Raw genomic sequence first — 114,306 nt, 5'->3', positions numbered from 1 at the left:
CCTGGGCCCGGGCTGGGTGAGCCGGCTGCTGCAGCGCACGGTGGTCCGGATGTGGGCCGACGGGGTGGTGGACGGCCCGGCGGTGGCGGCGGAGTACCGGGCCCGCCGCGACCTCCTCGTCGACGCGCTCGCGGACCACGGCATCGAGGCGCACGGACGCAGCGGCATGAACGTCTGGGTCCCGGTCCCGGACGAGACGGGCGCGGTGTCGGGGCTGCTGCACGCGGGCTGGGCGGTGGCGCCGGGCGCCCGCTACCGGCTGGCGACCCCGCCGGGCATCCGCATCACCGTCTCGACGCTGACCCCCGAGGAGGCCGGTCCGCTGGCGGCGGCGGTGGCGAGAGCGGTGACGCCGGCAAGGGGGCGCGTCCAGGCGTGAACATCCTGCTGGGGGCGCCGAGATCTGCCATGTGCCGTGTGCGGTCTGCGGTCTGCGGTCTGCGGTCTGCGGTCTGCGGTCTGCCGTCTGCGGCGCCGTCGTGGCTGGTTGCGCAGTTCATCCCGCAGCCTTCGGCCGGGGGCACCCCCAGCGCCCCTTCGGGGCACTCGGTTGTCAGTGCCCCTTCGGGGCGGTCAGTCGGTTGTGTTCTTTCGAGGGCGTTGTTTCGCCTGGGTGAGGGCCGCTCCTGCGAGGACGATCACCGCGCCCACCGGCGTGCTCCACCGCAGCGACTCGCCCAGCAGCGCGACGCCCGCCGCGGCGGCGATGACCGGGATGAAGTAGGTGACCATCTGGGCGGTGGTCGGTCCCACCTCCGCCACCAGCCCGTACTGGACCAGCACCGCGAGCCCCGTCCCCAGCGCGCCGAGCGCGGCGATCGCCAGCAGCGGCACGAGGGCGAAGTGCGCCGGGAAGGACGTGAACAACGGCGTCACCACGGCCAGTTGCACCGTCGCCAGCAACAGCTGCGCGCCGGTCGTCGCCAGGTGCGAGTCGCCCGTCCCGGCCAGGGTCCGCCGGACGTAGATCCATCCGATCGGATAACTCAGCGACGCCAGCAGCGCCATGAGCGTCCCGGTGACGTCCAGGCCGTGGAAGCCCTCCCAGGCCCCCAGCACCGTCAGCACACCGATGAAACCCAGGCCGAGTCCGGCGAACCGGACCCTCGTCGGCCGGTCCTCCGACAGGGCCACCAGGGACAGCACCATCCCCCACAGCGGCGAGGTCGCGTTGCAGATCCCGGCCAGGGTGGACGGAATGGTCAGCTCCGCGTAGGCGAAGAGGGAGAACGGCAGCGCGTTGAGCAGGAACGCGGCGACCGTCAGGTGCCCCCAGGTGCGGGCGCCGCGCGGCAGTCGCTGCCGCTTCACGGCCATCGCCACCGCAAGGACCGCCGTACCGAACACCAGCCTGCCGAGCGTGACCTGGAACGGCGCGTAGCCTTCCGTCCCGACCTTGATGAAGAGGAAGCTGAATCCCCAGATCAGGGAGAGGACGCCGAAACGCAGCCGCCAGTCGAGGCGGGGGCGGGCGGGAGCGGTGGCAAGGGCGGGCTCGCCGCTCGCGGTGGTGGTCACGGTGCTCATGCCCTCAACCATGCTGGAGGCGATCTCGTAGCACAATCGAGATTTCTCACCGGTTACCTCTTAGAATCGCTTACATGTTGAACCTGGAGCGCCTGCGCACCCTCGACGCCCTCGCCCGGCACGGCTCGGTCAGCGGCGCCGCCGAGGCCCTGCACGTGACCACGTCGGCGGTGTCGCAGCAGATGGGCAAGCTGGAGCGCGAGGTGGACCAGCAGCTCCTCGCGAAGAACGGCCGGGGCATCCGGCTCACCGATGCCGGGCGGCTGCTCGCCGAGCACGCGGCCCGGATCCTCTCCCAGGTCGAGCTGGCCCAGTCCGACCTGGAGGCGCACCGGGGCCAGGTCGTCGGCGAGCTGCGGCTGTCCGCGTTTCCGACGGCCGCCCGCGGCCTGTTCCCGACCGCACTGGCCGCGCTGCGCGCCCGGCACCCGGCGCTGCGGGTCCGCTCCAGCGAACTGGAACCGGAGAACGGCATCGCCGGGGTCGTGCGCGGCGACCTCGACCTCGCCGTCGTCCTGGACTGGTACAACAAGCCGATGCCGGTGCCCGACGGACTGGTCAAGGCGCCCCTGCTGGACGACCCGGCCGAGGTGGCGCTGCCGACCGGGCACCGGCTCGCCGACCGCGGGGAGGTGGACCTGGGGGAGTTCGCCGAGGACGAGTGGATCACCTGGGGCGAGGGCGAGTTCTGCCACGAGTGGCTGATGTTCACGCTGCGCTCACGCGGCATCGAGCCCATCGTCGGGCACCGCGCGGCCGAGACCCACACGCAACTCAACCTGGTGGCCGCCGGGCTGGGTGTCTGCATCGCCCCGCTGCTGGGCCGGCACCCGATGCCGGAGGGCGTGGTCATGGTGCCGCTGACGCAGCGGGTGCGCCGCCATGTGTACGTCGTCTGGCGGGCCGACGCCGACCGCCGCCCGTCGATCCGGGCGGCGGTGCAGGAGTTGCGCGGCGCGGCCGAGGCGATCGCCTGAACCCGTCTGCCCGAACCGCCTTACGCCTAGCCGAGCTTGCGGAAGTCCCAGGAGGCGGTCTTCGTCGGCGTGAGCCGCGCCCAGGCGTGCCGGCCGTCGTGCGGCATCTCGTCCAGGCCGAAGTTCTTGCGGGCGAACACCGTCTCGATGTAGTCCAGTTCGGCGACCAGCTCGCCGGTGCGCGGGACCTCGCCCACGAACTCGACGGTCCCTCTCAGCTCGACGCCGCGCAACTGGTCGTACTCCTCACCGGAGTCGACGACGACCGCCACCCGGGGGTCACGGCTGAGGTCCTTCCAGCGCTGGCTGCGCACCACCGAGTAGAGCCACAGGGACGTGCCGTCCCAGGCGAACCACAGGGCGCTCACGTGCGGGGCACCGGACGCCGAGACGGTCGCGACCCGGCAGGTGCGCTGTGTGGTGAGGAACTCGTCCAGCTCACCGGGCGTCATCATGATCTTCCGGCCCCGGCGCTGAGTGACGGTCATGCGGCCCCCTCTGCTTCTGTCTCTTCTTCCGTTCCCGCGTGATGGCGGTTAGTGTCACCCGCCCCGCACCAACGTGGAAGGGGGCGTCATGCCGTCCTCGTACGAACGGCTCGCGGAACTCCTCGACCCCGTGAGCACCGTGCTGCTCACCGTCGAATGCCAGCAGGGCGTGGTGGGCCCGGACAGCGCACTGCCCGAACTCGCCCGTGAGGCGCGGACGTCGGGGGCACTCAACAACATCGCCCGCCTGGTCGCCGCCGCGCACGACACCGGTGTCCAGGTGATCCACGCGATCGCCGAACGGCGCCCGGACGGCCGCGGCGCCAACCGCAACGCGCGCCTGTTCCGCGCCGCCGAACGGCTGCCCGTCCAGCAGCTCTCCGGCACCGCGGCGGTCCGCGTCGCGCCCCCCATCGAGGTCTCGGAGGAGGACCTCGTGGTACGGCGGCTGCACGGGCTGTCGCCGATCCACGGCACCGATGTCGACCCGCTGCTGCGCAACCTCGGCTGCCGCACGCTGATCGTCACCGGTGTCTCGGCCAACGTGGCCGTCCCCAATGCCGTGTTCGACGCGGTCAACCGGGGCTACACGGCGGTGGTCCCGGCCGACGCCGTCGCGGGAGTGCCCCCCGAGTACACCCCCGCGATGGTCCGCAACACCCTCGCGTTGGTCGCCACGGTCGCGACCACGGACGAGGTGCTCGGCTGCCTCGCAAAACCGCGCCGGCGGCCTTGAGGATCAGGCCAGCGAGATCTGGTCGCCGGAGACCGTGATGTCGGCCGCCGTCAGACCCGTGGTCGCCGGGCCCTGCTTCACGCTGCCGTCCGCTATGGCGAACTTGCTGCCGTGGCAGGGGCAGACGATCTCGCCGTTGGCGATGCTGGTCACCGCGCAGCCGGCGTGCGGGCACTTCGTCGAGAACGCCTTGTACGTGCCCGACGTCGGCTGGGTGACGACCACGGCCTGGTCCTTGTAGATGGTGCCGCCGCCCTCGGGGATGTCCGTGGTCTTGGCGAGCGCGGTGCCACCGGCCGCGGCCGTGGAGCCGCCGGCCGAGCCGTTGCTGTCCTGGGTGGTGGAGCCACCGCCCGCGTTGCCGTTCGTGGTGGTCGTGCTCGACGAGTCGTCGTCCGACGACCCGCAGGCGGTCAGCGCGGCGGCGAGCCCTGCCGCTCCGGCCGCCACCATGACGGTGCGGCGAGCCGGGTTGGCCGAGGGGTTGAGCGGTGCGCTGGTCATGTGAGGGGTTCCCTTCCGCGGAGCTTCTCGTTGATCCGTCCAGGGGTACGGTCTTCGGGCACCACCTGTTCAGACGGCATCCAGATACTGACCACCTGGACATGAGGCTTCGGTAAAACGTCGCTGTCGATTCGCTGTCGGTCCTGACCTGCACCGCAGCCGGACCGGTCTCCGTGACGGGAATGTCCTCGGACTCTGCCGGGAGGACTTCGCCGGAATCGGCCGGATTATTCGACGCGGTTTTCCTCGGCGGTGAGAAACACGACCAGTGAGAGCTTTTCGTCATGGGCGTCGGCCAGTTCCAGACGGTCCAGGTCGACACGTCCGAGCCGGGGGTGCCGCAGTTCCTTCCGGGCCGAGGCGTATCCGCTGACGTTCCGCTCGTCCCACAGCGCGCGGAACGTCCCGGAGGCGGCCAGCAGCGACTCCAGCAGTGCGGGGCCGCGCGGATCGTCGGGGTACCGGGCGAGGGCCACCCGCAACTGGCCGGCCAGGGAGCGTGCCTCGCCGGGCCAGTCGACGAACAGCTCCCGTCCCCGTTCCTCGGTGAAGGTGATCCACAGGATGTTGCGCTCGTCCGCCGGACGCCGGTCGAGGCCGCCGAGCAGGTCGGCGTACGCGTCGTTGTACGCCAGCAGGTCCCACCAGGGGTTCGTCACGTAAGCGGGCTTGGGGGAGAGTTCCCGTACCAGCCGTGCCAGCAGGGGGTCGACCTTCGCGGGCCCCGGACGGGCGGGTGGCGGCACCAGCGCGGCCAGGCTGAACAGGTGCGCACGCTGGGGTCCGGAGAGTCGCAGCGCGCGGGCCAGGCTTTCGATGACCTGTCTGTTCACGCTGATGTCGCGGCCCTGTTCGAGCCAGGTGTACCAGGTGACGCTCAGTCCGGCGAGCTGCGCCAGCTCCTCGCGGCGCAGCCCCGGGGTACGGCGTCGCGGCCCGGACCGGAAGCCTGCGGCCGCCGGGTCGGTCGCCTCCCGCCGGGCGCGGAGGAAGGCGCCGAGTTCGTCGCGCTGGACCAGGTCTGCCATGGGCCGGACTCCTCTGCGGCGGTGGTTCCACCCCTCACCGTAGGAGTCTCCGTGACCATGACGCCAACGAGATTTGGGAACATCTGATATGCGCTGAAGTCATGGAAGTCGTGGAAGCCGTGGAAGCCGTGGAAGCCGTGGAAGCCGTGGGAGACGCGGACGTCCCGGGCGCCCGGGCACGCTCGCCGCCCAGGCCTGGCGGTCGTTCCCGGCCCCGGAACTCAGCCGCTGTCACGCTCGGTTACTATGCTCACTTCGTGCCGGAGGCCCCCCGGTCGCCGACTGCCTGGTTGAGAAGCTGGATGGCCTGGGAAAATGCTGCGAGAAGTCACCGCGACCCGCTACATCACGCCCCTGCGGGAGGGCGGCTCGCTGCCGGGGCTCGTCGAGGCCGACGATCTCGGCACGTACGTCCTGAAGTTCACCGGTGCGGGGCAGGGCCGCAAGACGCTGGTCGCCGAGGTCGTCTGCGGTGAACTCGCGCGCCGGCTCGGGTTCCGGATGCCCCGGCTGGTCACCGTCGAGCTGGATCCGGTGCTGGGGCTCGGCGAACCCGAACAGCAGGTCCAGGACCTGCTGCGGGGCAGCGGCGGCACCAACCTCGGCATGGACTTCCTCTCCGGTGCCCTCGGCTTCGACCCGCTCGCCTTCGCGGTGAGCCCCGAGGAAGCCGGGCGGATCGTGTGGTTCGACGCGCTCGTCAACAACGTCGACCGCTCCTGGCGCAACCCCAACCTGCTGGTCCACCAGGGCGACCTGTGGCTCATCGACCACGGCGCCACCATGATCTGGCAGCACAACTGGCCGGCGGCGGAGGCGTCCGCCGCCCGCCCGTACGACGCCGCCGACCACGCGCTGAGCGGGTTCGGCCCCGACGTCCGGGCGGCCGCCGCCGAGCTGGCGCCCCTGGTCACCGCGGACCTGCTCGCCGAGGTCACCGCCGAGATCCCGGACGCCTGGCTCGCCGCCGAGCCCGGCTTCGACACCCCGGACGACCTGCGGCGCACCTATGCCCGGCCGCTGCTCGCCCGGGCCGCCGCCATCCACGAGCGCATCACCGGCATCGAGGGGGCCAAGTGAGCGACACCCACATCAACGTGGCCGGACACATGACCGAGCGCCACATCACCCGGTCCGGCCAGGGCGGTGACCGGGACGTCTTCGAGTACGCCCTGCTGCGGGTCGTACCTCGCGTGGAGCGCGGCGAGTGCATCAACGCGGGCGTGCTCGTGTACTGCCGGGCCAAGGGCTACGTCGGTGCCCGCACCCACCTCGACGAGGCCCGGCTGCTGGCCCTGGACCCGCGGGCGGACGTCGCCGGGGTGCGGGCCGCGCTCGGCGCGGTGGAGGGAATCTGCGCGGGCGGTGCGGCGGCGGGGCACGCGGCCGGCGACGACCCGGGCCGGCGTTTCCGCTGGCTGGTGGCGCCCCGCTCCACCGTCGTGCAGCCGGGACCCGTGCACACCGGGCTCACCCGCGACCCGGCCGCCGAGACGGAGCGGTTGCTGGACCTCCTGGTGAGGTAATGGATCACACTGCGCGGAGTGACGTTGACACCGCGTGCCAGGGCTTCTAGCGTCACGTCTGTCGAAGGTACTAAGCGGTCGCTCACCGATCGGCCGGGTTCTCGATCAGGTGTTCTCAAGGGCGAGGAGAAACAGCATGTCCAGCACTGAGCAGCGGGTGGCCGTCGTCACCGGTGCCGCACGCGGCATCGGCGCCGCCACCGCCGTACGACTGGCCGCCGAGGGCCGCGCGGTCGCCGTGATCGACCTCGACGAAGCCGCCTGCAAGGACACCGTCGAGAAGATCACCGCGGCCGGCGGCAAGGCGATCGCGGTCGGCGCCGACGTCTCCGACGAGGCCCAGGTCGCCGCCGCGATCGCGCGGGTCGTCGAGGAGCTGGGCGCCCCGACCATCCTGGTCAACAACGCCGGCGTGCTCCGTGACAACCTGCTGTTCAAGATGTCCGCGTCCGACTGGGACACGGTCCTCAACGTGCATCTGCGCGGCTCCTTCCTGATGACCAAGGCCGTCCAGCAGCACATGGTCGAGGCCGGCTGGGGCCGGGTCGTCAACCTGTCCTCCTCCTCGGCGCTCGGCAACCGCGGCCAGGCCAACTACTCCGCCGCCAAGGCCGGTCTGCAGGGCTTCACCAAGACCCTCGCCATCGAGCTCGGCAAGTTCGGCATCACCGCCAACGCCGTCGCCCCCGGTTTCATCGCCACCGAGATGACCAAGGCCACCGCGGAGCGCGTGAAGATGGGCTTCGAGGAGTTCAAGGCCGCCGCCGCCACCCAGATCCCCGTGCAGCGCGTCGGCGAGCCCGAGGACATCGCCAACGCCATCGCCTTCTTCACGAACGAGGCCGCGGGCTTCGTCTCCGGCCAGGTGCTGTACGTGGCCGGCGGACCGCTCGACTAGCAGCACACCGGGGAACCTGAGGAACACTGACATGACTGAACTGCCCGAGCTGTCCGGCAAGGTCGCCGTCGTCACCGGCGCGAGCCGCGGCATCGGCTACGGCATAGCCGAGGCGATGATCGCCCGCGGCGACCGCGTCGTCATCACCGGCCGCAACGAGGAAACCCTCAAGGAGGCCGTCGAGAGCCTCGGCGCCGAGCGCGTCGTCGGAGTGGCCGGCAAGGCGCACGACCTGGCCCACCAGAGCGAGGTCGTCGAGCGCGCCATGGCCGCCTTCGGCCGTGTCGACTACCTGGTCAACAACGCCGGGACCAACCCGGTGTTCGGCCCGATCGCCGACGTCGACCTGGACGTGGCCCGCAAGGTGTTCGAGACCAACGTGGTCTCCGCCCTCGGCTTCGCCCAGAAGACCTGGCACGCCTGGCAGAAGGAGAACGGCGGCGCCATCGTCAACATCGCCTCCGTGGCCGGCCTGTCGGCCTCGCCGTTCATCGGTGCGTACGGCATCAGCAAGGCCGCGATGATCAACCTGACCCAGCAGCTGGCGCACGAGTTCGCCCCCGGCGTCCGGGTCAACGCGATCGCCCCCGCGGTCGTCAAGACCAAGTTCGCGGAGGCCCTGTACGAGGGCCGCGAGGCGGAGGCCGCCGCGGGCTACCCGCTGAAGCGGCTCGGCGTGCCCTCCGACATCGGCGGCGCCGCCGCGTTCCTCACCTCGGAGCAGTCCGACTGGATCACCGGCCAGACGCTCGTCGTCGACGGCGGCATATTCCTCAACGCCGGCATGGCCTGACGGGTCGTCGGGCGTCGTTTTCGTCACAGATATTTGCCTCATCTGTGAGGAAAACGGCGCCCACGTGATCGCACAAGATCCACACAGGAGGATGACAACGTCGTCATAGCACATTCGGTCAACGCCCGTGTTTCCGGGGTACTTCAACGCGCGCAACGCTGCGGTATGGTCTGCCGCCGACCCCTGGTACGGCGGATCGAGGAGCGTGCGCGTGTTCAACCGGAACCGAGGCCTGCGAAGAGTCGCCGCGGTCGCGTCCATCTCCCTGGCGGCCGGGTGCGGGGTGCTCTCCGACAGCAGCGCGGACAACAGCGGACCGATCGTCGTCGGCACCACCAGCGCCCCCAGCACCCTTGACCCGGCGGGATCGTGGGACGGCTCCTGGGAGCTGTTCCGCAACGTCTACCAGACACTGCTCGCCTACCCCGACGGCGCGACCACCCCGCAGCCCGACGCCGCGCAGAACTGCGCCTTCACGGACTCCGGCTCCCGCACCTACCGCTGCGAACTGCGCTCCGGCCTGAAGTTCGCCGACGGCGACAAGCTGGACGCCGCGGCCGTCAAGTACTCCATCGACCGCATCCGCAGCATCAACGCGCCCAGCGGCCCGGCCGGACTGCTCGGCAGCCTCGCCCAGGTCCAGACGACCGGCGAACGCGAGGTGGTCTTCCACCTCAACAAGCCCGACGCCACCTTCCCGTTCGTGCTCGCCACCCCGGCCATGTCCGTCGTCGACCCCGACGACTACCCCGCCCACTCGCTGCGCAAGGACGCCTCCGTGCACGGCTCCGGGCCGTACGTCCTGAAGTCCTACGAGGACGGCAAACGGGCCGAGCTGGTCCGCAACGACAAGTACCAGGGCTTCGCCGACCGGCAGAACGACGCGGTGACCATCCGCTACTTCCAGGACTCGGCCACCATGGTCAAGGCGCTGCGCTCCGGGGACATCGACGTCACCTACCGCGGCCTCGCCGCCTCCGACATCGTCGCCCTGCAGGCGCACCGCAGCACCGACCTGCAGCTGATCGACGGCACCGGCACCGACATCAGCTACCTGGTCTTCAACCCCAAGGACCCGTGGGCCAAGCTGCCCTCCGTGCGCAAGGCCGTCGCCCAGCTCGTCGACCGCGCCGCGATCGCCCACACCGTCTACAAGGACACCGTCGACCCGCTGTACTCCATGGTCCCGGCCGGCCTGACCGGCCACACCACCGGCTTCTTCGACGACTACGGCGACCCCAGCACCTCCAAGGCCCGCAAGATCCTCACCGACGCCGGCATCACCCGGCGCGTCCCGCTCACCTTCTGGTACACCACCGACCGCTACGGCTCCGAGACCGGCCGGATGTTCCAGCAGCTCAAGCAGCAGCTGGACGACTCCGGGCTGTTCACCATCACCCTCAGGAGCCGGCCCTGGAAGACCTATGTCGTCGGCTACCAGAAGGGCGAGTACCCGGTGTTCGGCCGCGGCTGGTTCCCGGACTTCCCCGACGCCGACAACTTCATCGCGCCCTTCGTCGGCGAGCAGAACGCCCTCGGCACGCCCTACCCGTCCCCGGTGATCACCGGCAGGCTGCTGCCGCGGTCCCGCAGCGAGAGCGACCGTGCCGAGGTCGTCAAGGACTTCGAGGAGGCCCAGCAGATCCTCGTCGACGACGCCCGGCTGATCCCGCTGTGGCAGGGGCGCCAGTACGTCGCGGCCAGCGACGACATCTCCGGCGGCGAGAAGGCGCTCGACCCGTCGACGATCATGATGATGTGGGAGCTGCACCGCAAGACCAGCTGGTGAAACCGCCGTCCGGCACCGGTTGTCAGTGGCCGCCTGTAGGTTTTCCGATACCAGCAGGATCTGCAAGTGACCGCAATTCGTGAGGACGTTGACGTGACCGACATCGCCATGCTGCCCGAGTCCTGGCGCGGGGTTCTGGGTGACGAACTGCAGCAGCCCTACTTCAAGGAGCTGACCGAGTTCGTCGAGGAGGAGCGGGCGAAGGGTCCCGTCTACCCGCCGCGCGAGGAGGTCTTCGCCGCCCTGGAGGCGACGCCGTTCGACCAGGTCAAGGTCTTCGTCCTCGGCCAGGACCCCTACCACGGCGAGGGCCAGGGCCACGGGCTGTGCTTCTCCGTCCGCCCCGGGGTGCGGATCCCGCCGTCCCTGCGGAACATCTACAAGGAGATGCGCGAGGAGCTGGGCTGGGAGTCCGTGCCCGACAACGGCTACCTGATGCCGTGGGCCCAGCAGGGCGTGCTGCTGCTCAACGCGGTCCTCACGGTCCGCGCCGGTGAGGCCAACTCCCACAAGAACAAGGGCTGGGAGAAGTTCACGGACGCGGTGATCCGCGCGATCGCCGAGCGGCCCGACCCGGCCGTGTTCGTCCTCTGGGGCGGCTACGCCCAGAAGAAGCTCCGGCTGATCGACGAGACCCGGCACGTGGTGATCCAGGGCGCGCACCCCTCCCCGCTCTCCGCGAAGAAGTTCTTCGGCTCCCGCCCCTTCACCCGGATCAACGAGGCGGTGGCGGCCCAGGGCCACGAGGCGATCGACTGGCGGATCCCGGACCTGGGCTGAGCCCGCACAGAGGGCGCCTCGAAGCCGACCGGGGCAACGCGCCCCGTCAGGGGCGCGGGTAACCGCGCGACAAGCCAGTACGGCGCGCAGCCGACCACCGGCCCGCGGTCCAACGGCGCCGCCTGCCGATCAAACCCGGCGGCGCCGTCTAGCGTCGGCAGCACACAACGGCTTACAGCCCGGAGGGCCCCGTGGCGGAGCGACAGGAGCGCACGGCACCCGATGCCGTGCTCACGCGGATCGGGCAGGTCGTGATGCTGCACCACGCCGGGGACCGCGAGGAGGCCCGACGGCGCCTGCTCGACCTGTGGGCGGAGTTCGGCGAGCACGGCGAGCCGCTGCACCGCTGCACCCTGGCCCACTACCTGGCCGACACCCAGGACGACCCGGGCGACGAACTCGCCTGGGACCTGCGGGCGTTGTCCGCGGCGGACGAGGCGGAGGGAGACGCGCGGCTGCGCGGCTTCTACCCCTCCCTGCATCTGAACCTCGCCGCCGACTACATGAAGCTCGACCGTACCGAGGCCGCCCGCAGCCACCTGCACCGGGCCCGCGGCGCGGCCACGGCCCTCGGCGACGACGGGTACGGCGACGGGGTCCGGACCGCGATCAGCCGCCTGGAACTGCGGCTCGGCGACGCGGGCGACCCCGGCGGAGAGTCCTGGGGCCCACCGCGACAGCGGCCCGAGTAGCGCCGCGCCGGGCTCTCAACGCCCGTACGCCTGTGCACAGACGCGCGCCTGCGTGCTGTCCGCCGCCCAGCCGCCGTACTGCTCGCCGAGGGCGCACACGTCCGGGGCCTTCGGGGCGGAGCGGGAGAGGTCGGGGAGGCCGGCCCGTGGGCTGTGCGACCGGTGGGCGGTGGGGGAATGGGGCGCGGCGGCCCGCGGCGCCGCCGGGGGGCGACGGCCGGCCGGGGGAGCGGGCGCCGGGGCGTGCGAGGCGGCCGGGGCGGCCTGGTGGGGCGGCCGGGACGGGCCGACCATCTCCAGGGCCTCCTTGACCGGCGCCTGCACCACCCGCGGCTGGGAGCTGCCGTCCGGGCGGGGCACCGACGGCAGCGAGGGCGCCGTGCCCGGAGGCGGGCCGGGCGCCGCCGGGTGCTGGACCGTCACACAGCCGGAGAGGGCCGAGACGGTCACGGTGACCAGGAGCGCTGCGGTGGACGTCGTTCGATGCACCCGCGCAACTCTGCTGGTTCGGCGCGGGGGTTGACACCGTCGACAACACTTTGGTGCCCCGCACGGGTGATCTCGTGCCCCGTACGGGGGACGGGTGGCTCTCAGGCTGACGTCAGTCGCCGGTCGCGCCGTCGATCCGCTCCCGGATCAGGTCGGCGTGGCCGTTGTGCCGGGCGTACTCCTCGATCATGTGGGTGTGGATCCAGCGCAGGTTGAACCGTTCGCCGGTACGGCGGTGGCGGCCCTTGGACAGGTCGTCCAGACCGAAGCCGGCGGCGGCACCGCGGGCTGCCTCGATCTCGGCCTGCCAGACCGCATTGGTCTCCTGCCAGGTGTCCGCGTCGGTGAGGTGGAAATCGCCGTCCGGATCCTCGTCGCTCCAGTACAGCGGCGGCGCCTCCGCGCCGGCCAGGACCCTGCGGTACCAGGACCGCTCCACGTCGGCCATGTGCCGCACCAGCCCCATCAGGGACAGCGGGGACGGCTCCACGGAGGCGGTCCGGAGCTGGGCGTCGGTCAGGCCCTCGCACTTCGCGGCGAGGGTCTGCCGGTGGAACTCCAGCCAGCCCTCCAGCATGGTGCGTTCGTCGGCGTCGACGTCGGGTGCACGGCGTTCGGTCGTCATGCCCGGCATCCTGGCGCACCCCCGGCCGGTCCCACCACGGATTATCGGCCCGTATGCTTTCGCGCAGGCATGTGTGGGCAACCGCTAGGGGAGCGTCAGTGAAGGTCGGCTGCATCGGACTCGGCGACATCGCGCAGAAGGCGTACCTGCCGGTGCTGGCCGTGCAGCCGGGACTCGAACTCCACCTCCAGACCCGCACCCCCGCCACCCTGGCCCGGGTCGGAGACGGCCTCCACCTGCCCGCGGGCCGCCGGCACGCCACCCTCGACGACCTCCTCGCGCAGGACCTCGACGCCGCCTTCGTGCACGCGGCCACCGTCGCCCACCCCGAGATCGTCACCAGGCTGCTGGAGGCGGGCGTACCGACGTACGTCGACAAGCCCCTCGCCTACCGGCTCGAGGACTCCACCCGCCTTGTCACGCTCGCCGAGGCGCGGAACGTGTCGCTGGCGGTCGGCTTCAACCGGCGCCACGCCCCCGGCTACGTGCAGTGCGCCGACCACCCGCGCGAGCTGATCCTGATGCAGAAGAACCGCATCGGGCTGCCCGAGGAACCCCGCACGATGATCCTCGACGACTTCATCCACGTCGTCGACACCCTGCGCTTCCTCGCCCCCGGCGCGGTGGAGGACGTCACCGTCCGCGCCCGGGTCGCCGACGGCCTGCTGCACCACGTCGTCCTCCAGCTCGCCGGGGACGGCTTCACGGCGCTCGGCGTGATGAACAGGCTCAGCGGCTCGGCGGAGGAGATCCTGGAGGTCTCCGGGCAGGACACCAAGCGCCAGGTACTCAACCTCGCCGAGGTGATCGACCACAAGGGCCAGCCGACGGTCCGCAGGCGCGGCGACTGGGTGCCGGTCGCCCGGCAGCGCGGCATCGAGCAGGCCGTGCTCGCCTTCCTGGACGCCGTCCGTGCCGGGAAGGTGCTCAGCGCCCGGGACGCACTGGCGACTCATGAGCTGTGCGAGCAGGTGGTACGAGAGGTTCGGCGGCGCTCCGGCGCAGCCTGACCGTCCGCACTCCCTCGGCCAGGCAGTACGCGGCCAGCACCAGCAGCGCGCCGTCCACCGGCCAGTCGCCGTGGCGCACGAACGGGGTGACCCCGCGGGCGATCGGCACCTCGTAGATCCGGGCGGTGCTCGCGTCGGTGCCGAGCCACGGCCCGATGCGCTCGCCGCCCGGTCCGTACACGGCGGACACCCCGGTCAGGGTGGCGTGCACCATCGTCCGGCCGGTCTCGGCGGCCCGGAGCGCGGCCAGCGAGGCGTGCTGCTCGGGGGCCCAGCTGTCCTGGAAGGAAGAGGTCGACGACTGGCCGACCAGCACCTGGGCGCCGTTTTGGGCGAGGTGCCGGCTCATGTCGGGGAACGCCGTCTCGAAGCAGATCAGCGGTCCGATCCGCAGCCCGTGGCCGACGTCCGTCACCACCTGCCCGGTGCCGCGCCGCCGGTCCTCGCCCGCCGCCTTGCCGACCGAGGTGGCCCAGCCGAGCAGGGAACGGGCCGGTATGTACTCCCCGAACGGGACCAGACGCATCTTGTCGTACCGGTCGCCGGTCGGGCCGTCGGCGCCGACCAGGATGGAGCTCTTGTAGATGCCGGGGCGGTCGGAGCGCCGCGCGTCGACGTTGACCAGGATGTCCGCGCCGGTCTCCCGGGACAGGGCGGCGATCCGCCGCGCCAGGTCGGGCCGGTCCCCGAGGTCGTGGCCGACGCTGCTCTCGCCCCAGACGATCAGGTCGGGATGCTGCCCGGCCAGCCGCCGGGTCAGCTGCTCCTCCCGGTCGAACCGCCGGTCGCCGCTGTCGGTGCCGTCGACGACGCCCGGCTGGACGACGGCTATCCGGGCGTGACCGTCGACGTCCGGGCGCGGTGACCACACCCAGGCGGCCGAGGTCGCGGCGGCCGTGGCGACCAGCGAGGCCACGGCGGGGACCCGGGCCTCCCGTACGGACACCAGCACGGTGACCGCGACGTTGACCGCCACCACCAGGAAGCTGAGCAGCCACACCCCGCCGACCGAGGCCAGCCGCAGCGCCGGTGCCACCTGCCACTGGGTCGCGCCCAGCATGCCCCACGGCCCGCCGAGCCCCTGCCAGGACCGCACCAGCTCCACCATCAGCCAGCCCGAGGGCAGCACCAGCACGGCGGCCGCGGCCCGCCCCGGCGACGGCACCCCGCCAAGGAGCCGGCGGGTCACCCAGCCCCAGGGCGCCCAGAACGCGCTCAGCAGACCGGCGATCAGGAAGATGAAGACGTGCAGGCTCGGCAGCAGCCAGTGGTGCACGGCGACCATGAACCCGAACCCGCCGCACCAGCCGTCGTACGCGGCCCGCCGCCCGGTCGGCGCCGAACGGGCCAGCAGCAGCCACGGCACCAGCGCGACGTACGCGAACCACCACAGCGACGGCGCCGGGAAGGCCAGCACCGGCAGCGCGCCCGCGAGCGCCCCGGCGCAGTTGCGCCGCCACGGGGAGGTGAGCCAGCGCTCGACGGTCCTCATCCATCGCCTCCTGCCTGCGGGTCCTTCCAGTGTGCGGGACGGGGCGCGGGCTCCGACAGGGGGCAGGGGAGCGGGGTCAGTCGGACATGGCCACCGCGCGCGGGTCGGGCAGCCTGCGCCACCGCTCCTCGACGACGACCTGACGCAGCCGCCAGCCGTCCCGGGTGCGCAGGAACGCGAAGGAGTACCGGCCCCCGCACACGAAGTCCGGCGCGGTGGAGCCGGCGTCGCCGCCGGCGAACCGCATCGGGTTGACGTAGTCGGCCTGCAGACGGGCGGTGTCGCCGATGTCGTGGTCCAGGTTCCCGAACCGCACCCGGCGGTTGACGATCAGATGCTGCCGCATCGAGAACAGGGTCAGGTTCTCCGCGAGCCACCCGGCCACCTGTCCGGCATCGCCCTCTATCCCGCCGGCGGAGCGGTAGTCGGCCCGCCCGTCCGTCGTGAACAGCCTCCGGTACGCCGCCCAGTCACCGTCGTCGACGGCCACCGCGTACTCGGTGACCATCTCGTCCACGGCCAGCCGGTCCATCACGGTCGCGAGCTCCACACGCTGCGTCATCGGCTCAGTGTTGGGCACCGGGCGGGCGGAGCCAAGGGGCACGGACGATATTCGGGGATGTTCGAACCCGAACGCACGGTCGCCGAGTTGTTGGCCGCCGTGTGCCGATGAGTCCTGCGGGGCCCGACGGTCGTACTGTCGAACCCGTCACCGAGGAGGACTTCCGATGCGCAGCGTGACCTACTCGTTGAGCGTCTCGCTCGACGGCTACATCGTCGGGCCGGACGGCGGCATCGACTGGACGGCGCCCGACGAGGAGGTCTTCCGCCTCGCCACCGACGAGGTCCGGGAGGCCGGCGTCCATCTGCTGGGGCGGCGGCTGTACGAGACGATGCTGTTCTGGGAGAGCGCCGGCCAGGACCCGTCGCTCGGCTTCTCGACGCTCGAGTTCGCCGAGGTCTGGAAGCGGCTTCCCAAGGTGGTGTTCTCCACCACGCTGTCCGAGGTGGCGGGCAACGCCCGCCTGGCCACCGGCGGTCTGGCGGAGGAGATCCGGCGGTTGCGGGCCGAGCCGGGGGAGGGCGACATCGCGATCGGCGGTGCGGCTCTCGCCGCGGCGGCGGCCGCGCTCGACCTGATCGACGAGTACCGGGTCAGTGTCTACCCGGTGCTGCTCGGCGGCGGCATCCCGTACTTTCCCCGGCACGAGCGCCGCGTGGACCTCGAACTGGTCGAATCCCGCACCTTCGGCTCGAAGGTCGTCCACCTTCGCTACCGCGTGGCCCGCCGGTCGGCCTGACCGGCCGCGCCACCGGTGCTCGCCACCGAGATCGGGCCGCTCTTCGGCTGCCTTGCGACGTGCCGACGTAAGATCGTTCTCCGGTCGGTTCGAGGAGGTCTGAGATGGCACGTCCCGTCACGGTGGTCACCGGTGGCAGCCGGGGTATCGGCGCGGCGACCTGTCTGCGGCTCGCGGCGGACGGGCACGATGTGGTGATCGGCTACGTGCGGGACGGGGACGCCGCCGAGGCGGTCGCGCAGGGGGTGCGGAAGAGCGGGGCGCGCTGTGCCGTCGTCCGGGTGGACACGTCCGTGGAGGCCGAGGTGGAGGGCCTGTTCGACGTGGCGGAACGGGAGTTGGGGGCTGTCACCGGACTGGTGAACAACGCCGCCGTGACCGGGCCGTTCGGACCTCTGGCCGACGCCGGGACCGCGGACCTGCGCCGGGTGGTGGAGGTCAACCTGCTGGGCACGCTGCTGTGTTCGCGCCGTGCCGCCCAGGTGATGGCGGCCCGGGGGACCGGGGCGATCGTGAACGTGTCCTCGGCGGCGGCCACCCTCGGCAGCCCCGGCGAGTACGTCCACTACGCGGCGACCAAGGCGGCCGTCGACGCCCTCACCGTGGGCCTCGCCAAGGAACTCGGCCCCGACGGCGTACGGGTCAACGCGGTGGCACCCGGCGTGATCGACACCGAGATCCACGCGGCGATGGGCGACCCCGGCCGGGCCGAACGGGTCGGTCACACCACGCCGTTGGGCCGGGCCGGCCGGCCCGAGGAGATCGCCGCCGCGATCGCCTGGCTGCTGTCGCCCGAGGCCTCCTACACGACGGGCACGGTGCTGCGCGTCTCCGGCGGCCGCTGAACCCCCGGCCCGTCAGGCCGCCTCGATGATCTGCTCGCGGATCGCCGCGGCCCACTCGACCACCAGCAGCTCGTACTCCGTCCGCTCCTGCGCCGACAGGGTTCCGCCCGCACGCAGCCACAGCGCCCGGATGTGCTCGTTGACCTCGGCAGCAGACCGCACGGAACCAGGGGTTCGGGAATCGGGGGACATGAGAAACAGCGTAGGGGGAAGAACTGACCGTGCGCTACCGGGCCATTACGCAGACCGTATGGGGTTGGTCACGGGCGGCACGGCGGACGGACGGCCGCGCCTTGGCATTTGCCGGACGTGTCGCCGGGGCTCCGGCCGGCCCTGGTGCCCCCATACAGGACTTCGCCCTTGCCGGAGCGGGTGCGGTGGCCCCAAATCCCAGGAAAACGACGGAAGTCGGGGGATGGCCGAGATGAGGTGCCCAGCCGTCGCCACCCCGTCGCCACCCCCATCGTCGACCGGTCGTCACCCCGTCGGCAGCGCCGAGGCGAGCAGGGCGAGCTTCTCGGCGCTGCTGCTTCCCGGGTCCGGGTGGTAGACGACGAGGGTCTGCCCCGCCGCGCCGCTGACGCCGAGCCGCTCCCGGTTCAGCCGCAGCCGGCCGACCTCGGGGTGGTCGACGACCTTGGCCGCGCCGTCGCAGGACGCCACGTCGTGGCGGGCCCACAGGCGGCTGAAGTGCGGGCTGGCGACGGAGAGTTCGCCGACGAGCTCGATGACACGCGGATCGTCCGTGTCGGTCCCGACGGAGCTCCGGAACCCGGCGACCATGCCGGCACCGGCCTCCTCCCAGCCGGGGTGCAGGGCCTGCTCGGCGGGGTCGAGGAAGATGTCCCGCAGCCGGTTGGCGCCGACCGAGAAACGCGGTGACAGGGCGGTCGCGAGGGCGTTGACGGCGAGGACGTCGAAGTACCGGCCCTCGACCAGCGCGGGCAGCGGGAGGGCGGCGACGAGCTGGGCGACGCCCGGCGGGACGGTCTCCTTGCGGACCCGGCGCCGGCGCCTGCGGGGCCGTTCGGCGCCCAGACGGAGCAGATACGCGGTCGCGGCCTCGTCGAGCCGCAGCACGCGCGCGAGGGACTCCAGGACCTGTACCGAGGGATTGCGGTCGCGGCCCTGCTCCAGGCGCAGGTAGTAGTCGGCGCTGATGCCCGCCAGCATCGCGACCTCCTCCCGGCGCAGGCCCGGCACCCGCCGTACCCCCAGCACGGGGATGCCGACCTGCTCGGGCGTGACCAGCTCGCGGCGGGCGCGCACGTACGAGCCCAGCAGGTTCGGTTCGTCGGTCATCCCGCCACCGTAACGCCGCCGCCGCGCTCGAGCCTGGCCCTGTCACCCCCAGGATCAGCAGGGCTCTGCCCCCTCCGCGGCGGGGCCGCGAGCGTGGCCGGTGACAGCGACGAACCTACCGAGGAGCGCGATCATGCCGACGTATCTGCTGGTGCACGGAGCCTGGCACAGCGGGGAGTGCTGGGAGCGGGTGGTCCCCCTGCTGGCGGCGGCCGGGCACCGGGTGTACGCACCGTCCCTGACCGGTCACGGTGAGAATGCCCATCTGCTCGGCCCGGACGTGGGCCTCGACACCCACGTGGCCGACGTGGTCGGGCTGATCAAGGACGAGGACCTCACCGACGTCGTCCTCGTCGGGCACAGCTACGCGGGGCTGGTCGTCTCGGGCGCCGCCAACGAGGTGCCCGACCGCATAGGGCACCTGGTCTACCTCGACGCGATGGTCCCGGAGCACGGCGAGACCGCGGCCGACGTCCAGCCCGTGACCCGGGACCTGATCGACAGGGCCCTTGCGTCCGACAGCGGCTGGCGGGTCCCGCCGCTGCCCGAACTGCCGCCGCCCTACGGACTGTTCGGGGTGACCGAGGCGGCGGACGTGGCGTGGCTGCGCGGCCTGCTGTCCGACCAGTCGGTGCGCAGCCTGCAACAGCCGGTGCGCCTGGACGATCCCGCCGTGGGCGCGATCCCGCGCACCCACATCCACTGCGTGGCGAACGTCCCGGAGGGCATCGTCCGGCGCTCCGTCCCGGCGAGCCAGCGGGTGTGGGAACTGCCCACCGGTCACGACTGCATGATCACCATGCCGGCCGAGCTGACCCGTCTGCTGCTCGGGCTGGGCTGAACTCCGGCGGGATATTCGCTGGGTCCGGCCGCCGGGTGTCCGTAGGGTCGGCCTATGACGGACGAGAACCAGCGGGCGGTACAGGCGGCCATCGACGCGGAGCTCCGGCTCCTCGACCCCGCGGTGCGCGCCCGCCCGGACCTCGTCCTGGAGCTTCTCGACCCGGAGTTCACCGAGGTCGGGGTCTCCGGCCGGCACTGGGACGCGACGTCGATCCTGACGGTGACCGGCGGCGCATCGGTGTCCCCCGAGTCACCGGTCGCGGTGAGCGAGATGTCCGGGACCGTCCTGGCCCCGGGCATCGTGCACCTGACCTACCTCGCGGACAACCAGGGCCGCCGCGCCTGGCGCAGCTCCCTGTGGCGACACACGGAGACGGGCTGGCGCATGTACCACCACCAGGGCACCCCGGCCACCGACCGCGACTGAGAGCGCCCCTGTGCGGCGCGAGGCCGTATCGCCCCCCCCGGCCTGCGGTCGCCACGGTGGTGCAGCGCCCCGAAGGGGGCGCTGGGGGTGCCCCCGGCCGAAGGCTGCGGGAGGAACTGCGCGACCAGCCACGACGGTGCCGCAGCCGACGGACGGCACACCGCGGCGCCCCGAGCGAACCCATGCGGTCAGAGCACTAGGACGGATCAAGGACGGTTCTAGGACGGTTCTAGGACGGTAGTGCTTAGCGTCGATCCTGATGTTCACCGACGTGATCGGTGGAACAAAATCTGTGCCCCCCGGACGTCAGGGGGCCCGCATGCCCCCGGAAAGTGGCAACTGGACCGGCCTCGCGGGGGCAAGAGGAATCAGGGGGAAACACACTATGACCCGTGCGTTCAAGGCGCTGGCCGCGCTCGCCATGACTGGGGCATCCGTCCTGGGGGTGACCTCTCAGGCGTCCGCCGACCCGAACCCGAACAACCATGGCTCCGAGGCGATGGTGATCCAGCTGGACACCCAGTACCACGTGGGCGTCTACAAGTGCGCCGACCCGGGATGCGACAAGATCGACAACGGCCTCGTCCTCTCGCCGGGCCAGTTCATCGAGGCCGACTGCTGGGTGTCCGGCGGGAGCGTCGGCAATATGGGCGACGTCTGGTACCGCACCGAGGAGGTGGGCGCCACGGCCGATGATCTGTTCCCACTGGATCAGGTGGCCTGGACCTTCGCGCCGTTCGTGGACGGCGCATACAGGTTCCACTGGACGGACATGCCCCACTGCTGAACCAGCCGTCGATACACAGCGGCCCCCGCACCGTCAGGGTGCGCCGCGCCTGAAATGGGCGCGGCACAGGGCCGCGCGTATCGGACGGGGAGACTCGCGTGAAGAAGGTCAGAAGGACGCTGGGCATCATGACCGCGACCGCCGGGCCGGCACTCACAGGCACTGTGGGTGCCGTCCCCGCCCACGCCGATTTCTACATCAACCTGTACACGAACCTCAGCCCGGGCGCGTGCCTGCGGCCGGACAGCAGCAACCTGGGCTCGTCAGTGCATCCGCACTCCTGCGACGGCAGCAGCCACTGGTGGGAGGTGCTGTCCAAGGGCGTCCACAACCGTCCGGTGTGGATGGGCCCTGGCGCCGACCACGGGGTCTGCCTCATCCCCGACTGGGACACCCAAGGGGCGCCGGCGGTGGTCACCAACGGGAACAACGGGGCGGTGTGCGACCAGTCCGACGCGTACTGGAGGGGCGCTCACCCGTACTACTGGGACGATCACGCCGCCAACCTCGACAACAACGACGGGCGGTAGCTGGACTACGACGTCTCCGGGGCCAGTCGCGGGCTCCAGGTGTGGAAGTCGATGGAGTCCCATCGCGACCAGCAGTTCTACGGGACGGACTTGGCCGGGTAGTCCCTGTCTCTACACGGTCCGTGGGAGGTGCCGAAGGGCCCCGTCCACCGCTCGCCCGACCCGAGCACGCCGCCGCGGCCGCGATGCCGCGCAGGCCGCTGTCGAGCAGCCGGCATCCTCTCCCGCCGGCCGAGGCCGGCAGCATCATCGCGCGCCGGTAGCGCACCGACTTGGTGCTGCCCGACGCGCGATCTGCTGCCGTTTCTGCCCCTCATGGTCGGTCAGTCCGCGCACACGGACAGGCTCGACCACTCGCGCCCCCAGCAGTCGTGTCCGACGTCCCGCGCATCCGACCGCCACGACCACCGACGCGGCGAACCGATGCGGTCAGAGCTCTAGCCGGCCGACTCCGCCGCGTGCGGGCTCAGGACGTCCGCCGAGACCAGGGCGATGATGACGATGCCGAGGGCGACGCGGTACCAGACGAACGGCATGAAGCTCTTGTTGGAGATCCACTTCATGAACCAGGCGATCACCGCGTAGCCGGACGCGAACGCGATCACCGTCGCGAACAGGGTCGGGCCCCAGTCCACATGACCCTCGCCCACCGAGTCCTTGACCTCGAAGGCGCCGGAGGCCAGCACCGCCGGGATGGCGAGCAGGAACGAGTAGCGGGCCGCCGCCTCGCGCTTGTAGCCCATGAACAGACCGCCGCTGATGGTGGCGCCGGAGCGGGAGACGCCGGGGATCAGGGCGCAGGCCTGGCAGAGGCCGTAGATCAGGCCGTCCTTGACACCGAGGTTCTCCAGCGTCTTGCGCTGCTTGGGGGCCCGGTGCCTGCCGCCGGTCTCGTCGCGGGCGGCGAGACGGTCGGCGATGCCGATGACGACGCCCACGACGATGAGCATGGTCGCGGTGATGCGAAGGTCGCGGAACGGCCCCTCGATCTGGTCCTTCAGCGTCACGCCCAGCAGGCCGATCGGGATCGAGCCCACGATCACCAGCCAGCCCATCTGGGCATCGTGGCTGCGTCGCATCGTCCTGTCGAACAGCGAGCGGAACCAGGCCGAGACGATCCGACCGATGTCCTTGCGGAAGTAGATCAGCACCGCGGTCTCCGTGCCGATCTGGGTGATCGCCGTGAAGGCGGCCCCCGGGTCCTTCCAGCCGGAGAAGGCCGCGGTCAGCCGCAGATGCGCGCTGGAGGAGACGGGCAGGAACTCGGTCAGCCCCTGGACGAGTCCGAGGACCAGCGATTCGAACCAAGACATGAAGGTACGGCGTCCCAGGGGTGAGGAGGGGGCTGGTGGTCGCGCGGGCACACGCGCTCACGCAGGCGCGGTTGCTCACACGGCTGCGCGTGAAACACTCGGGCGCACGTGATCATGCGCGTGCAACGGCAGCGTAGCGGGCCGGGGTGACAGGGGGGACACAGGGGTTCGGCAGCCGCGCCGGCGGCCACGGGGTGTTGACCGGTCAAGGTGCCGCCGCTTACGTTTCTGCAGGAGAAAGCGCTTGCTCCGCACATCGGGGTGCGTGTGCGGCGCGCTTCGGGCGGGAGTTCGCCCATCGCCGGTACACGCCCGAGGAGTGCTGATCACGTCCATGCCCCGCTCCCCCCGCTCCACGGCCCCCTTCGCCGGCCGCCGCGTCCGGGCCGCCGTCGTCGGCGCCGGCGCCATCGGGCGCGGCTCCCATCTGCCGGCCGTCGCCCAGCTGGCCGCGGAGGGCGAGACCGAGCTGGTCGCGGCCGTCGACATCGATGCCATCGCCGTCGAGGCGATGTGCGCCGAGGCGGGCATCCCGCACGCCTACACCGACCTGGACCGGATGCTCGCCGAGCAGCGGCCCGACCTGGTCACCATCGGCACCCCGCCGACCCTGCACCGGGACCAGACGGTGGCCGCGCTGCGGGCCGGCGCCTGGGTGTGGTGCGAGAAGCCACCCGTGCCGAGCCTCGCCGACTTCGACGCGGTCGAGGCGGCGGAGGGGACGGAGGGGACGGACGGCGGGCCGTACGCCTCGATCGTCTTCCAGCACCGCTTCGGCTCCGCGTCCACGCGGGTGCGGCGGCTGCTCGCCGAGGGGGCGCTGGGCCGCCCGCTGGTCGCCCACTGCCAGACCACCTGGTACCGGGACGCCGCCTATTACGCGGTGCCCTGGCGGGGCCGCTGGGCGACCGAGGGCGGCGGCCCGGCGATGGGCCACGGCATCCACCAGATGGATCTGCTCCTCGACCTGCTCGGGCCCTGGAGCGAGGTGCGGGCGATGGCCGCCCGGCTGGTGCACGACGTGGAGACCGAGGACGTCTCCACCGCCCTGGTCCGGTTCCCGAACGGCGCCCTGGCCACCGTCGTGAACAGCGTGCTGAGCCCCGACGAGGTGAGCCGCATCCGCATCGACTGCGAGCGGGCGACGGTCGAACTGACCCACCTGTACGGCCACCGCAACGACGACTGGCGCATCACCCCGGCCCCGGGCGTCCCCGCCGACGAGGTGGCGGTCTGGCGGGACTTCGGCCCGGACGTGCCCAGCTCGCACCTGGCCCAGCTGCGTGAGCTGATCGCCGCGATGCGGGCCGGGCAGCGGCCGCGCGGCAGCGGCGCCGACGGGCGCACCAGCCTGGAGCTGGTCACCGCGCTCTACAAGGCGGCCTTCACCGACACGACCGTCCGCGCGGGCGAGATCGGTCCGGGTGATCCCTATTACACGGTCCTGCACGGGGACGCCCCGGGCTGGGCGCCGGCGCGTGCGGAGGTGTCCGAGTGAGCGGCGAGCTGCGGATCACCCACACCCACGGCGACCGGGTCACCGTGACCGAGCCGGTCACCGGGGTGCAGCTCTTCTCGTACGTCTACCGGCCCGAGCGGGCCTGGGAGGCACCGCGGCCCTACCTGCACCCGGTGCGCACCCTCGCCGGGGACGTCGTCACCGACTACCGGCCCAACGACCACCGCTGGCACAAGGGCATCTCCCTGACCGCCTCGCACCTGTCCGGCGCGAACCTGTGGGGCGGCAACTCGTACATCCACGGCCAGGGGTACGTGGCCGTCCCGGAGCGCGTCGGCTCGATGCGGCACGCCGGGTTCGACGAGCTGTCCTCGGCCGACGGCCGCCTGGTCGTCGCCGAACGGCTGACCTGGCATCCGTACGACGGGACGCTGTGGGCGGAGGAGCGCCGCCGCATCGAGGTCCACGACGTGGATCCCGGCGCGCGGTCCTGGGCGCTGACGTGGACCAGCGCGATCACCAACCGCCGTGCCGAACCGCTGCTGTTCGGCAGCCCGACCACGGCCGGGCGTGAACATGCGGGCTACACCGGCCTGTTCTGGCGCGGCCCGCGCGCCTTCCGGGACGGCAGGATCGTCGGCCCGGCGGGGGAGGGAGCGGCGTGCATGGGCTCCCAGTCCTCCTGGCTGGCCCTGTCCGGCGAGCACGACGGCGCCGACGGCCATGGCACCGTCGTCTTCGAACACGCCCCGGAGAACGACCACCTGGGCACCGGCGGCGGCCATCCCGCCCACTGGTTCGTGCGCAACGAGCCGTTCGCCGGCATCGCACCCTCCTGGGCCTTCCACGACGAGCTGGAACTGGCCCCCGGTGACACCCTCAGGCGCCGCTACCGGATCGTCGTCGCCGACGGCGCCTGGGAGCGCGCGGAGATCGCCGACTACCTGGCGGCGCATCCGTGGTGAGGACGGGGAAGCGGCCCCTCAGGCGGCTTCCGGCCCGGTGACGGTCCAGCCGGGTGCCTGCGGGTGGGCCGTCGACTCCCCGTGCCGCACCTGGTCGCCGCAGGCCGCGCAGGTGACGACCGGGGTGAGGGCCTCCCCGCAGCCGTGCTCGATCACCATCGGGCGGTCGCCGTCCGGGTGGAGGTGGCGGTCGCCCCAGGCCATCAGGGTCAACAGGACCGGCTCCAGTTCGACGCCCGCCTGCGTGGCCAGGTACTCGAAGCGCTGCGGCCGCTCGCTGTAGACGCGTTTGGTGAGGATCCCCGCGTCGACGAGCCGGCGCAGCCGGGTGGCGAGGATGTCGCGCGGGGCACCGATGTTGCGCACCAGCTGGTCGAAGCGGCCGTTGCCCAGGCTCACCTCCCGCAGGACCAGCAGGGAGTACTTCTCGCCGACGAGCGCCAGGGTGTCGGCGATCGAACACGGGCGGGGGTCCTTGGGGGCGGCCATGAGGTCAGTCTAGTGGAGGGTTGGATTTTCCAACCCTCGGAGTTATGGTGGGTTCGGATTTCCTACTCACCGGTAATCGAGACTGGCAATCGAGGTCCCCGAGATGCGTGACGCAGTCATCGTCGAAGCCGTGCGCACCCCCGTCGGCAAGGGCAAGCCGAACGGGTCGCTGGCCCACGTCCACCCCGTCGAACTCCTCGCCCACACCCTGCGCACCCTCGTCGAGCGCTCCGGCATCGACCCCGCCCTCGTCGACGACGTGATCGGCGGCACCGTCGACCAGGTCGGCGAGCAGGCCATGAACACCACCCGGTACGCCCTCCTGTCCGCCGGCTTCCCCGAGACGGTCCCGGCGACCACCGTGGACCGCCAGTGCGGCTCCTCCCAGCAGGCCGTGCACTTCGCCGCGCAGGGCGTCATGTCCGGCGCCTACGACATCGTGATCGCCTGCGGCGTCGAGTCGATGAGCCGGGTGCCGATGTGGTCCAACGTGCCGGCCGGCAAGGACCCCTTCGGGCCAGGAGTCGCCGCGCGCTACCCGGAGGGCCTGGTCCCGCAGGGCATCAGCGCCGAACTCATCGCCGCGAAGTGGTCGATCAGCCGGGCGGAGATGGACGCCTTCGCGGTCTCCTCGCACCGGAAGGCTGCCGCCGCGTGGGAAGCGGGGCTCTTCGACGCCCAGGTCGCGCCGCTGGACGGGGTCGCCCGTGACGAGTCGGTACGGCCCGGCACCACCGCCGAGATCCTCGCCGGGCTCAAGCCCGCCTACTACGACCCCGGGTTCGCCGAGCGGTTCCCGCAGATCGAGTGGAACGTCACCGCGGGCAACGCGAGCCCGATCAACGACGGCGCCTCCGCCGTACTCATCACCTCCGGTGAGACCGCGGCGAGGCTTGGGCTGCGGCCGCTGGCCCGCCTGCACGAGTTCGCCGTCACCGGCTCCGACCCGTTGCTCATGCTGACCGGCGTGATCCCGGCGACGGAGAAGGTGCTGCGGCGGGCCGGGCTCGGCATCGGGGACATCGACCTGTTCGAGGTGAACGAGGCGTTCTCCAGCGTGGTGCTGGCCTGGCGGCAGGAGACGGGGGCGGATCTCGCCAAGGTGAACGTGCACGGCGGGGCGATCGCCCTCGGGCATCCGCTGGGGGCGAGCGGGACGCGGCTGACGACGACGCTGGTGCATGCGATGCGGGAACGCGGTGCTCGCTTCGGCCTGCAGACCATGTGTGAGGCGGGTGGGCTGGCCAACGCGATGATTCTGGAGGCGGTGCGGTAGGGGGCGCCGGGCGCCCGGGGGGCCGCGTGGTGTTGTCGGGCGGCCGCGGCGTCGTGGGGGCTGGTCGCGCAGTTCCTCCCCCAGCCTTCGGCCGGGGGCACCCCCGGCGCCCCTTACGGGGCGCTGTGGTGACGGGGCGTCGCGTCGTGACGGGGTGTCACTGTCTGGGGCGTAGGTGGTGGCGTTTTCGCCAGGCCACCACTGCTCCGGCCACCGCCGGGACGACGATCGCCGCCACCGAGATCAGGAAGACCGGGGAGGTCGGGGTCGAGGCGCGGGCGCCTGCCACGACGTAGGCGGCGACGTTCGGGATCGAGCCGAGGGCGGTGGCGACCAGGAACGGTGTGCAGCGCATACGGGAGACGGCCGCCGCGTAGTTCGCGGCCCAGAACGGGACGCCGGGAAACAGGCGGACCGCCAGCATCGAGCGGAAGCCGTGCCTGCTGAACTGGTTGTCGGCCGCCTTGAGGAGCCGGCCGCGCAGCAGCGGGCGCAGTGCCTCCTGGCCGAGCATCCGGCCCAGCACGAAGGAGATCCACGCCCCGAGCACGGTGCCGGCCATGGCCGCGCCCATGCCCAGGGCCGAGCCGAACAGCGCACCGGACGCGAGGTTCAGGATCGGCCGGGGTACGAACGCCACCGTGATCAGGCCGTACGCCACGGCGAAGACCACCACCGCGGTGGTGCCTGCCACGTGCGGCGGCCAGCCCTGTGTCATCAGCTTCTGGGGCTCGAAGAGCAGCACCGACGCCCCGGCCGCCGCCAGCAGGGCGACGAGCAGGGACAGCCGGGACCACGGCGACAGCAGCACGCGGGTGCAGCGGACGCCGAAGCTCGGCGGAGCGGGCACGGCGACGGTCAGCTCCTTGGCGGCGGCCGGGGGAGAGGCCGTGGCGGTGCCAGAGCGGTTGGCATCGAGCATTCGGTGACACTAACCGAAGCGGATGTGTGATCGCCGTATGGATCCTGTCCCTCAGGTGAACCGGAGCCGCGGAAAACCGTTCGACGTGGGGCGACGCGTCGGACATGATCTGTCTCATGTTCCGGTTCGCCTTCCTCGTCGCAGCATCCGCAGTCGCGGATGCGCCGAAGGCTGCCGTTCCCGTTCTCGCGGCCGCTGTCGACGGCGCCCGAAGCTGACCCTCCCCGGAAAGTCCGGCGGACCCCGCAGGGGGAGGGTCGGCCGGTTCCACGGGGTCCCCGCTCTTCCTACGGCCACGCTTCGAGGTACAGCCATGCCCAAGACGGCATACGTCCGCACCAAACCGCATCTCAACATCGGCACGATGGGCCACGTCGACCACGGCAAGACCACCCTGACCGCCGCCATCACCAAGGTCCTCGCCGAGCGCGGCACCGGCACGTTCGTGCCGTTCGACCGCATCGACCGGGCCCCCGAGGAGGCCGCCCGCGGCATCACCATCAACATCGCGCACGTCGAGTACGAGACGGACACCCGGCACTACGCCCATGTGGACATGCCGGGCCACGCCGACTACGTCAAGAACATGGTCACCGGGGCCGCGCAGCTGGACGGCGCGATCCTCGTGGTCTCGGCGCTCGACGGGATCATGCCGCAGACCGCCGAACACGTGCTGCTCGCCCGGCAGGTGGGCGTCGACCACGTGGTGGTCGCGCTGAACAAGGCGGACTCGGCCGACGAGGAGCTGGTCGAGCTCGTCGAGCTGGAGGTCCGCGAGCTCCTCAGCGCGCACGGCTACGGCGGCGACTCCGTGCCCGTCGTACGGGTCTCCGGGCTCAAGGCGCTGGAGGGCGACCCGCGGTGGACGGCGTCCGTCGAGGCGCTGCTCGACGCGGTGGACACGTACGTGCCGATGCCCGAGCGGTATCTGGACGCGCCGTTCCTGCTGCCGGTGGAGAACGTGCTCACCATCACCGGACGCGGGACCGTCGTGACCGGCGCGGTCGAGCGGGGGACCGTACGGGTCGGGGACCGGGTCGAGGTGCTCGGCGCGGACGTCGAGACGGTCGTCACCGGCCTGGAGACCTTCGGGAAGCCGATGGACGAGGCGCAGGCCGGGGACAACGTGGCGCTGCTGCTGCGGGGCGTGCCCCGGGACGCGGTGCGGCGGGGGCACGTGGTCGCGGCGCCGGGGAGCGTGGTGCCGGCCCGGCGGTTCTCGGCGCGGGTCTACGTCCTGTCAGGGCGCGAAGGGGGGCGTACGACTCCCGTCTCGACGGGGTACCGGCCGCAGTTCTACATCCGTACGGCGGATGTGGTCGGGGACGTCGACCTCGGCGAGACGGCGGTCGCCCGGCCCGGGGAAACGGTGGAGATGACCGTGGAGCTGGGGCGGGACGTCCCGCTGGAGGCGGGGCTGGGGTTCGCCATCCGTGAGGGCGGCCGGACCGTGGGGGCGGGGACCGTGACCTCCGTGGTGTGAGGGGCCGTGTACCTCCGTGGAGTGAGGTTGCGGTGTGTGGGGGACTGCGGGCCGGTGGCGGCCGGTCGCGCAGTTCCTCCCCCAGCCTTCGGCCGGGGGTACCCCCAGCGCCCCTTTCGGCGCGTTCGGGTGACCGTTCGCCGGAGAGCGGGCGTGCGTGCCGCCGGTCGCGCCCGCGCGGCGGAGCCGCACGTGGATACGGCGCCGCGGCCCCTGGCCGGCATCGGCGTCGCACAATGGTGAAGTGAACGAATCGATACCCGTCGTCCGGGTCACCGGGCACGGGACCGTCAAACTGATGCCCGACGTCGACCGGGAGCGGGCCTGGTTGCTGACCGTCGACGGGGCGCCGCAGTCGTACGTGGATCTCGACGAGCCGACGCATCTCGAGTTCGAGTACGCCCGGCGGCTCGGGTATGTGCTGGACGCCGTGGCGGAGGCCGGTGTGCCGCTGGACGTGCTGCATCTCGGTGGCGGTGCCTGCACGCTTCCCCGGTACCTGGCGGCCACCCGGCCCGGGTCCCGGCAGGATGTCGTGGACGCCGACCGGGAACTGCTGGAACTGGTCACCGAGCACCTGCCGCTGGCGGACGGCACCGGGATCGCCCTGCACGCCGCCGACGCGCGGGGCTGGCTGGAGGCGGCGCCCGGGGACTCCGCGGACGTGATCGTCGCCGACGTCTTCGGCGGGTCCCGGATTCCCGCGCATCTGACCTCGCTGGGGTACGCGAGGGAGGCCGAGCGGGTGCTGCGCGGCGACGGGGTCTACCTCGCGAACCTCGCGGACTCCGCGCCCTTCGGCTTCCTGCGCTCCCAGCTCGCCACGTTCGCCACCGTCTTCGAGGAGCTGGCGCTCATCGCCGAGCCGGGGGTGCTGCGCGGGCGGCGGTTCGGGAACGCGGTGCTCATCGCCTCGCACCGGCCGGTCGACGCCGGCGCGCTGGCCCGTCGCACGGCCGCCGACGCCTTTCCCGCGCGGGTCGAACACGGGTCCGCGCTGCGGGAGTTCGTCGGTGCGGCCCGGCCGGTCGGGGACGCGGACGCCGTACCGTCACCCGAGCCCCCCGGCGGCACGTTCGGGATCGGCTGAGGCGGCCGACGGCCGGGCGGTGACCGGGACCGTGCGGCGGGTGAGGTCGCGTACGTCCGGGACGAGGAGCACCGCGGCGGTGACGGCCACGACCAGGCCCGCGCAGCCCCACAGCGCCGGGCCCCGGCCGAAGGCCTGCTCGGCGGGGCCCGCCAGCGCCGTCGCCAGGGGCAGCAGGGAGACGGAGCCGAACCAGTCGTAGGCCGAGACCCGGGAGAGCTTCTCCTCGGGGATCTCCTGGTGCAGCGCGGTCATCCAGGAGACGCCGAAGACCTCGACCGTCGTACCCGCCACGAACATCACCACGCTCAGGACTCCCACGGAGGTGGGTACCGCGAGCGCCGCGGAGGGGAGCGCCAGCGGGAAGACGCACAGGGTGCCGACGAACAGGAGCCGTCGGGGTTTCCAGCGGGTCATCAGCAGGGCCCCGGCCACCGTACCCGCGCCGAACGCCGCCAGTGCCAGCCCCCAGGGACCCGGTCCGCCCAGGCTGTCGCGGGCGACCAGCGGGCCGTAGACCGCGTCGGCGGCGCCCACCACCGCGTTCGCGATCGAGAACTGGACGACGATCCCCCACAGCCAGGGGCGGCCCGCGAACTCCCGCCAGCCCTCCCGGAGATCGGCCAGCATCCCCTCGCCAGGGGCGCGCGGCGGGATGTGACCGACGTCGAGGAACGACCGCAGCGCACCGGCGACCGCGAACGCCGCCGCGTCCACCGCCAGTACCCAGCCGGGGCCCACCGCCGCCACCAGCGCACCGCCCAGGGCCGCGCCCCCGAGGGCGGCGCTCTGCATCGCCATCCGGAACACGGCGAACGCGCGGCCCGCCTGTTCGCCGCTCACCGAGGAGAGCAGCATGCCCTCCGCCGCCGGGCTGAAGAACGCCTGGCCGGTGCCGCCCAGCGCGGTGAGCAGCATCATCTGCCACAGGCGGGGGTCGCCGGTGAGTACGAGGACGGCGAAGGCGCCCTGGGAGAGGAAGTTGAGGGCGTTCGCCGCGACCATCACGCGGTGGCGGGGGAAACGGTCCGCCACGGCGCCGCCGACGAGCAGGAAAAGCACCAGTGGGAGGGTTCGGGCGGCGGCCACCAGGCCGACGTCCCCGGCGTCGCCGCCCGCGTCCAGCACCGCGAACGCGGCGGCGATCAGGGAGCCGTTGGCGCCCAGGCTCGTCACGATCGTCGCCGCGGTCAGCAGGCTGTAGTTGCGGCCCGCCCAGGCGGGTCTGCGCAGGCGGGAGGCGGTGCCGGGGGCACCCGGGGGGCCGGGGGAGTCGGAGGCTGAGGTCACCGACCGACTATCCCTGCCGGGAGCCCACCTTGCCAATCCGATTCCCGGGCACCGGCCCCGCCCGCCGGGGTGTCCGGTCCCCGGCCGCGGTCAGCCGCCCGTCGGGGTGCCGTGCAGCCGGACCGTGCTGAGGATCTTCATGATCGTCGACGTCGGGACCTCGCCGGCGACTCCCTGGGCGCCGTAGAAGTCCCACGACACCAGGTCGCCCGCCGAGTTCTCGAAGCCGAAGGTGATCGCCTTGCCGTCGCCCGCGCACTTGCCCTTCTGCGGGCTGTTCGTCGAACGCGCCCAGGCGTAGGCGCCCTTGAGACCCGACGCGGTGGTGTAGGCGGTGGCCTTCTTGTCGTAGGTGATGCTCTTCTTGTCCGGGTACGTGTAGCCGCCGTACACCCACCAGGGGACCTCCGTGACGGCGGCGTCGCCCGGGGACTTCGCGCCGCTCTCGCCCTTGGTGCCCACCCCCGCCAGGGACGTGTCCTCGGTCCTGCCGTCCTTGTCGTCGTCGCTCGTGCACCACTTCGACTTGTACTGGGCGGGCGCCGACATCGTGATGATCGGCTTGCCGTCCTTGTCCTCGAAGCCGATGGAGGTCCCCGGGGTGAGGACCTCCCAGTCGGCCGGTACGTCGAAGGCCGTGCCCCATTTGGGGTTCACGACGGTCTTCCAGCCCGCGACCGTCGGCTTCTCGGTCTTGTCGCCGCCGCGCGGATCGTCGTCCGCCGGCGCGGAGGCCGAGGCGGGAGCGCTGGGCGAATGGCTCACCTGCCGGTTCCCGCCGGTGTCCGCCTTGTTGTCCTTCTTGTTGCCGAGGACCAGGAACCCGGTCACCCCGGCCGCCACCACGACGGCCACCGCCGCGATGATCGCGACCAGCTTCGTGCGGTCGCCGCCCCCGCCCCCGCCCTGCGGTGGCTGCGGAGCGCCGGCGGGGCCGGGCGGGCCCCACTGCGGCTGCTGCCCGTATCCGCCCTGCGGCGGATACTGCTGGTAGCCGGGCTGCTGATACGGATTCGGCTGCTGGTAACCCGGTTGCTGATACGGGTTGCTCTGCGGGTACTGCTCGCCCCCTGGCGGCTGCTGTTCTGGCCACATGGCTCGTAACCCTAGTGCCGCCCGGTCCGATCCAGGACGGGGGCCGTGGTCCCACCATGGCGACGATCACCGGAACCGCTCTGGTCAGACCGTGCTACTCGCTAGTAACATGTTCGTCATGAGCACTGACCAGATGTCGATCGGCGAGATGCTCGCCGCCACGGTCCCGATGGTGCGGACCCTCAACCTGGAGTACCTGGAGACCACTCCGGAGCGGGCCGTGCTGTCCCTGCCGGACCAGGGCGACTTCCACAACCACATCGGCGGTCCGCACGCGGGCGCGATGTTCACCCTCGCCGAGTCCGCGAGCGGCGCGATCGTGCTCGCCGCCTTCGGCGACCAGCTCTCCCGGGCCGTGCCGCTCGCCGTCAGCGCCGAGATCGCCTACAGGAAGGTCGCCCTCGGCCCGGTCAGGGCCACCGCGACCCTGGGCCGCCCGATCGCGGACGTCGTCGCCGAACTCGACGAGGGCAAGCGCCCCGAGTTCCCGGTCGCGGTCGCCATCACCCGTGAGGACGGGGCGGTCACCGGTGAGATGACCGTCGTCTGGACGCTGCGTCCCAACGGCTGACCGGCGGGACGGTGACATCGGCCCGCGGGTGCCTGGCTGCTGTCGGTGTCGCATGCGGTCGCCGGTCGCCGGTCGCCGGTCGCCGGTCGCCGGTCGTCGGTCGTCGGTCGCCGGTCGCCGGACGCCGGGCGTCGGTCGCCGGACGGGGTGAGGGGCACGAGGCCCTCACCCCGTCGGGTGTCGGGGGTCGTTCAGGCGGCGCGGCTCTCCTCGTGCCCGGCCCCCGGCTCCGCCAGGCCCGCCACGAACTCCTTGAGCCATGCCGTGAACTCCGGCCCCAGGTCGGGGCGTTCGCAGGCGATCCGGACCACCGTGCGCAGGTAGTCGGCCTTGTCCCCGGTGTCGTAGCGCAGTCCGTCGAAGACCACCCCGTGGACCGTGCCCGCCGCGGCCAGGTCCTGCAGCGCGTCCGTCAGCTGGATCTCACCGCCGCGGCCGGGGGCGGTCCGTTCCAGGACGTCGAACACCTCGGGGTCGAGGACGTAGCGGCCGATGACCGCGTAGGCGCTGGGCGCGTTCTCCGGGGACGGCTTCTCCACCAGGCCGGTCACCCGGACCACGCCGTCCTCGCCGGTCGGCTCGACGGCGGCGCAGCCGTACAGGTGGACCTGTGACGGGTCGACCTCCATCAGCGCGACGACACTGCCCAGGTGGCGGTCGCGGACGTCCAGCATCCGGCTGAGCAGGGTCTCGCGGGCGTCGATCAGGTCGTCGCCCAGGAGCACCGCGAAGGGCTGGTCGCCCACGTGGTGCCTGGCGCACAGCACCGCGTGGCCGAGGCCGAGCGGGTCGCCCTGACGGATGTGGTGGATGTCGGCGAGCCGGGCGGGATCGCGTACCGCGTCCAGGCGCACGGTGTCGCCCTTGGCGGCAAGCGCCTGCTCCAGCTCGAAGGCGTTGTCGAAGTGGTCCTCGATGGCCCGCTTGTGCCGGCCGGTGACCATGAGGATGTCGTCGAGCCCGGCCTTGGCGGCCTCCTCGACGACGTACTGGATGGCCGGCTTGTCGACGACCGGCAGCATCTCCTTCGGTGTCGCCTTGGTGGCGGGCAGGAACCGGGTGCCGAGCCCGGCGGCCGGGACGACGGCCTTGCGGACCGGCCGGCGGGACGAGGGTGCGGGGGAGTGGGGGGCGATCATGCGGCACATGCTGGCCCACCGGGATGAGAGAGGGCCGGGAGAAACGTGGGAGACGGCTGTGGAACCCGGCGTTCCGTCGTGGGTGACCCCGGCTGTGCGGGAGTTGAAGATTTCGTGTGCCATCGGGCCCTCGGCGCACACAAGTTGAACCTGCGCGGCCGCTGATTCCGGACCTGATGCGGATACCGCCGGTAACTTATCTGAATTCCCAGTTCTTTGAACTTCGGTCACCTCAACTTCTTGTTTCCCGTGAGGCCTGTGTGCAAAGGTGAGCCACCCCGCGGGAGGGTCCACGGAACGGTACGGCCGACAGGCCGGCCGTTATGGATCCCAAAAGGTACGCACCAATCGGCACTGCATTCCGTCAGGGCGCCATTTCGCATGCGGTCCTGCGGCTCGGAAGGAAATGGTTCAGTGCAATCGCCCTACCCCCCACGCCCGCCTTACTCCCCGCGCCCCGGTTCGACCCCGGTGGAGTCCGACCGCAATCTCATCGCCCAGCTCACCGGCGCCCCCGCGGCCAGGCACCATGCCGTCGCCCTGCTGCTGGCCCGGCACTGGCGTGCCACCTGCGACTACGCCGTGGTCTGCCTCGCCGCCGCCACCCCCACCGCCCAACTCGTCGCGAGCGCGGCCTTCGAGCGGGTCCTCGGCCGGGCGGCCGGTGGCGCGGTGGGCGGCGCCCTGCGTCCGCAGCTCCTGGTGGCGGTACGTGAGACCGTCCGTGCGTGGGCCGCCGACGAGGCCGTCTCGGTGGTCGCACCGGAACTGCGCAAGACCACCGGTGGCCGCGGACTCAGTGCCGCCAGGCCCGGCACCCCGGAAAGACGGCAACTCGCCGAACGTGCTTTCCAGGCCCTTCCGGGGGCCTCGCAATGCCTCCTCTGGCATACCGAGGTCGAAGCCGAACCCATAAACATACCCGCTGGTCTGCTGGGTGTCGACACCGCTACCGCGACGACCGCCCTCGGTGAGGCCCGCGAACAATTCAGGACCGGATTGGTGCGCGCCCACCGGGAACTCGCGCCGTCGAAGGAATGCCGCTTCTACAACCGGCTCCTCGATGTCCCCATTCGCCGGGGCGGCGGTCTGCTCCCCGATGTGCAACGGCATCTCGCCGACTGCCGGTACTGCCGGCACGCCGCCGAACAACTCAGCCACTTCGACGGCGGCCTCGAGGTGCTGCTCGCCGAGACCGTGCTCGGCTGGGGGGCCCGCCGTTATCTCGACTCGCGGCCCGGACCCGGCGGGGTCGTCGAGGCATGGCCGGCCGTGAACGAAGCCGCGAACGAAGCCGCGGGCGCGGCCGCGGTGCCCGGCGGACGGCACCGCACCGCGGCCGGGAGCGGACGGCGCAGGGCGCTGCTGGCCGGTGCTGGCCTGGTCTCCCTCGCCCTCCTCGGCACCGTGCTGGTGGCCAAGGGGTGGTCCGACGACGGTGTCCCCCGCCCCGGCACCACCACCTGGGGAGCCCCCAGCGCCGGCACGACCACGTCCGGCCCCGCCGTGGACGCCCCGTCCACGGGCTCCCCGTCCCCGGCCTCGGTGGGCGAGCCCGTCGAGATCGCCCACGGCAGGCTGCGCAGCCTCGACGCCGGGCGCTGTGTCGACGTGCGCGGGGGCCGGGTGCGCACCGGTGCGCAACTGCTGCTCGGCCCGTGTTCGGACGCCGGGTCCCAGCAGTGGTCGTACCAGGACGACGGCATGCTGCGCAGCGCGGTCGACCCCACCCTCTGCCTGGCCGCCGATCCCGGCGCGCGCAGCGTGGTGGTCTCCGGCTGCCTGGTGCACCCGGGGGAGGTGTCGTACGACCTGACGGTGCGCGGCGAGCTCCTGCTCCGCTGGGACAAGGACCTCGTGCTGGCCGCGGACGGCACACGGGTGCTCGTGGCCGGGCGGAACGGATCGGTGCGCCAGCGCTGGGAGCTGGAGTCCGGAACCGGCGCTGCGGCGGGGACGCCCGGGGCACCGGGCGCCACGCCCCCCGCGCCGCCCGGGTCCCGGCAGGCCGGGCCGACGGAGATACCCGCACCGCCACTCGTTCCGCAGGAACACTCCGCGGAACCGGGTGCGCCGTACCGCACGCGCGTCGCCCAGGTCGCGGCCCGGCACCCGCCCGTCCCCGTCACACCGACCGCGCCCCACGAACCCGTCACCTCGGAGGCGTCCTCGATCGGCGACGCGGTGGGCGACGCGGTCGGCGGCACCCTGCACTCCGTCCCGACGACCACGACGGACGTCCTGAACTCCGTTCCGGCGGTCGTGAACGCGGTGGGCGGGGTGCTCGGCTGAGACGCCGGGCCGGAGGGGTGAACGCGGCTGCACGGCGGCCGAGCGGGGTGCCGGCCGCTACGACGCCGCGCCCCCGGGCGGGAGCGCCGGGTGCGGCGAGGGAGGACGGCGCCGGGCTCTGCCTGCCGGTGTGGAGGGTCGGCAGGACCGCCGACGCCGCGGCCCACAGGACGAGTGTCGCCAGTGGGGCGAGGACGTGGGAGCCCTGGAAGTAGCTGAGGTCGGCGATGGCGCGGACCGCGGCGCCGGGAGGCAGCAGCTCCGACAGGGCCCGGGCGCCGCTGGGCAACAGGTCGGTGCCGATGGTGGCGCCGCTGGTGGAGTTGCCGACGGTCAGCAGCAACAGGGTGGCCGGCGGGATGCCGAGGGGGCCGACGTAGGTAGCCGGCGTCTTCGTGGTGAAGGCCGCGCAGGCGGCCAGCAGGGCCAGGACGAAGGCGAGGGGGAGGGACGGGGCCGGGACCGCTCCGAGGACGGGGCCGGCGAGGGCGCCCGCGACCAGGCCGCACGCCGCCGCGAACGCCGCCATCAGGGCGAACCGGTGCCGCAGCCGGAGCGGGCGGTACGGGTACCGGGTGGCGGCCACCGCTGAATTCCTGTCAATGAACGGCCGCCGGGCAAGGGCTTTCCGGTCGCTTACTTCAAGGGTTTACAAGAATTTTCCCCGGTGTGTGTTTCATTTGAAGCGATGTGGTTGACGACAAATTTTTGTCAGGATTGGGTGAGGGGTTGGGCGGCGGCGTTCGCCGCGGGTTCCCGGTGTGCCACGATCGAGCCAGCGGGCCGAAGTCATCCCGAATTTACAGAGCTCGGCGCGGCCGCACGCGGTGTTGCGCCGCGGTGAGTGCCGGGTGAATGGCCGGTGCGCTTTGACGGGCTTGTGGCGGTGTGCCGCCAGTGATCCGGGTCCTCGGCGGCCGCCGATCCGCAGTGGATTGCTCGGATTTTCGGCTCTTGCGGTGAATTCCTCCCGCTGGCCGAATCAATACTACCGGACGTGACGGGTCCCCTCCGTTATTGACCCGCGAGTAATGAACTCGCTAGTTTCCGGTGGCCTCACCATGAGCTTTCCGCCGCACACATCCCCCACCGTGCTGTCCTCCCGATTATTCGGAGTGTCATGACGTCCCCTGTGCGTGCCGTCGACCTGATCATGTGCATCACCCCTTTCGGAGAACCCGATGCCAGGCTCGCCACAGCGGTCTGCGCCGCCGGCGGACTCGGCGTGCTCGACCTGGGCCGCGGCGACCGAAGAACCCGGGAGGCGCTGGCCCGCCTGAGACGGGCGGCACCGGGACCGTACGGCGTGCGGGTCGCCGCCGGCTGCACCCTCACTCCGGACGAGCTCGGCCCGGCGCCCGACACCGTGGTCCGGGCCGCCGACGCCCCCTGGAGCATCGCCGAACTCGCCCCGCACACACGGGTGCTGGCCGAGGTGACCGACCTGGCCGAAGCACGCGCGGCGGTCACGGCCGGAGCGCACGGGCTGATCGCCCGGGGCGCCGAGAGCGGCGGCCGGGTCGGCCACCTGAGCACCTTCATCCTCCTCCAGCAGCTGCTCGGCGCACCTGAACTGGGCGTGCCGGTCTGGGCGGCCGGCGGCATCGGGCCGCGCACGGCGGCCGCCGCGGTGGCAGGAGGCGCGGCCGGCGTGGTCCTCGACAGCCAGTTGGCCCTGCTCGCCGATTCCCGGCTCCCCGAGGCGACGGCCGCCGCGCTGCGTTCCCTGGACGGCTCAGAGACGGCCGTCGTGGCCGGTCACCGGGTCCTGCACCGCCGCGGCCCGGACGCCGTGCGCCCGCCCGCCGACGACCCGGCCGCGGTCGCCGCGCTGCTCGGCGCCGAGGACCTGCGCACCCAGCTGCTCCCGGTCGGCCAGGACGGCTTCCTCGCCGCACGGTTCGCCGAGCGCTGGGGCGATGTGCGGCGGACCGTACGCGAGCTGACGGCGGCGATCGGCGTGGACCCCGACGCCGTCGAGGCGCTGCGGCCCGGCAGCTCCGCCATGAGCCGTGCCCTCGGCACCCGGCTGCCCGTCGCGCAGGGCCCCATGACCCGGGTGAGCGACCGGGCCGCCTTCGCCGCCGCCGTCGCCGACGACGGGGCGCTGCCCTTCCTCGCGCTCGCCCTCGCCGACGGCGCCCGCACCCGCGAGATGCTGACCGAGGCGAAGGCCGCGCTCGACGGCCGGCCCTGGGGCGTCGGCGTCCTGGGCTTCGCGCCCGAGGAACTCAGGAACGCCCAGCTCGAAGCGGTACGGGAGCTGCGGCCCAGCCACGCGATCGTCGCGGGCGGCCGGCCCGCGCAGGCCGAGGCGCTGGAGCGGGCCGGGATCAGCACCTTCCTGCACGTGCCCTCGCCGGGGCTGCTGCGGCAGTTCCTGGAGGCCGGGGCCCGGAAGTTCGTGTTCGAGGGCTCCGAGTGCGGCGGTCACGTCGGACCGCGCGCGAGCTTCCCGCTCTGGGAGGCCCAGCTCGCCGTCCTGGAGGACTTCCCCGACGCCGACGGCCTGCAGGTGTTCTTCGCGGGCGGCCTCCACGACGAACGCTCCGCGGCGATGGCCGCCGCGCTCGCCGCGCCGCTCACCGCCCGGGGCGCGGCCGTCGGCCTGCTCATGGGCACCGCCTACCTCTTCACCGAGGAGGCCGTGGACCGGGGCGCGATCCAGCCGCTGTTCCAGCGCCAGGTCGTGGCGGCGGTCTCGACCGCCCTCCTGGAGACCGCACCCGGCCACGCCACCCGTTGCGTGCCCAGCCCGTTCACCTTCAACTATCGCGAGCGCGAAGCGGAGTTGCGGGACGGCGGGGCGCCCGACCGGCAGGTGTGGGAGGAACTGGAACGGCTCAACGTCGGGCGGCTGCGCATCGCCAGCAAGGGCGTCGACCGGACGACCGGCGGCGAGCTGACCCCCGTGGACGAGCAACGCCAGTTCTCCGACGGGATGTTCATGGCCGGAGAGGTCGCCGTGCTGCGCTCGGCGACCACCACCGTGGCCGCCCTGCACCACGCCGTGACCGACGGAGCCGCCGACTTCCTGGCCGGGCGGACGACGGCGGTGGCGCGGGCGGACCATGCTGTCGCCCCCGCCCCGCTCGACATCGCGGTCGTCGGCATGGCCTGCATGTTCCCCGGGGCCCCCGACCTCGCCACCTTCTGGGCGAACGTGGTCGCCGGACACGACGCGGTGACCGAGGTGCCGGTGGAGCGCTGGGACCCGGCCGTGCACCACGCCGACGGCTCCACCACCTCGAAATGGGGCGGCTTCCTGCCGCCCATCCCCTTCGACCCGCTGGGCTACGGCATCCCGCCCGCCTCCCTCGGCCACATCGAGCCCGTCCAGCTGCTCGCCCTGGAGGCCGCCCGGCGCGCCCTGGACGACGCCGGATACGGCTCACAGGGACGGGAGTTCGACCGGTCGCGCACCTCCGTCGTCTTCGGCGCCGAGGCAGGCAGCGACCTCTCCAACGCGGCCACCCTGCGCGCCGTGCTGCCTTCCTACTACGGCAAGGTCCCCGACGGCCTGGCGGACCAACTGCCCGGGCTCACCGAGGACTCCTTCCCCGGCATGCTCGCCAACGTCATCTCGGGCCGGATCGCGAACCGCCTGGACCTGGGCGGCGCCAACTACACCGTGGACGCGGCCTGCGCCTCCTCGCTGGCCGCCGTCGACGTCGCCTGCAAGGAGCTCACCTCCGGCACCAGCGACGTCGTCCTCTGCGGCGGCGCCGACCTGCACAACGGCATCAACGACTACGTCCTCTTCTCCTCCGTGCACGCCCTGTCCCCGACCGGCCGCTCCCGCGCCTTCGACGGCTCCGCCGACGGCATCGCCCTCGGCGAGGGCGTGGCCTGCGTCGTCCTCAAGCGGCTGGCCGACGCCGAGCGCGACGGCGACCGGATCTACGGTGTGGTCAAGGGGCTCGGTTCGTCCAGCGACGGCCGTTCCCTCGGCCTGACCGCGCCCCGGCCCGAGGGCCAGCGCGCCGCGCTGCTCCGCGCGTACCGCAACGCCGGGATCTCCCCGGCGCAGGTCGGCCTGGTGGAGGCGCACGGCACCGGGACCGTCGTCGGCGACCGCACCGAACTCACCATCCTCAGTGAGGTGTTCGCCGAGGCGGGTGCGGCACACGGCGGTTGCGGGCTCGGATCGGTCAAGTCCCAGATCGGGCACACCAAGTGTGCCGCCGGGCTCGCCGGGCTGATCAAGACCACCCTGGCCCTGCACACCGGCGTCAAGCCGCCCACCCTGCACCTGGACAGCCCCAACCCCGCCTGGAAGGAAGCGGACAGCCCGTTCGCCTTCCACACCGAGGCCCGGCCCTGGGCGGCTCCGCCCGCCGAACGGGTGGCCGGGGTGAGCGCGTTCGGCTTCGGCGGCACCAACTTCCACGTGGTGCTGGGCGCCTACGACAGCTCCCTACCGCCCGAGCAGGGGCTGGACGCCTGGCCCGCCGAACTGTTCGTGTTCCGGGGGCGCGACGAGCAGGCCGCCCACCGGGGCGTCGAGGAGATCCTGCGGGCCGCCACGACCGGCTCCTGGCGGCTGCGCGACCTGGCGCTCGCCGCCGCCCGCCGCGCGGACGCCTCCCACGAGCCGGTACGGGCCGCGGTGGTCGCGACCGACGTCGCCGGGCTGGCCGCACAGCTGCGCCGGGTCCGCGCGGGGGAGCACGACCCCGGCGCCGGGATCCACCTCGCCGACGGGCCCCCGGACGGGGACGCCGGAGTCGCCTTCCTCTTCCCCGGCCAGGGCAGCCAGCGTCCCGGCATGCTCGCCGACCTCCTCGTCGCCTTTCCCGAGCTCCAGCACTACCTCCAGCTGGGGCGCGCCCACGCCGACACCCTCTACCCGCCCGCCGCCTTCGACGAGGACGGCCGCGAGCGCCGTCGGACCGCCCTCACCGACACCCGGGCCGCCCAGCCCGCCCTCGGTATCACCGGCCTCGCCGCCCACGCCTTCCTGACGGCGGCCGGCGTCCGCCCCGACATGGCCGCCGGACACAGCTACGGCGAGCTCGTCGCCCTCGGCGCGGCAGGTGCGCTCGATCCCGAGACCCTGCTGGAGCTGAGCACTGCACGTGCCGCCGCGATCCTCGCCGCCGCGGGCGACGAACCCGGCACCATGGCCGCCGTGTCCGGCGCGGCGGACGACGTCGAGCGGGCGCTGCGGACCGCCGGTGCCCCGGCCTCCGTGGTGGTCGCCAACCACAACTCGCCCCGGCAGACCGTCATCTCCGGCCCGACCGACGAAGTGACCGAGACCGTACGGCTGTTGCGCGCGGCCGGCCTCGGCGCCAAGCGGATCCCGGTGGCCTGCGCCTTCCACAGCCCGGTGGTGGCCGGAGCGGGCGACCGGTTCGCGGAGGTCCTCGCGGACACGGCCGTACGACCGCCCGAGTTCCCGGTGTGGTCCAACCGCACGGCGGCCCCCTACCCGGCCGACGCCGACGGGGTACGTGCCGAACTCGCCGCCCAGATCGGCTCACCCGTCGCGTTCGCCGCCCAGATCGAGGCGATGTACGAGGCCGGGGCCCGCGTCTTCGTGGAGGCCGGGCCCGGGTCCGTCCTCACCCGGCTCGTCGGGCAGATCCTGGGCGACCGCCCGCACACCACCGTCGCCTGCGAACCCCGAGCGGGCAGCGGACTGCCCGGCTGGCTCGACGCGCTCGCCCAGCTGGCCGTGGCCGGCGCACCGGTACGCACCGCCTGGCTGCTGCGCGGCCGCGACGCCGTGGACGCCGTCCGGACCGCGGCGCCGAAGCGGCCCGGCTGGACGGTCGACGGACAGCTCGTGCGCACCGCCGCCGGAGACCTCCTGCCCGGTGCCCTCGCACCGGCCCGACGAGTCGTGGAGACGACGACTGTGACGACGAACCAGCCGCACGGCGCCCCCGCCGACCGCGACGTGCTGATATCCGAGTTCCTGCGCACCAGCCGGGAGATGATCGCCGCCCAGCGCGACGTACTGCTCACCTACTTCGGGGCGGCCCAGGCGCAGGTGCCCGCCGCCCCGGTGCTCCGGCAGCTGCCGTCGGCCGAAGCGGCCGCACCGCGACCACAGCTGACGGAGCCCGTACCCGGGTCCGTGCCCGCTCCGGCGGCCGGACCCGAGGCGACGGCCGACGTCGAACGGGTCGTCCTGGAGATCATCAGCGAACGCACCGGCTACCCGGTGGACATGATCGAGCCCGACCTCGATCTGGAAGCCGACCTGAGCATCGACTCGATCAAGCGGGCCGAGATCGCGGGGGAGCTGGCCAAACGGCTGGGGATCGCCGGCGGCGCCGAGACCCTGGACGACGCCGAACTGGAGGAGCTGGCCAAGGCGCGCACGGCCGCGGCGGTCACCGGCTGGTTGCGGGCACGGGTCGGCACCGGCGCGCAGGAGACGGCGACGGTACCGGCAGCCACGGACCCCACGGCCGGCCCGCCCGAGCCGGGCGCACCGGCGAGTGCGCCCCACCCCGCAGCGGCCGACGAGGTCCCCGAAGCCGACGAGGTCCCCGCGGGCGAGGCGCCGAAGCGGTTCGAGATGCGGCCCGTGGCGCTGGCCGAGCCGGATGCCGCGGCCGACCCGGCCGCCGTGCTGTCCGGCCGGCGGTTCCTCGTCCTCGGGGAGGGCGGCGCGCAGGTGGCGGCACGGCTCGCCGGGCACGGCGCCGAGGCCGTGACCGTGCCGGCGGACCACCTGCTCGGGGAGGCGGACGGAGCCGTCGACGGCGTGCTGTACCTGGGCGCGCTCCCCGGCAGCGACACCCCCGTGCTGCCCGACGCCTACCCGGTCCTGCGGGCCGCCCTGGCCCGCAGCCCGCGCTGGCTGCTGGCCGCCCGCCCCGCCGACGACGCCGACGCGGCACGCTCGGCGGGCCTGCACGGGCTGTTCCGCACCGTGGCCCGGGAGTACCCGGACACCGTCGCCCGTGTGGTGACCCTCGCCGACACCCGACCGGAGGCGGTCGCCGACGCGCTGCTCGCCGAACTGCGCGCACCGGATCCGGCTCCCGTCGTCCTGCGCACGGCCACCGGCCGGCACGGTCTGGAGCTGGTCGAGGCGGCGCCCGGCGCGCTCGGCGGCACCGGTGCCGGACCCGCGGGGGCGGGGGCCGCCGAGGCCGCGGCCCTCGGCCTCGACCGGGATTCGGTGGTGCTGCTGGTCGGTGGCGCCCGGGGCATCACCGCGAAGTTCGCGGCCACCCTCGCGGCCGCCTGCCGCTGCCGGATCGAACTGCTCGGCCGGACCCCCGCGCCGCAGGGTCCCGAGGCGCCGGACACCGCCGCCGCCGGCACCCCCGCCGAACTCCGCGCTGCCCTCGCCGCCCGCGGCGGTCTGAAGCCCGCCGAGATCAACCGGCAGGCCGAACTGATCCTCGCCCAGCGGGAGATCACCGCCACCCTCGACGAACTCGGCACGCTCGGCAGTGAGGCCCGCTACCGCGCCGTCGACTTCCGCGACCGCGACGCCGCCCTCCAGGCAGTCAAGGAGATCCACGCCGACCACGGCCGCCTCGACGGGGTCGTCTTCGCGGCCGGGGTGATCGAGGACCGGCTGATCGCCGAGAAGACCCCGGAGTCCTTCCAGCGGGTCTACGGCACCAAGACCACCGGCGCGGCCACCCTGCTCGCCGCCCTCGAGGAACTGCCCAGCGGCCCCGGTTTCGCCGTCCTGTTCGGCAGCGTCTCCGCCGTCCTCGGCAACCGCGGCCAGGCCGACTACGCCGCGGCCAACGACGCCCTGGAGAGCCTCGGAGCCGGCTGGGCGCGGCGCACCGGGAACCGTGCGCTGACCGTGCACTGGGGGCCCTGGGCGCCCGTCGGCGGACACACCGGCATGGTCAGCCCGGAACTCGGACGCGAGTACGCGCGCCGCGGCATCCGGCTGATCGACCCCGACGAGGGCACCGCCGCGCTGCTGCGGGAACTCGCCTGGGGCGATGAGTCCGTCCGGGCCGTCGTCTACACCGCCTCGGGCTGGTGACATGACCGACGACCGCCGGACACCGGTCGCGATCGTGGGCATGGCGGTGCTGCTGCCCGGCGCCGCCGGCCTCGACGCCTACTGGACCAACCTGCGCGACGGCGTGGACGCGATCGGCGAAGTGCCCGAAGGACGCTGGGACGCGGAGTACTACCGGCCCGGCTCGGCCACCGGGCCCGCCGTCCCCGACGAGGTGTACTGCAGGCGCGGCGGCTTCGTGGACGGGCTGGCCGAGGTGGAGGTCACCCGGTACGGGATCATGCCGAACTCCGTGGCCGGCACCGAACCCGACCAGCTGATCGCCCTGGACGTGGCCGCAGCGGCGATCGCCGACGCGGGCGGCGCGGACCGGCTGCCCGACCGGCACCGGATCGGGGTGGTGCTCGGCCGGGGCGGCTATCTCACCCCCGGCCTGGTCCGGCTCGACCAGCGGGTCCGCACGGCCGGGCAGCTCGTCCGCACCCTCGGCGAACTGGTGCCCGACCTCACCCCCGGCCAACTGGCACGGGTGCGCGAGGCGTTCACCGAGCGGCTCGGGCCCGCCAGCCCCGAGTCGGCGATCGGCCTGGTGCCCAACCTCGCCGCCTCACGGATCGCCAACCGCCTCGACCTGCGCGGCCCCGCCTACACCGTCGACGCGGCCTGCGCCTCCTCGCTGGTCGCCGTCGACCAGGCCGTCACCGAACTCGCCGCCGGACGCTGCGACCTGATGCTCGCCGGGGGAGTGCACCACTGCCACGACATCACCCTGTGGAGCGTCTTCTCCCAGCTGCGCGCGCTCTCCCCGAGCCAGCGCATCCGCCCCTTCCACCGCGACGCCGACGGCATCCTCATCGGCGAGGGCACCGGGGTCGTCGTCCTCAAGCGCCTCGCCGACGCCGAACGCGACGGCGACCGCGTCTACGCCGTGATCCGCGGCACCGGCGTGGCCAGCGACGGCCGTACCGCCGGACTCGTCAACCCCGACCCGGGCGGTCAGACCCACGCCGTGCGCCAGGCCTGGCGGGCCGCCGGGCTCGACCCCGCCGCACCGCACTCGGTCGGCCTCCTGGAGGCGCACGGCACCGCCACCCCGGCCGGGGACGCCGCCGAACTCACCACACTCGCCCAAGTGTTCGGACCGAGCGGTGGCGCGGCCGAGCGGGCCGTGCTGGGCTCGGTGAAGTCGATGATCGGCCACACCATGCCGGCCGCCGGAGTGGCGGGGCTGATCAAGGCCGCCCTCGCCCTCCACCACGCCACCCTCCTGCCCACCCTGCACTGCGACGACCCGCACCCGGCCCTGGCCGCCACCCGTTTCCGCACCCTGGACCGGGCCGCGCCCTGGGAGACCGCCCCCGGGCAGCCGGTCCGCAGAGCCGCGGTGAACGCCTTCGGGTTCGGCGGGATCAACGCCCACGTGGTGCTGGAGGAGGCCCCCGGCCACCGCGCGACCGCCGTCCCCCGCACCACCGGCGGCGCCGAACCCCGCGGCACGCACGCCCCCGGACCCCGCGTCACGGAAGCCACCGCCCCCCGCGTCGCGGAGGTCACCGAACCCGAGCGCGTCCTCCTGCTCGCCGCCGACACCCACGAGCGGCTCACCGCGCTCCTCGCCGCCGACGACTCCGCCGTCCTCGCCGTCGGTCTCGCCCCCGGGGGGACCCACCCGGAGGCGGGCCCGGTCCGCCTGGGCATCGTCGACCCCACCGCCAGACGGCTCGCCCTCGCCCGGCGCACGGTCGGCAGGGGCCGCGCCTGGCAGGGCCGCAACGACGTCTGGTTCCGGCCCGCCCCGCTGCTGCGCACCGGCAGGCTGGCCTTCGTCTTCCCGGGCCTGGAAGGCGAGTTCACTCCCCGCGTCGACGACATCGCCGCGCATTTCGGCCTCCCCACCGTCACCGGCCGCGTCACGGACGCCGTGCGGGTCGGGGACGTAGGCCGTCATGGGTTCGGTGTCGTCGGCGTGGGGCGGCTGCTGGACTCGGCGCTGCGCCGGATGGGCGTGGTGCCGGACGCGGTCGCCGGGCACAGCGTCGGCGAGTGGACGGCGATGGTGGCCGCCGGGCTCTACTCGGGGGAGCAGGTCGACGCCTTCATGACCGGGTTCGACCCCGACGCGGTCACCGTCCCGGGCCTGGCCTTCGCCGCCGTCGGTGCCCCCGCCGACCGGGTCCTCGCCGCGCTCCGCGCGGACTGGCCGGACGCCGGGATCGTCCTCTCCCATGACAACGCGCCGAACCAGTCGATGGTCTGCGGCCCGGACCGGGCCGTCGCGGACCTCGTCCGCGCCTTCCGCGCCGACGGCGTGCTGTGCCAGGTGCTGCCGTTCCGGTCCGGCTTCCACACCCCGATGCTGGCGCCGTACCTGGCCCCCATCAGGGAGGCCGCCGAGCGCTTCCGGCTGCACCGGCCGACGGTCCCGGTCTGGTCCGGCACCACCGCGGCCCCCTTCCCGGCGGCCGAGGCGGAGGTACGCGAGCTGTTCGTCCGGCACCTGCTGGAGCCCGTCCGGTTCCGGCAGCTGGTCGAGGCCCTGTACGCCGCCGGGCACCGGGTCTTCGTCCAGACCGGACCCGGGCAGCTGGCCTCCCTGATCGGCGACACCCTCGGCGACCGCGACCACCTCGCCGTCGCCGCCAACTCCCCGCACCGCTCCGGCCTGGCCCAACTCCGCCGTGTGGCGACCGCGTTGTGGACCGCGGGCGCCGCCGTCGCACCGGCGCTGCCGGGGACGTCCGGCACGGCCGCGCCGGTACGCCACCGGCCGCCCGTCAAGCTCGACCTGGGCGGCGCGCTGGTCTCCCTGGACGGCCCGGAACTGGCCGGGCTGCGCGCGGCGTTGGGCGGCAGGCGGCCCCCCGTCGGACCCTCCCCGCTGGACGACCTGGCCGGACGCGTCCCGGCCGCGGCCGAACTCGACGCGCTGCTGCGGGAGACGGCGGACACGGCGGCGGCCGTCCTCACCGCGATCGGCGCCCCGCCGGCCACCACGGCACCGCGCACCCCGGCACCCCGTCCCACGCCACACGTCCCGGCCCCGGCCACACCGCTCCCCGACGCCCGCACCACCACCCTCAGGGTGTCCCCCGAGGCGATGCCGCACCTCCTCGACCACTGCTTCTTCCCGCAACGCCCCGGCTGGCCCAGCACCGAGGACCGCTGGCCGGTGGTCCCCGCCACCACGATCGTCCAGCACATGATGGACGCGGCCGAGCACGCCACCGGACTGCGGGCGGTCGCCGTGCACGGAGCCCGCTTCGACCGCTGGCTCACCGCCACACCCGCCGTCGACGTCCCGGTCACCGTCACCCCCGAGGGCCCCGGCCGCGTCGCGGTCACCTTCGGCCCCACCGCCCGCGCGGTCGTGGAGGTGGCCCCGGACCACGCGCCGCCGCTCGCCGGCCCCGCCCGGCCCCCGGCTCCCGAGCGCACCCCCGACCACACGGCCGCCGAACTGTACGCCGAGCGCTGGATGTTCCACGGCCCGGCGTTCCAGGGCGTCACCGAACTCGCCGCGGTCGGCGACCGGCACGTGCGCGGCGTGATCACCACGCCCGCCGCCCCGGGCGCCCTGCTCGACAACGTCGGTCAGATCCTCGGCTACTGGATCATGTCCACCCGCACCGAGCGGACCGTCGTCTTCCCGGTGCAGATGCGGGAGATGCGCTTCCACGGCCCGCACCCCGCCCCCGGCACCGAGATCGGCTGCCTGGTGCGGATCACCTCGCTCACCGACACCGTCCTGGAGGCGGACGTGGAACTCACCGTCGGCGAGCGGGTCTGGGCCCGGATCGACGGCTGGCAGGACCGCCGCTTCGACAACGACCCGCACACCCGACCCGTCGAACGCTTCCCGGAGCGCAACACCCTCTCCGAGGCCAGGCCCGGCGGCTGGACCCTGCTCCACGAACGCTGGCCCGACCTGGCCTCCCGTGAGCTGATCATGCGCAACTCGCTGGGCGGAGCCGAGCGTTCGGAGTACGCCGCGCACCCGCCGCGCGGCCGCCGGCAGTGGCTGCTGGGGCGTATCGCCGCCAAGGACGCGGTACGCCAGTGGCTCTGGCAACACGGCGAGGGCCCGGTCTTCCCGGCCGAACTCCGCGTCCACAACGACGAGCTGGGCCGCCCGTACGTGGTCGGCGTGCACGGCCGCACGCTGCCCGCGCTGGACGTCTCGCTCGCCCACCGGGCGGAGGCCGCGGTGGCGATCGTACGCCCGCACACGCCCGGACCCGGTCCGGGCATCGACCTCGAAGAGGTCGCCGACCGCGACCCGGCGGCCCTGCGGGCCGCGCTCGGCGCGGACGAACTCCGGCTGCTGCACACACTTTCCGCAGACGACGCCGCGGGTTCGGCGGCGCTGTGGTTCACCCGCTTCTGGGCCGCCAAGGAGGCCGTCGCCAAGGCGGAGGGCACCGGATTCGACGGCAGACCAAGGGACTTCACCGTCCTGGAGGCGGCCCCCGACGGCAGCCGGCTGCTGGTCTCGGGCCGGCTGGAACGCGCCTACCCGGTGCACTGCGCGCCGGTCCGCAATCCCCCCGCACTGCCGGACCGCGACTACGTCGTGGCCTGGACCACCGGACCGGCAGCCGCAGACATCGAGGAGGACCCGCGATGAATCCCACCGAGCCCGAGATCCGCGCCGACGAGGAGGCCGTGCTGGCCGACCTCGCGGGGATGCTCCGCACCCTCCTGGAGGAGTACGGCGACGACGACGCCGAGATCGGCATGAGCACCACCTTCAACCGCGACCTGGAGCTGGAGAGCATCGACCTGGTCACCCTCGCCGGACTCCTCGAGGAGCGGTACGGCAAGCGGGTCAACTTCGCCGAGTTCCTGGCCGGGATGGAGTTCGACGAGATCATCGAGCTGACCGTCGGCCGGCTCGTCGAGTACGTGGTGTGGAGCCTGAAGGCCACGGAGGCGGGCTGAGCCATGGCGATCGTCGACACCGGAGACGTCCGGCTGCACGTACAGAGAATGGGCCCGGGGGAGGGCCGCACCCCGGCCGCCACCGTGGTCCTCGTCCACGGGCTGCTCACCGACAGCCTCGCCAGCTACTACTTCACCGTGGCCCCCGCCTTCGCCGTCTCCGGCCTCGACGTGGTCATGTACGACCTGCGTGGCCACGGCCGCAGCGGCCGCCCGTCCGGCGGCTACACCCTCGACCACAACATCGACGACCTGGAGGCCCTGCTCGACCGCCTGTCGATCACCGGTCCGGTGCACCTCGTCGGCAACTCCTACGGCGGCACCATCGCCTTCGGCTACGCGGCCCGCCACCCGGAGCGCGCGGCCAGCCTGACCCTCATCGAGTCCGAGCCGGCGACCGCCGCCTGGGCCGCGAAACTCGGCGGCATCCTGCACCGGGTCGTCACCGAACTCGCCCACAACGAGCCGGACGCGATCGCCTGGATCACCGCCAACCGCAGCCACAACACCGCCCGTCTCGCCAAGGGCGCGGCCCGGCTGGCCCGTGAGACCAGCCTCGGCCGGGACATCCCGGCCAGCCGGGTCCTGACCGACGACCAGATCAGCGCCGTTCGCTGCCCGGTCCTCGGCGTGTACGGCGGGGACTCCGACCTGGTGGAGGTGGTCCCGCTGAAGGAGGCCCTCCTCGCGGACTACCGGTCGGTGGTGCTGCCCGGGCACGAGCACTCCGTGCTGGTGGAGGCGGCCGGCACGGTCGGCGGGCACATCCTGGAGCTGATCCACTCGGTCAGCGGCGGCGTACGGGCCGGGGTCCGGTGAGCGGCTTCCTGTTCGCCGTACCGCCCCTGGTCGGGCACATCAACCCGGCCGTCGGCGTCGCGGCCGAACTCGCCGCGCGCGGGCACCGGGTGGCCTGGGTCTGCGCGGACGCCGGGCTGGTGCACCGGCTGGCGGGTCCGCAGGCCGCGGTGTTCCCCTGCGCGGGCGCCGTGGCGGGCGAACGGCCCGCCGACCTGCGGGGCGCGCAGGCGCTGAAGTTCCTCTGGGAGTGGTTCCTGGTGCCGCTGGCGGACGCCATGGCGCCCGGCGTGGCGGCGGCCGCCGACGCGTTCCGCCCCGATGTGGTGGTCGCCGACCAGCAGGCCTTCGCCGGAGCCCTGGTGGCCGAGCGGCTCGGGCTGCCGTGGGCGACGTCCGCGACCACCTCGGCCGAGTTCGGCGGCGCCTACGACGGCATCCCCAAGGTCGCCGAGTGGCTCCGGGACCGGCTCGCCGAGCTGCGCGGCCGTCTCGGCGACCCGGCGGGCACCGCCGACCCGCGCTTCTCGCCGTATCTCACCCTCGCCTTCACCACCCCCGAACTGGCGGGCCCCACCGGCCGGCCGGCGGTCCGCTACGTGGGTCCTTCGATCTCCGAGCGGCCGGTCGCCGACGGGTTCCCCTGGGACTGGCTGGACCCGAGCCGGGAGCGCGTCCTGGTCTCCCTCGGCACCGCCAACGCGGACGTGGGCGGGCGGTTCCTGGCCGAGTGCGTGGCCGCCGTACGCGACCGGGCCGACCGGGTCCAGGCGCTGGTCGCCGACCCCGGTGGCACCCTGCCCCCCGCGGCCGACGACAAGGACATCCTGATCCTGCCCTCGCTGCCCCAGCTCCCGCTCCTGGAACGGGTCGACGCGGTCGTCTGCCACGCCGGGCACAACACCGTCTGCGAGGCCCTGTGGCACGGCGTCCCGCTGGTCGTCGCGCCCATCCGAGACGACCAGCCGGTGATCGCCGGGCAGGTCGTCGACGCCGGCGCGGGCCTGCGGGTCCGGTTCGGCCGGGTCACCGCCCAGCGGCTCGGCGACGCCCTCGACACCGTCCTGTACGAGCCCGGCCCGCGCACCGCGGCGGCCGGGATCCGCACCGCGTTCCGCGCGGCGGGCGGCGCGCCGGCCGCGGCGACCCACCTGGAAGCCCTCGCAGCACACCCGCACGCAAGGAGACCCGATGAGCAAGCAGAGTGACGTCGAGGCGCTGCGCTCCGCCTACCAGCGGGACCTCGCCGGGGGCACCGACCGCTTCTTCGAGCCCCGGCGCACCACCTGCCCCTGGTGCGCCTCCGACCGGCTGACCACCCGGCTGCGCACCACCGACCTGCTCCAGCACAAGCCCGGCGCCTTCGTCCTCGACCGCTGCCGGGAGTGCGGCCACACCTTCCAGAACCCGCGCCTGAACGAGACCGGCCTGGAGTTCTACTACCGCGACTTCTACGACGGCCTCGGCGAGCAGAAGATGAGCGGCACCTTCGGCGGCCGCACCAAGATGTACCAGGGCCGCGCCCGGTCCATGGTCCCGCACGACCCGACCCCGAAGAACTGGCTCGACGTCGGCACCGGCCACGGCCACTTCTGCGAGGCCGCCCGCGAGGTGCTGCCCGGCACCGCCTTCGACGGCCTCGACTTCACCGACGGCGTCGAACTCGCCGCCCGCGAGGGCCGCGTCGAGCACGCCTACCGCGGCGCCTTCCCCGACCTGGCCCCCGAACTCGCCGCCCGCTACGACGTCGTCAGCATGTTCCACTACCTGGAGCACAGCACCGACCCCGACCGCGAACTGCGCGCCGCCCACGAGGCGGTACGCCCCGGCGGTCACCTCCTCATCGAGGTCCCCGACCCCGAGAGCCGCTATGCCCGGCTGCTCGGCCGCTGGTGGCTGCCCTGGCTGCAGCCGCAGCACCTGCACTTCGTCCCGGTCGCCAACCTGCGCGAACGGCTCACCGGTCTGGGCTTCACGGTCGTCGCCGAGGAGCACGCCGAGGCCCACGACCCCGTCGACCTGCTGGCCGCCGTCTGGCTCGCCCTGGACCACACCGCCCCGCCCGAGGACGCCCCCTGGCTGCCGACCCCGCCCGGCGCCCCGCAGAAGGCGCTCCGCGCGGCCCTGCTCGTCGCCGGCATCCCGGCCCTGATAGCCGGCACGCTCCTGGACCGGTTCGCCGTACGGCCGCTCTCCCGCCGCCTCCGCGTCTCCAACGCCTACCGGATCGTGGCCCGCCGCGACTGAGGACGGCTCACAGCGCCTTCGCGCGGATCATCGCCGACAGCACGAGGGCGCCCGGCAGCAGCGGAATCCAGTCGGTCAGGACGCGGTAGCCGATCACGGTGGCGGTGGCCACCGCCACCGGGGAGCCGAACGCGACCAGCGTGATCACCAGCGCCGCGTCCACGGCGACCCCGCCGGGCACCGGAACGGCCCCGCCCGCCGTGCCCGCGGCCAGATGGGCGAGGATCACGGTGCCCCAGGACAGCCCGAGCCCGAGCGCCTCCCCGGTGCAGGCCAGCACGCACGCCTGCACCAGCGGCATCGCGGTGGCCCCGCCCCACAGGGCCAGCACCCGGGAGGGCCGCGCATGCACGGTCCGGGCGTCGGTGAGCGCGGAGCGCACCAGCCCGGTGACCGGCCGCCGCAGCGGCCGTACGAGGGCCGTCGCCACGCCCGTCAGGGTGAGCACCGCGGCGACCGGGATCAGCACCACGCCGTCCGGCACCAGTTCACCCAGCCGCCGCCACGCCGACGAGGACAGCAGGAACCCGATCAGCACGGCCGTCTTCGCACCCGACTTCGCCACCGAGTAGAGCGCGATCGACGCGGTGGCCCGCTCCAGGGGGACGCCGCGGGTACGCAGGAAACGCACGGTGACGGCGTGCGCACCGAGCCCGGCGGGCAGCGCGTGGTTGGCCGCGCCGGCGGCGAACTGCGAGGCCAGCAGCAGTCCGGGCGGCAGCCGGTCGGGCACCGCACCCTGCCGCATACAGGCGGCCACCACCCAGGTCAGGCAGGTGAAACCGCCGGCGGCCAGCAGCCACGCCGGTTCGGCGCGGGCGAGCCGGGTGACGCCCTCGTACAGCAGGGACCGGTTGGTCAGCCCCCAGACCGCCGCGACGAGCAGCGGGGACAGGCACAGGGCGAGCCGGAGCGGCCGGCCCGCCACCGAGGTGGACGCCGGCAGCGGACGCACGGGCGCGTCGGGGCAGGGCGGGGACAGTGAGGACAGTGAGGACAGTGAGGACACGGGGACGTTGTCCTTCCACGGCGGGCCTGCGGTGGGGAGCCGCGGGCGAGCAGACGCCGGGGAGCCTTCCCGTCCCGTATGACACCCGGATGTCCGAAAACCTAAGGCAGGGGGGCGGGCCGGTGCCACGGGCGCGGTGGTACCCCGTCGACCCGGTAGCCTTCCTGGGGAAGGAGCACGCGACAGGGGAGGATCCGGCGGTGCACGTCCAGGAATGGCTCGACTCGGTGCCTGCGGTCGCCGTCTACGCAGTGGTGGCGCTGGTGATCGGCGTGGAGAGCCTGGGCATCCCGCTGCCGGGCGAGATCGTCCTGGTCTCCGCCGCGCTGCTCTCCTCCCAGCACTCGGGCATCAACCCGTTCGTCCTCGGCGCCTGCGCCACCGCGGGCGCGGTGATCGGCGACTCCATCGGCTACGCGATCGGCCGCAAGGGCGGCCGTCCCCTGCTGGCCTGGCTGGGCGGGAAGTTCCCGAGACACTTCAGCGAGGGGCACGTCGCCACCGCCGAGCGCTCCTTCGAGAAGTGGGGCATGTGGGCGGTCTTCTTCGGCCGCTTCATCGCCCTCCTCCGCATCTTCGCGGGCCCCCTGGCCGGCGTCCTCCACATGCCCTACTGGAAGTTCCTGACCGCCAACCTCCTCGGCGGCATCTGCTGGGCGGGCGGCACGACAGCGGTCGTCTACTACGTCGGCCTCGTCGCGGAGGACTGGCTGAAGCGGTTCTCGTACGCGGGCCTGGCGGCAGCGGTCCTCTTCGGCCTGGCATCGATGCTGGTCGTGCAGCGCCGGGCGAAGAAGGCCCGGACGACCGAGAAGGAGCCCGAACCGGTGAGCGCCGGCGACTGAAGCGCCCCGAAAGGGGCGCTGGGGGTACCCCCGGCCGAAGGCTGGGGGAGGAACCGCGCGGCCGGCCCGCACCCCGCCGCACCCGCCATGAGGCCTACTCGTGCACCCCGCGATGCGCCACGGCCAACTCCGCGTAGAAGGTCCCGTTGAGGGTCACCCCCTCCCGCTCCTCCTCCGTCAGCTCCCGCCGGACTTTCGCCGGCACCCCCGCCACCAACGACCCCGGCGGCACCACCATCCCCTGCGGCACCAGAGCCTGCGCCGCGACCAGCGACCCCGCCCCGATCACGGCACCGTTCAGCACGGTCGCCCCCATCCCGATCAGGCAGTCGTCCTCGACGGTCGCCCCGTGCACCACCGCGTTGTGCCCGATGGACACCCGCTCCCCGACCGTCACCGCAAACCCCGGGTCCGCGTGCAGGGTCACGTTGTCCTGGACGTTCGCCCGCGCCCCCACGGTGATCCGCTCCACGTCCCCCCGCAGCACCGCCCCGTACCAGACACTCGCCCCGGCCTCCAGCGTCACGTCCCCGATCACCGAGGCGGTCGGCGCCACGAACACGTCGGCCCCGACCTTCGGCTCGCGCCCCCCGATCCCCACGATCAGCGCCCGCTGCGTCATCACCGTCTCCCGTCGTCGTCGATTCCCCGGCAACCTACGCCACCGCCTGGGGCGAAGATCACAGCAGCCCACCCTCTTCAAGTCGCGGCCCGCTGAGTAGCGTGACTGCGTGCCGAAGCCCAAGAACACGTTCTCGTCCTGGCGTCGCCACCTCGCCCAACGCGCAGTTCACGCGGCCTGGGCCTGGGCGCAGCGCACGGGATCCGTCACCGCCGACCACCCCGGCCGGTTCCGGTTCGGCGCCCTCGGCGAGGCCACCCGGCTCGCCTTCCCGCTCGGCACGGTCTTCGGCGAACCGTGGATCCACCTCGGCTCGCACTGCATCGTCGGCGAGCAGGTCACCCTCACCGCGGGCCTGATGCCCGACCTCGACCTCGGCCCGGACCCGATCCTGCGCATCGGCGACGGCGTGGTCCTCGGCCGCGGCAGTCACGTCATCGCGGACACCACGGTCACCATCGGCAGCGACTGCTACTTCGGCCCGTACGTCTACGTCACGTCCACCAACCACTCCTACGACGACCCGCACGAGCCCATCGGACGGCAGTGGCCCCGCATGGAGCCGGTGGAGATCGGCCCGGGCTGCTGGATCGGCACGGGCGCGGTGATCCTGCCGGGCGCGCGGATCGGCCGGAACGTGGTGGTGGCCGCCGGTGCGGTGGTCCGGGGCACGGTGCCCGACCACGCCGTGGTGGCCGGCGCACCCGCCCGGGTGGTACGCCGCTGGACGCCCGAGACCGGCTGGCAGCCGCCGCTGCGCACGCCCCCGCCGGTGCCGATCCCGGCGGGCACCACGCCGGAGCAGCTGCGTGCGCTGGCGGAGCTGGACGAGGAGGACGTGGCGCGGCTCGCCGAGCTGGAGCCCGAGAGCTGAGCCGGGCCGCGGCCGGTGCGTACACCCGGGGCTGACGACGTCCGGGTGAGGTGTCGGACCGGGGGACCGGGGCACCGGCGAGGTATGGATGCACAGGCATGGACACTGCGGGGGCGCGGCCGGGCCGCTCGGGGGGCGCACCGTCAGGCGCTGTCCGTGGCGGCACGGGCCGGGTTCGCCGCCCGCGGACTGATCTACGTACTGGTGGGCGTGATCGCCCTGCGGATCGCCTTCGGGCCGGGTGGGGACGGTGGACAGCAGGCCGATCGCGGCGGTGCTCTGGAGGAACTGGCCGGCCGGCCCTTCGGGGCGGCACTGCTGGTGGTCCTGGCAGTGGCGCTCGCGGGCATGGCGCTGTGGCGCCTGTCCGAGGCGGTGTTCGGCGGAGCGGGACCCAAGGGCGCCGAGCCGTCCAAGCGTGCGGCCGCGGCGGGCCGGTGTGTCTTCTACGTCTTCGCCTGCTACTCCGTGCTGTCGTACGCGGTCGGGGACCACGGCAGCGGCAGCGGCTCCTCGGACCGGCAGACGGACGACGTCACCGCCATGGTGCTGGGCTGGCCGGGCGGCCAGTGGCTCGTGGGCGTGGCCGGGGCCGGTGTGGTGGTCGCCGGACTGTTGATGGCCGTCCGGGCCGTCCGGCTGAAGTTCCGGGAGAACCTGCGGACCGCTGCCATGTCCCAATGGGCCGGGCGGTTCACCGATGTCTTCGGGGCGGCCGGGGGTACGGCACGCGGGGTCGTCTTCGCGGTCGCCGGGGTCTTCGCGGTCGTCGCGGCCGTCAGGCACCGGCCCGGCGAGGCCAAGGGCATGGACGACACCCTGCGTGCGTTCCGTGATCTGCCCGCCGGTCCGTGGCTGCTCGCCGCGATCGCCCTCGGTCTGGCGGCCTTCGGCGTCTTCTCGTGGTGCAACGCACGCTGGCGCAGGATCTGATGCCGGGAACGGCACCGCTTCGCAGTACAGTTCGGTGCACGGTCAGGTACACCCCGCCGTAGTACATTTGATCAAACCCTGCACTCGAAAATAATGGACCGCGATGCCCTCGAAGATGGACAGAACGTGTCGGACCTCGACCTGCTGACCCAGTCCCTGGCCCGCAACGTCAAGCACTGGCGCGCGGTGCGCGGCTTCACCCTGGACGTGCTGGCGACCAGGGCCGGGGTCAGCCGTGGCATGCTGATCCAGATCGAGCAGGCCCGCACCAACCCGAGCATCGGCACGGTCGTCAAGATCGGTGACGCGCTCGGCGTCAGCATCACCACCCTGCTCGACTACGAACAGGGCCCGAAGGTCCAGATCATCCCCGCCGACAAGGCGGTCCGGCTGTGGCACACCGACGCCGGCAGCTACAACCGGCTCCTCGCCGGCACGGAGGCCCCCGGCCCGCTGGAGATGTGGGACTGGCATCTGATGCCGGGCGAGAGCAGCCCGTCGGAACCCCACCCCACCGGCACGGTGGAGATCGTCCATGTCACCGCCGGCGAACTCACCCTCACCGTCGACGGCACCGACCACCGCGTGCCGACGGGGGCCAGCGCCTCCTTCGAGGCGAACACGGCCCACGTGTACGGCAACACCGGGGACGTGCCGATGGAGATGGTCATGACGGTCTCCGTGCCACCCGTGCCCTGAGCCCGGCGGGCCGGGCTGTTAGCGTGCGGACATGCGCGCACCCATCGGAGACTTCGACACCGCCGTCCCCGCCCCCGACTGCCTCGACGAGCTGACCGCGCCGGTCGCCGACGCCGTTCGGCACTGGACCGGCGCTGTGCCCGCCGACCGGATCGTCTACGTCGAGACCGACCCGCAGTGGGCCGACACCGCGGTCTTCGTCGAGCACTACGGGCACGACCTGCTGGACAGGTCGGCCAACTGCGTGGTGGTGGCCGGGAAGCGCGGCGGCGAGACCACCCTGGCCGCCTGCCTGGTGCTGTCCACCACCAAGGTGGACGTCAACGGCGTGGTGCGCCGCCAACTCGGGGCCCGCAAGGCCTCGTTCGCCTCGACGGACACCGCGACCGGCGCGACCGGCATGGAGTACGGCGGCATCACCCCGATCGGACTCCCGCGCGACTGGCCGGTGCTGGTGGACCCGGCCGTGGTGGACCTGCCCTACGTCCTGGTCGGCAGCGGCCGCCGGCGCGGCAAACTCCTCGTCCCCGGCAAGGCGTTCGCCGACCTGCCGGGCGCGGTGGTGCTGCCGGGGCTGGGTGTCTGAGCGCCGCTGAAGGGGCGCCGGAGTCACCCCCGGCCGAAGACCGGGGGACGAACGGTGCGACCGGCCGCGACGGCGCCGCACCCGAACGGCCGCGGCACTCGCGGCTTTCCGGCGCAGCGCTCAGGCCCCGCCGTGTGCGTGGTGCGCCAGTGCCAGATGCGGGTCCGCCTGGCCCGGCGCCGGTGCCGGATCCGCGTGCACCAGGGCGGCCGTCAGCCGTGGCACGGCGTGCAGCAGTGCGTGTTCCGCCGCGACGGCGACCGCGTGGGCCTGCCGTACCGTCGTCTCACCGTCGACCACGACCGCCACCTCGGCGCGCAGCCGGTGCCCGATCCAGCGCAGCCGCAGCTCACCCACCGCCCGCACGCCCGGCACCTCGCGCAGCGCCCGCTCGGCCCGGTCGGTCAACTCCGGGTCCACCGCGTCCATCACCCGCCGGAACACCTCGCGCGCCGCGTCCCGCAGCACCAGTGCGATCGCCGCGGTGATCGCCAACCCCACCAGCGGATCGGCGAGTTGCCAGCCCAGGGCGGCGCCGCCGGCCCCCAGCAGCACGGCGAGCGAGGTGAACCCGTCGGTGCGGGCGTGCAGCCCGTCGGCCACCAGTGCGGCCGAGCCGATCTCCCGGCCCACCCGGATCCGGTACCGGGCCACCCACTCGTTCCCGGCGAACCCGACGAGCGCGGCCACCGCGACGGCCGTCAGGTGCGAGACCGGACGCGGGTCCAGCAGCCGCTCGACGGCGGTCCACGCCGCGAAGACCGCCGACGCGGTGATCGTCAGCACGATTGCGATCCCCGCGAGGTCCTCGGCCCGCCCGTAGCCGTACGTGAAGCGGCGGTTCGCGGCGCGGCGCCCGAGCACGAAGGCGATGCCCAGCGGTACGGCGGTCAGCGCGTCCGCCGCGTTGTGCACCGTGTCCCCGAGCAGGGCGACCGAGCCGGACAGGACCACCACGACCGCCTGCACGAGCGCCGTCGCGCCGAGCACGGCCAGCGAGACCCAGAGCGCGCGCATGCCCCGCGCCGAGGACTCCAGCGCGGGATCGAGCTTGTCGGCCGTCTCGTGGGAGTGCGGCGTCAGAAGGTGGGTGAGGCGGTGGCCGAGGCCGCCGGCGGGGGAGTGGTCGTGGCCGTGGTCGTGCTCATGGCCGTCCGCACGTCCGTGGCCGTGGCCGTGGGCGTGGGCGGGTTCGCCGTGCCGGTCGGGGGTGGGTGCGTGCTCGTGACGGTGCCGGTCGGGGGTGGGTGCGTGCTCGTGACGGTGCCGGTCGCTCATGCGGCTCCCCTCTCCGGTGCGCGGGACGTGGACACGGGAGGCCCACGACGCCATTATGTGCGTATGAGCGCACGCTTGCACCTATCACCTGCGCATCATGCGCATCCGCGCACCCCGGGCGAGGAACAGTTCGCGCTCGCCGCCGAACTCCTCGCCCTGCTCGGCGACCGCACCCGGCTCACGCTGCTGCACGCCCTGACGGCCGGGGAGGCCGACGTCACCACGCTCACCGAGGTCTGCGGCGCCGCCCGGCCCGCCGTCAGCCAGCACCTGGCCCGGCTGCGGCTGGCGGGCCTGGTGGGCACGCGCAAGGAGGGCCGGCGGGTGGTGTACTCGCTGCGCCACGGTCATCTGCGCCGGCTGGTCGAGGAGGCGCTGAAGGTGGCGGACCACCGGCTGACCGAGACCGCCGCCGAGGCGGACGGCTGAGCTTCCGCCGGAGGCCGCCGGCGGGCGTTCAGAAGGCGGTGGCCGCACCGAGGTACTGCTCGGCGAACGCCGTCGCGGCCGCACGTGAGGTGAACAGCCTGCGCAGCCGGGCCAGGCTGGTGCCCGCGAGGAACGGATCGCCCGAGGCCGTGCCGTGGTAGATGCCGGACAGGAACCGCGAGAACTCCTGGTAGTCCCAGACCCGGCGCAGGCAGGCGTGGGAGTAGCCCGCCAGGCCCGTGTCGTCGCCCTTGGTGACGTGCGCGGCGAGTGCGTCGCCCAGCAGGAAGGCGTCGTGCAGGGCGAGGTTCATGCCCTTGGCGGCGATCGGCGCGGTCAGGTGCCCGGCGTCACCGGCGAGGAGGAGGCGGCCGAACACCAGCGGCTCGACCACGTAGTCGTGCATGTCCAGCAGGCGTTTCTCGGTCAGCCGCCCCTCGGTGAGCGGCGGCGCCCCGGCCGCGCCGAGCCGCTCGTGCAACTCGTCCCAGACGCGGTCGTGCGACCAGCTCTCCGGATCGTCGCCCGGCGGGCACTGCAGGTAGTAGCGGGTGACCTCGGGGCTGCGCGCCATGTGCCCGGCGAAACCGTTCGGATGGACGCCGAACACCACGCAGTCCGAGGACGGCGGTGCCTCGGCGAGCAGGGCCAGCCACGCTATGCCGTAGTCCTGCCGGGCGATGCGCACCCGCCCCTGCGGTACCGCGTCCCGGGTCACCCCGCGCGCCCCGTCGCAGCCCGCCACGAACTCACAGCGCAGGACGTGCCGTTCACCGGTCTCGGGGTCGAGGTACGACACCGCGGGCCGGTCCGTCTCCAGGTCGTGCAGCGCGACGTCCCGCACCCCGAACCTGATGTCCCCGCCGCGCGCGTCGGCGTACTCCCGCACCAGGTCCGTCACCAGCAACGGCTGCGGGTAGATGTAGTGATGATGGCCCGTCAGCTCGCTGTAGTCGAACCGGAACCGGTCGCCGCCGAAGCGGAACTCGCACTCGCTGTGCACCTGCGCGCGGGCCGTCAGGCCGTCGCCCAGGCCGCGTTGCCGGAGCCCGCGTACCGCATACTCCTCGATGACCCCGGCCCGCGGCCGGGTCTCGATGAACTGTCTGCTCTCGGCCTCCAGCACCACGCAGTCGACATCGGCGGCCCGCAGGATGTTCCCGACGGTCAGTCCAGCGGGCCCGGCGCCCACGACGACGACCGTACGGCGTTCCTCGGAGGGGGAGTTGTGGTGGGGGGAGGGGTGAGTCACCCTCGCATTATGACGGTGTCCCGTCAGCCACGGCAGTGCCACCGTGGCTGACGGGACGCGGGTGAGGAGGCGGGGTCAGTGCGCCGGGGCGTCCGTGACCACGACCTCGTCGATGCTGCGCTCGATGTCCTCCGTCGTGGAGGCGGTCGACTTGGCCCAGTAGTAGATGCCGACGGAGAAGGCAGCGATGACCAGGATGTCCCACCACAGCCCGATGTTGTTCTGGCCGCCGAAGCTGCCCTGCCAGGAGATCACGCCCATACCGATCAGGTAGACCGGCAGCCACTGCGCGGCCCGGAAGTCCAGCCGGGGTGCGTCCGGCAGGTTCTTGCTGTGGGCGTAGACGGCGTAACCGCCGAGCAGCAGGTAGCCGAGGACGATCGCGAGGCCGAGCCGCCACAGGATGTCCCAGCCGGACCAGTAGATGATCAGGTTGGCGACCACGAACGACAGCGGGGAGACCAGCTTGCCGAAGGGCAGCCGGTACGGGCGCTCGTGCTGCGGCAGCTTGTCGGTGAAGACGCCGTACGCCAGCGGGGCGCCGGCGTACATCAGCACGCTCGCCGAGGTGATGAAGCCGACCAGCTGCTGCCAGCTCGGGAACGGCAGGAAGCAGACCACACCGGTCACGAAGGACATGATGAGCCCGAACCACGGCACACCGCGCGTGTCGGTCTTCGTGAAGATCTTCGGCGCGTAGCCGTTCTTCGCCAGGCCGTAGGAGACGCGGGAGGTGGCGGTGGTGTAGATCAGGCCGGTGCCACCGGGGGAGATGATCGCGTCCAGGTAGAGGATCCAGGCCAGCCAGCCGAGGCCCACGAGGGTGGCGAGGCCCGCCCACGGCCCGCTGATGCCCTTGTACGCGAGGTGGCCCCAGCCGTGCGCGAAGGTGCTGTGCGGCAGCGCGGCGATGAACACGACCTGGAGCAGGACGTAGATCACGGCGCCGATCGCGACCGAGCCGAGTGTGGCGCGCGGCAGGTCCTTCTTCGGGTTGCGGCTCTCGCCGGCCAGCTGGATGGCCTGCTCGAAGCCGAGCAGCGCGAAGATGATGCCGCTGGTGCTGATCGCGGTCAGTACGCCCTTGGCGCCGAAGGGGGCGAAGCCCTCCGAGTGGAAGTTGGCCGGGTGGAAGTTGCCGACCGCGATGATGAAGATCGCGGCCAGCGGCACGGCGATTTTCCACCAGGTCGCGGCGCTGTTGGTGTGGGCGAGCACCCGGACGCCGAAGAAGTTGACGCCGACGAACAGGGCCATGAGGACGACGGCCGCCAGCAGACCGCTCGCCGTCAGAGTGCCGTCGGCGTGCTGGAGGTGCTGGGCCCACTTCCAGTGACCGGCGTAACCGATCATGGCCTCGACCTCGATCGGGGCCACGGTCGCGGCCTGCAGCCAGGAGAACCAGCCGAAGGACATGCCGGCCAGGCCGCCGAACGCGTAGTGCGGGTAGCGGGCCGTGCCGCCCGCCACCGGGAACATGCCGCCGAGTTCGGCGTGCACCAGTGCCAGGAGCACGATCGCGATCGCGCCGATCACCCACGAGATGATCGCCGCGGGGCCGGCCACGCCGACCGCCTTCTCGGCGCCGTACAGCCATCCGGAGCCGATGATCGAGCCCACAGAGGCCCACATCAGGCCGATCAGCCCGACGTCCCGCCTCAGACCGCCCGAAGGTGTGATGTCCTCCGTGGCGGCTTTCTCGACACTCACCATGTCAAGTGGCCTCTCAGTTTCTGAACGCAGATTTAACGAGCAAGAGGGCACAACTTAAGGGCGCACGCCGCAGGCCGAGAAGAGTGTTTCCAAAGATTTGACCCTCGATCTTTCCTGTCTTGGCCAAAGCTTTTGCACAGGTCAGCGAGGGTCATGGAATGTCCGTATTCAGTTGCGTTAAGTGAGAAGAAGGTAAGACAGGCAAGCTCAGATTTTCCTCAAATCCGGCTCAGTTCCGGCCCAGGAGAGGAATTTCGATGGCCGGGCAGCGGTCCATGACCATGTCCAGTCCCGCGGCCCGCACCCGCTCGTACGCCGCCTCGTCGACCACCCCGAGCTGGAACCACACCGCCTTCGCGCCCTTCGCCACCGCCTCGTCCGCGACCGCGCCGGCCAGCTCGCCGTTGACGAAGACGTCGACGACGTCGACCTCGAAGGGGATCTCCGAGAGGGACGCGTAGCCCTGCTCGCCGTGCACCGTCTCCGCCTTGGGGTGGACCGGCACGATCCGCTTGCCGAACCGCTGCAGCACCTGCGCCACCCCGTACGCCGCGCGTCCCCGGTTGGACGACAGGCCGACCACCGCCCAGGTGTCACCGGTCCCGGTCAGAATCCTGCGGATCGTCGCTTCGTCGCCGTACACCGTCGGCCTCCTCGGCTCGGGGAACATTCGCCGTGGGCAACAGTGGCCGCCGGACCCTGATTCCCTGGCCCGGGCCGGGTCCGCGCAGTACCGTCGGGACAGCCCGCCCGGCAGGGGGTGTCGCATGTCCCGCATGTCCCGCCACGGTGACCTGAATCGTCGCAAGGTGCCTGCGTGCGGCCCGCCGCCCGCCTACGCTCAGCCCGTGCTGCGCATCCTCGACGCCAAGTCCGGTGAGACCGTCCCCGCCGTCTCCGCCCGCCGTGCCCTGACCCGGGTGGAGGTACACGCCTTTGGGTACGACCTGACGGCACTGCGGGTCCTGCTCACCACCGACCTCCTGCTGCGCGCACTGGAACTCGGCGGCACCCCGGTCCTGCCCCTGCTCACCGCCGACCACCACCAGGCCGAGCTGCACGCCGCCGCCACCACCCTCGGCATCCGCCCCTTCGAGGACGGCCGCGACCTCGCCGGGGGACTCGGTGAGGCACAGGTCGTCCACGTGACGGCTGTCGGCGCCACCGTGCCCGGCACCGGCGTGACCGTCGCGGTCGCACCGGCCGGCGGTCCCGACGCCGGGGTCCTCGGCACGCTCGACGACCCCGCCGCGCTGCGGCTGGCCCTCCTCGACGCCCCTCGCGGCACGGCCGTCCACCTCGGCGCCGGCGCCCTCGACGCGGCCGGCCGGCGGCTCGGCAGGCTGCGCCAGGCGGTGGCGCACTGGGCGCGCAGCCCCTCGCGGCCGGTACCCGAGAAGGTGCGGGGACGGCTGCGGGACGCCTGGGAGGACGACCTCGACGTGCCCGCGGTGCTCGGCGTGCTGCGCTGGATGGAGAACCAGCCCGAGATCCCGGACGGCGCCCGCTTCGAGACCTGCGCCTACGCCGACCGGCTGCTCGCCCTCGACCTCACCCGCGACCTCGGGCGGGCGGCGTGATCACCAGGGCGGGCGCGGGCCCGCTGCGCCGCCTGGTCGTGCTGCGGCACGCCAAGTCGGCCTGGCCCGAGGGTGTCCCGGACCGCCTGCGCCCGCTCGCGGACCGCGGCCGCCGGGACGCCCCCGCGGCCGGCCGCGCCCTCGCGGAGTCCGACTGCCTGCCCGACCTAGCCGTCTGCTCCACCGCGGTGCGCGCCCGGCAGACCTGGGAGCTGGCCTCCGGCCAGTGGGGCACCCCGCCGCCGGTCCGCCACGACGCGCGGGTGTACGCGGCCGGCGTACCCGACCTGCTCGAGGTCGTCCACGAGGTGCCGGGCGAGGTGGAGACCCTGCTGCTGGTCGGCCACAACCCCGGCCTGGAGGAACTCGTCCTCGACCTCGCGGGCGACGGCCTCGACGACACCCTGGAGCAGGTCCGCAAGAAGTTCCCGACGTCCGCGATCGCCGTCCTGGCCTGGCACGGCACGACATGGGCGGCCCTCGCCCCCGGCACGGCCCTGCTGACGGAGGTGACGGTGGCCCGGGGCCGCAAGGAGGGGTGAGGGGGGAGCGGCAGGTGTCCGCATAGGGTGGGCGGATGCAGGACGAGTACCGCACAGTGGCCCGCCCGGGCACCCACGAGACCGAGGTCAACCGCTCCCGCTTCCTGTGCGCTCTCGCCCCGGCGGCCACCGAGCGGGAGGCCCAGGACTTCGTCGCGGCGGTCCGCCGGGAGCACGCGGACGCCACCCACAACTGCTGGGCCTACGTCATCGGTGCCGACGCCGCCACCCAGCGGGCGAGCGACGACGGCGAACCGGGCGGCACCGCGGGTGTCCCCATGCTGCAGATGCTGCTCCGCCGCGACATGCGGTACGTCGTCGCGGTCGTCACCCGCTACTACGGCGGCGTCAAGCTCGGCGCCGGCGGCCTCATCCGCGCCTACGGCGGTGCGGTCGGCGAGGCCCTCGACGCCGTCGGCACCCGCACCCGGCGCCGCTTCCGGCTGGCCACGGTGACCGTCGACCACCAGCGGGCGGGCAAGGTCCAGAACGACCTGCGCGCCACCGGACGCGAGGTCCGCGACGTCCGCTACGGCGAGGCCGTCGCCATCGAGATCGGCCTGCCGGACGCCGACGTGGACACCTTCCGCGCCTGGCTCGCCGACGCGACGGCGGGCACCGCCACCCTCGAACTGGGCGGGGAGGCCTACGGGGACACGTGACGACCGGTCGCCCGCGCGGGGGGTTGTCCTGACATTCCTCCGGATCTAGGGTCCCTGCGAGGGCAAGCGCTTTCTCCGTGTCTTGGTCTCCACCACCTCCAGGAGGACCGCATGCCCCCACGGATCGACACCCCGTCCGCCCACGTGATCACGGGCCGCCCCGTGCACGCCGGCGAGATCGGCCCCGGCGACCCCTGCTGCGCAGCCATGCACGGCGACCACCCCCACCGGGCCCCCACCGAGGAGCGCGCATGAGCATCCGCGTCAGCCACGTCCACGGCGAGCACATCGCGGTCGAGGCACCGGACGGCACCGAGATCCTGCGGTACGTCTACCGCCCCGACCCGGAGGCGTACGAGGCGCGCAAGCCGTACGCCCACCCGGTGTGCACCCTCGCGGGCCGCACCGTCACCGGCTACCGGCCGAGCGACCACCGCTGGCACAAGGGTCTCCAGATGACGGCCAGCCACCTGTCCGGGCAGAACTTCTGGGGCGGCAACACCTATGTCCACGGGCAGGGTTACCAGGTGCTGCCGGACCGGGTCGGCTCGATGCGGCACGACGGGTTCACCGGGTTCGCCGTCGCGGACGACCGGTTCGCCTTCACCGAGCGGCTGACCTGGGTGGAGAACGCCGGCGCCGAGTGGGCGCGGGAGGTGCGGGGGCTCACCGTGCACTCCGTCGACGAGCAGGCCGGCGCCTGGGCGCTCGACTGGGCCATCCGCCTCACCAACCTCCGCGACGAGCCGCTGACCTTCGGTTCCCCCACCACCGAAGGCCGCGAGATGGCGGGATACACCGGGCTCCAGTGGCGCGGCCCCCGTGACTTCACCGGCGGCACCGTGTTCGGCCCGGACTCCGTCACCGGTGCCGGGAAACTGATGGGCACCCAGGGCCCGTGGCTCGCCTTCACCACCGAGCACGACGAGGTGGACGCCCACTCCACGGTCGTCTTCGCCCACGCGCCCGAGAACCTCGACGCACGGACGGCGGTCCACGAGTCGCACTGGTTCGTGCGCGCGGAACCGATCCCCACGGCCGCGTTCTCCTGGGCGTTCTTCGAGGCGTTCGCCCTGCCGCCGGGGGAGTCCTTCGCCTACCGGTACCGGATGGTCTTCGCCGACGGCGCCTGGGACGCCGACCGCGTCGCCGCGCACCTGGCGGGCCTGCCGTGGTGAGCGGGCCGGAGCCGGCGCTGCCGCACCCGCTGCCCGGCGCCGTCGGACTGTCCCACCTCAGCGCCTACGCATGGGAGGCCGCCGACGGGGTCTGCGGCGGCAGCCCGCACCTCCACCTGGTGTGCACCGAGGCCTACGTCGTCACCGGCGGCCGGGGTGCCGTGCAGACCCTGAGCCCGGACGGGTACCGGGACATCCCGCTGGAGCCCGGGTCCGTGGCCTGGTTCACCCCGGGCACCGTGCACCGCATGGTGCAGGGCGGCGGTCTGCGCGTCACCGTGCTGATGCAGAACGGCGGACTGCCGGAGGCCGGGGACGCCGTCTTCACCTTCCCGCCCGAGGTCCTCGCCGACCCGGCACGGTACGCCGCCGCGGCGACGCTGCCACCGGGCACCGGAGCCGAGACGGAGCGGGCCGCCCGCAGGCGCCGGGACCTCGCCGTCGAGGGCTACCTGACCCTGCGGGAGGCGCTGGCCGCCGGGGACGGCGGACCGTACGCGGAGTTCCAGCGGGCCGCCGCCCGGCTGGTGCGCGACAGGGTGCCGCGCTGGCGCGAGCTGTGGCGGGCCGGTGCGCTCGCCGCCGCCGAACGCACGGGCGCCCAGCTGGACGCGCTGCAGGCCGGCCAGGCGTCGTACCTCGGCGAGGCGACCGCGTACGGGGCCGAGCCCAGCCGTCTCGGGGGCTTCGGGATGTGCGGCCGCCGCGACGAGTACGACCTGCCGGGCGCGACGCTCCCGTACGGCGACGCGTAGCGGCCCCCCGGGAAGGGGCGTCGGGTTCCGCGCAGCGGCCCGGGCACGGAACATGAGGTCCGTGGTGGATCAGGGGGTGACATGCGTTAGCGTGGCAGGCGTTGCCGGGGAGTCCCCGTGCGGACTCATGTGGGTCATACAGGTGCAATAGGGGTAAGGGTGCGGGTCGGGGTGGTCTCATGAGAATCCTGCACACGTCCGACTGGCATCTGGGGCGGGCCTTCCACCGGGTCAACATGCTCGACGCCCAGTCCGAGTTCGTCGGCCACCTCGTGACGACCGTGCGGGAGTACGCCGTCGACGCCGTGGTGGTGGCCGGGGACGTCTACGACCGTGCGGTACCGCCGCTCGCCGCGGTCGAGCTGTTCGACGACGTCCTGCACCGGCTCGCCGACCTCGGCGTGCCCACGGTGATGATCTCCGGCAACCACGACTCCGCGCGCCGCCTCGGTGTCGGTGCCGGTCTCATCGACCGCGCCGGGATCCACCTGCGCACCGAACCGTCGGCCTGCGGCACCCCGGTCGTGCTCGCCGACACCGCCGGTGACGTCGCGTTCTACGGTCTGCCGTATCTCGAACCCGCCCTGGTGAAGGACGAGTTCGCGGTCGACCGGGCGGGGCACGAGACGGTGCTGGCCGCCGCCATGGACCGGGTCCGCGCCGACCTCGCGACCCGTCCGCCCGGCACCCGCTCCGTCGTCCTCGCCCACGCCTTCGTCACCGGCGGCGAGCCCAGCGACAGCGAACGGGACATCACGGTCGGCGGCGTCGCGGCCGTCCCGGCCGGCGTCTTCGACGGCGTCGACTACGTGGCCCTCGGCCACCTGCACGGCTGCCAGACCCTCACCGAGCGCGTCCGCTACTCCGGCTCCCCGCTGGCTTACTCCTTCTCCGAGGCCGGCCACCGCAAGAGCATGTGGCTTCTCGACCTCGCCGCCGACGGCACGGTCACCGCCGAGCGCCTCGACTGCCCGGTCCCGCGCCCGCTGGCCCGCATCCGCGGCACCCTGGACGACCTCCTCGCCGATCCCGCCCTCACCCGCCACGAGGACGCCTGGATCGAGGCCACCCTCACCGACCCGGTCCGCCCCGCCGACCCCATGGCCCGCCTCACCGACCGCTTCCCGCACACCCTCAGCCTGGTCTTCGACCCCGACCGCGCCCCGGACGACCCCGACGTCTCCTACGCCCGCCGCCTGGCCGGCCGCACCGACCGGCAGATCGCCGAGGACTTCGTCGCCCACGTGCGCGGCGCGGGCCCCGACGCAGACGAACTGGCCGTCCTGGGCGAGGCGTTCGACGCGGTGCGTGCGGACCGCACGGTACGCGAGGGGGCCCGGTGACGGCACACCCGCACCCGAGCCCCGTCACGGAGGCGGCCGCATGAGGCTCCACCGGCTCGACATCACCGCCTTCGGCCCCTTCGGCGGCTCCCAGAGCGTCGACTTCGCCGCGCTCTCCACTGCCGGGCTCTTCCTCCTGCACGGCCCCACCGGCGCCGGGAAGACCTCCGTCCTGGACGCCGTCTGCTACGCCCTCTACGGCACCGTCCCCGGCGCCCGGCAGAGCGGCCAGGGCCTCACGCTGCGCAGCGACCACGCCGACCCCGCCACCCGCACCGAGGTCCGCCTCGAACTCACCGTCGCCGGCCGCCGGCTGGAGATCACCCGGCAGCCGCCCTGGGAGCGCCCCAAGAAACGCGGCGCGGGCACCACCCTGGACAAGGCCCAGACCTGGCTGCGCGAGTACGACGCGGCCGCCCGCGTCTGGAAGGACCTCAGCCGCTCCCACCAGGAGATCGGCGAGGAGATCACCCAGCTGCTCGGCATGAGCCGCGAGCAGTTCTGCCAGGTCGTGCTCCTGCCCCAGGGCGACTTCGCCCGCTTCCTGCGGGCCGACGCCGGCGCACGCGGCCAGCTGCTCGGCCGGCTCTTCGACACCCAGCGCTTCGCCGACGTGGAGAAGCGCCTCGCCGAACGCCGGAAGACGGCCGAGGCCCGGGTCCGGGACGGCGACTCCGCGCTGCTGGCCGACGCGCACCGCATGCAGCAGGAGGCCGGCGACGCGATGGAGCTGCCCGAGCCGGCCCCGGGTGAGCCCGGGCTGGCAGCGGCCGTCCTCGCCGCCGCGGCGGTCGCCCGCAGCACCGCGCGCGAGCGCCTCACGGTCGCCCACTGCCGGCTCACCGCTGCCGAGTCCGCCCAGTTCGCCGCCGACCGCGCCCTGGCCGAGGCACGCGAACTGGCCCGGCTGCAGGCCCGTTTCGAAGAGGCCCGGCAGCGGCGCGTACGGCTGGAGGAGCAGGCCGGGGAGCACCGGGCGGCGCAGGCGCGCATGGAGCGGGCCCGGAAGGCGGAAGCGGTCGCACCGGCACTGGAGCTGCGGGAGACCGCCGAGGAAGAGCACCGCAGCGCCGCCGGCGCCGAGGTGGAGGCGCGGGCGCTACTGCCCGGGACCCTCGCCGAAGCCGGTGCGGCGGGGCTGGCCGGCGCCGCCCGCAAGGCTGCCGAGGAGCTGGGCGGCCTGGAGTCCGCGCGCCGCGCCGAGCGACGGCTCGCCGAGGTCACCGACGAGCGCAACCGGCTCGACCGGCAGGAGCGGGACGACGAGGACACGCTGCGCGAGGCCGCGGGCTGGCTCGCCGGCTGGGACGCCCGGGGCGCGGGACTCCGGTCCCGTGTCGACACCGCCCAGGAGGCCGCGACCCGCGCCGAGCAGCTCGCCGTACAGCGCGACCCCGCCCGGCGGCGCCTGGCTGCGGCGCGGCTCCGGGACGAGCTGGGCCGGGACACCGACGAGGCCCAGCGCACCGCCCTCGCCTCCGCACAGCAGGCCGTCGACGCGCGGACGCACTGGCTCGACCTCAAGGAACAGCGGCTGAACGGCATCGCCGCCGAGCTCGCCGCCGAACTCGCCGAGGGAGAGCCGTGCGCGGTCTGCGGGGCCACCGAACACCCGTCCCCGGCCGAGAAGTTCGCGGGCCACGTCGACCGCGAGGCCGAGGAACGCGCGCTCGCCGCCCTGCAGCGCGCCGACGAGCAGCGCGCCCGGGACGAGCGGCGGCTCGGCACGGCACGCGAGGCCCTGGCCGCCGCCACCGCCGAGGCGGGCGACACCCCGACCGCGCAACTCGCCTCCCAGGCCGAGGAGCTGGAACGGGAGTACAGCGAGGCCCGGCGGGCCGGGTCCGTCCTGCACGCGGCGCAGGAGGAGCTGCGGCTGGCCGAGCAGGAGCGCGAGCGTCGGCTCGCCGGGCGGCAGCAGGCCGAGGTCCGGGCCGCCGCACGGCTCACCCGCCGCGAGGGTCTCGACGCGGAACTCGCGTCTCTCGAAGAGGAGTTGATCCAGGCCCGGGGGAGCGCCACCAGCGTGTCCGCACGGGCCGCACAGCTGGAGCGGCAGGTGGCGCTGCTCACCGACGCCGCCGACGCCGCGCGCGCCGCCGAGGTCACCGCCCGGCACCTGAAGGAGACCGACGCCCGGCTCGCCGACGCCGCCTACCGTGCCGGGTTCGACACCCCGCAGGCCGCGGCCGCCGCCCTCCTCGACGACACCGCCCACCGCGAACTCCAACGGCGCCTGGACGACTGGCAGTCCGAGGAGGCCGCGGTGCGTGCCGTCCTCGCGGAGGCCGACACCGCGGCCGCCGACCGGCAGCCGCCGGCCGACCTCGACACGGCGGAGCGCACCGCCGCCCTGGCCGCCCGGCGCCTGCGCGACGCCGCCTCCGCCCGCGACCGGGCCGCCCGCAGCTGCGCCGAACTCGACCGGCTCTCCGCCCGCGCCACCGCGAGCGTGCGGCAACTGGCCCCGCTGCGCGAGGAGTACGACCGGGTCGCCCGTCTGGCCGGCCTCACCGCGGGCACCTCCGCGGACAACGAACGCAAGATGCGCCTGGAGTCGTACGTCCTCGCCGCCCGTCTGGAACAGGTCGCCGCCGCCGCGACCGTACGCCTGCGGAGCATGTCGTCCGGCCGCTACACCCTGGTCCACTCCGACGACCGCACCGGACGCGGCCGCAGCGGCCTCGGACTGCACGTCGTCGACGCCTGGACCGGACGCGAGCGGGACACCGCCACGCTCTCCGGCGGCGAGACCTTCTTCGCCTCCCTCGCGCTCGCCCTCGGCCTCGCGGACGTCGTCACCGACGAGGCGGGAGGCGTCCGCCTCGACACCCTCTTCATCGACGAGGGCTTCGGCAGCCTCGACGACCAGACCCTCGACGAGGTCCTCGACGTCCTCGACTCGCTGCGCGAACGCGACCGCAGCGTCGGCATCGTCAGCCACGTCGCCGACCTGCGCCGCCGGGTCCACGCCCAGCTGGAGGTCTCGAAGGGGAGAACGGGCTCGACCCTGCGGCAGCGCGGGGTCTGAGCGTTCCGCCGGTTGCGCGGTTCGCTCACCGCGGGCCGGTGGAGGCCGGCCGCGCAGTTCCCCGCGCCCGGTACGGGGGCAGTTTCCCAGCCGACTCCCACGCTGGGCGCCGACCGCCAGGGGAAGCGCCCCCGAAGGGCGCTGGGGGCACCCCCAGCCTTCGGCTGGCGGAGGAACTGCGTGACCAGCCACGACGGCACCGCAGTCGACCGACGGCCTGTCGCGGCGCTCCCGCGGAGCGCTCAGGTGCCGACGGCCCGGCGGGGCAGCGGCGAGGAGTAGACGACGCTCGTCGTCACCGAGCCCAGGGTGCCGATGCGGCCGGAGACCTCCTCCAGGTGGCGCATCGAGCGGGCGGTGACCTTGAGGACGAAGCAGTCGTCGCCCGTGACGTGGTGCGCCTCCAGGATCTCGGGGGTGGCGGCGACCAGGTCGTGGAAGGGCCGGTAGTTGCCGTTCGGATAGCGCAGCCGGACGAAGGCGAGGATCGGCAGGCCGAGCCGCTCCGGGTCGACCACCGCCGCGTACCCCTGGATCACACCGGCCTCCTCAAGGCGGCGCACCCGCTCGGTCACCGCGCTCGCGGACATCGCTACGGCCCGCGCCAGTTCGGCGTAGCTGGCCCGGCCCTCGCGCTGGAGGACGTCGAGGATGCGCCGGTCGGTGGCATCCGGGGAAAACTCGGTCATGGGGGATGGATAACAGGGAAACCCCGGACGGACAAGGGCGAGGCCGGGGATCACGCCTTCAGGGTGCCCCGCGACCCTCGTAGATTTGCCGCCATGGAGACATCCGCCGCACCGACGGCGGCCGGCGAAAGGCCCCACATGACCGGCACCACCCCCGATCCCGTCCTGCGCGTCGCCCCCGCCGCGCCCGCCGAGGCCGCCGCCCACTTCCGGGCGAGCCTCGCCTTCCACGCCGACGTCTCCGACGTGGCCGCCGCCCTCGCCGCCGGCGGCGACCCCGGCTTCGTCGTCCTGGACTCCCGCTCCACCGAGTCCTGGAACCAGGGGCACATCCCGGGCGCCGTCCACCTGCCCACCGCCCTCGTCCCCGAGCAGGCGCCCCGGCTCCTGGACCGCACCGTGCCCGTGGTGACGTACTGCTGGGGTCCCGGCTGCAACGGCGCCACTCGCGCCGCCCTCGCCCTGACCGAACTCGGCTACCTGGTCAAGGAGATGCTCGGCGGATTCGAGTACTGGGTGCGTGAGGGCTTCGAGTTCGAGACCTGGCAGGCCCGCGAGCGCCGTGCCCCGGACCCGCTGACCGCGCCCGTCACGGGGGACTGCGGTTGCTGATTCCCGGCGGCGAACCCGTGCCGTCGCTGTCCGTGTAGGTTCACCCCATGACTCGATATGGGGATCAAGGCGCGGTGGAGTGGGTGGAGTCGGGCGGCGGCCCGCTGGTGGCGGTCCCGGAGACGGTCCTGCCGTTCTGGGCCGGCGCCGACAGCGAGGAACTGGCCACCGACTACGACCGGGCCTGCGAGGTCGACGGCTACGTCGGACTGCTCCCAGTCGGGGACAGCACCGCCCTGGTCCTCGGCGACGAACCCGCCTCGACGTCCTTCCTGCCCGACCACGGGACCTTCGTACGGTGGTCCGCCGCCAACTCGGAGGAGGAACTCCTGTCCCAGGTGCCCGCCGCCCTCGACGGTGCCGCGTGGGAGAACGAGATCCGCTGGCAGGTCCCCGGCCCCGTCGTCCTGTTCGACTCCGCCTGGCCCGGCGGCGAGGCCGCGGGCGGGGACCATCTGCGGGTCCCGCTGGAGCCCGGCACCTACGCGGTGCGCGCCGCCTACACCAGGCCCGGCCCGGAAACCTGGCTGGGTCTGGTGCAGTTGCGCCGGATCCCGTCCTGACGATCCGTCATCTGATGCCGTCGACGGCGATGTCGAGGTGCCGCGGGCCGCGCAGCACCGCGTTCGGGCGGTAGGGCGGCGGGTCCTCGACCAGCCGCGGAGCGTCGAGCCGGCGGGCCAGCTGGGACAGCGCGATCTGGGCCTCCAGGCGGGCCAGCGGGGCGCCGAAGCAGCTGTGGATGCCGCTGCCGAAGCCGAGGTGCTGGATGTCCTGGCGGTCCGGGTCGAAGCGGTCGGGGTCCGTGAACCGGTGCGGGTCCCGGTTGCCCGCGGCCAGCACCAGCCAGATCCGCGACCCCTTGGGGATGGTCACCCCGTGCACCTCCAGGTCGGCGATGCACGTGCGCTGCGGCAGCAGCTGCACCGGCGGCTCGTAGCGCAGCAGTTCCTCCACGATCCGCACCGACAGCCCCGGATCGTTCCGCAGCCGCTCCAGGTACTGCGGGTGCCGCAGCAGCGTCAGCATGCCGTTGGTGATGAGGTTGACCGTCGTCTCGTGGCCGGCGATCAGCAACAGCACCGACGTGCTGAGCACCTCCATGGTCGTCATGGCGCCGTCCGGGCCGTGACTGTGCACCAGGTCGGACAGCATGTCGTCGCGCGGCTCCTTGGCACGCTGCTCCACCAGCCCGTTCAGGTACATGCCGAGCTGCAGCCGGGCCTCCTGCGCGGCCTTCGCCGAGTCGTCGGCCGTGCGGCTGTCCGGGTCCAGACCGGCCACGATCGGGTCGACCCAGGCCCGGAACCGCGGCTCGTCCTCCCGCGGCACACCCAGCAGCCGGCAGATCACGGTGACCGGGAACGGGTAGGCGACCTGGTCGACCAGGTCGAACTCCCGGGCGTCCCCGAGGCCGTCGATCAGCTCGGTGACGATCTCCTCCAGCACGCCCCGCATGTCGTCGATCCGGTGCGGCTGGTGCGGCGGCCCGAAGGAGCTGTTGGCGATCCGCCGCAGCCGGTCGTGCTCCGGCGGGTCCAGCCGGATGAAGCTCGGCGGCAGCCCCGTCGCCTCCGGACCGGACAGCGCGTCCTGCGCGAGGGCGGTCACGTTGGCCTCGTCGGAGCTGATCCGCGGGTCGTGGAGCAGGGCTTCGATGTCGTGGTATGTGCTGATCACGTAGGGGCCGTCCTCCTCCTCGTGCAGCACCGGGGTCTTGCGGAGCTCCTCGTACAGCGGGTACGGGTCGGCGCGGTTCGCGAAGTCGGTGATCTGGCGCAACATCGAGGTCTGCGTCATGACAGTTCCTTGGAGCGTCGGGGCCGGGGCGCGGTCAGTGGCGGGCGGGGTGGAAGACCAGCTGCGTGTCGGTCGGCGAGTAGCCGCTGAGGGTCACCATGGGGTCGTGCGTCGGCAGGGCCGGGTCCGGGAAGTCGGCGTCCACCGGCGCCCGTCCCTCCGGACGGCGGTCCACGGTCCGGAACTCCACCGGGAACGGCCCGGCCCTCTCGATCTGCCGCTGGTAGAACTCCAGCCACCGCGTGTTGTCGAAGCTCACCGCGGCGATGGTCCGGCCCTGGTAGCCGTACACCCCGACGAACCGGCGTTCGGCCAGCGAACCCTGGGTGATCATGATCTGCTCGCCCATCGGCGGCACCCCGACCGACTTGATGTTCACGCCGAACTGCGACGACCAGAAGGCCGGCACCCACAGGTGCGGCCGCCGCTCGGCGCTCGGGCTGATCATGTTGTGCGCGGCGATCTCGGCCTGCGCGACCGCGTTGCCCCAGTGCTCGAGCGACAGGAACTGGTAGCCGAACAGGGCGTGCGGGGACCGGGCGACATCGCCGGCGACGAAGATGTCGTCGGTGACGATGCCCCGGAAGTCGAAGGCACGGCAGCCCGCGTCGCAGGCGATGCCCCGCGGGCCCGCCCCGAGACCGGAACCGGCCAGCCAGTCGGTGTTGCGGGTCGCGCCGAGCGACACGATCACCAGGTCCGCCTCGACGACGGACGCGTCGGACAGGTGGACCGCCCGCACCCGCCCGGCCGGGTCGCCCTCCAGCGCGGTGACCTGGACGCCGGTGCGCAGGTCCACCCCGTTCTCGCGGTGCAGCTCGGCCGCCACCGCGCCGATCACCCCGCCGAGGGCGCCCACCAGCGGCGCGCCCGCGCGTTCCGCGACCGTGACCGCGATCCCCTGCTCGCGGCAGGCCGAGGCGATCTCCGACCCGGTGAACCCGGCGCCGATCACGAACACCCGGCGCGGGCCGGCCTTCAGCCGCCGCAGCAGCGCCGCCGCGTCGTCCCGGGTGCGCAGCGTGAACACGCCCTCCAGACGGGCCTCGTCCTCCTTGGGCCAGGGCCGGGCCCGCACGCCGGTCGCGATCAGCAGCCGGTCGTACTCGACCTCGTCGCCGTCGGCCAGCCGGATCCGCTTGGCCTCGACGTCGAGACCCGTCGCCGCGACGCCCAGCCGCCACTTCGCGTCGATCTCCCTGCGGTGCGGCAGCGCGGTGTGGTTCGGGACCGCCCTGCCGAGCAGCACCGCCTTGGACAGCGGTGGCCGGTCGTAGGGCTCGTACGGCTCGTCGCCGATCATGGTGAGTTCCCCGGCGAACCCCTCGGCACGCAGCGTCTCGGCGCCCCGCAGCCCGGCCAGCGAGGCACCCACGACGACGATCCGGCCCTCGCGGCGCAGCCAGTCGAGATAGTCAGCGGGCGGCATCGAGGGCCCCTCCCGCGAACCCGTCCAGGCCGTCGGCGGTGATCGCCTGCACCGGGCAGGCGGCGACCGCGCGCGCCACCTGGTCCCGCTGCTCCTGCTCGGCCTGCGGGTTGTAGACGAGCGACTCCTCGCCGTGCATGGCGAAGACGTCCGGCGCGAGGAACGCGCACTGCGCGTACCCCTGACATCTGTTGAGGTCGACGACAAGGCGCATCATGGCTCCGCCCTTCCGGTGGCCAGGTCCGGTGCGTACCGCGGTCCGTCGTCGCAGTGCCGGACGGCGGGGAACTCCCCGCACGCCAGCATGGGAGCCCGCTTCCGCCGGCGCCCGCCGGGGTCCGCCGATCAGGTGAGCGACTAGTCAGGGCGCCGGGCCCTCGGCGGAGCGGCGGAAGCTCGCCAGGACGATGTACACGCTGAGCAGCAGCGACCAGGCCGGGAACACCAGCTCGGCCCAGGGCACGGCGGTCGACACGAACAGCAGGACGACGGTGGTCAGGAAGCCGACCAGCGTGAGCCAACGCGGCAGGATGCGCAGGCGGTGCCCGATCACCGACGTGGAGCAGGTGAAGACGGCCGCCATCCGCATCGCGTACCCGGTCATCAGCGTGTACGCGAGGTGCTGGCCGAAGTCCCAGGTGGGCCGCGACGGCGAGGTGCCCGCCGGATGAGCGGTGTCGAGCACGGCCGTGGCCACCGCGGCGGCGGCGAACATCATGGCCGTGAAGACCAGGCCGCTGCCGAGGAACACGGTGGCGATGAACCGGTCCTCGGCGTCGCCGACGTGCGAGCGGACGGCGCCGACGAACCACAGGAAGAAGATGCCGGCGAACGGCACCAGCAGGAGGGCCGCGTGGACGGCGTTGCGCCGGTCCGGATCGGGCTGCTGGGCGGTGACCGCGTCCGCGCCCTGCGGGATGGCCAGCCGGATCAGCACCATGGCGGCGGCGAGCAGCAGGGCGAAGACGACCCCCGCCAGGCCCGCGGCGCGCGGGGTCTGCAACGGCTCCCTCGGGTGCGTGGAGGTCTGCATCCGCGGCTCGCTTCCTGTCTCCGGTGGCCCCCGGCACCAGCAAGCCCGCCGGCTCCGGCCGCCGCCACCGGAGCACACCCGAACGGCAGACCGCCCCGCCCCGCCCCGCCCCGGTCGCGGCCGCCGCCGGGCGCCCACCGGCAGTGGGCGCCCGCTCGGTGCCGTCGGTCGATGCCGTCGGTCGGTGCCGGCATCCGGTCAGGCGGGGGCCGCCGGTACCGTCACAGCTGCGACAGCTCGTCCACCAGGTCGTCCAGGCCGAGCGAGCCCTGCGAGAGGGCCGCCATGTGCCAGGACTTGAGGTCGAAGCCGGCGCCCCGCCGCTCCCGGGCCTGCTCCCGGCCCAGCAGCCAGGCCCGCTCGCCCAGCTTGTAGCCGATCGCCTGCCCCGGCATCGACAGGTAGCGGGTCAGCTCGCTCTCCACGAAGTCCGCGGGGCGGCTGCTGTGCGCGCCGAAGAACTCCTGCGCGAGCGCGGGCGTCCAGCGCTCCCCGGGGTGGAACGGGGAGTCGTCCGGGATCGTCAGCTCCAGGTGCATGCCGATGTCGATGATGACCCGGGCGGCCCGCATCATCTGCGCGTCCAGGTAGCCGAGGCGGCGCTCCGGGTCGGTCAGGAAGCCCAGTTCGTCCATCAGCCGCTCCGCGTACAGCGCCCAGCCCTCGGCGTTGGCGCTGACCATGCCCACGCTGGCCTGGTAGCGGGAGAGGTTCTCGGCGATGTGCTTCCACTGCGCCAGCTGGAGGTGGTGGCCGGGCACGCCCTCGTGGTACCAGGTCGACACCAGGTCGTAGACCGGGAACCGGGTCTGGCCCATGGTCGGCAGCCAGGTGATGCCCGGGCGCGAGAAGTCGTCCGTCGGCGGCGTGTAGTACGGCGCCGCGGCGCTGCCGGGCGGAGCGATCCGGGACTCCACCCGGCGCACCCGCTCGGCCAGGTCGAAGTGGGTGCCGTCCAGCTTCTCGATGGCCTCGTCCATCACCGACTGCAGCCAGCCGCGCACCTCGTCGACACCCTCGATGTGGGTGCCCTGCTCGTCCAGGTGCGCCAGCGCCACCCACGGCGTGGCCGCGCCGGGCAGGACCTTCTCCGCCTCGGCCTTCATCTCGCCGAGCAGCCGGTGGTACTCGGACCAGCCGTACGCGTACGCCTCGTCCAGATCGAGGTCGGTGCCGTTGAAATAGCGCACCCAGCGGGCGTACCGCTCCCGGCCCACCACGTCCGGCGCGCCCTCGACCGCGGGCGCGTACACGTCCCGCATCCAGTCGCGCAGCGCCAGCACGGCCTCGGTGGCCGAGCGGGCCGCCGCGTCCAGCTCGGTGCGCAGTGCCTCGGGCCCGGACGCCGCGAACTGCTCGAACCAGCCCCTGCCGTCGCCCGTGTCGGCCCACTCGCCGAGCTGGCCGACGAAGGTCGTGGTGGCGCGCGGACCGCCGTACAGCTTCCGCTCCAGGCCGAGTTCGAGGGACTGCCGGTAGCCCTCCAGTGCAGCCGGCACCGCGCGCAGCCGCTCGGCGACCGCCGCCCAGTCCTCCTCGGTGGCGGTGGGCGTCACCGTGAACACCTGGCGCACCGCGTGCGCGGCCGAACTGAGGTTGCTGACCGAACGCAGGCTCTCGTCGGCCTCGTGCACGGCCAGGGAGGCGCTGAGCCGCTCGCGCAGCAGGCGCGCGCAGCGACGCTCGATGTCACTGTCGGCACCGGGCTGCCGTTCGGCCTCGTCGAGCCTGGCGAGCGTGGCGCGCTGGAGCCTGGCGAGCGCCTCCGCGCCGGCCGGCGAGTTGTCGGGGAGCCGGGCCGAGCTCTCCTTGTCGCCGAGGAAGGTGCCGGTGATCGGATCGAGGGCGATGAGTTCGTCGACGAAGGTGTCGGCGACCTGACGGGGCAGCGGGTTACTGGTCTGTGACATGCGGTCCATCCTCGTACGACGGACCGCCGCCCGTCACGGGGATTGAACCGACGACAGCGGCGGAAGCAGCGGCCCGCACTCCCACTGCTGGAAGATCAGCCGGGTCTCCACCCGGGCCACCTCCCGGTGGGCCGTGAACTCGTCGAGGACGAGCCGTTGCAGGTCCGTCATGTCCGCCACGGCCACATGCACCAGGTAGTCGTCGGGACCGGTGAGGTGGAACACCGTCCGCGATTCCGGCAGCGCCCGGATCCGTTCCACGAACGGTCCCACCAACTCCCGCCGGTGCGGCCTGACCTGCACCGACAACAGCGCCTCCAGACCCCGCCCGAGCTTGGCCGGATCGAGTTCGAGGCGGTGCCCGAGGATCACCCCGGAGCGGCGCAGCCGGGTCACCCGGTCCAGACAGGTCGACGGCGCCACCCCCACCTGGGCGGCGAGATCGCGGTAGGTGGTCCGGGCGTCGTTCTGCAGCAGCCGCAGCAGATGCAGATCGACCGGATCCAGTACGACAGAATCGGCCACGGCCCGAACGTAGCACGGGGTCCACCGCGCACGCCCCGTCGATTGTTCACCCTGCCGTCATGGACACAGCGAGCACCTACGACCCCCAGGCGCCCGTCGGCGGCCCCGTCTCCCGGACACGCCGCGCCCTGGCCACCGAGGCCGTGCACGCCGGCCGCGACGACCTCGCCGGCCAGGGCCTGCACGCCCCGCCGATCGACCTGTCCACCACCTACCCGTCGTACGACAGCCGCGCCGAGGCCGCCCGCGTCGACGCCTTCGCCGCCGCCGGCGCGGACCCGGCGGGAGCGCCGGTCTACGGACGCCTCGGCAACCCGACGGTGGCCCGCTTCGAGACCGCCCTGGCCCGCCTGGAGGGCACCGGGGCCGCGGTCGCCTTCGCCAGCGGCATGGCCGCCCTGACCGCCGTCCTCCTGGCCCGCGTGGCCGCCGGCCTGCGCCATGTCGTCGCGGTACGGCCCCTGTACGGCTGCAGCGACCACCTGCTCACCGCCGGGCTCCTCGGCACCGAGGTCACCTGGACCGACCCGGCCGGGATCACCGACGCGCTGCGCCCCGACACCGGCCTGGTGCTGGTCGAGTCCCCGGCCAACCCGACCCTCGCCGAACTCGACCTGCGGGCCGTCGCCCATGCCTGCGGCACGGTGCCGCTGCTCGCCGACAACACCTTCGCCACCCCCGTGCTGCAGCGCCCCGCCGAACTCGGCGCCCGGCTGGTGCTGCACAGCGCCACCAAGTACCTCGGCGGCCACGGCGACGTGCTCGGCGGAGTGGTCGCCTGTGACGAGGAGTTCGCCGGGCAGCTCCGGAAGATACGGTTCGCCACCGGCGGCGTCCTGCACCCGCTCGCCGGCTACCTGCTGCTGCGCGGCCTCGCCACCCTCCCGGTCCGGGTCCGTGCCGCCTCCGCCACCGCCGCCGAACTGGCCCACCGCCTCACCGCCGACCCGCGCGTCGCCCGCGTCCACTACCCGCGACTGGGCGGCGCGATGATCGCCTTCGAGGTCTACGACGACCCGCACGAGGTCATCTCCCGGGTGCGCCTGATCACCCCCGCCGTCAGCCTCGGCAGCGTCGACACCCTCATCCAGCACCCGGCCTCCATCAGCCACCGCGTCGTCGACGAGGGCGACCGCCGGAACGCCGGGGTGAACGACCGGCTGCTGCGTCTGTCGGTGGGCCTGGAGGACGCGGACGATCTGTGGCACGACCTGGACGCCGCCCTGGGCGAGTTGTGTCCCTAGCGGGAGCGGGCCTGCGGGGTTCCCGGCCTCGGCGGGGACAGCGCCGAGCGGAGCTGCCTGCGGGAGGTCACCCCGAGCTTGGCGAAGACATTGCCCAGGTGCCACTCCACCGTGCGGGGGCTGATGAACAGCCGGGCGGCGATCTCGGAGTTGGTGTGGTCTCCGGCCAGCCTGGCGATCTGCACTTCCTGGCTGGTGAGTCCGGCGCCGGACCCGGCCGTTCGCTTGCGAACGGTCTCACCGGTCGCCAGGAGCTCGCGGCGGGCGCGGTCGGCGAAGGCGTCGGCTCCGAACCGGCTGAACGCCTCGTAGGCCAGGCGCAGTTGGGCGCGGCCCTGCTGCCGGCGGTGCCGGCGCCGCAGCCACTCGCCGTACAGCAGACGGGCGCGGGCCAGCTGGACCGCCACGCGGGAGCGTCCGAGACGCTCGATCGCCTCCCGGTAGAGCGCGTCGGCGGCGGCGTCGTCGCTCAGCAACGCACGCGAGCAGGCCCCGGTGCCCAGGGCCCACTCGGTACCGCTCGCCCGAGTGCGCTCGGTGAGATCCGCCAGGGCCGCCTCGCCCGCCTCGGGCCGCCCGCTGCGGGCGGCCGCCTCGACCAGCTCGGCCAGCGCCCAGCCGAACAGGCCCAGGTCCTCGTACCGGCAGGCGCGTGCGGCGGCCGCCAGCGCGTCGTCGTACCGGCCGAGCCCGTTGTACAGCAGCGCGGTGGCGTACTCGGCCACGCCCACCACGCGGCCCTCACCCCGGGGGCGCACCTCTTCGAGGGTGGTCTCGATCAGTGCCCTGGCCGGCTGCGCCTGTCCCCGCCAGGCAGCGAGCATCAGCGACGTGTACATCATGGGCACGCCGCCCACCGCGTCGGAGATCGCGGTGGCCTCGTCGATCAGTTCCGCCGCGGTGTCGAACTCGCCGGCCAGGACGTGGAAGCACGCCTGGTAGGTCAGCGCCATCGGCAGGACGGCGAGCGCCCCCGCCCGACGGGCCACGGTGACGGCGTCCGCCGCCAGCTCGTGCCAGGCACCGTCGTTCCACAGCTCGGGTGCGAGCGGCTCGGGCGTCACACGGAACGCCAGCCACAGCCCGTGCCTGTCCGCAGCCGTCGCACCGGTTCTCAGCTCCTGCCGGACGGTGTCCAGCGCCTGCCCGAGGGCGGCCGCGCCGGTGTCGTGGCCGTCCAGGACCCGGCCGGCGATGCCGTCCAGCAGCACGTCGACCATGCGCGGCGGTGACCTCGGCGGTGGTCCTGAGCGGGCCGTCTCGGCCACTTCCCGCAGGTCGGGCCCGTCCCCGAGACGGCCCGCGGAGATCACCGCGCCGAACGTCTCCAGGAGGGTGTCGCGGGCGAGGGCCGCGTCGAGAGGTGCCAGCCGGTTCGCGGCGTCGAGCAGCAGCCGGGGCGCGGCGCCGCCCCGCACCTGGGAGAAGACCAGCCGGGCCCGCAGCCGCTCCAGGCGGGCACGCTGAAGGTCGTCGAGCGGGCCGGTCTCCGCGTCGGTCAGCAGGGAGTGCGCCTGGTCCGCCCCTCCGGCGTCGATGTGGGCCTGGGCCGCCGCCAGTGCACGGTCGGCCCGGCGCACGGGATCGGGAGTCAGCTCCGCCGCCTGGCGCAGGAACGAGGCCGCCGCGGCGATGCCGCCTCTGGCCTGGGCACGGTCGGCGCAGCGCGCCAGGTCTACGGCGACGTCCTCGTCGGGCCGCGGCGTGGCATGCGCACGATGCCAGGCCCTGCGATCGGGATCCAGGAGACCGTCCGTCGCCTCCGCCAGTGCCCGGTGCGCCGCCCGGCGCTCCGGCGCGGCGGCCCGACGGTAGACCGCCGAGCGCACCAGCGGGTGGTGGAAGCGCACCCGGGTGCCGAACTCGACCAGTCCGGCGGCCTCGGCCGGTGCCGCGGCCTGCTCCGGTATCCCCTGCAGAGCGGCGGCGCGCCACAGCAGGTCAGGGTCTCCGGTGGGCTCGGCCGCGGCGGTCAGCAGAAGACGCCGGCTGTCCGCCGGAAGGGACCGGAACCGTCGGTGAACGGCGCTTTCGATGCGGCTCGTCACGGGGCGTCTGCCGGGAAGCCAGAAGCCGCCCGCCAGCTCGGCGGGTGTCAGCGCGCTCGGCAGTTGCAGCAGGGCCATCGGATTGCCGTGCGTCTCGGCGACCATCCGGTCCCGCACCAGCGGGTCGAGCGGCACGTGCACCGCCGAGGCGAGCAGGGCACGCGCGTCGGACTCGCTGAGGCCCTCGACGACCAGTTCCGGCAGGCCGGCCACCTCACGGCTGTCGTCGGCGTCCCGCAGGGCGAAGATCAGGGCCATCGGCTCGGCCGCCAGTCGTCTGGCCACGAACACCAGCACCTGCAGGGACTCCTCGTCCAGCCACTGGGCGTCGTCGACGAGGCAGGCCAGCCGCCGCTCCCTGGCCGTCTCGGCGAGCAGTCCGAGCACGCCCAGCCCCACCAGGAACCGGTTGGGCACCGTGCCGTCCTGGAGTCCGAACGCCACGGACAGCGCGTCGCGCTGCGGACCGGGCAGCCGGTGAGCCGCCCCCAGCAGGGGCGCGCAGAGCTGGTGGAGGCTCGCGAAGGGAAGCTCCATCTCGGTCTCCACACCTGCCACCCGGAGGGTGCGGAACCCGGTGGCCCGGTCGGCCGCGCAGTCCAGCAGCGCGGTCTTGCCGATCCCGGCCTCGCCGCGCAGCACCAGGACCGCGCTGCGGCCCTCCCGCACGGTCGCCAGTGCCTGGTCCAGCGCGGCCAGCTCGTGACTCCGGCCCCGCAGGGCGGCCCGCGAACCGGTGGCCTGTGCATCCATGGATCGATCTTCCCGGAACACCACGTCGGCACGTCATCTCAACGGTATTCCCTTCACGCCCCTTCGGCAGGTGCGTCGTCCCACCCCGGGCCCGGCCACGGGGGTGCGGGAGACCCCGGGGTTTCCCCCGGGGTGACGCGCCGGGATCCGTAGGACTGTGGACGGGCCGGCGGCACCGGGCCGCCGATCGAACACGGAAGACGCACCCCCAACATGTCTGACATTTCGGCAGCGGCGGCCATCCGCCCGTTTATCTGCGAGTTCCCCGAATCGGAGCTCCAGGATCTTCGTGCGCGCATCGAGGCGACGCGCTTCCCCGAGAAGGAGACCGTCACCGACCAGTCGCAGGGCACCCAGCTCGCCACCGTCAAGGAGCTGGCCCGCTACTGGGCCACGGAGTACGACTGGCGCAAGGTCGAGGCGCGGCTGAACTCCTACCCCCAGTTCATCACCGAGATCGACGGACTGGACATCCACTTCGTCCACGTCCGCTCGAAGCACGAGAACGCGCTGCCGGTGATCGTCACGCACGGCTGGCCGGGCTCCGTCGTCGAGCAGCTGAAGATCATCGAGCCGCTCACCGACCCCACCGCGCACGGCGGCTCCGCCCAGGACGCGTTCCACGTGGTCATCCCTTCGATGCCGGGATACGGCTTCTCGGGCAAGCCCACGGCCAAGGGCTGGGGCCCGGAGCGCATCGCCCGGGCCTGGGGTGAGCTGATGAAGCGCCTCGGCTACCCGAAGTACGTGGCACAGGGTGGCGACTGGGGCGCCGTCGTCACCGACCTCATGGGCGTGCAGGAGCCGGAAGGGCTGGTCGGCATCCACACCAACATGCCCAAGGTCGTCCCGCCGGCCGTCGAGCTGGCGATCGTCGCCGGGAATCCGCTGCCGGACGACGTCGTCCTCGCCGACGACGAGCAGAAGCGGGCCGTCGAGCAGCTGGACTTCGTGTACCGGCACGTCTACTACGCCTACATGATGGGCTCACGTCCGCAGTCCCTGGCCGGTCTCGCGGACTCGCCCGTCGGCCTGGCGGCGTTCCTGCTCGACCACGACGCGAAGAGCCTGGCGATGATCTCGCGCTCCTTCGACGGTGTGCGGGAAGGGCTGTCCCGAGACGACGTCCTGGACAACATCACCCTCTTCTGGCTGACGAACACGGCCGTCTCCGCCGCCCGTCTCTACGCGGAGAACACCGCGCCCTTCTTCGGCGCCAAGGGCGTGAAGCTGCCCGTGGCCGTCAGCGTCTTCCCCGACGAGCTCTACCAGGCGCCGGAGAGCTGGGCCAGGGAGGCCTATCCGAACCTCGTCCACTTCAACCGGCTCCCCAGGGGCGGCCACTTCGCCGCCTGGGAACAGCCCGAGCTCCTCGTCGACGAACTCCGCAAGGGCTTCAGCTCTCTCCGCTAGCCCCCACGGGACGGAAGCCTGGCACGTACGGGGCTTCCGTCCCCTGTCACCATGGTTCAAGCCGGCCCGGTGCCCCTTCGGCCGCGGGGCCGTACCCGGGTGCGGCCCCGCCGCGCGGGCGCGACCGGCCCCCACGCACCCGCGGTCGGCGACCGGCCCCGAACCCTACGGCGCGTCGGCCCTTCCGGGGTCACCGGCACCCGAGAGCCACCCCATGGCGGTCACGGCGTCACCCCGCTCCGCCGTCAGCCGGGCCGTGATGACCAGCGTCCCCTCCTCGATCTGATAGTCGAGCGGCAGCCCCAGCCCCCGCATCGCCGCCACCATCCCGGTGTTGGAAGCCTGCGTCACCGCGTACACGCTCTCGCAGCCCGCCTCGACGGCCATCCTCACCAGCCGCGTCAGCAGCTCGCCGCCGACGCCGCGCCGCTGCCAGGCGTCCTCGACGAGCAGCGCCACCTCCGTCTCGTCCCCGTCCCACAGCAGATGCCCGAGGCCGACGATCCGGCCCGACGCGGTCTGCACGGCCAGCGTCCGGCCGAAGCGGGGACTGAGCAGGTGGTTCAGGTACCGGTCGGCGTCCCCGACCGGCCCGTGGTAGCGGAGCCCGAGGGTCCGCGTCGAGCAGCGTTCGTGCATCGCCTTCGCCGCCTCGACGTCACCGGTGTCGGCCCGGCGCACGGTGATCGCCTCGCCCGCGGACAACGCGATCACGTCCTGGCCGTGCGGGATGCGCGGCCCGAGCCGGGCGTCCAGCTCCACCAGTGCCCGCGCCCGCGCGAACTCGGTCGGCGTGAACGGGAGATACGGCCGTTCCACGGTGATCACTCCCCCCTCCGGCGCACGCAGCCGCATCACGGTGTCCTCCAGCGCCCCTTCGACGGGAACCGCCTCGGGGCTCCGGGCCCCGCCGACCGGGTGGGCGGGGAGCGAGCGGATCGTGCACCTTCCCAACAACTGCCGGAGGGCCAGCGGAAGTTCCGCCGCGTCCAGGGCGGTTCGGGTGGCCAGGCCGAGGACCCTGGTCGGCGCGTCCACCAGATCGTGGGCGTCGGCCCGCTCGATCCAGGTGTCCGTGCCCCCGGCCAGCGCGACCGCCCGCGTGATCTCGCGGGCCGTCAGCTCACCCGGAGCCCGCAGCAGGAACTCGTCCACCGTGCTGTCGCCCAGCGGATGCGTCTGCAGGCTCAGGATGTCCACCAGGCGCCCGGCGAGCGCGCCGCACAGCGCCGCGAGCGAACCGGGCTCGTCCCGCACCGTCGTCCGCAGCCGCCACAGCGTGCTCGCCCGGACGCCGGTTCCCGAGGCGACCGTGCCGGGTCCGGCCTGCCGCGTCTCGGGAACGGCCGGCCGGGCGCCGGTATCGGTATCCGTCACCGGGGGTGCGTGACCTGGGCGCCTCGCCCACCAGACATGGAAGCCCGCCGTCGCCGCCAGCACCAGCGCCGAGATCACCAGCAGCGCCGGGCCGTCGGGTCCGTGCCCGACCAGGTTGGCCACCCCGTCGGCCGCCGCGACCGCCGTGAACAGGGCGGCGAGCTCGATGACGTCCCGCCGCCAGTGGTGCACGGGGCGTCCGTTCCTCGTGCGTGTCACATCAGACATGTCTCGATTCATGCAGCCACTGTGAAGCAACGGTGTTGCGTGATCACGAACGCTCTGTGACCGATGGGTAAAGCATGTTTACGTCGCCTATGTACTGGTTTCAATAATTGCCGAGGTCAGCGAAGGACCGGCTCCCGTCCCTCCCGGACGGCCGCCGCCATCGCCAGCGCGTCCCGCAGCCGACGGGCCTGGACCACCAGCCGGGACGAGCCGCGCCGGGCCGCCGCCCCGGCGAGATGCGGCAGCTCACCCCGGGCCCCGGACCGTTCGACGCAGTCGGCGGCGACCGAGAGCAGCTCCCCGAGCCCGCGAGGCGCGCCCGCCGCGCCCGAGGCGCCCGCCGCGCCCGAGGCGCCCGAGGTCCCCCCGGTCGCGAGGTCCGCGAGCAGCACGGGCAGGGTGTGCCGGAGCATCTCCCAGATCGTCGCGTTCGCCCCCGTGGCCGCCGCCGTCCGGGCCGCCTCCGCCAGCCGCAGCGGCTTCACCGCACCGCGCCGGACCAACTGGCCGAGGTCGGCACCGAGCCGCTCCGTGTCGAGCTGTCCGCGGGCGGCGAGCACCAGCAGCGCGTCCACCGCGGCCAGCCGGTCCTCCGGATGCCGCGCGCCCAGCCCGTACGCCACGCACAGGTGCGTGCTCTCGCCCGCCGGGCCGCCGGACTCGGCGAGCAGCGGGAGGGCGGCGGTCGTGCCCCGCTGGTCGCTCATGGTGCTCCAGGACAGGTCCTTCACCAACCGCACGGCCACCAGCTCACGCCGCTCCGGGAGCACGGCCGGCCAGTGCGCGTGGTTCTCCTGCCCCCAGTGGTAGCAGTACCGGCTCTCGCCGAAGGCGGTCACCGGCCGGCCGAGCCGTCGGAAGGCTTCCGGGAAGTCCGCCTGGAATTCCTGGACCTCACCCGACTCGACCAGGATCCGAGGCCCCGAGGTACGGCGGCGGGACGAGGGCGCGGAGGCCTCCTCGGCCGACAGCAGACGCGCGAGCCGGTCGCCTTCCGGTGTGCCGAGCGCGACCGCACGCTCGGCCGCCGCCAGGGCAGCCGCACGGTCCTGGCGGCGTACCCGGAACACGGCCTGGGCGAAGTCCGCGGCACCGACCCGGGCACCCAGCCGACGGTAGGTGTCGAGCCGGTCGACGAGCTCGGCCGGCTCCAGGAGCCCGGTGCTCCACGACGGCGTGGCCAGGAGCAGGGGCTGGGGGTCCGTGCGTATCCGGTGGGCCAGTTCACGCAGCCGGACGTCCAGGACGCGGGAGAACCCGTGGCGTGCGCAGTCGTGGTCGGCCGGCCCGGCCCGCAGCCCGGCGAGCAGGGTGGCCGTGCTCACGGCCCCGTACAGCGTGGCGAGGATCAGTTCGAGGCCGCCCTCGGCGGTGAGCAGACCGCGCCGGGTGTGCCCGAAGTGCTCCTCGCATTGCTGCCGCCGGTACGACTCGGGCTCCCACCACCAGCGGGTCGCCGCCACCGGTTCGAGCGCCTCGCGCAGCGCGTCCTGGTCGCGGTGGGCATGCCGGGCCAGGCCGTCCAGCGCCCGCTCGAACGTGGCCACGTCCCCGTCCGCCGCCAGCAGGGCCGACACCTCCTCGGCGAGTTCCACGGCGGAATCCGGGGCGTCCGCGACCCGGAACGGCTCCGGAGCCGGCGGCAGCACCTCCTCGTACGCCTCGGGCTCCGCCGCGGGCGCGATGCCCAGGGCGGCCGCGGCCCGCACCCGCAGGGCCGGGCTCAGCTGCTCGGCCGCGGCGGCGATGCCGGTCCCGGACGCCGCCTCGCCGCCGAGCCGCTTCGCATGCCGTTCCACCAGCTTCACCGCCCGCTCCTGCACCTGGGTGTCCTCGTGCCCGAACGCCCGGGCCACCGCCGGCAGCAGCTCCGCGGCCGAGGCCGGGTCGCGGGCGAGCACCTTGCCGAGCAGCACCAGCTGGGCGCGCACCAGCTTCTTCTCGGCGCGGAACAGCAGTCCTTCGGAGGCCTCGGCCAGCCGGCTCGCGGTGAGGTCGCCGTCGAGCGCGAGGGCGGCGAGGACCGACTGGGCGTGGGCGGCGACCGGGGAGGCGGCGTCCCGGGCCAGGGCCGTCCAGTCGGCGACCCGCTCGCGCTCCTCCTCCCGGGTGAGGGCGAGCCTGCCCAGCAGCGGCAGGAAGACCCGGTGGTCGGTCGGGCCGCCGCCGCGCAGCAGCCGGGCCACGCAGGCGTCGACCACGGCCTTGCGCTCCAGCACGCCCGCGCTCGTCAGCTCCGCGAGGGCGCTCTGCCAGGAACCGGGACCGTCGCCGAACAGCCAGCGGACCTCGCCGAGATCGGAGAGCTCGAACAGGCCGGTCACCAGCGGCGCGAGGTCGGGCTCGGCGCGCAGCCGGTCGACGAGCGGGACGCGTCCCCAGCCGTGGCCGACGTGCCGGACCCAGCCGACCACGGAGGCGTCCGACACCGGTACCGCGCATCCCGAGCGCCGCGCCAGTCCGGCGATCAGCGGGAACGGCACGTCCGCGGAGACCGGTCGCGCGGCCAGCCGCCGGGCCACGTCCGCCTGCCAGCCGGCGCCCCGGTCCGCCAGCGCCTTCAGCAGCATGTCCGCCGGAGCCTGGCGCCAGCGCATGTCGGCCCCCGTGATCCAGGTCGCGGCCGCCGCGGCCCCCGAGTGGCACATGGCTCCCGCCACCTGGAGCGCCGGACAGGTGCGCTGGGCCCCGCTCTCCCACGGCGCGGCCCGCAGCTCCTTGCGCAGGCCCTGCAACTCGGGCAGCAGCGCCCGTCGTTCGGCATCCGTCAACTTCTCCACCAGGAGCGCCGTCTCCCCGACGCGCCCCGCCCGTACCGCCTCCAGCACCGCGCTCATCACGCACCCCCGCCGATCTCCGCCATGCCCTGTGCCACGTCCTGTGCCACGTTCCGCTTCACGTCCTGCTCCACCGCGGCCCCCCTGCGCACCATCCGCACCGCCAGCGCGTGCTTGCACGGACCGCGGCCGCCCCGGTACTTCGCCCACCACAGACAACTGCAGCTCAGCACCCCCGCCGTCTCCCGCACCCGGTGCACATGACCGTCCTCGGCCGTCACCGTGGCCGGCTCGCCGTCCAGGGCCACCGCTCCGGCGGCCACCAGGGCCCGCGCCGACCGCAGCCGGGGGTTGTGCCGCTCCACGCGCCCCGCGTCGTAGGGCAGTTCGCGGTGGAAGTAGGCGGCCTCCGCCGTGTCGTAGCCGACGCGTCCCGAGGTCCCGAGGCGGACCAGGGCCGCGCGGATCCGCTCCGGGGAGAGGCCGGCGGAGGCGGCGAGGTCGGTGACGTCGACACGGGGCTCCCAGGCCAGCAGGACCGCGATCAGCTCCGCGTCCTCGGCGGCCTCGTCGGTGGCCAGCGCGTCCAGCACCCCGCCCTCGCCCGAGAACCCCCGGGCCGGGTCCGGCGACAGGGTGAGCGTGAGCCGCATGCCCGGCAGCACCACCTCCCAGGCGGCGGCCGTACCGGCGGCGGCGAGGGCGCCCTGCGGGCCGTAGACGCGCAGGGCCGTCGCATGGCGCAGCACCCGCTGCAACGCGGCCAGCCGGCCTGGTCCCGGCAGGCACACCGCGCCCGGCACCGGCCGTGTCGTCGGCCGCAGCCCCCGGCCCACCGGCACCACCCAGCCGGGACCGGCCGGGCCCCGGCGTGCGGTTGCGCCGCTGGGGAGCGAGCGCAGGAACCGCACCGCCTCGTCCGCCGACAGTTCGGCCCGCAGATCGAACCCGGCGGCTATGACCTGCGCCTCGGCGAAGCCGCGCAGCCAGCGGTCGGGGAGCGGGACCTTCTTCTCCACCACCGGGCCGGCCAGCGTGGTGACCGCCAACTCCTCGGGGCCGACCCGCAGATGGAGTGGATCGTCCGAGCCGAGCCGGGAGAGCGCCTCCCGCAGCGGGTTGTTGACGTCGACGTTCGTCGTGCCGTGGCCCACCTCGCCGCCGTCCAGGCCCGGGCCGAGGACGTCCAGGCGGGCGTACACCCCGCCGCAGCCGGAGAAGGACTCGAAGCGCAGCCGGTCGCCGTTGCCCGTCACCACCGGGTCCAGCGAGGCGCGCAGCTGCGGCTGGTAGTACCGCGCGGCGGCCACGTCGGCCACCGCGAGCAGCCCGGCCGCGGCCACCTGAGGGGAGGTCAGGAAGCCCGCGAAGAACCGCGGATGGTCCTGGATCCCGGTGGGAGTCGCACCCCGGGAGGTCTCGAGCCCGAGACGGCGGCCGCCGGCGCCGGAGCGCAGCACGGAGGGTTGGCGATAGGCCACGGCCTGTGAAGATCGCGTCATGGAAAAACCGTAGAGGCGGCCACTGACAATCGGCTCCGACCTGCGTGAGAGCCGGTGAGGGCGGCTCTGCGGGCGGGCAGGTTCGGAGCATGCGGCAGGGCCGCGCGCCGGGGGATGACGCCGGTGCGCGGCCCTGGGCAAAGCGTACGGGAGTTACTGGCCGACGCGGCCCGGCTGCAACCTCCGCGTGAAGAGCACGGTGCCGTCGTACTCGCGCAGACGCACCGTCAGTTCACCGCTGTCACCGTCGATGTCGACCTCGCCGAAGAACTGGTAGCCCTCGGCGGGTGACACGTTCGAGGCGGTCGGCGCCTTGACGAACACCCGGTCGGGGCCGAAGGTGCCGTCCAGCGCACTGGCCGGGAAGGCACCGGCGTTCAGCGGGCCGGAGACGAACTCCCAGAACGGCGCGAAGTCCTTGAACGCGGCCCGCGACGGGTCGTAGTGCTGGGCCGAGGTGTGGTGGACGTCGGCCGTCAGCCACACCGTGCCGGTGATCCTCCGGTGCTTGACGTACCGCAGCAGCTCCGCGATCTGCAGCTCACGGCCGAGCGGCGCGCCCGGGTCGCCCTGGGCGACGGCCTCGAAGTTCGCCTTGCCCTCGACCGGGTCCGGCACGACCAGTCCGATCGGCATGTCCGCGGCGATCACCTTCCACACCGCACGCGACCGGGACAGCTCGCGCTTGAGCCACGCCAGCTGCTCGGCCCCGAGGATGCCCTGCCGGTCGGTGGTCTGGTCGTCGGGCGAGTTCGCGTCGCGGTACGTCCGCATGTCCAGCACGAACACGTCCAGGAGCGGGCCGTGGTGGTGGACGCGGTAGATCCGGCCGTCCGGGCGGCCGCTGATCGTGGAGATCGGGAAGTACTCGGAGAACGCCCGCCGGGAGCGCACCGCCATGTCGTCGAGCCTGGTGCCGGCCGGGTAGGGGGTGCCGGTGCCGATGACCTCGCCCGGGTACCAGTTGTTGCGGACCTCGTGGTCGTCCCACTGGATGACGTTCGGGACCTGGGCGTTGAACCGGCGCAGCGCCTGGTCCAGCAGGTTGTAGCGGAAGTTGCCGCGGAAGTCCTCCAGGGTGACCGCGACGTGCGACTTGGCCTCGGAGGTGACGTTGCGGTACAGGCTGCCGTCGGGCAGCGCCTGGGTCGCCGTGATCACGCCGTCGGCGTAGATGTTGTCACCGCTGCACAGGAAGAAGTCCGGGTCCAGCTTCGCCATCGCGTCGAAGATGCGGTAGCCGCCGATGGACTCGTTGATGCCCCAGCCCTGCCCGGCCAGGTCGCCGGACCACAGGAACCTCACGCCCTGTCGGCGGCGCGCGGACGCGGTGCGGAAGGTGCCGGTGACCGGTTCGCCGGTGCGGCGCGGGTCGTCGGGGTCGGCGAGCCGCACCCGGTAGTGGATCTGCTCGCCGGACGGCAGCCCGTGCAGCCGCGTGGTGCCGGTGAAGTCGCTGTCCACGCCGAGCAGCGGACCGCGCCAGGTGCGCGCGTTGCGGAACGACTCCGTGGCCGAGGTCTCCACGATCATCCGGGCCGGCCGGTCCGAACGGACCCACACCAGGCCGGAGTCGGCGGTCACGTCGCCCGCCTGCACGCCCCAGTCGGCGCGGGGACGCCCGGACAGTGCGAACGCCGGCGCGGAGCCGAGCGCCGTGGGCAGGGCCAGGGCAGCCGACGCGGCGAGGGAGCCGCGCAGCACACTGCGGCGGCCAGGGAGCGAAAGGGACATGGATGGGCCTCCAGAAGGGGATCCGGCCAGGGGTGCACAGCCACAACTACGGGGACACCGCAGCGCACACGCAAACCGCGAGTGAACAACTGACAGGCCCCGCAGGCGCTGTCCCTTCGCAGGGCGGCCGTGCCGCCGTCACTCGGCCGTCGCCTCCGCCATCACCCGCACGCCCTCCCGGATCCGTGCCGCCGGCAGGTGCGCGTACCCCAGCACCAGCCGTACGCCGGGCTCGTCGCCGGGCGGCGGTCCGGCGGTCGCCGGCCAGGTCCCGCCCGCCGGGTGCGTGCACGCGCTCAGCGGACGCAGCGCGACGCCGGCCGCCGCCGCCCGGCGCAAGAAACGGCTCTCCGGCCCGTACCGGTCGGGCAGTTCGGCGATGGCGTGCAGCCCCGCGGCGATCCCCGACACACGCGCGTGCGGGAAGTGCTCGGCCAGGGCCGCGACCAGGGCGTCCCGCCGCTCCCGGTAGGCGCGCTGGCAGCGGCGCAGCTGCCGGTCGTATTCGCCGCACTCCAGGAACCGGGCGAACACCGCCTGGTCGAGGGAGGGATGCCCCAGGTCCATGGTCCGCTTGCGTTCGACGACCGCGTCCGTCAGGGACTCCGGCACCAGCAGCCAGCCCAGCCGCAGTCCGGGGGCGAGGGACTTGCTGACCGACCCCGTGTACGCCACGCGTTCCGGGTCCAGGCCCTGGAGGGCGCCGACCGGGGCCCGGTCGTAACGGAAGTCGCCGTCGTAGTCGTCCTCCAGGAGCAGCCCGTCCACCGAGCGGGCCCAGTCCAGCAGCCGGGCGCGGCGACCGGGGGAGCAGGCGATCCCGGTCGGGTACTGGTGGGCGGGCGTCGTCACCGCCGCGCGGACGCCGGACGCGTGCAGCGGGCCCGGCGCCAGGCCCTCGGCGTCCAGGGGCAGCGGGACGGTGCGCAGCCCGGCCGCCGCGTACAGGGCGTCGTGCTGCGGGCTGCCGGGGTCCTCCACGCCGATCTCGCGCACCCCGCGCGCGTGCAGCACGGATCCGAGCAGCGCCGCCGCCTGCGCCACTCCGGAGACGATCACGAGCCGTTCCGGGTCGGCGACCACGCCCCGGCGCCGGGCCAGGAGTTCGGCGAGGGCCGAGCGCAGCCGGGGCAGTCCGCGCGGGTCCGGATAGCCGAGGTCGTGGTGCGGCAGCCCGGCCAGCACCTCGCGCTGGGCGGTGGCCCAGGCGGCGCGCGGGAACAGCGACAGGTCCGGCGACCCCGGCACGAAGTCCACCCGCAGGCCGTGCGGGCGCGGCGCGAGGTCACGCGCGCGGGGCGCCGCCGCCCGCACGGCACCGCCCACCCAGGTCCCCGCCCCCCGCCCGCTGCGCAGGTAGCCCTCTGCCGTCAGCTGCTCGTACGCCTCCGTGACCAGCCCCCGCGACACCCCGAGGTCCTGGGCCAGCTCGCGGCTGGACGGCAGCCGGGTGCCCGGCGCGAGCCGCCCCGCCCGGATCGCCTCCCGCAGCGCCGTCTGGAGGAAACGCCCACGGGCGCGGGCCGGTGCCGAGGCGGCCGGCAGCAGCAGCTCCCACGCGGCGGAGCCCGGCAGGCCGGCCGGATTGGTCCCCGATGACGTCATGGCAGTGGACCTTAATCCGGGCCGCCCGGGTTCCTAGCGTCGTCGTCATGAACGCGACCACCACGCGCGGCGCCCTGCCGACCGCGCTCGCCTACGTGCTCGTCGGCGCCTCCTTCACCGCCAACAGCGTGCTGGGCCACTACCCCTACGCGGGCGGCCAGTTCCTCCGCTACGCACTGGCCTGCCTGCTGCTGGTGCCGTTCGTCGGGCGGGGTGCGGCCGGGCGGCTGCGCGGGCTCGGCGCCCGCGGGTGGCTGCGGTCGGCCCTGCTGGCCGCCGTCGGGATGGTGGGCTTCAACCTCGCGGTTCTCGCGGCCGAGCGCACCGCGGAACCGGCGGTGCCGGGCGTGTTCGTCGGCTGCGCGCCGGTGGTGGTCGCGGTCCTGGTCCCGCTCCTGGCCGGCCGTCGGCCCGAACGGCGGGTGTTCCACGGGGCGTTGCTGGTCGCGGCCGGTGCCTTCGCGGTCCAGGGCTGGGGGCGGACGGACGCCGCCGGTCTCGCCTTCTCGGGGTGCGCCCTGGCCGGTGAGGTCGGGTTCGCGGTGCTCGCGGGACCGGTGCTGCGCGCGCTCGGCCCCCGGCTGCTGACCGCCGTCGTGTGCGCCCTCGCCGCGGCCGAGGCGGCGGCCACCGGGGCGGTGCTCGACGGCGGGGCGTGGCTGCGGCGGCCCGACGGCACGGAGGCGGCCGCGCTGCTGTGGCAGGCGGCGGTCGTCACCGTCGTCGGGTTCGTGTGCTGGTACCTGGGCGTCCAGCGGATCGGCACGGAGCGTGCGACGCTGTTCACCGGCCTCGTCCCGCTGGCCGCCGTCTGCACCGCCCCGCTCGTCGGAACCGGCTCCTACGGCGTCGCCCAGGCCGTCGGCGGGGCCCTGGTGGGTGCCGGGGTCGCCCTGGGCGCCGGCGCCCGGCCGCGGCCCGGCGCCCCGGCGGACACGGTCACCCACCGGCCGACGAGGATTCCGGCTCGCCTCGGCGGCCGTCGGTCAGCGGCTGCCGTCGAGGATGACGCGGGCGACCAGCGCCGGGTCGTCGTTCATCGGGCAGTGCCCGCAGCCGGGCAGCCGGACCAGCCGGGCCTTGGGGATGATCTGCTTGGCCCGCACCCCCTGGCGGCGCACCAGCAGCATGTCCCGGGTGCCCCAGCCCACGGTGACCGGGATGCCGGGGACGTCGTCGGTGAACTGGACGGCGGCACCCGCCCGCAGGGTCTCGGCGAATCCGCTGGCACGGGCGAGGGCCAGCGTCTCGGCGACCACGGCCTCGGGTGAACGGCGCGCAGGGCGGGCATAGATGGTGCTCGTCAGGGCGGCCCGCCCGGCGGCCGACCGGGACAGCTGCTCGACCAGCGGGAGCGGCAGCCGCTCCGCGATCCGCCGCATGGCGATGAGCACACCGAAGGCGTACCGGCGCTCGGCCTGCGACCAGAACCCGGCGGGGGAGAGGGCGGTGACGGACCGTACGAGCTTCTCGCGGCCCAGCTCCAGCGCCAGCAGCCCGCCGAGCGAGTTGCCCGCCACGTGCGGCCGGTCCAGCTCCAGGGCCTCGAACAGGGCGCCGAGCAGTGCGTTGGTCGTCGGCAGGTCGTAGGCGAGGCCGTCGGGCAGCGCCGGGGAGGCGCCGAACCCTGGCAGGTCCACGGCGATCACGTCCCGCTCGGTCGCGAGGATGTCCACCACGGGGTCCCAGGCCTGCCGGTGATGCCCTATGCCGTGGATGAGGACCAGCGGTTCGCCGCGGCCCACGCGCGCGTACGAGACGGTCACATCCTGCCGGCCGTGCGCGGCCGGGGCTTTGAACGAGACGGTGGCGGACATGGGGGCTCCTCGTCTGGCGACTTCGGCGGACGCCGTAGACAGCTTGTCAGCAATTGCTACTGACGGGTAGTCCCCGGTGGGGCGTGTCGTGGGCCGGCCCTCGCCGTCAACGCGCCGGCCACCTCCGAACCCGGGCCGCCGGGCTCCGGCCCATTGTGGGCCGACGGCGCGGGACACGCTGCGATTCGGCCCTGACATGCGAGAACGTGTCGGACGCGCGACGGGTGATACCGCGGCACAGGCCGCCGTTCGCCCCGCTCCGGGCCGCTTCCCGCCGTGCGGCGGGAGCTTTGCCGCCATGTCACGAAAACGCACCCGCGCGAACGCCGCGTGAACGCTCTGTGGCACCGCTTTCTATGCGTTGACCCAGGGATCGAGGATTGGTCTTGACCAAGGGTCTGCGCCGCCCTATCGTCGCAGATAAGTAAAACAACCTTTAATAAACAAGGGCGCTAAAACGCCGCCGGACCACGGCGATTGCGGAGGACAGGGTGGGGACCACGCAGCTGGAATCGGTGCCGGAACCGAAGTACTGGCATCTCAAGACCGTGCTCAGTGAGGCACTGGACTCGGAGTTCTCGGTCGGCGAGATCCTGCCCAACGAGCGCGACCTCGCCGCCCGCTTCGGCGTGGCCCGCGCCACCCTCCGCCAGGCACTCGAACAGCTCGAACTGGAGGGCCGGCTGCAGCGCCGCCGCGGTGTCGGCACCACGGTCGCGCCCCCGCGCATGGGCGTGGCGGTCGGCACCGACCAGCACGCCTGGCCGGGCGCCACGGGGGACGCCTGGCAGCCCGCCGACTGCACCCTCGCGGTGCCGCCCGCGGCCGTCGCGACCGCCCTGGAGACCGGCTCCGAGGAGCCCGTGCACATCGTGCGCCGCTCCCGCGTCTCGCACGGCCAGCCCGTCGCCGCCGAACTGCTCTACATCCCGGCGGCCTCGGTCCCGGAGCTGACGGCGATCGACGCGCCGTCCGGAGCGCCCCGCGCACGTGCGGTCCTGCGTGAGCTGCAGCGCCTGGAGCTCGAGGGCCAGGACCGCGCCGTGGAGCTCGGCTCGGCCCGCGCGGACGACGCCAAGGAGCTCGACCGGCTCCCGGGCGCCCCGGTGCTCGTCGTCACGACCCGGTTCCTCGCCGCCGGCCGTACCGCCGCGCTCTCCGTCGCCACCTACCGCGCCGACACCTGCCGGCTGACCTTCGGTGACACCGGCGGCGTGGAGATCCACCACGGCCCCGAGCGGCAGGCCTCCTAGCTCGCCACCGCGCCGGACGACCGGACCGCGCCCCGGACCACCTCCGGGGCGACGCGTCTCCCGGCCCGGCGCCGCCGGTCAGCGGCGCGCGGTGACCGTCCCGTCGACCGCGAAGAGCTGTTCCTCCACATGGTCGAGGGCGAGCCGCAGCGCGCCCGTCGCCACCGCCGCCTCACCGAGCAGGGAGAGCGCCACCCGGGGCGGCCGCAGACAGTACCGGGCCAGCTCGCGGCGCAGCGGCTCCAGGACACCGTCCAGCCCGGCCGCCCAGCCGCCGATCACCACCAGCTCCGGGTCCAGCGCGAGGACCAGCGCGGCCACGTCGTGGACCAGCCGCTGGATGAACCGGTCGACGGCCGCCCGCGCCCGCGCGTCCCCCTTGCGGGCCAGCGCGAACACCTCGGCGACCGCCTGCTCGTCCAGCGGGTGCAGCGGCTCGTCGGTGGTCGACAGCAGCGTCTCCGGGGTCACCTCCCGGCCCAGCAGGTGCAGGGCGCCGATCTCCCCTGCCGCCCCGCCGTACCCCCGGTGCAGCCGCCCGCCGATCAGCGATCCGGCGCCCGGACTCAGCCCGGCCATCACCATCACCACGTCGTCGGAATCGGTGGCGGCACCCTTCCAATGCTCGGCCACGGCCGCCGTGTTGGCGTCGTTCTCCACCAGGACCGGGCACTTGAAGGACCGGCTCAGCCGCTCGCCGAGCGGCAGTCCCGTCCACTCCGGCAGCGCGGTGCCCAGCCGCACCAGGCCGTCCGCCTCGACGATGCCGGGGGTGCCGACCCCGACGGCCCGCAGCGAACTGCGCGCGACCCCGGCCCGGCGCAGCAGTTCGGCGACGGCGGTGCGCAGCCGCTCCAGCCGCTCGTCGGCGTCGGCCGACTCGTCGACCTCCTTGGCCTGCGCCCCCAGCACCCGCCCGTCCAGATCGGACAGGAGCGCGGCGACGCGGTGCGGGCCTATCTCCAGGCCCAGCAGGTGTCCGGCCTCGGCCCGGAACCGGAACCGCCGCGCCGGCCGCCCCTGCTTCCGGGTGGCGCCCTCCTCGGCCGCCGTCTCGACGACCAGTCCGGCCTCGATGAGCCCCTCCACGACCCCCTCTACGGTCGGCCGGGACAGCCCCGTCACGCGGGTGATCTCGGTGAGCGTCGCACAGTCCGTGGCCCGCAACGCGTGCAGCACCACCGCGGAATTGATCCTTCGCAGCAGAGACGGATCACCGCCGGTCAATCCCGCCAAGGTCCGTCCTCCCAGCTTGCCCCGCACGTTGGCCGGATCGTACTTCGGTGCCGTCGACCCAGGCGAGTGCCGGATGCCTTCGATCTGCCGGAGATCCGCGATCAGCGGGGCGTGACCACGGCCGGTCGCGGCCGGACCGGCCGCGACCGGCCGGCCCGACTCCGACTCACTTCGCGCACGGCTCGTGGAATCCCCGACGCGCCACGTCCGCCTCGGCCGGATCGGCTGACTCGGTTCGGTCGCCACGTCGACCGGCAGGGCGGGGCGCGGTGGCGCGCACGTGCCGCGACGCGCCGAGCGGCTCCGATTGTCATGTCACGTTGCCTACCAGGACGCTATGGTTGTCTCTGCCCAGCGAGGGACTGGTTGCGGCACGAGGACCGCCGGTGAGGACCGGTGGCGGTGTGTCGACCGGGGGTGGGTTTGGCGACTTGTGAGGCCGGCCGGGCTGCGTTGGGGGAGCGGTCCCATACGTCTCCACCGGGCCGGCCCTATCGTGCGGTGCCGGGCCCGACGGTCCTGGCCGACGTCGCGGTGAACACTCGTCGGATTGTCGGCCCGTCTGGTGCATATGGGCCGACCTGGGGAACGGATGCGATGAACACACGACACCTTCTCGACCCCGACGGAGGAGACGCCTTGCCAGCCACGACCGTCGCCGGCCGGTTCGGCTCGGCGCGAGAGGCCTCCTGCCCACGTAGAGGCCGCGGAGGTCACGCGGTACCGGAACGCGCCGGTCGGGCCCGGGCGAATCGATTCCCCGGGGGCCGCCCGAGTCGTCTCCCCTTCAGCACGCCGTCGCCGCGCCACGTGCCGGCCCGGGGGATGTTCGGCGGCCTGTCATGCGGTCCCGCGTTACTTGTCACGGAGAGGGGATGACGTTGAGGCAGGAGGCGAAGAGCCAGACTTTCGGTGTGGGTGACCGACTCGGCGCCGAGGAGGTGGCCGTCTACCGGTGGCTCGCCCTGCACCGGCAGTTCGACCTGTCCCGGATGGCCACGGAACTCGCGCTCGACGAACCCACGGTGACGCGCGCCGTCGACGCTCTCCTCCAGGTGGGCCTGCTCCAGCGGCACGCGGAGGACGACCAGGTGATGCGGGCGGTCGACCCGCACCTGGCCGCCGCCGTGGCCACCGCCCCGTTGGAGAGGGCCATCCGCGAGCAGCAGATCTCGCTGCGCGCTTTCCGTGACCAGTTCGCCCAGCTCTCCTCGCACTACGAGGAGGCGCAGCGTGCCGCCCCCGCGCCCCTCGACACCATCCCCGCTCTGACCGAGGTGCGGGTCGCCCTGGACCGGGCGGCCGAGCTGTGCCGAGAGGAGATGATCACCGTCCAGCCGGGCGGCACGCGGGCACCCGAAGTGCTCAAGGACGCGCTGGCCAGGGACGGCGAGATGCTCGCCCGCGGGGTGCGGATCCGGACCCTCTACCACCACACCGCGCGGTTCAACAGCCCCAGCCAGGCGTACGTCGCCATGGCCAGCGCCCTCGGAGCCGAGTACCGCACCGCCCACCAGCTCTTCGGCCGGATGATCGTGTTCGACCGTGAACTGGCCTTCCTGCCCGACCACAAGGGGACGTGGGGCGCGGTCGTCATCCGTGAACCGTCGGTCGTGCACTTCCTGTGCGAGCTGTTCGAGCAGGCGTGGACGGAGGCCCAGCCGTTCTCCGACGCGGCCACCGACGGACTGGAAGCCGTTGCCAAGGACCTCGACCGCACCATCCTGAGGCTTCTCGCAACCGGACGGAAGGACGAGACGATAGCCAGGCGCCTCGGCATGTCGCTGCGCACCACTCGGAAACACATCGCGGACATCATGCAGACCCTCGGGGCGGAGAGCCGCTTCCAGGCCGGGTTCGCGGTGGCCAGCAGAGGGCTGTTGGGCGACGACCCGGACGACGACGGCGCCGACCCGCAGGACGAGTAGTCCGGTCCCGCGAACAGGCTGACGGCAGAAGCCGCTCGATGGCCCGTCAGCCGTCAGCCCGTAAGACCGTCAGTTCGCCTCACCAAGGAGGAGTTCCATCAGGACCGTCGGCGTGTGGACGTCCAGCAGAGCGTAGGCGTGGTCGCGGGGCACGAAGAGTGTCCCGCCCGCGCGAAGGCGCAGATCCACGGTGCTCCCGGGAGTGCCGTCCGTGCGGGTGAGCCTGCATCGGCAGGCGCCTTCGAGCACGGTCACGGTGTACTCGACCGTGCTCGACGCCTGTTGTTCGCCGACCGACATGGAGTGCATGAACCGGAAGGACGGGCGGACCCGCAGCTCCAGCAGCGCGCCGAGCGCCGAGGCCAGCAGCAGCGGCTCCGTCTCCTCTCCCGGGGCCCCGGGCTCCTGCGCGCACTCGTCGGTCCGAGGCGGCGCCGCGTCGGAGGCGTACGGCCAGCGTTCCTGGTGGTAGGCGAGCCGCGCGATGCGCAGCAACTCCGGCAGCGTCTCGGAGTTCTCGGGCCACAGCAGTGCCGGTCCCCTGTCCCCGTTCGTCGCGACGCACAGCGCCAGCTCCTGGACAAAGGACTCGAGCGGCTTCACCAGCCGTCTGGGCTCAGGCACAGCTCTGACTCTCCGATCTCGCGTGGGCCCGATCCCTGGCGAGGGGCTTGTGGGCACCGTCGAGTCGGCTTCGTCTTCGTTCGCTTCCTCGGGGACCCGGATGTCCCGCTGCCGTCCGACGGCGGTGTGAGAGGCATTCTGGCGTTCGTGTCGCGAAACATGTAGTCACGTGTTCCCGCCACACAGGGGGCTGAGTGGGGGAAAGAGCCGGCGTCGCACGACCGCCGGGTGGGGCCGACGGCCGGTCTCTGTCCGTGACCGTCGGCCCCACCGGGCGGTTGCGCCCCACGCCTGAGGGGTTGTCGTCTAGTCCCGGTCCTGGCCCCGGTCCCTGTCCTGGCTCTCGGCCACGGCGATGGCGAGACGCAGCAGACTGACCCTGCTCCGGGCCCCCGACTTCTCCCGGATCCTGCGCAGATAGGTGTCGACGGTGTGCGGGCTCAGGTCCATTCGGCGGGCGATGGACGTGTAGGTGAGGCCGTCGGCGAGGTGTCGCAGGACCTCACGCTCGCGGACGCTCAGTGAGGCCAGAGCTTCGGCAGCTGTCGGCGGTCGGCGTGTGTCCATTCCGTTTTCCTCGTCGCAGGAGAACCCTGACGTGGGCCGGTCCGCCCCCGGCGGAAGGGCGGACCGGTCCGTTCCCGGGTGGTGCGGGGAACCTCCGCGCGGAAGGTCCTGCCGGGCGCGTGGAGCGCGCCGTGTGCTCGGCTCAGCCCCAGCCGCTGTCGTCCGTCGCCCTCGCCGTGCCCAGCTGGTCCAGCGCGACGGGCGGTTTCACACTGCCCCAGCCGCTGTCGCCGGCGACTACTACGGCGGCCGCGGACCGAAGGGTTGAGCTCTGCGCGCCGGATATGGCGCCGAGGGCGAGCAGCGCGACTGCGATCACTGTGGTGACGGGACGGCTGAGTTTCACAGTTACTCCTGTTTTGTTGCGATAAGTGCGGAGTTATCCGGTTGTGATCCCCGCTGCTTCAAGGTTCTCCAGTGCGCGACTCGCTGACCATGGGGGAAGGTGCTCACCAAACTGTCCGGCAGCAAAGACGAACGGGTAGCGAAAAGAGCGAAGCGGGAGAAACGGGTGTGAACAGTCTGTGCAGAGGGGCGCAGTTCGAAAGGACGCGAGCCCGGAGATGTGGACCCAGCGGGTCGCGGCGGTCCTGATCGGCGACCGGCGAGGGTGTCGAGCGCGTCCGGCGCGAGGCGTCACTGCTCGTGGGCGTGACCTCGGGCCGGATCCGGGTCAGGACCCGACGTCACCGGGTGCGGGGGCGGCGTGCGCCGGCGGTCTTCTCCAGCTCGCCGCGGTCCAGCTTGCCGCTGAGGGTGAGAGGCAGCGTGGGCAGCGGCAGGAACCTGGCGGGCACCATGTGGGTCGGCAAGAACGCCGCCAGCTCGGCGGGCAACCGCTCCGCGAGCGTGTCGTCGGCCTCGTCGCGGGGGACGAAGCATGCGACCAGCATGGGTTCCCCGCGCGGACTGGGCACCACCACCACGGCGCCGGAGGCCACCCCGGGGCATGCGAGGAGGCGGCTCTCGACCTCTCCCAGCTCGACCCGCATACCGCGCACCTTGACCTGGCCGTCGGCCCGGCCGAGGCAGCGCAGGGTGCCGTCGTCGTCCCGGACGGCGAGATCACCGGTCCGGTACCAGGTCCGGCCGTCGGCATCGCGGACGAATGCCCGCTCGGTCAGCTCGGGCTGCCCGAGATAACCGTCCGCGATCCCTCCGGCGAGAAGGATCTCCCCGGTCTCCCCGTCGGCCACCGGGCGCCCGTCGGCCCTCAGTTCGACGTCGACGTGCGGGAGGGCGCTGCCGATCGGGGTGCCCGGGGCGTCCCGCCGGGCCAGCGTGCGCGGGGTCAGCTCCTGCCAGGTCGCGTACACCGTGCCCTCCGTCGGGCCGTACAGGTTGTGGTAGGTCGCACCGGGGGAGAGCCCCAGATCGGCCCAGCGGGAGACCACCGTCAGTTCCACCGGCTCGCCCGCGAGCAGAACGCGGCGCAGTGCGGGGAAGGAGGTGCCGGTCCGCTCGGCGGCGTCGAGCAGATAGCGGAAGACGGTCGGCACCTGGCTCAGGACCGTCGCGCCCGCCTCGGTCAGCAGGGAGGCGAGACGACGTGGGTCCCGCAGCGCCTGCTCCGGCACCGTCAGCAGCCGCGCGCCGGTCACCAGCGGGGCCCATGACTCGGCCAGACTCACGTCGAAACAGGGCGACGTGGACTGGGCCCAGACCTCGTCGGCGCCGAGGCCGAGGGACGACACGAAGCCGAGGAGGAAGGCCGCCAGACTCCTGTGGGACATCACCACACCCTTCGGGCGGCCCGTGGAGCCCGAGGTGTGGATGACGTAGGCGGTACCGTCCGGCGCGGGCGATGCCGCCGGGTCCGCCGCCGGAGGGGTGCTCACGGTGAATCCCTCGTCGGGACCGGGCTCGACCACCGTGCGGGCCCCGGCGTCGGCGAGTACGAAGTCCTGGCGCGGTCGCGGATAGGAGGGGTCCACCGGCACATAGCCGCAGCCGTGCCGCCAGATGCCCAGCACCGCGGCGTAGACCCGCCATCCGCGCGGCATGCGCATACCCACGAGCTCGCCGGGCCGGACGCCCGCGTCCGCCAGCATCCGCCGTACCGTTTCAGCAGCCGCTCCCAGTTCGCCGTACGTGACGTCCCGGGAGGAGTCGGTGACGGCGATCCTCTCGGGATGGTCGGCGATGCTCTTCTCGACCCAGACGTCGACCCGGTCGCCCATGACGCCGAACCACCCTTCAGCTGTGTGACGTTCGTGGTGCGCCAGGCACCGTCGGCGGGACGCTAACCACTGAACGGATGCAGGTCAACACGTTCCGTGACTGTTCCGGATCGGTGCCCGGCATGAGGGGGGTGTCAGGGGGAAGACGTGCCGGCGCCGGGAGCTGGGGGATCGGTCGGGAAAGGGGTGGCGGGGTCGGCCCCGGGCCGCCCGGGCCGCCCGGGGCGGGGGGAGTCGCCGGAACCGGAAGAGAACGTCGGGTGCATCCGGACGCCCTGTCGGCGCACCCCGGGGGGAGGGGGCACGGGGAGGGTGCCGCGCGCCGAAACCCTGTCCGTGAAGCGGTACTTGTGGTGACACGAGGCTTTTCGTGCCCCCGTTACCTTGCTGCCATGCAGGTCGGTGAGGCGGGTGCGGCATGGCCCGCGCCGTCCGCCCCGGTGATCGTGGAGGGCCAGCAAGCCGTACACCCCACGGCAACGCACGCCGGGAACGTACCAGAGGCCGGAGACGCCCATGCCCCAGCACGAACTCTCGAAGCCGGACCACGAGGCCGCGCACGGACCGGTGTTCAAGGTGCTCGGCCCCTTGGAGGTGTGGGACGGGGATCGACGGGTCAACCCGGGCGGCGTGAGACAGCGTCACGTCCTCGCGACGCTGCTGATCTACGCGGACAGGGTCGTTCCCGTGAACCGCCTGATCCGCGCGGTCTGGGACGAGGAAGCGCCGGACACGGCGGGCAACCAGGTGCGCAAGATGATCTGGAACCTGCGCCGCAGGCTGCCCGACTCGGTGCGCATCCTCACCGAAGCGCCGGGCTACCGGCTCGTGCTGAGCGAGGGCCAGCTCGACGCCCGTACCTTCGAGACCCTGCTGGGCCGCGCCGGTACCGCCGTCACCGAGGGCCGCGCCGACGAGGCCGTCGAGCATCTCTCCAGTGCCCTGAAACTGTGGCGCGGCCGTGCGCTGAGCGGACTGAGCGGCGCCGTCGTCGGCTCCGGCGGCCGGGACCTCGACGAACGGCGCCTCATCGCCACCGAGCGGCTGGTCGACCTGCGGCTGCTGAACGGGGAGGCGCGGGCGCTGGTACCCGACCTGTATTCCCTGGTCAGTGCCCATCCTCTGCACGAGGGGCTGCGGGAGCGGCTCATGCTGGCCCTCTACCGGATCGGCCGACGCGCGGATGCTCTGCAGGTGATGGCCCAGGGCCGGGCAGAACTGGTGGAGCTGGGCATCGAGCCCGGCACTGGGCTCAGCCGCCTCCAGGAGCGCATCCTCAGGGACGATCCGGGCCTCATGCTTCCCGAACCCGAGCCTGAAGCCGGACCTGGCCCCGGACCCGGACCCGGGCCCGGGCCCGAAGCCGGCCCCGGCCCGGTACCCGGAACCGCGCCCCGGCCCGAGGACGAGCCCGACTGCGATCCCGCCCCCGCCCCCGTCCCCGCCTCCACGTGGACCGTGGACAGCACCGCGGGAAACGTCCCACCAGCCGCGGAGGTGACCGTGGCGACAGCCGCCGACCGGGGACAGGATCACGGCAGTCTGCCCTACGACCTCAAGGACTTCACCGGACGCCGCCGGGAACTGGACGCCATCCTCGCCCTCGGCGCCGCCGTCACCGACCGGGCCCCCACCATCGTGACCCTGACCGGCATGCCCGGTGTCGGCAAGACCGCGCTCGCCGTGCACGCCGCCCACCGCCTCTCCGCCGCCTTTCCCGACGGACGGATCCACCTGGACCTCCAGGGCCTCACCCCGCACAGCGGCCCTCCGACCCTGGCGGAGGCACTGCGGCACCTGCTGCTCACCCTGGGCACACCTGCCGGGGACGTCCCGGACGACCTCGACGGACGGTTGATCGCCTGGCGGCGGGCCGTGGCCGGACGGCGGGTGCTGATGATCCTCGACGGAGTGGTGGACACCGTGACCGTGCGCCCGCTGCTGCCCGGCACCGGCGGCTGTCTCGTCGTGGTGACCAGCCGCACCGTCATCGGCAATCTCGACGGTGCCGTCCCGATCCACCTGGGCCCGCTGTCCGAGGAGGAGGCCGTCGGCCTCCTCGGCAGCATCATCGGCACGCACCGGATCGGCGACGCCGGCGAGGCCCGCGACCTGGCGGCCGTCTGCGGGCGGCTCCCGCTCGCGCTGCGGATCATGGGTGCCCGGCTCAACAACCGCCGCGCCTGGAGTCTCGCCGAGGCCGTCCGGCGGCTGCGCCGCCACGACCTGAGGCTGCGCGAACTCACCCTCGCCGACCGCAGCGTGGCCACCGGGATCGGCCAGTGCTACCGCGGACTGAGCCCCGCCCAGCAACGCATGCTGCTTGCCCTGCGCGCGGCACCGTCCGGCAGCATCGACGAACGGACGGCCGCCCGGCTGGCGGGCGTCAGCGCCGCCGAGGCGGAGGATGCCCTCGAAGGACTCGTCGACGCCTGCCTGTTGCAGTCCCTTCCGCAGCCCGGCGGCTACGCCCTGCCCGAACTGGTCCGCAGCTTCGCCGTCCAGGAGTCGGCCACGCCCCGCCCCGGACCGGCCCCCGCGCAGACCCAGCTCCCGCCCCGGACCGGGCCCCGGCCGACGGAGGGCCGCGCGACCCCGCCCGGCAACCGGCCCAGGCCCGACGGCGCCCGCCGCCGCGGCACCGCCGCCCGGCGGTCCGCCGCCTGAGCCCTCGGTGCGGGTGCGGCATGTGCCACGGCCCTGGGAACGGGTGATCGCCGCGGACTCCGCCGGACCCGGCCCCTGGCGCGACGACCGGTTACGGTCTGGCGGTGCCGGCCGTCCGGACCGCGGTTCGCCTCGGCAGCGCGGTGCGCAGCGGCAGCAGAAGGAGACAGGCCCCCGCCATCCCGATGGCCCCGGCGAACAGTGCCGTCGGGGCCCCGGCGCGGTGGCCGAGCCAGCCGCCGGCCAGTCCGCCCAGCGGTGCCACGCCCAGGACGACCGTGCGAATCGAGGCATTGACCCGGCCGTACAGCTCCGCAGGGGTCAACGTGGTGCGCAGGGTGCGCTGCGTGACGTTGAAGACGATGACGAGGGCGCTCGTCACGAAGTGGGAGCCCGCCACCAGAGCGGGCACCGCCGGGGCGGGCGCGAGGACCGCGGCCGGTACCGCGAGGCCGGCGGCCCCGGCGAGGGCCAGCGTCGCGAACAGTGTCCTCGTCGTCCCCAGCCGCCGCGCCACACTGCCCGCCACCAGCGCGCCCGCGCAGGCACCGGCACCGGAGGCCGCGTACACCGTGCCGATCCAGGACGCCGGGAGAGTCAGGTCGTGGGTGAGGAACACGAGCAGCGGCGGTTCGCTCACGAACAGGAACAGGTTGAAGACGGTGGTCGCGAGGGTCACGGCCCGCAGCGGCCGGCTGCGCAGGACGAAGGCCGCGCCGATCCGCATCTCCTCCCGCAGGGCCGTCCGGGCCCGCTCAGGTGATCGTGCCGCGCCGTTCTCCTGCCGTGGTGCCTCCGGCCGTCGCGCACGCGCCGTTTCGGGAAGCCGGCGGGTGAACAGCGCGGACACCACGTAGGCCGCCGCGTTGCACAGCAGCGCCCACGGGCCGGTGAGCATCTGGACCGCCACGCCGCCGACCGAACTTCCCACGATGGTCGCCCCCGACGCCGTCAGCTCGAACCGGGCGTTGGCGCGGGCCAGGTCCTCGGGGGCGACCAGGGTGGGCAGGCAGGCGCTGTACCCGACGTCGGACACCGCCCCCTGAGCGCCGATCAGCAGGGCCAGCACTGCCAGCAGGGGCAGCGAGAGCATCCCGCACACCGCCGCGACGGGTACCGCGAGCAGCAGCGCGGCACGGACCAGATCGGCGCCGATGAGCAGGCGCCGCCGGGAGTGGCGGTCCACCCAGACTCCCGCGAACGGACTGACCAGAAGGTGCGGCAGGGTCCCGGCCGCGCTCAGCAGCCCCAGCTCCAGCGCGTCGGCGCGCAGGGTCACCGCCCCGACGAGGGGGAGCGCCACGACGGTGACGTTCGCGCCGAACTGAGAGGCGGTCTGCGCGGCCCACAGGTGTCCGAAGGCGGAACGGCGCAGGGGCGGGTTCATGAGCGGCCCGTCTCCTCGCCCAGGTCCGCGAGGACTCGCGGATGCCGGACCAGGCCCTGGTGGTCGGTGTCGACCTCCCGTAGGTCGACGTCGCCCGCCACACGGTCCCGCCAGCGCCGTACGTCCGCGTCGGAGACGTCCCGGCTGCGGTGGAAGAGCAGCGCGCCGTCGTACCGGGGCGGCCGGTACCGGCTCAGCGCCCGCAGGTGTGCCCGGAAGACCGCGAAGTCGGCGTCGGGCGCCTCACGCAGATGGCGTTCGCGCAGCTCGTCCTCCGAGGGCGGGCGCGCGCCCGGGTAGGCGCTGTCGAGGACCGCCAGCAGCGACACCTTCTCGCCCCTGGCGCGCAGGCGGACCGCCAGTTCGAAGGCGACCACCCCCCCGAAGGACCAACCACCCAGCCGATACGGGCCGTTGGGACGGACCCGCAGGATCTCCGCGAGGTGGACCTGCGCCACCTCCTCCACGGACCCCAGCGCGCGGGACATGCCGAGCGCGTGGACCGGGACTCCCGAGGCGGCCAGTTCGCGGTAGCACAGGATGGTCCCACCGACCGGATGCACCATGAACAGGGGATCGCGCTCAGCGGTCCGGCCGTCCAGCAGCGCGGCCTGGAGAGCCGGGGTCGAGTGGTTCAGGACCGCGCCCACCGGCAGTCGCTCACCGAACTCCTCCTGGAGCAGGCCGATCAGGCGCAGGGCCGCCAGCGAGTGGCCGCCCGCCATGAGGAAGTCGTCGTGCGCCCCGATCGGGCGACGGCGCAGGGCCCGCTCCCAGACGGCGGCCACCCGTGCCTCCGTGGGAGTCCTGGGCGCCGTCCACGTGGCGCGGTCCCTGTCCGGCCGGGGCAGCGCGGCATGGTCCAGCTTGCCGTGCCGGGTCAGGGGCATCCGGTCCAGCGGGACGACCACCGAGGGAACCTGGTGCTCGGGCAGCAGCGTCCGGGCGAAGCGGATCAGCTCGCCGGGCTCGACCGGCGCCCCCTCGGTCACGGGCGCCCCTGCGGCCACGGCGTCCGCCGCCTGTGGCCCGTCGCCGGACGACCAGGTCACGTACGCGACCAGGCGGTCACCGTCGGCCGTGACCGCGCAGTGGCGCACCGCGGGGTGCCGGGTCAGGGCCGCCTCCGTCTCGCCCGGCTCCACCCGGAAGCCCCGGATCTTGACCTGCCGGTCGGCGCGGCCCACGAACTCCAGTTCGCCGCCGGGCAGTCGGCGTACCAGGTCCCCGGTCCGGTAGACCCGGCGCGTGGTGCCGTCGGGCAGTTCGATCCGCGGGAAGGAGCGCGCGGTCGCCTCGGCGTCGCGGTGATAGCCGAGCGCGAGCTGGGCGCCTGCGATGTGGAGTTCGCCCGGTACCCCGAGGGGCACTTCCCGGCCGTGCCGGTCCAGGACGTGCAGATCGACGCCGTCGATCGGGTGGCCGATGGGCACGCCGTCCCCGCCTCCGGGGACGCAGCGCCACCAGGTGACCTCCACCGCGGCCTCGGTCGGACCGTAGAGGTTGAACAGCGCGGTGTCCGGCAGGGCGGCCAGGAAACGGTCCTGGAGCGGGCGCGGGAGGACTTCCCCGGTGCACAGCACGCGGGTGAGGCCCGCGCCGACGGCCGCGTCGGCCGCGTCGGGGTCATCGAGGAACGCGTCGAGCGCGGACGGCACGAAGAACGCGGCGGCGATCCGTTCCGCGCGCACGAGCCGGGACAGGGCGCCGGGGGTGCGGGGCGCCTCCGGTCCGGCCACGACCACTGTGCCGCCCGAGGTCAGCGGCCAGAACAGCTCCATCACCGCGACGTCGAACGTGTACGACGTCTGGTGCAGCACCCGTTCCCCGGGCGACAGCGCAAAGGCCTTCCGCAGCCACCGCAGCAGGTTGCACACGGCTCGGTGGGGCACGACGACCCCCTTGGGCTCGCCGGTCGAGCCGGAGGTGTGGATGAGGTAGGCGGGATCGTCCGGGGACACCGCCGGCAGCGTCACCGGGGTACCGCCGGGCCCGGCCTCCCCGTGCACCTCGGGTTCCGCCTCCAGAGCGCGAACGTCCGCCTCCGTCAACGTCAGGTGCAGACCCGCCCGTTCGGCGAGCGCGGCCCGTCGCAGAGGCGGGTCGCGCGGATCCAGCGGGACATGGGCGGCGCCCGCCTTGAGCACCGCGAGGACGGCGACCGCCTGGAGCGCGGACCGCTGGAGCACCAGCCCCACGAACCGCCCCGGACCACAGCCCCGGCGCACCAGCGCGGCGGCCAGCCGGTCCGAACGGGCTGCGAGCTCCCGGTAGGTCAGGACGTGTCCGTCCTGCCGCAACGCGGCCAGGTCGGGGGTGCGCCGGGCCTGGTCCGTGAAGAGCGCGTGCAGCAGGGCGGGCCCGCTCCGCCGCGCGCCGGCCCCGTCCCGGCGCCGGCCGGGGGAGCGTTCCGGCGGCGACAGCAGGACGGCGTCGGCGTACGGGGAGTCCGGCCGCCCGGTCATGGCGCGCAGGGCCGCCGTGTAGTAGCCGTGGGCGAGGGCGATCCGGTCTTCGGTGAAGCGGTCCGCGTCCCACCGGAGCCCCAGGCGCAGTGCGCCGTCGGCGCTGTCCAGCGAGAACTCCGCGCCGAACGGTATGTCCGCGTCGGCGGACCCCTCCTCCGCCACGATCTCGGGCGCGCCGGACGGCAGTTCACGCTCGACGTGGAAGTGGGTGAAGTTGAAGAACGTGGTGAACAGGGCCGGCCGTCCGGTCACCCGCATGATCTCCGCCATCGGGTAGTGGACGTGCGGCTGGATCCGCAGATCGGCCTCGGCGGTGGCCCGGACGAGATCCGCCCAGCTCCCGCCGGTCATGGCCAGGCGCAGCGGGAGGGTGTTGACGAACAGTCCGATGGCCCGGTCGCCGTCGGGCTCCGGAACCCGGCCCGGGCAGACCGTGCCGCTGACCACGTCGTCCGTGCCCGACAGCAGGGCCATGACCCGCAGATGGGCCGCGAGGAGCACGGTGCGCACCGGCACGCCGAGGCCGCGCGCGAGGCGGGTGACGCCCTGGGAGAGGTCCGCGGTCACGGGCCGTTCCAGATAGCGCATCGTGGTCCCGCCGCGGGCGGAACGCCGGCCGGGCAGTTCCGTCAGCGTCATGCCCGCCAGCTCCCGGCTCCAGAAGTCCCGCGGCGCCGGGTCGTCGAGCGCGGCCCGCTCCAGGGCGACGTAGGAGCGGAACCGGGCCGTGGGCGGCGGGCGTACGCCGGTCCGGGCGTACCGGGCGAGGAGTTCCACGAGGAGGGAGCGTTCGCTCCAGCCGTCCATGACGGCGTGGTGCTCGGTGACGAACAGCCGGGTCAGGTCGTCGGTGAGCCGCTGGAGGTGGAAGCGGACCAGGGGCGGCCTCGACGGGTCGAACGGGGTGGTGCGTTCGGCCTCGAACCGCGTCGCCGAGCGCTCCTGCAGGTCGGGCAGGCCGCGCAGGTCCTCCACGGTCAACGGCACCGGCACGCGCGCGTGGACGAGTTGGACGGGCTCGGTGAACCCGGTCGGCTCGAACGAGGTGCGCAGCAGTTCGTGGCTCTCCGTCAGGCCCGCGACGGCCTCCCGCCAGGCGTCCGCGTCGAACCCGCCGCGCAGGGTGTACGCCTTGACGTTGTGGTAGAGCCCCGAGCGCTCGCTGTGGAAGAACATCCCGGCCTGGAGCCGGGTCATCGGATAGGCGTCCGTGATCCCGGCGCCGATCCGGGCCCGGTCCTCGGCGGGGAGCAGGGCGAACGGCTCGTGCGGTTCCGGTCCGGTCGGTGGCGCGCAGACGGCGACGGCCGCCAGCTCCCGGACCGTCTGATGCCGCAGCAGGTCGGCCACGTCGACGTGCAGCCCCGCGTCCCGGGCGCGGGAGACGATCCGGACGGTGCGCAGGGAGTCCCCGCCCAGCGCGAAGTAGTTGTCGTCGACCCCGACCACGGGCCGCTCCAGCACGTCGCGCCAGATCGCGGCGAGCGTCGTCTCGGCCGCGGTCGCGGGTTCCACGTGGGGGCCCACGGCCTGCTCCACGGGACTGGGCAGCGCGGACCGGTCGACCTTCCCGTTGGCGTTCAGCGGCAACCGGTCGAGCACCACCAGTTGGGCCGGGACGAGATGGTCGGGGAGCCGCTCGCGCAGTCGGCGCCGCAGGACGTCGGGGCGGACCCGGGCGCGGGCGCCGGCGGCGGAGCCGGGCACGACGTACCCGACGAGCCGGCCGTCGTGGTGGGCGACGTACGCCTCCCGTACCCCGTCCAGTGCCGCGAGCGCCGCCCGCACCTCGCCCGGTTCGACCCGGAACCCGCGGATCTTGACCTGGTCGTCGATCCGCCCGTGGTACTCCAGCTCCCCGTCGGGCAGCGTGCGCACCAGGTCGCCGGTGCGGTACCTGCGGCCCTCCGGCCCCGCCACGAACCGCTCAGCGGTCGGCCCCGGCAGACCGAGGTAGCCGTCGGCCAGTCCGGCGCCCTCCAGCCACAGTTCGCCCACGACACCGCGCGGCACCGGGCGGCCCCGGTGGTCCAGGACATGGGCGCGCAGGTCCGGCAGGGTGACCCCGATGGGGCTGCCGGCACGGGTCAGGTCGGCCGCGGTCATCCGGCGGCACGTGGCGTGCACGGTGGTCTCCGTGATGCCGTACATGTTCATCACCTGGGGGCTGTCGTCGCCGTGCCGGGCGAACCAGCCGCGCAGCACGGCCGGGTCGAGCGCCTCCCCGCCCAGGACCACACGGCGCAGCGCCAGTCCGTGCGGCGCGTCCGCGTCATACCGGATGAACTGCGCGAACGCGGACGGCGTCTGGCTGAACACGGTGACCCGCTCGCGGCGGAGCAGCGCGTGGAGGCGTGCGGGCGACCGGGTGGTGTCCGGGTCCACGACGACCAGCCGCCCGCCGTGCAGCAGCGCACCCCACAGCTCCCACACCGAGTAGTCGAAGGCGTGGCTGTGGAACAGCGACCACACGTCGTCCTCGCCGAAGCCGAACCACCGGTCGGTCGCGGAGAACAGCCGCACGATGTTGCGGTGCGGCACCAGGGTGCCCTTGGGGGTGCCCGTCGACCCGGACGTGTGGATGACGTAGGCCAGATCGTCCGGGGTCACCCCGGTGTCCGGCACGGTGTCCGGGTGCCGGGCGAGCGAGGGGTCGGTCACGGCGACGCTCTGTCCGGCGAATCCGGGCAGAGCGCTGTCGGTGACGAGGACGCGGAGGCCCGCGTCGGCCGCCAGGCGCCGCAGGCGGGCCGGCGGGTGGGCCGGGTCCAGCGGCAGGTACGCACCGCCCGCCTTGAGTACCCCCAGCAGTCCCACGACCAGTTCGACGGACCGCGACACGTGCAGACCCACCGGCGTCCCCGGACCCACCCCGTGCGCGCGCAGCCGATGCGCCAGCCGGTTCGCCCGGCTCTCCAACTCGCCGTACGTCAGCGCGCGGTCGCCTGCGACGACGGCGACCGCCTCCGGACGCCGGTCGGCCTGCTCGGCGAACACCTCGTGGGCGCACCGCGTCACCACGGGCTCGTGCCGGGCGGGTGCGGGGGGCGCCGGAACGACCTCCACCCGGGACAGCGGGACGTCGGGGTGCTCCGCGACCTCCCGCAGCACCCGCGCGTAGTGCTCGGCGAACTGCCGTGCCGTCGCCTCGTCCAGGGTGTCGCCCCGGTACTCCAGGGTGCAGCGCACCCCTCGTCCCTCGTCCAGGACATCCAGAAGCAGCGGGAACTTGGCCTCCGTGACGGGTACGTCGACCTCTTCGACATGCAGTCCGGGCCGCGGGGTCCGGGGCGGCTCGCTGTAGCGCAGGGTGAACGCCGCCCGCACCAGCGGGGCACCGTCCACGCCCCGCTCCGGGCGGACGGCCGCCACGACCTCGTCGAACGGCAGCCGCTGGTGCTCCAGCGCGGCGAACAGCTCGTCGCGCACCGCGACGCTCAGGGCGCGGAAGTCGCGGTC

The 114,306-nt window shown here is 73.5% G+C and carries 94 protein-coding genes and 1 pseudogene (2 of these 95 running past the window's edge); 52 read left to right on the top strand and 43 right to left on the bottom strand.

All coding sequences use genetic code 11. The annotated features are described in order from the left end of the window. Positions 1-379, top strand: the 3' end of a protein-coding gene (locus AB0472_RS19305; protein WP_366357662.1) for an aminotransferase class I/II-fold pyridoxal phosphate-dependent enzyme. Its footprint begins 950 nt before the window's first position; 379 of the gene's 1,329 nt are visible here — the last part of the coding sequence; its start codon lies beyond the left edge, outside the window; it ends in the stop codon at positions 377-379. 194 nt (positions 380-573) lie between these two features. On the opposite strand, the gene AB0472_RS19300 is transcribed toward AB0472_RS19305, so the two are convergent. Next, the gene (locus tag AB0472_RS19300; protein ID WP_366357661.1) at positions 574-1,527 is read right to left on the bottom strand and encodes a DMT family transporter; all 954 of its coding nucleotides are present in this window, start codon (positions 1,525-1,527) and stop codon (positions 574-576) included. Positions 1,528-1,601: 74 nt separating this feature from the next. Here AB0472_RS19300 and AB0472_RS19295 point away from each other — a divergent pair, with 74 nt between their 5' ends. Next, a complete protein-coding gene (locus tag AB0472_RS19295; protein WP_366357660.1) occupies positions 1,602-2,504 on the top strand; it encodes a LysR family transcriptional regulator in 903 nt (300 codons plus the stop codon). Between the two features lie 26 nt (positions 2,505-2,530). Here the strand turns inward: AB0472_RS19295 and AB0472_RS19290 are convergent, their stop codons facing one another. After that, the gene (locus AB0472_RS19290; RefSeq protein WP_366357659.1) at positions 2,531-2,992 is read right to left on the bottom strand and encodes a pyridoxamine 5'-phosphate oxidase family protein; all 462 of its coding nucleotides are present in this window, start codon (positions 2,990-2,992) and stop codon (positions 2,531-2,533) included. Between the two features lie 88 nt (positions 2,993-3,080). Between AB0472_RS19290 and AB0472_RS19285 the strand changes: the two genes are divergently transcribed. Beyond that, positions 3,081-3,728 (top strand): cysteine hydrolase, encoded by a 648-nt coding sequence (locus AB0472_RS19285; RefSeq protein ID WP_366357658.1) that lies wholly within the window; start codon positions 3,081-3,083, stop codon positions 3,726-3,728. Positions 3,729-3,731: 3 nt separating this feature from the next. Here AB0472_RS19285 and AB0472_RS19280 read toward each other — a convergent pair whose 3' ends face one another. Together AB0472_RS19280 and AB0472_RS19275 are read right to left on the bottom strand one after the other, a co-directional pair. Continuing rightward, positions 3,732-4,232 (bottom strand): Rieske (2Fe-2S) protein, encoded by a 501-nt coding sequence (locus tag AB0472_RS19280; protein WP_366357657.1) that lies wholly within the window; start codon positions 4,230-4,232, stop codon positions 3,732-3,734. Positions 4,233-4,459: 227 nt separating this feature from the next. Then, the gene (locus tag AB0472_RS19275) at positions 4,460-5,260 is read right to left on the bottom strand and encodes a helix-turn-helix transcriptional regulator (protein ID WP_366357656.1); all 801 of its coding nucleotides are present in this window, start codon (positions 5,258-5,260) and stop codon (positions 4,460-4,462) included. Between the two features lie 315 nt (positions 5,261-5,575). Here AB0472_RS19275 and AB0472_RS19270 point away from each other — a divergent pair, with 315 nt between their 5' ends. The 7 genes from AB0472_RS19270 to AB0472_RS19240 all read left to right on the top strand — a co-directional run bounded on the left by AB0472_RS19270 (position 5,576) and on the right by AB0472_RS19240 (position 11,738). Then, on the top strand, positions 5,576-6,340 hold the full coding sequence (locus AB0472_RS19270) for a HipA family kinase (protein ID WP_366357655.1): 765 nt from the start codon (positions 5,576-5,578) through the stop codon (positions 6,338-6,340). A gap of 29 nt (positions 6,341-6,369) precedes the next feature. Next, positions 6,370-6,786, top strand: coding sequence for a DUF3037 domain-containing protein (locus tag AB0472_RS19265; protein WP_366357687.1), 417 nt, complete (start codon positions 6,370-6,372; stop codon positions 6,784-6,786). A 136-nt stretch (positions 6,787-6,922) separates the two neighbouring features. Then, positions 6,923-7,684 carry a 3-oxoacyl-ACP reductase FabG gene (gene fabG / locus AB0472_RS19260; RefSeq protein ID WP_089105586.1) on the top strand — a complete coding sequence of 254 codons (762 nt, stop codon included), beginning with the start codon at positions 6,923-6,925 and terminating at the stop codon, positions 7,682-7,684. Between the two features lie 31 nt (positions 7,685-7,715). Then, positions 7,716-8,477: an SDR family oxidoreductase gene (locus AB0472_RS19255; RefSeq protein WP_366357654.1), complete on the top strand. Its 762-nt coding sequence runs from the start codon at positions 7,716-7,718 to the stop codon at positions 8,475-8,477. A 211-nt stretch (positions 8,478-8,688) separates the two neighbouring features. After that, positions 8,689-10,266, top strand: coding sequence for an ABC transporter substrate-binding protein (locus tag AB0472_RS19250; RefSeq protein ID WP_366357653.1), 1,578 nt, complete (start codon positions 8,689-8,691; stop codon positions 10,264-10,266). A gap of 93 nt (positions 10,267-10,359) precedes the next feature. Then, on the top strand, positions 10,360-11,046 hold the full coding sequence (ung, locus tag AB0472_RS19245; RefSeq protein WP_366357652.1) for a uracil-DNA glycosylase: 687 nt from the start codon (positions 10,360-10,362) through the stop codon (positions 11,044-11,046). A 191-nt stretch (positions 11,047-11,237) separates the two neighbouring features. Beyond that, positions 11,238-11,738 carry a hypothetical protein gene (locus AB0472_RS19240; protein WP_366357651.1) on the top strand — a complete coding sequence of 167 codons (501 nt, stop codon included), beginning with the start codon at positions 11,238-11,240 and terminating at the stop codon, positions 11,736-11,738. A 15-nt stretch (positions 11,739-11,753) separates the two neighbouring features. On the opposite strand, the gene AB0472_RS19235 is transcribed toward AB0472_RS19240, so the two are convergent. Beyond that, on the bottom strand, positions 11,754-12,227 hold the full coding sequence (locus tag AB0472_RS19235) for a hypothetical protein (protein WP_366357650.1): 474 nt from the start codon (positions 12,225-12,227) through the stop codon (positions 11,754-11,756). Positions 12,228-12,339: 112 nt separating this feature from the next. Next, positions 12,340-12,852, bottom strand: a complete 513-nt coding sequence (locus AB0472_RS19230) for a DinB family protein (RefSeq protein ID WP_366357649.1) — start codon at positions 12,850-12,852, stop codon at positions 12,340-12,342. 98 nt (positions 12,853-12,950) lie between these two features. Between AB0472_RS19230 and AB0472_RS19225 the strand changes: the two genes are divergently transcribed. After that, positions 12,951-13,862 (top strand): Gfo/Idh/MocA family oxidoreductase, encoded by a 912-nt coding sequence (locus tag AB0472_RS19225; RefSeq protein WP_366357648.1) that lies wholly within the window; start codon positions 12,951-12,953, stop codon positions 13,860-13,862. Here the strand turns inward: AB0472_RS19225 and lnt are convergent. Together lnt and AB0472_RS19215 are read right to left on the bottom strand one after the other, a co-directional pair. Next, positions 13,780-15,354, bottom strand: coding sequence for an apolipoprotein N-acyltransferase (lnt, locus tag AB0472_RS19220; protein ID WP_366357647.1), 1,575 nt, complete (start codon positions 15,352-15,354; stop codon positions 13,780-13,782). The two genes, AB0472_RS19225 and lnt, sit on opposite strands and share 83 nt — an antisense overlap. A 76-nt stretch (positions 15,355-15,430) precedes the next feature. Further along, entirely contained in the window at positions 15,431-15,916 is a 486-nt protein-coding gene (locus AB0472_RS19215) for a nuclear transport factor 2 family protein (protein ID WP_366357646.1), read from the bottom strand. Positions 15,917-16,082: 166 nt separating this feature from the next. Here AB0472_RS19215 and AB0472_RS19210 point away from each other — a divergent pair, with 166 nt between their 5' ends. Both AB0472_RS19210 and AB0472_RS19205 read left to right on the top strand, forming a co-directional pair. Next, on the top strand, positions 16,083-16,655 hold the full coding sequence (locus AB0472_RS19210) for a dihydrofolate reductase family protein (RefSeq protein ID WP_366357645.1): 573 nt from the start codon (positions 16,083-16,085) through the stop codon (positions 16,653-16,655). Between the two features lie 104 nt (positions 16,656-16,759). Beyond that, positions 16,760-17,500 (top strand): SDR family oxidoreductase, encoded by a 741-nt coding sequence (locus AB0472_RS19205; RefSeq protein ID WP_366357644.1) that lies wholly within the window; start codon positions 16,760-16,762, stop codon positions 17,498-17,500. 12 nt (positions 17,501-17,512) lie between these two features. On the opposite strand, the gene AB0472_RS19200 is transcribed toward AB0472_RS19205, so the two are convergent. Together AB0472_RS19200 and AB0472_RS19195 are read right to left on the bottom strand one after the other, a co-directional pair. Then, the gene (locus AB0472_RS19200; RefSeq protein ID WP_089105573.1) at positions 17,513-17,692 is read right to left on the bottom strand and encodes a hypothetical protein; all 180 of its coding nucleotides are present in this window, start codon (positions 17,690-17,692) and stop codon (positions 17,513-17,515) included. 285 nt (positions 17,693-17,977) lie between these two features. Beyond that, complete coding sequence (locus tag AB0472_RS19195; protein WP_366357643.1) at positions 17,978-18,802, bottom strand: helix-turn-helix transcriptional regulator; 825 nt, start codon at positions 18,800-18,802, stop codon at positions 17,978-17,980. Between the two features lie 133 nt (positions 18,803-18,935). On the opposite strand from AB0472_RS19195, the gene AB0472_RS19190 reads away from it, so the two are divergent. From AB0472_RS19190 to AB0472_RS19175, 4 genes are all read left to right on the top strand, one after another. Continuing rightward, positions 18,936-19,643 carry an alpha/beta fold hydrolase gene (locus AB0472_RS19190; protein WP_366357642.1) on the top strand — a complete coding sequence of 236 codons (708 nt, stop codon included), beginning with the start codon at positions 18,936-18,938 and terminating at the stop codon, positions 19,641-19,643. A 54-nt stretch (positions 19,644-19,697) separates the two neighbouring features. Beyond that, positions 19,698-20,072 (top strand): DUF4440 domain-containing protein, encoded by a 375-nt coding sequence (locus tag AB0472_RS19185; protein ID WP_366357641.1) that lies wholly within the window; start codon positions 19,698-19,700, stop codon positions 20,070-20,072. 385 nt (positions 20,073-20,457) lie between these two features. Continuing rightward, on the top strand, positions 20,458-20,859 hold the full coding sequence (locus AB0472_RS19180) for a hypothetical protein (protein ID WP_366357640.1): 402 nt from the start codon (positions 20,458-20,460) through the stop codon (positions 20,857-20,859). Positions 20,860-20,957: 98 nt separating this feature from the next. Further along, on the top strand, positions 20,958-21,389 hold the full coding sequence (locus tag AB0472_RS19175; protein WP_366357639.1) for a hypothetical protein: 432 nt from the start codon (positions 20,958-20,960) through the stop codon (positions 21,387-21,389). Positions 21,390-21,826: 437 nt separating this feature from the next. Here the strand turns inward: AB0472_RS19175 and AB0472_RS19170 are convergent, their stop codons facing one another. After that, positions 21,827-22,702, bottom strand: coding sequence for an undecaprenyl-diphosphate phosphatase (locus AB0472_RS19170; protein ID WP_366357638.1), 876 nt, complete (start codon positions 22,700-22,702; stop codon positions 21,827-21,829). Positions 22,703-23,036: 334 nt separating this feature from the next. Here AB0472_RS19170 and AB0472_RS19165 point away from each other — a divergent pair, with 334 nt between their 5' ends. Then, positions 23,037-24,200, top strand: coding sequence for a Gfo/Idh/MocA family oxidoreductase (locus AB0472_RS19165; RefSeq protein WP_366357637.1), 1,164 nt, complete (start codon positions 23,037-23,039; stop codon positions 24,198-24,200). Next, positions 24,197-25,126 (top strand): PmoA family protein, encoded by a 930-nt coding sequence (locus tag AB0472_RS19160; protein ID WP_366357636.1) that lies wholly within the window; start codon positions 24,197-24,199, stop codon positions 25,124-25,126. Before AB0472_RS19165 ends, AB0472_RS19160 begins: the two co-directional genes overlap by 4 nt. Positions 25,127-25,144: 18 nt before the next feature. On the opposite strand, the gene AB0472_RS19155 is transcribed toward AB0472_RS19160, so the two are convergent. Next, positions 25,145-25,615, bottom strand: a complete 471-nt coding sequence (locus AB0472_RS19155) for a helix-turn-helix domain-containing protein (protein ID WP_366357635.1) — start codon at positions 25,613-25,615, stop codon at positions 25,145-25,147. Between the two features lie 103 nt (positions 25,616-25,718). Here AB0472_RS19155 and AB0472_RS19150 point away from each other — a divergent pair, with 103 nt between their 5' ends. Beyond that, a complete protein-coding gene (locus tag AB0472_RS19150) occupies positions 25,719-26,891 on the top strand; it encodes a thiolase family protein (RefSeq protein ID WP_366357634.1) in 1,173 nt (390 codons plus the stop codon). Positions 26,892-27,048: 157 nt separating this feature from the next. Here AB0472_RS19150 and AB0472_RS19145 read toward each other — a convergent pair whose 3' ends face one another. Further along, positions 27,049-27,813 (bottom strand): TVP38/TMEM64 family protein, encoded by a 765-nt coding sequence (locus tag AB0472_RS19145; RefSeq protein ID WP_366357633.1) that lies wholly within the window; start codon positions 27,811-27,813, stop codon positions 27,049-27,051. Positions 27,814-28,126: 313 nt separating this feature from the next. Here AB0472_RS19145 and tuf point away from each other — a divergent pair, with 313 nt between their 5' ends. Continuing rightward, positions 28,127-29,296, top strand: coding sequence for an elongation factor Tu (gene tuf / locus AB0472_RS19140; RefSeq protein WP_366357632.1), 1,170 nt, complete (start codon positions 28,127-28,129; stop codon positions 29,294-29,296). A 244-nt stretch (positions 29,297-29,540) separates the two neighbouring features. Next, positions 29,541-30,386 carry a fused MFS/spermidine synthase gene (locus tag AB0472_RS19135; RefSeq protein WP_366357631.1) on the top strand — a complete coding sequence of 282 codons (846 nt, stop codon included), beginning with the start codon at positions 29,541-29,543 and terminating at the stop codon, positions 30,384-30,386. Here the strand turns inward: AB0472_RS19135 and AB0472_RS19130 are convergent. Then, entirely contained in the window at positions 30,348-31,676 is a 1,329-nt protein-coding gene (locus AB0472_RS19130; protein ID WP_366357630.1) for an MFS transporter, read from the bottom strand. The genes AB0472_RS19135 and AB0472_RS19130 overlap by 39 nt on opposite strands. Positions 31,677-31,766: 90 nt before the next feature. Continuing rightward, a complete protein-coding gene (locus AB0472_RS19125; RefSeq protein ID WP_366357629.1) occupies positions 31,767-32,771 on the bottom strand; it encodes a hypothetical protein in 1,005 nt (334 codons plus the stop codon). A 133-nt stretch (positions 32,772-32,904) separates the two neighbouring features. On the opposite strand from AB0472_RS19125, the gene AB0472_RS19120 reads away from it, so the two are divergent. Further along, positions 32,905-33,342, top strand: coding sequence for a DUF4442 domain-containing protein (locus tag AB0472_RS19120; protein WP_366357686.1), 438 nt, complete (start codon positions 32,905-32,907; stop codon positions 33,340-33,342). A 191-nt stretch (positions 33,343-33,533) separates the two neighbouring features. Here AB0472_RS19120 and galU read toward each other — a convergent pair whose 3' ends face one another. Beyond that, positions 33,534-34,481, bottom strand: a complete 948-nt coding sequence (gene galU / locus AB0472_RS19115; protein ID WP_366357628.1) for a UTP--glucose-1-phosphate uridylyltransferase GalU — start codon at positions 34,479-34,481, stop codon at positions 33,534-33,536. A 414-nt stretch (positions 34,482-34,895) separates the two neighbouring features. Here galU and AB0472_RS19110 point away from each other — a divergent pair, with 414 nt between their 5' ends. From AB0472_RS19110 to AB0472_RS19080, 7 genes are all read left to right on the top strand, one after another. Continuing rightward, positions 34,896-36,773 (top strand): RICIN domain-containing protein, encoded by a 1,878-nt coding sequence (locus tag AB0472_RS19110; RefSeq protein ID WP_366357627.1) that lies wholly within the window; start codon positions 34,896-34,898, stop codon positions 36,771-36,773. A 1,120-nt stretch (positions 36,774-37,893) separates the two neighbouring features. Next, complete coding sequence (locus AB0472_RS19105) at positions 37,894-44,748, top strand: SDR family NAD(P)-dependent oxidoreductase (RefSeq protein WP_366357626.1); 6,855 nt, start codon at positions 37,894-37,896, stop codon at positions 44,746-44,748. Between the two features lies 1 nt (position 44,749). Continuing rightward, positions 44,750-49,351 (top strand): beta-ketoacyl synthase N-terminal-like domain-containing protein, encoded by a 4,602-nt coding sequence (locus AB0472_RS19100; RefSeq protein WP_366357625.1) that lies wholly within the window; start codon positions 44,750-44,752, stop codon positions 49,349-49,351. Beyond that, positions 49,348-49,665 carry an acyl carrier protein gene (locus AB0472_RS19095; RefSeq protein ID WP_093505746.1) on the top strand — a complete coding sequence of 106 codons (318 nt, stop codon included), beginning with the start codon at positions 49,348-49,350 and terminating at the stop codon, positions 49,663-49,665. Before AB0472_RS19100 ends, AB0472_RS19095 begins: the two co-directional genes overlap by 4 nt. A gap of 3 nt (positions 49,666-49,668) precedes the next feature. Then, positions 49,669-50,484: an alpha/beta hydrolase gene (locus tag AB0472_RS19090; RefSeq protein WP_366357624.1), complete on the top strand. Its 816-nt coding sequence runs from the start codon at positions 49,669-49,671 to the stop codon at positions 50,482-50,484. Further along, positions 50,481-51,671: a glycosyltransferase gene (locus AB0472_RS19085; protein ID WP_366357623.1), complete on the top strand. Its 1,191-nt coding sequence runs from the start codon at positions 50,481-50,483 to the stop codon at positions 51,669-51,671. The genes AB0472_RS19090 and AB0472_RS19085 overlap by 4 nt, the downstream gene beginning before the upstream one ends. Next, positions 51,655-52,710, top strand: coding sequence for a class I SAM-dependent methyltransferase (locus AB0472_RS19080; RefSeq protein ID WP_366357622.1), 1,056 nt, complete (start codon positions 51,655-51,657; stop codon positions 52,708-52,710). Before AB0472_RS19085 ends, AB0472_RS19080 begins: the two co-directional genes overlap by 17 nt. 7 nt (positions 52,711-52,717) lie before the next feature. Here the strand turns inward: AB0472_RS19080 and AB0472_RS19075 are convergent, their stop codons facing one another. Continuing rightward, on the bottom strand, positions 52,718-53,719 hold the full coding sequence (locus AB0472_RS19075; protein ID WP_366357621.1) for a lysylphosphatidylglycerol synthase transmembrane domain-containing protein: 1,002 nt from the start codon (positions 53,717-53,719) through the stop codon (positions 52,718-52,720). Positions 53,720-53,919: 200 nt separating this feature from the next. Here AB0472_RS19075 and AB0472_RS19070 point away from each other — a divergent pair, with 200 nt between their 5' ends. Next, the gene (locus AB0472_RS19070; protein ID WP_366357620.1) at positions 53,920-54,564 is read left to right on the top strand and encodes a DedA family protein; all 645 of its coding nucleotides are present in this window, start codon (positions 53,920-53,922) and stop codon (positions 54,562-54,564) included. Positions 54,565-54,658: 94 nt separating this feature from the next. Here the strand turns inward: AB0472_RS19070 and AB0472_RS19065 are convergent, their stop codons facing one another. After that, a complete protein-coding gene (locus tag AB0472_RS19065; RefSeq protein WP_366357619.1) occupies positions 54,659-55,186 on the bottom strand; it encodes a gamma carbonic anhydrase family protein in 528 nt (175 codons plus the stop codon). Between the two features lie 109 nt (positions 55,187-55,295). On the opposite strand from AB0472_RS19065, the gene AB0472_RS19060 reads away from it, so the two are divergent. The 4 genes from AB0472_RS19060 (at position 55,296) to AB0472_RS19045 (ending at position 58,278) form a co-directional block, all read left to right on the top strand. Beyond that, entirely contained in the window at positions 55,296-56,060 is a 765-nt protein-coding gene (locus AB0472_RS19060; protein ID WP_366357618.1) for an acyltransferase, read from the top strand. Between the two features lie 84 nt (positions 56,061-56,144). Beyond that, positions 56,145-56,993, top strand: a complete 849-nt coding sequence (locus AB0472_RS19055) for a DUF1206 domain-containing protein (protein ID WP_366357617.1) — start codon at positions 56,145-56,147, stop codon at positions 56,991-56,993. A gap of 126 nt (positions 56,994-57,119) precedes the next feature. Beyond that, a complete protein-coding gene (locus tag AB0472_RS19050) occupies positions 57,120-57,692 on the top strand; it encodes a helix-turn-helix domain-containing protein (RefSeq protein WP_366357616.1) in 573 nt (190 codons plus the stop codon). A 31-nt stretch (positions 57,693-57,723) separates the two neighbouring features. Continuing rightward, positions 57,724-58,278, top strand: a complete 555-nt coding sequence (locus AB0472_RS19045; RefSeq protein ID WP_366357615.1) for a YbaK/EbsC family protein — start codon at positions 57,724-57,726, stop codon at positions 58,276-58,278. Between the two features lie 120 nt (positions 58,279-58,398). On the opposite strand, the gene AB0472_RS19040 is transcribed toward AB0472_RS19045, so the two are convergent. Then, positions 58,399-59,556, bottom strand: coding sequence for a cation diffusion facilitator family transporter (locus tag AB0472_RS19040; RefSeq protein ID WP_366357614.1), 1,158 nt, complete (start codon positions 59,554-59,556; stop codon positions 58,399-58,401). 63 nt (positions 59,557-59,619) lie between these two features. Here AB0472_RS19040 and AB0472_RS19035 point away from each other — a divergent pair, with 63 nt between their 5' ends. Further along, entirely contained in the window at positions 59,620-59,985 is a 366-nt protein-coding gene (locus AB0472_RS19035; protein ID WP_366357613.1) for a metalloregulator ArsR/SmtB family transcription factor, read from the top strand. A 28-nt stretch (positions 59,986-60,013) separates the two neighbouring features. On the opposite strand, the gene AB0472_RS19030 is transcribed toward AB0472_RS19035, so the two are convergent. The 3 genes from AB0472_RS19030 to AB0472_RS19020 all read right to left on the bottom strand — a co-directional run bounded on the left by AB0472_RS19030 (position 60,014) and on the right by AB0472_RS19020 (position 63,593). Beyond that, positions 60,014-61,237: a 4-hydroxybenzoate 3-monooxygenase gene (locus AB0472_RS19030; RefSeq protein WP_366357612.1), complete on the bottom strand. Its 1,224-nt coding sequence runs from the start codon at positions 61,235-61,237 to the stop codon at positions 60,014-60,016. A 75-nt stretch (positions 61,238-61,312) separates the two neighbouring features. Then, positions 61,313-62,950 carry an APC family permease gene (locus AB0472_RS19025; protein WP_366357611.1) on the bottom strand — a complete coding sequence of 546 codons (1,638 nt, stop codon included), beginning with the start codon at positions 62,948-62,950 and terminating at the stop codon, positions 61,313-61,315. 229 nt (positions 62,951-63,179) lie between these two features. Then, entirely contained in the window at positions 63,180-63,593 is a 414-nt protein-coding gene (locus AB0472_RS19020) for a CoA-binding protein (RefSeq protein WP_366357610.1), read from the bottom strand. 205 nt (positions 63,594-63,798) lie between these two features. On the opposite strand from AB0472_RS19020, the gene AB0472_RS19015 reads away from it, so the two are divergent. The 8 genes from AB0472_RS19015 (at position 63,799) to AB0472_RS18980 (ending at position 72,041) form a co-directional block, all read left to right on the top strand. Further along, positions 63,799-64,530 (top strand): hypothetical protein, encoded by a 732-nt coding sequence (locus AB0472_RS19015; RefSeq protein WP_366357609.1) that lies wholly within the window; start codon positions 63,799-63,801, stop codon positions 64,528-64,530. Beyond that, entirely contained in the window at positions 64,527-65,072 is a 546-nt protein-coding gene (locus AB0472_RS19010; protein WP_366357608.1) for a histidine phosphatase family protein, read from the top strand. Before AB0472_RS19015 ends, AB0472_RS19010 begins: the two co-directional genes overlap by 4 nt. A gap of 35 nt (positions 65,073-65,107) precedes the next feature. Continuing rightward, positions 65,108-65,734: a YigZ family protein gene (locus AB0472_RS19005; protein ID WP_366357607.1), complete on the top strand. Its 627-nt coding sequence runs from the start codon at positions 65,108-65,110 to the stop codon at positions 65,732-65,734. A 111-nt stretch (positions 65,735-65,845) separates the two neighbouring features. Next, positions 65,846-65,989, top strand: a complete 144-nt coding sequence (locus AB0472_RS19000; protein ID WP_366357690.1) for a hypothetical protein — start codon at positions 65,846-65,848, stop codon at positions 65,987-65,989. Beyond that, positions 65,986-66,912 carry a PmoA family protein gene (locus tag AB0472_RS18995; protein ID WP_366357606.1) on the top strand — a complete coding sequence of 309 codons (927 nt, stop codon included), beginning with the start codon at positions 65,986-65,988 and terminating at the stop codon, positions 66,910-66,912. Before AB0472_RS19000 ends, AB0472_RS18995 begins: the two co-directional genes overlap by 4 nt. Then, the gene (locus AB0472_RS18990; protein WP_366357605.1) at positions 66,906-67,667 is read left to right on the top strand and encodes a cupin; all 762 of its coding nucleotides are present in this window, start codon (positions 66,906-66,908) and stop codon (positions 67,665-67,667) included. Before AB0472_RS18995 ends, AB0472_RS18990 begins: the two co-directional genes overlap by 7 nt. A 179-nt stretch (positions 67,668-67,846) precedes the next feature. Then, the gene (locus tag AB0472_RS18985; RefSeq protein ID WP_366357604.1) at positions 67,847-69,010 is read left to right on the top strand and encodes an exonuclease SbcCD subunit D; all 1,164 of its coding nucleotides are present in this window, start codon (positions 67,847-67,849) and stop codon (positions 69,008-69,010) included. 40 nt (positions 69,011-69,050) lie between these two features. Beyond that, complete coding sequence (locus AB0472_RS18980; protein WP_366357603.1) at positions 69,051-72,041, top strand: SMC family ATPase; 2,991 nt, start codon at positions 69,051-69,053, stop codon at positions 72,039-72,041. Between the two features lie 242 nt (positions 72,042-72,283). Here AB0472_RS18980 and AB0472_RS18975 read toward each other — a convergent pair whose 3' ends face one another. Continuing rightward, positions 72,284-72,730: an Lrp/AsnC family transcriptional regulator gene (locus AB0472_RS18975; RefSeq protein WP_366357602.1), complete on the bottom strand. Its 447-nt coding sequence runs from the start codon at positions 72,728-72,730 to the stop codon at positions 72,284-72,286. Between the two features lie 138 nt (positions 72,731-72,868). Between AB0472_RS18975 and AB0472_RS18970 the strand changes: the two genes are divergently transcribed. Then, positions 72,869-73,342, top strand: a complete 474-nt coding sequence (locus AB0472_RS18970; RefSeq protein WP_366357685.1) for a rhodanese-like domain-containing protein — start codon at positions 72,869-72,871, stop codon at positions 73,340-73,342. A 47-nt stretch (positions 73,343-73,389) separates the two neighbouring features. Further along, a complete protein-coding gene (locus AB0472_RS18965) occupies positions 73,390-73,905 on the top strand; it encodes an immunity 21 family protein (protein WP_366357601.1) in 516 nt (171 codons plus the stop codon). Between the two features lie 7 nt (positions 73,906-73,912). Here AB0472_RS18965 and AB0472_RS18960 read toward each other — a convergent pair whose 3' ends face one another. The 6 genes from AB0472_RS18960 to AB0472_RS18935 form a co-directional block, all read right to left on the bottom strand. Next, positions 73,913-75,142, bottom strand: coding sequence for a cytochrome P450 (locus tag AB0472_RS18960; protein WP_366357600.1), 1,230 nt, complete (start codon positions 75,140-75,142; stop codon positions 73,913-73,915). 34 nt (positions 75,143-75,176) lie between these two features. Next, complete coding sequence (locus AB0472_RS18955; protein ID WP_366357599.1) at positions 75,177-76,571, bottom strand: FAD/NAD(P)-binding oxidoreductase; 1,395 nt, start codon at positions 76,569-76,571, stop codon at positions 75,177-75,179. Then, the gene (locus AB0472_RS18950; RefSeq protein ID WP_366357684.1) at positions 76,558-76,785 is read right to left on the bottom strand and encodes a ferredoxin; all 228 of its coding nucleotides are present in this window, start codon (positions 76,783-76,785) and stop codon (positions 76,558-76,560) included. The genes AB0472_RS18955 and AB0472_RS18950 overlap by 14 nt, the downstream gene beginning before the upstream one ends. Positions 76,786-76,932: 147 nt before the next feature. Then, positions 76,933-77,604 carry a hypothetical protein gene (locus AB0472_RS18945; RefSeq protein WP_366357598.1) on the bottom strand — a complete coding sequence of 224 codons (672 nt, stop codon included), beginning with the start codon at positions 77,602-77,604 and terminating at the stop codon, positions 76,933-76,935. Between the two features lie 221 nt (positions 77,605-77,825). Then, a complete protein-coding gene (locus AB0472_RS18940) occupies positions 77,826-79,514 on the bottom strand; it encodes a DUF885 domain-containing protein (protein ID WP_366357597.1) in 1,689 nt (562 codons plus the stop codon). 33 nt (positions 79,515-79,547) lie between these two features. Further along, positions 79,548-80,039 carry an Lrp/AsnC family transcriptional regulator gene (locus AB0472_RS18935; protein WP_366357596.1) on the bottom strand — a complete coding sequence of 164 codons (492 nt, stop codon included), beginning with the start codon at positions 80,037-80,039 and terminating at the stop codon, positions 79,548-79,550. Between the two features lie 59 nt (positions 80,040-80,098). On the opposite strand from AB0472_RS18935, the gene AB0472_RS18930 reads away from it, so the two are divergent. Next, positions 80,099-81,283 carry a PLP-dependent transferase gene (locus AB0472_RS18930; RefSeq protein WP_366357595.1) on the top strand — a complete coding sequence of 395 codons (1,185 nt, stop codon included), beginning with the start codon at positions 80,099-80,101 and terminating at the stop codon, positions 81,281-81,283. Here the strand turns inward: AB0472_RS18930 and AB0472_RS18925 are convergent. Next, positions 81,280-84,084 carry a LuxR family transcriptional regulator gene (locus AB0472_RS18925; RefSeq protein ID WP_366357594.1) on the bottom strand — a complete coding sequence of 935 codons (2,805 nt, stop codon included), beginning with the start codon at positions 84,082-84,084 and terminating at the stop codon, positions 81,280-81,282. The genes AB0472_RS18930 and AB0472_RS18925 overlap by 4 nt on opposite strands. 213 nt (positions 84,085-84,297) lie before the next feature. On the opposite strand from AB0472_RS18925, the gene AB0472_RS18920 reads away from it, so the two are divergent. Then, positions 84,298-85,497 (top strand): epoxide hydrolase family protein, encoded by a 1,200-nt coding sequence (locus tag AB0472_RS18920; RefSeq protein WP_366357593.1) that lies wholly within the window; start codon positions 84,298-84,300, stop codon positions 85,495-85,497. Between the two features lie 165 nt (positions 85,498-85,662). On the opposite strand, the gene AB0472_RS18915 is transcribed toward AB0472_RS18920, so the two are convergent. The 5 genes from AB0472_RS18915 to AB0472_RS18895 form a co-directional block, all read right to left on the bottom strand. Further along, positions 85,663-87,102, bottom strand: coding sequence for a GNAT family N-acetyltransferase (locus AB0472_RS18915; protein ID WP_366357592.1), 1,440 nt, complete (start codon positions 87,100-87,102; stop codon positions 85,663-85,665). Between the two features lie 116 nt (positions 87,103-87,218). Further along, entirely contained in the window at positions 87,219-89,939 is a 2,721-nt protein-coding gene (locus tag AB0472_RS18910; protein ID WP_366357591.1) for a DUF6493 family protein, read from the bottom strand. Further along, positions 89,939-91,381, bottom strand: a complete 1,443-nt coding sequence (locus tag AB0472_RS18905; protein ID WP_366357590.1) for an SWIM zinc finger family protein — start codon at positions 91,379-91,381, stop codon at positions 89,939-89,941. The genes AB0472_RS18910 and AB0472_RS18905 overlap by 1 nt, the downstream gene beginning before the upstream one ends. A 153-nt stretch (positions 91,382-91,534) precedes the next feature. Then, entirely contained in the window at positions 91,535-93,115 is a 1,581-nt protein-coding gene (locus AB0472_RS18900) for an alkaline phosphatase D family protein (protein ID WP_366357589.1), read from the bottom strand. Between the two features lie 138 nt (positions 93,116-93,253). Beyond that, positions 93,254-94,720 carry a PLP-dependent aminotransferase family protein gene (locus AB0472_RS18895; protein ID WP_366357588.1) on the bottom strand — a complete coding sequence of 489 codons (1,467 nt, stop codon included), beginning with the start codon at positions 94,718-94,720 and terminating at the stop codon, positions 93,254-93,256. Here AB0472_RS18895 and AB0472_RS18890 point away from each other — a divergent pair. Next, a pseudogene (locus AB0472_RS18890) lies at positions 94,711-95,604 on the top strand (EamA family transporter); the annotation flags it as partial. The gene AB0472_RS18895 and the pseudogene AB0472_RS18890 overlap by 10 nt on opposite strands. Before the next feature lie 102 nt (positions 95,605-95,706). On the opposite strand, the gene AB0472_RS18885 reads toward AB0472_RS18890, so the two are convergent. After that, positions 95,707-96,537 carry an alpha/beta fold hydrolase gene (locus tag AB0472_RS18885; protein ID WP_366357587.1) on the bottom strand — a complete coding sequence of 277 codons (831 nt, stop codon included), beginning with the start codon at positions 96,535-96,537 and terminating at the stop codon, positions 95,707-95,709. 491 nt (positions 96,538-97,028) lie between these two features. Here AB0472_RS18885 and AB0472_RS18880 point away from each other — a divergent pair, with 491 nt between their 5' ends. Then, entirely contained in the window at positions 97,029-97,790 is a 762-nt protein-coding gene (locus tag AB0472_RS18880) for a GntR family transcriptional regulator (protein WP_366357586.1), read from the top strand. Between the two features lie 78 nt (positions 97,791-97,868). Here the strand turns inward: AB0472_RS18880 and AB0472_RS18875 are convergent, their stop codons facing one another. Next, a complete protein-coding gene (locus AB0472_RS18875) occupies positions 97,869-99,026 on the bottom strand; it encodes an ROK family transcriptional regulator (protein WP_366357585.1) in 1,158 nt (385 codons plus the stop codon). An 875-nt stretch (positions 99,027-99,901) separates the two neighbouring features. Between AB0472_RS18875 and AB0472_RS18870 the strand changes: the two genes are divergently transcribed. Next, positions 99,902-100,954, top strand: coding sequence for a helix-turn-helix transcriptional regulator (locus tag AB0472_RS18870; RefSeq protein WP_366357584.1), 1,053 nt, complete (start codon positions 99,902-99,904; stop codon positions 100,952-100,954). Between the two features lie 69 nt (positions 100,955-101,023). On the opposite strand, the gene AB0472_RS18865 is transcribed toward AB0472_RS18870, so the two are convergent. The 4 genes from AB0472_RS18865 to AB0472_RS18850 form a co-directional block, all read right to left on the bottom strand. Next, a complete protein-coding gene (locus AB0472_RS18865) occupies positions 101,024-101,578 on the bottom strand; it encodes a hypothetical protein (RefSeq protein ID WP_366357583.1) in 555 nt (184 codons plus the stop codon). Between the two features lie 306 nt (positions 101,579-101,884). Further along, positions 101,885-102,145: a helix-turn-helix transcriptional regulator gene (locus AB0472_RS18860; RefSeq protein ID WP_366357582.1), complete on the bottom strand. Its 261-nt coding sequence runs from the start codon at positions 102,143-102,145 to the stop codon at positions 101,885-101,887. A gap of 142 nt (positions 102,146-102,287) precedes the next feature. Beyond that, positions 102,288-102,491 (bottom strand): hypothetical protein, encoded by a 204-nt coding sequence (locus tag AB0472_RS18855; RefSeq protein ID WP_366357581.1) that lies wholly within the window; start codon positions 102,489-102,491, stop codon positions 102,288-102,290. A 340-nt stretch (positions 102,492-102,831) separates the two neighbouring features. Beyond that, positions 102,832-104,325: an amino acid adenylation domain-containing protein gene (locus AB0472_RS18850; protein WP_366357580.1), complete on the bottom strand. Its 1,494-nt coding sequence runs from the start codon at positions 104,323-104,325 to the stop codon at positions 102,832-102,834. Positions 104,326-104,841: 516 nt separating this feature from the next. Here AB0472_RS18850 and AB0472_RS18845 point away from each other — a divergent pair. Continuing rightward, entirely contained in the window at positions 104,842-106,992 is a 2,151-nt protein-coding gene (locus tag AB0472_RS18845; RefSeq protein WP_366357579.1) for a BTAD domain-containing putative transcriptional regulator, read from the top strand. Between the two features lie 91 nt (positions 106,993-107,083). On the opposite strand, the gene AB0472_RS18840 is transcribed toward AB0472_RS18845, so the two are convergent. Further along, entirely contained in the window at positions 107,084-108,379 is a 1,296-nt protein-coding gene (locus AB0472_RS18840; RefSeq protein ID WP_366357578.1) for an MFS transporter, read from the bottom strand. Next, on the bottom strand, positions 108,376-114,306 hold the 3' portion of the coding sequence (locus tag AB0472_RS18835; RefSeq protein ID WP_366357577.1) for an amino acid adenylation domain-containing protein. The gene runs 867 nt beyond the window's last position; only the last 5,931 of its 6,798 coding nucleotides appear in the window; its start codon lies off the right edge, out of view; the stop codon is at positions 108,376-108,378. The genes AB0472_RS18840 and AB0472_RS18835 overlap by 4 nt, the downstream gene beginning before the upstream one ends.

Origin of the sequence: Streptomyces sp. NPDC086777, from assembly GCF_040702065.1 — a bacterium.
GTDB lineage: Bacteria > Actinomycetota > Actinomycetes > Streptomycetales > Streptomycetaceae > Streptomyces.
Note: the sequence above shows the minus strand (reverse complement) of the source record. Positions and strands in the feature narration are given on the sequence as shown.

What these genes read in the sequence shown, in the direction of transcription:
- AB0472_RS19045 (WP_366357615.1), top strand. Translation starts at nt 57,724, where the DNA reads ATGCGCGCACCCATCGGAGACTTCGACACCGCCGTCCCCGCCCCCGAC.
- AB0472_RS18845 (WP_366357579.1), top strand. Translation starts at nt 104,842, where the DNA reads ATGCCCCAGCACGAACTCTCGAAGCCGGACCACGAGGCCGCGCACGGA.
- AB0472_RS18915 (WP_366357592.1), bottom strand. Translation starts at nt 87,102, where the DNA reads ATGTCTGATGTGACACGCACGAGGAACGGACGCCCCGTGCACCACTGG.
- AB0472_RS19185 (WP_366357641.1), top strand. Translation starts at nt 19,698, where the DNA reads ATGACGGACGAGAACCAGCGGGCGGTACAGGCGGCCATCGACGCGGAG.
- AB0472_RS18930 (WP_366357595.1), top strand. Translation starts at nt 80,099, where the DNA reads ATGGACACAGCGAGCACCTACGACCCCCAGGCGCCCGTCGGCGGCCCC.
- AB0472_RS19275 (WP_366357656.1), bottom strand. Translation starts at nt 5,260, where the DNA reads ATGGCAGACCTGGTCCAGCGCGACGAACTCGGCGCCTTCCTCCGCGCC.
- AB0472_RS19125 (WP_366357629.1), bottom strand. Translation starts at nt 32,771, where the DNA reads ATGTGGCCAGAACAGCAGCCGCCAGGGGGCGAGCAGTACCCGCAGAGC.
- AB0472_RS18975 (WP_366357602.1), bottom strand. Translation starts at nt 72,730, where the DNA reads ATGACCGAGTTTTCCCCGGATGCCACCGACCGGCGCATCCTCGACGTC.
- AB0472_RS19300 (WP_366357661.1), bottom strand. Translation starts at nt 1,527, where the DNA reads ATGAGCACCGTGACCACCACCGCGAGCGGCGAGCCCGCCCTTGCCACC.
- AB0472_RS19100 (WP_366357625.1), top strand. Translation starts at nt 44,750, where the DNA reads ATGACCGACGACCGCCGGACACCGGTCGCGATCGTGGGCATGGCGGTG.
- AB0472_RS19190 (WP_366357642.1), top strand. Translation starts at nt 18,936, where the DNA reads ATGCCGACGTATCTGCTGGTGCACGGAGCCTGGCACAGCGGGGAGTGC.
- AB0472_RS19180 (WP_366357640.1), top strand. Translation starts at nt 20,458, where the DNA reads ATGACCCGTGCGTTCAAGGCGCTGGCCGCGCTCGCCATGACTGGGGCA.
- AB0472_RS19105 (WP_366357626.1), top strand. Translation starts at nt 37,894, where the DNA reads ATGACGTCCCCTGTGCGTGCCGTCGACCTGATCATGTGCATCACCCCT.
- AB0472_RS19155 (WP_366357635.1), bottom strand. Translation starts at nt 25,615, where the DNA reads ATGGCCGCCCCCAAGGACCCCCGCCCGTGTTCGATCGCCGACACCCTG.
- AB0472_RS19165 (WP_366357637.1), top strand. Translation starts at nt 23,037, where the DNA reads ATGCCCCGCTCCCCCCGCTCCACGGCCCCCTTCGCCGGCCGCCGCGTC.
- fabG (WP_089105586.1), top strand. Translation starts at nt 6,923, where the DNA reads ATGTCCAGCACTGAGCAGCGGGTGGCCGTCGTCACCGGTGCCGCACGC.
- AB0472_RS19230 (WP_366357649.1), bottom strand. Translation starts at nt 12,852, where the DNA reads ATGACGACCGAACGCCGTGCACCCGACGTCGACGCCGACGAACGCACC.
- AB0472_RS18885 (WP_366357587.1), bottom strand. Translation starts at nt 96,537, where the DNA reads ATGTCCGCCACCGTCTCGTTCAAAGCCCCGGCCGCGCACGGCCGGCAG.
- AB0472_RS19170 (WP_366357638.1), bottom strand. Translation starts at nt 22,702, where the DNA reads ATGTCTTGGTTCGAATCGCTGGTCCTCGGACTCGTCCAGGGGCTGACC.
- AB0472_RS18870 (WP_366357584.1), top strand. Translation starts at nt 99,902, where the DNA reads ATGACGTTGAGGCAGGAGGCGAAGAGCCAGACTTTCGGTGTGGGTGAC.
- AB0472_RS19195 (WP_366357643.1), bottom strand. Translation starts at nt 18,802, where the DNA reads ATGACCGACGAACCGAACCTGCTGGGCTCGTACGTGCGCGCCCGCCGC.
- AB0472_RS19290 (WP_366357659.1), bottom strand. Translation starts at nt 2,992, where the DNA reads ATGACCGTCACTCAGCGCCGGGGCCGGAAGATCATGATGACGCCCGGT.
- AB0472_RS18985 (WP_366357604.1), top strand. Translation starts at nt 67,847, where the DNA reads ATGAGAATCCTGCACACGTCCGACTGGCATCTGGGGCGGGCCTTCCAC.
- AB0472_RS19035 (WP_366357613.1), top strand. Translation starts at nt 59,620, where the DNA reads ATGAGCGCACGCTTGCACCTATCACCTGCGCATCATGCGCATCCGCGC.
- AB0472_RS19005 (WP_366357607.1), top strand. Translation starts at nt 65,108, where the DNA reads ATGCAGGACGAGTACCGCACAGTGGCCCGCCCGGGCACCCACGAGACC.
- AB0472_RS19285 (WP_366357658.1), top strand. Translation starts at nt 3,081, where the DNA reads ATGCCGTCCTCGTACGAACGGCTCGCGGAACTCCTCGACCCCGTGAGC.
- AB0472_RS19025 (WP_366357611.1), bottom strand. Translation starts at nt 62,950, where the DNA reads ATGGTGAGTGTCGAGAAAGCCGCCACGGAGGACATCACACCTTCGGGC.
- AB0472_RS19055 (WP_366357617.1), top strand. Translation starts at nt 56,145, where the DNA reads ATGGATGCACAGGCATGGACACTGCGGGGGCGCGGCCGGGCCGCTCGG.
- AB0472_RS18905 (WP_366357590.1), bottom strand. Translation starts at nt 91,381, where the DNA reads ATGACGCGATCTTCACAGGCCGTGGCCTATCGCCAACCCTCCGTGCTG.
- AB0472_RS18955 (WP_366357599.1), bottom strand. Translation starts at nt 76,571, where the DNA reads ATGCCGCCCGCTGACTATCTCGACTGGCTGCGCCGCGAGGGCCGGATC.
- AB0472_RS18965 (WP_366357601.1), top strand. Translation starts at nt 73,390, where the DNA reads ATGACTCGATATGGGGATCAAGGCGCGGTGGAGTGGGTGGAGTCGGGC.
- AB0472_RS19265 (WP_366357687.1), top strand. Translation starts at nt 6,370, where the DNA reads ATGACCGAGCGCCACATCACCCGGTCCGGCCAGGGCGGTGACCGGGAC.
- lnt (WP_366357647.1), bottom strand. Translation starts at nt 15,354, where the DNA reads ATGAGGACCGTCGAGCGCTGGCTCACCTCCCCGTGGCGGCGCAACTGC.
- AB0472_RS18970 (WP_366357685.1), top strand. Translation starts at nt 72,869, where the DNA reads ATGACCGGCACCACCCCCGATCCCGTCCTGCGCGTCGCCCCCGCCGCG.
- AB0472_RS19215 (WP_366357646.1), bottom strand. Translation starts at nt 15,916, where the DNA reads ATGACGCAGCGTGTGGAGCTCGCGACCGTGATGGACCGGCTGGCCGTG.
- AB0472_RS18950 (WP_366357684.1), bottom strand. Translation starts at nt 76,785, where the DNA reads ATGCGCCTTGTCGTCGACCTCAACAGATGTCAGGGGTACGCGCAGTGC.
- AB0472_RS18850 (WP_366357580.1), bottom strand. Translation starts at nt 104,325, where the DNA reads ATGGGCGACCGGGTCGACGTCTGGGTCGAGAAGAGCATCGCCGACCAT.
- AB0472_RS19280 (WP_366357657.1), bottom strand. Translation starts at nt 4,232, where the DNA reads ATGACCAGCGCACCGCTCAACCCCTCGGCCAACCCGGCTCGCCGCACC.
- AB0472_RS18995 (WP_366357606.1), top strand. Translation starts at nt 65,986, where the DNA reads ATGAGCATCCGCGTCAGCCACGTCCACGGCGAGCACATCGCGGTCGAG.
- AB0472_RS18925 (WP_366357594.1), bottom strand. Translation starts at nt 84,084, where the DNA reads ATGGATGCACAGGCCACCGGTTCGCGGGCCGCCCTGCGGGGCCGGAGT.
- AB0472_RS19065 (WP_366357619.1), bottom strand. Translation starts at nt 55,186, where the DNA reads ATGACGCAGCGGGCGCTGATCGTGGGGATCGGGGGGCGCGAGCCGAAG.
- AB0472_RS19150 (WP_366357634.1), top strand. Translation starts at nt 25,719, where the DNA reads ATGCGTGACGCAGTCATCGTCGAAGCCGTGCGCACCCCCGTCGGCAAG.
- AB0472_RS18920 (WP_366357593.1), top strand. Translation starts at nt 84,298, where the DNA reads ATGTCTGACATTTCGGCAGCGGCGGCCATCCGCCCGTTTATCTGCGAG.
- AB0472_RS18940 (WP_366357597.1), bottom strand. Translation starts at nt 79,514, where the DNA reads ATGTCACAGACCAGTAACCCGCTGCCCCGTCAGGTCGCCGACACCTTC.
- AB0472_RS18945 (WP_366357598.1), bottom strand. Translation starts at nt 77,604, where the DNA reads ATGCAGACCTCCACGCACCCGAGGGAGCCGTTGCAGACCCCGCGCGCC.
- AB0472_RS18910 (WP_366357591.1), bottom strand. Translation starts at nt 89,939, where the DNA reads ATGAGCGCGGTGCTGGAGGCGGTACGGGCGGGGCGCGTCGGGGAGACG.
- AB0472_RS19210 (WP_366357645.1), top strand. Translation starts at nt 16,083, where the DNA reads ATGCGCAGCGTGACCTACTCGTTGAGCGTCTCGCTCGACGGCTACATC.
- AB0472_RS19080 (WP_366357622.1), top strand. Translation starts at nt 51,655, where the DNA reads ATGAGCAAGCAGAGTGACGTCGAGGCGCTGCGCTCCGCCTACCAGCGG.
- AB0472_RS18895 (WP_366357588.1), bottom strand. Translation starts at nt 94,720, where the DNA reads ATGACGTCATCGGGGACCAATCCGGCCGGCCTGCCGGGCTCCGCCGCG.
- tuf (WP_366357632.1), top strand. Translation starts at nt 28,127, where the DNA reads ATGCCCAAGACGGCATACGTCCGCACCAAACCGCATCTCAACATCGGC.
- galU (WP_366357628.1), bottom strand. Translation starts at nt 34,481, where the DNA reads ATGATCGCCCCCCACTCCCCCGCACCCTCGTCCCGCCGGCCGGTCCGC.
- AB0472_RS19120 (WP_366357686.1), top strand. Translation starts at nt 32,905, where the DNA reads ATGTCGATCGGCGAGATGCTCGCCGCCACGGTCCCGATGGTGCGGACC.
- AB0472_RS19095 (WP_093505746.1), top strand. Translation starts at nt 49,348, where the DNA reads ATGAATCCCACCGAGCCCGAGATCCGCGCCGACGAGGAGGCCGTGCTG.
- AB0472_RS19270 (WP_366357655.1), top strand. Translation starts at nt 5,576, where the DNA reads ATGCTGCGAGAAGTCACCGCGACCCGCTACATCACGCCCCTGCGGGAG.
- AB0472_RS19295 (WP_366357660.1), top strand. Translation starts at nt 1,602, where the DNA reads ATGTTGAACCTGGAGCGCCTGCGCACCCTCGACGCCCTCGCCCGGCAC.
- AB0472_RS18960 (WP_366357600.1), bottom strand. Translation starts at nt 75,142, where the DNA reads ATGACGCAGACCTCGATGTTGCGCCAGATCACCGACTTCGCGAACCGC.
- AB0472_RS19255 (WP_366357654.1), top strand. Translation starts at nt 7,716, where the DNA reads ATGACTGAACTGCCCGAGCTGTCCGGCAAGGTCGCCGTCGTCACCGGC.
- AB0472_RS19205 (WP_366357644.1), top strand. Translation starts at nt 16,760, where the DNA reads ATGGCACGTCCCGTCACGGTGGTCACCGGTGGCAGCCGGGGTATCGGC.
- AB0472_RS19145 (WP_366357633.1), bottom strand. Translation starts at nt 27,813, where the DNA reads ATGCTCGATGCCAACCGCTCTGGCACCGCCACGGCCTCTCCCCCGGCC.
- AB0472_RS19040 (WP_366357614.1), bottom strand. Translation starts at nt 59,556, where the DNA reads ATGAGCGACCGGCACCGTCACGAGCACGCACCCACCCCCGACCGGCAC.
- AB0472_RS18840 (WP_366357578.1), bottom strand. Translation starts at nt 108,379, where the DNA reads ATGAACCCGCCCCTGCGCCGTTCCGCCTTCGGACACCTGTGGGCCGCG.
- AB0472_RS19090 (WP_366357624.1), top strand. Translation starts at nt 49,669, where the DNA reads ATGGCGATCGTCGACACCGGAGACGTCCGGCTGCACGTACAGAGAATG.
- AB0472_RS18980 (WP_366357603.1), top strand. Translation starts at nt 69,051, where the DNA reads ATGAGGCTCCACCGGCTCGACATCACCGCCTTCGGCCCCTTCGGCGGC.
- AB0472_RS19000 (WP_366357690.1), top strand. Translation starts at nt 65,846, where the DNA reads ATGCCCCCACGGATCGACACCCCGTCCGCCCACGTGATCACGGGCCGC.
- AB0472_RS18860 (WP_366357582.1), bottom strand. Translation starts at nt 102,145, where the DNA reads ATGGACACACGCCGACCGCCGACAGCTGCCGAAGCTCTGGCCTCACTG.
- AB0472_RS19200 (WP_089105573.1), bottom strand. Translation starts at nt 17,692, where the DNA reads ATGTCCCCCGATTCCCGAACCCCTGGTTCCGTGCGGTCTGCTGCCGAG.
- AB0472_RS18900 (WP_366357589.1), bottom strand. Translation starts at nt 93,115, where the DNA reads ATGTCCCTTTCGCTCCCTGGCCGCCGCAGTGTGCTGCGCGGCTCCCTC.